The sequence below is a fragment of the Streptomyces sp. NPDC018947 genome (genome assembly GCF_044390505.1).
In the GTDB taxonomy this organism is placed as follows: domain Bacteria; phylum Actinomycetota; class Actinomycetes; order Streptomycetales; family Streptomycetaceae; genus Streptomyces.
Genome location: NZ_JBIRZD010000002.1, coordinates 472,509 through 573,563 on the forward strand (window position 1 = coordinate 472,509; position 101,055 = coordinate 573,563).

General features: G+C 73.3%; 78 protein-coding genes and 2 pseudogenes. 39 read left to right on the forward strand and 41 right to left on the reverse strand.

The window, feature by feature from the left end; genetic code table 11:
- The first annotated feature begins 218 nt into the window (after positions 1-218).
- Positions 219-1,613 (forward strand): M1 family metallopeptidase, encoded by a 1,395-nt coding sequence (locus ACH499_RS06800; protein ID WP_399014152.1) that lies wholly within the window; start codon positions 219-221, stop codon positions 1,611-1,613.
- Between the two features lie 87 nt (positions 1,614-1,700).
- Complete coding sequence (locus ACH499_RS06805) at positions 1,701-2,384, forward strand: alpha/beta fold hydrolase (RefSeq protein WP_399014153.1); 684 nt, start codon at positions 1,701-1,703, stop codon at positions 2,382-2,384.
- A gap of 232 nt (positions 2,385-2,616) precedes the next feature.
- Here ACH499_RS06805 and ACH499_RS06810 read toward each other — a convergent pair whose 3' ends face one another.
- Positions 2,617-4,908: an FdhF/YdeP family oxidoreductase gene (locus ACH499_RS06810; protein WP_399014155.1), complete on the reverse strand. Its 2,292-nt coding sequence runs from the start codon at positions 4,906-4,908 to the stop codon at positions 2,617-2,619.
- A gap of 32 nt (positions 4,909-4,940) precedes the next feature.
- Positions 4,941-5,453: an SRPBCC family protein gene (locus ACH499_RS06815; protein WP_356206523.1), complete on the reverse strand. Its 513-nt coding sequence runs from the start codon at positions 5,451-5,453 to the stop codon at positions 4,941-4,943.
- A gap of 314 nt (positions 5,454-5,767) precedes the next feature.
- On the opposite strand from ACH499_RS06815, the gene ACH499_RS06820 reads away from it, so the two are divergent.
- Positions 5,768-6,622, forward strand: a complete 855-nt coding sequence (locus ACH499_RS06820) for an alpha/beta hydrolase (RefSeq protein ID WP_356206521.1) — start codon at positions 5,768-5,770, stop codon at positions 6,620-6,622.
- A gap of 43 nt (positions 6,623-6,665) precedes the next feature.
- Here ACH499_RS06820 and ACH499_RS06825 read toward each other — a convergent pair whose 3' ends face one another.
- Entirely contained in the window at positions 6,666-8,423 is a 1,758-nt protein-coding gene (locus tag ACH499_RS06825; protein ID WP_356205029.1) for a lysyl oxidase family protein, read from the reverse strand.
- 229 nt (positions 8,424-8,652) lie between these two features.
- Positions 8,653-9,708: a PucR family transcriptional regulator gene (locus ACH499_RS06830; protein WP_399014156.1), complete on the reverse strand. Its 1,056-nt coding sequence runs from the start codon at positions 9,706-9,708 to the stop codon at positions 8,653-8,655.
- A gap of 118 nt (positions 9,709-9,826) precedes the next feature.
- Between ACH499_RS06830 and ACH499_RS06835 the strand changes: the two genes are divergently transcribed.
- A complete protein-coding gene (locus ACH499_RS06835) occupies positions 9,827-10,723 on the forward strand; it encodes an alpha/beta hydrolase (protein WP_356205025.1) in 897 nt (298 codons plus the stop codon).
- Between the two features lie 37 nt (positions 10,724-10,760).
- On the opposite strand, the gene ACH499_RS06840 is transcribed toward ACH499_RS06835, so the two are convergent.
- The 4 genes from ACH499_RS06840 to sigJ form a co-directional block, all read right to left on the reverse strand.
- Positions 10,761-12,713, reverse strand: coding sequence for an APC family permease (locus ACH499_RS06840; RefSeq protein WP_399014157.1), 1,953 nt, complete (start codon positions 12,711-12,713; stop codon positions 10,761-10,763).
- 114 nt (positions 12,714-12,827) lie between these two features.
- A complete protein-coding gene (locus ACH499_RS06845; protein ID WP_356205021.1) occupies positions 12,828-13,187 on the reverse strand; it encodes a hypothetical protein in 360 nt (119 codons plus the stop codon).
- Positions 13,188-13,277: 90 nt separating this feature from the next.
- Positions 13,278-14,066: an endonuclease/exonuclease/phosphatase family protein gene (locus tag ACH499_RS06850; protein WP_399014159.1), complete on the reverse strand. Its 789-nt coding sequence runs from the start codon at positions 14,064-14,066 to the stop codon at positions 13,278-13,280.
- A gap of 194 nt (positions 14,067-14,260) precedes the next feature.
- Entirely contained in the window at positions 14,261-15,193 is a 933-nt protein-coding gene (gene sigJ / locus ACH499_RS06855) for an RNA polymerase sigma factor SigJ (RefSeq protein ID WP_399014160.1), read from the reverse strand.
- A gap of 99 nt (positions 15,194-15,292) precedes the next feature.
- Between sigJ and ACH499_RS06860 the strand changes: the two genes are divergently transcribed.
- The gene (locus ACH499_RS06860) at positions 15,293-15,655 is read left to right on the forward strand and encodes a hypothetical protein (protein ID WP_356205015.1); all 363 of its coding nucleotides are present in this window, start codon (positions 15,293-15,295) and stop codon (positions 15,653-15,655) included.
- Positions 15,656-15,795: 140 nt separating this feature from the next.
- Here ACH499_RS06860 and ACH499_RS06865 read toward each other — a convergent pair whose 3' ends face one another.
- The 3 genes from ACH499_RS06865 to ACH499_RS06875 form a co-directional block, all read right to left on the reverse strand.
- Entirely contained in the window at positions 15,796-18,192 is a 2,397-nt protein-coding gene (locus ACH499_RS06865; protein WP_399014161.1) for an ADP-ribosyltransferase domain-containing protein, read from the reverse strand.
- A 595-nt stretch (positions 18,193-18,787) separates the two neighbouring features.
- The gene (locus tag ACH499_RS06870; RefSeq protein ID WP_399014162.1) at positions 18,788-18,916 is read right to left on the reverse strand and encodes a hypothetical protein; all 129 of its coding nucleotides are present in this window, start codon (positions 18,914-18,916) and stop codon (positions 18,788-18,790) included.
- 102 nt (positions 18,917-19,018) lie between these two features.
- Complete coding sequence (locus ACH499_RS06875; RefSeq protein ID WP_399014163.1) at positions 19,019-19,759, reverse strand: class I SAM-dependent methyltransferase; 741 nt, start codon at positions 19,757-19,759, stop codon at positions 19,019-19,021.
- A gap of 340 nt (positions 19,760-20,099) precedes the next feature.
- Between ACH499_RS06875 and ACH499_RS06880 the strand changes: the two genes are divergently transcribed.
- Positions 20,100-22,142 carry a TerD family protein gene (locus ACH499_RS06880; protein WP_399014164.1) on the forward strand — a complete coding sequence of 681 codons (2,043 nt, stop codon included), beginning with the start codon at positions 20,100-20,102 and terminating at the stop codon, positions 22,140-22,142.
- Between the two features lie 19 nt (positions 22,143-22,161).
- Here the strand turns inward: ACH499_RS06880 and ACH499_RS06885 are convergent, their stop codons facing one another.
- The 5 genes from ACH499_RS06885 to ACH499_RS06905 form a co-directional block, all read right to left on the reverse strand.
- On the reverse strand, positions 22,162-24,066 hold the full coding sequence (locus ACH499_RS06885) for a DUF2264 domain-containing protein (protein WP_399014165.1): 1,905 nt from the start codon (positions 24,064-24,066) through the stop codon (positions 22,162-22,164).
- 23 nt (positions 24,067-24,089) lie between these two features.
- Positions 24,090-26,540, reverse strand: a complete 2,451-nt coding sequence (locus ACH499_RS06890) for a polysaccharide lyase 8 family protein (protein WP_399014166.1) — start codon at positions 26,538-26,540, stop codon at positions 24,090-24,092.
- 20 nt (positions 26,541-26,560) lie between these two features.
- Positions 26,561-27,928, reverse strand: a complete 1,368-nt coding sequence (locus ACH499_RS06895; RefSeq protein ID WP_399014167.1) for a M60 family metallopeptidase — start codon at positions 27,926-27,928, stop codon at positions 26,561-26,563.
- Positions 27,929-28,113: 185 nt separating this feature from the next.
- Entirely contained in the window at positions 28,114-29,208 is a 1,095-nt protein-coding gene (locus tag ACH499_RS06900) for a LacI family DNA-binding transcriptional regulator (RefSeq protein WP_356205003.1), read from the reverse strand.
- 62 nt (positions 29,209-29,270) lie between these two features.
- A complete protein-coding gene (locus tag ACH499_RS06905) occupies positions 29,271-30,257 on the reverse strand; it encodes a hydroxyacid dehydrogenase (protein ID WP_356205001.1) in 987 nt (328 codons plus the stop codon).
- Between the two features lie 339 nt (positions 30,258-30,596).
- Here ACH499_RS06905 and ACH499_RS06910 point away from each other — a divergent pair, with 339 nt between their 5' ends.
- The 6 genes from ACH499_RS06910 to ACH499_RS06935 all read left to right on the forward strand — a co-directional run bounded on the left by ACH499_RS06910 (position 30,597) and on the right by ACH499_RS06935 (position 39,094).
- Positions 30,597-31,544, forward strand: coding sequence for an ABC transporter permease subunit (locus ACH499_RS06910; protein ID WP_356205000.1), 948 nt, complete (start codon positions 30,597-30,599; stop codon positions 31,542-31,544).
- Positions 31,545-31,632: 88 nt separating this feature from the next.
- On the forward strand, positions 31,633-32,493 hold the full coding sequence (locus ACH499_RS06915; protein WP_356205037.1) for a carbohydrate ABC transporter permease: 861 nt from the start codon (positions 31,633-31,635) through the stop codon (positions 32,491-32,493).
- Between the two features lie 46 nt (positions 32,494-32,539).
- Entirely contained in the window at positions 32,540-34,213 is a 1,674-nt protein-coding gene (locus ACH499_RS06920) for an extracellular solute-binding protein (protein ID WP_356204998.1), read from the forward strand.
- Entirely contained in the window at positions 34,210-35,676 is a 1,467-nt protein-coding gene (locus ACH499_RS06925; RefSeq protein WP_399014168.1) for a M1 family metallopeptidase, read from the forward strand. The genes ACH499_RS06920 and ACH499_RS06925 overlap by 4 nt, the downstream gene beginning before the upstream one ends.
- A complete protein-coding gene (locus ACH499_RS06930; RefSeq protein WP_399014169.1) occupies positions 35,673-37,880 on the forward strand; it encodes a right-handed parallel beta-helix repeat-containing protein in 2,208 nt (735 codons plus the stop codon). The genes ACH499_RS06925 and ACH499_RS06930 overlap by 4 nt, the downstream gene beginning before the upstream one ends.
- 26 nt (positions 37,881-37,906) lie before the next feature.
- A complete protein-coding gene (locus ACH499_RS06935) occupies positions 37,907-39,094 on the forward strand; it encodes a Gfo/Idh/MocA family protein (protein ID WP_399014170.1) in 1,188 nt (395 codons plus the stop codon).
- 117 nt (positions 39,095-39,211) lie between these two features.
- Here the strand turns inward: ACH499_RS06935 and ACH499_RS06940 are convergent, their stop codons facing one another.
- Positions 39,212-39,997: an SDR family NAD(P)-dependent oxidoreductase gene (locus ACH499_RS06940; protein WP_356204991.1), complete on the reverse strand. Its 786-nt coding sequence runs from the start codon at positions 39,995-39,997 to the stop codon at positions 39,212-39,214.
- Positions 39,998-40,125: 128 nt separating this feature from the next.
- Here ACH499_RS06940 and ACH499_RS06945 point away from each other — a divergent pair, with 128 nt between their 5' ends.
- Both ACH499_RS06945 and ACH499_RS06950 read left to right on the forward strand, forming a co-directional pair.
- Complete coding sequence (locus ACH499_RS06945) at positions 40,126-40,785, forward strand: TetR family transcriptional regulator (protein WP_399014171.1); 660 nt, start codon at positions 40,126-40,128, stop codon at positions 40,783-40,785.
- A gap of 210 nt (positions 40,786-40,995) precedes the next feature.
- On the forward strand, positions 40,996-42,144 hold the full coding sequence (locus tag ACH499_RS06950; RefSeq protein ID WP_399014172.1) for a PP2C family protein-serine/threonine phosphatase: 1,149 nt from the start codon (positions 40,996-40,998) through the stop codon (positions 42,142-42,144).
- Between the two features lie 81 nt (positions 42,145-42,225).
- Here ACH499_RS06950 and ACH499_RS06955 read toward each other — a convergent pair whose 3' ends face one another.
- The 3 genes from ACH499_RS06955 to ACH499_RS06965 are packed head-to-tail and all read right to left on the reverse strand — an operon-like array spanning position 42,226 to position 48,038.
- The gene (locus ACH499_RS06955; protein ID WP_399014173.1) at positions 42,226-45,168 is read right to left on the reverse strand and encodes a hypothetical protein; all 2,943 of its coding nucleotides are present in this window, start codon (positions 45,166-45,168) and stop codon (positions 42,226-42,228) included.
- Positions 45,169-45,170: 2 nt separating this feature from the next.
- Entirely contained in the window at positions 45,171-47,006 is a 1,836-nt protein-coding gene (locus tag ACH499_RS06960) for an HSP90 family protein (RefSeq protein WP_399014174.1), read from the reverse strand.
- Between the two features lie 45 nt (positions 47,007-47,051).
- On the reverse strand, positions 47,052-48,038 hold the full coding sequence (locus ACH499_RS06965; protein WP_399014175.1) for a hypothetical protein: 987 nt from the start codon (positions 48,036-48,038) through the stop codon (positions 47,052-47,054).
- Positions 48,039-48,239: 201 nt separating this feature from the next.
- Here ACH499_RS06965 and ACH499_RS06970 point away from each other — a divergent pair, with 201 nt between their 5' ends.
- The 4 genes from ACH499_RS06970 to ACH499_RS06985 all read left to right on the forward strand — a co-directional run bounded on the left by ACH499_RS06970 (position 48,240) and on the right by ACH499_RS06985 (position 51,724).
- Positions 48,240-48,983 carry a GntR family transcriptional regulator gene (locus tag ACH499_RS06970; RefSeq protein ID WP_356204980.1) on the forward strand — a complete coding sequence of 248 codons (744 nt, stop codon included), beginning with the start codon at positions 48,240-48,242 and terminating at the stop codon, positions 48,981-48,983.
- Between the two features lie 190 nt (positions 48,984-49,173).
- Positions 49,174-50,100, forward strand: coding sequence for a TIM barrel protein (locus ACH499_RS06975; RefSeq protein ID WP_399014176.1), 927 nt, complete (start codon positions 49,174-49,176; stop codon positions 50,098-50,100).
- 273 nt (positions 50,101-50,373) lie between these two features.
- Positions 50,374-51,285 carry an NAD-dependent protein deacetylase gene (locus ACH499_RS06980; protein ID WP_399014177.1) on the forward strand — a complete coding sequence of 304 codons (912 nt, stop codon included), beginning with the start codon at positions 50,374-50,376 and terminating at the stop codon, positions 51,283-51,285.
- A gap of 115 nt (positions 51,286-51,400) precedes the next feature.
- Complete coding sequence (locus tag ACH499_RS06985) at positions 51,401-51,724, forward strand: putative quinol monooxygenase (RefSeq protein WP_399014178.1); 324 nt, start codon at positions 51,401-51,403, stop codon at positions 51,722-51,724.
- A 103-nt stretch (positions 51,725-51,827) separates the two neighbouring features.
- Here the strand turns inward: ACH499_RS06985 and ACH499_RS06990 are convergent, their stop codons facing one another.
- Positions 51,828-52,844, reverse strand: a complete 1,017-nt coding sequence (locus tag ACH499_RS06990) for a LacI family DNA-binding transcriptional regulator (protein WP_399014322.1) — start codon at positions 52,842-52,844, stop codon at positions 51,828-51,830.
- A gap of 338 nt (positions 52,845-53,182) precedes the next feature.
- Here ACH499_RS06990 and ACH499_RS06995 point away from each other — a divergent pair, with 338 nt between their 5' ends.
- The 4 genes from ACH499_RS06995 (at position 53,183) to nadE (ending at position 63,307) form a co-directional block, all read left to right on the forward strand.
- Complete coding sequence (locus ACH499_RS06995; RefSeq protein WP_399014323.1) at positions 53,183-54,964, forward strand: beta-galactosidase; 1,782 nt, start codon at positions 53,183-53,185, stop codon at positions 54,962-54,964.
- Between the two features lie 138 nt (positions 54,965-55,102).
- The gene (locus ACH499_RS07000) at positions 55,103-59,137 is read left to right on the forward strand and encodes an endo-alpha-N-acetylgalactosaminidase family protein (protein ID WP_399014179.1); all 4,035 of its coding nucleotides are present in this window, start codon (positions 55,103-55,105) and stop codon (positions 59,135-59,137) included.
- A 213-nt stretch (positions 59,138-59,350) separates the two neighbouring features.
- Positions 59,351-62,362, forward strand: a complete 3,012-nt coding sequence (locus ACH499_RS07005; protein WP_399014180.1) for a family 16 glycoside hydrolase — start codon at positions 59,351-59,353, stop codon at positions 62,360-62,362.
- Positions 62,363-62,476: 114 nt separating this feature from the next.
- The gene (gene nadE, locus ACH499_RS07010; RefSeq protein ID WP_399014181.1) at positions 62,477-63,307 is read left to right on the forward strand and encodes an ammonia-dependent NAD(+) synthetase; all 831 of its coding nucleotides are present in this window, start codon (positions 62,477-62,479) and stop codon (positions 63,305-63,307) included.
- 49 nt (positions 63,308-63,356) lie between these two features.
- Here the strand turns inward: nadE and ACH499_RS07015 are convergent, their stop codons facing one another.
- Entirely contained in the window at positions 63,357-65,249 is a 1,893-nt protein-coding gene (locus ACH499_RS07015) for a CocE/NonD family hydrolase (RefSeq protein WP_399014182.1), read from the reverse strand.
- Between the two features lie 128 nt (positions 65,250-65,377).
- Positions 65,378-65,512: pseudogene (locus ACH499_RS07020) on the reverse strand (alpha/beta hydrolase); the annotation flags it as partial.
- 321 nt (positions 65,513-65,833) lie between these two features.
- On the opposite strand from ACH499_RS07020, the gene ACH499_RS07025 reads away from it, so the two are divergent.
- Complete coding sequence (locus tag ACH499_RS07025) at positions 65,834-66,289, forward strand: spore-associated protein (RefSeq protein WP_399014183.1); 456 nt, start codon at positions 65,834-65,836, stop codon at positions 66,287-66,289.
- Positions 66,290-66,352: 63 nt separating this feature from the next.
- On the opposite strand, the gene ACH499_RS07030 is transcribed toward ACH499_RS07025, so the two are convergent.
- Positions 66,353-66,751, reverse strand: a complete 399-nt coding sequence (locus tag ACH499_RS07030; protein WP_356204966.1) for a VOC family protein — start codon at positions 66,749-66,751, stop codon at positions 66,353-66,355.
- A complete protein-coding gene (locus ACH499_RS07035) occupies positions 66,748-67,050 on the reverse strand; it encodes a metalloregulator ArsR/SmtB family transcription factor (RefSeq protein WP_356204964.1) in 303 nt (100 codons plus the stop codon). The genes ACH499_RS07030 and ACH499_RS07035 overlap by 4 nt, the downstream gene beginning before the upstream one ends.
- A 121-nt stretch (positions 67,051-67,171) precedes the next feature.
- Between ACH499_RS07035 and ACH499_RS07040 the strand changes: the two genes are divergently transcribed.
- Together ACH499_RS07040 and ACH499_RS07045 are read left to right on the forward strand one after the other, a co-directional pair.
- Positions 67,172-67,663, forward strand: coding sequence for a hypothetical protein (locus ACH499_RS07040; protein ID WP_356204962.1), 492 nt, complete (start codon positions 67,172-67,174; stop codon positions 67,661-67,663).
- A 3-nt stretch (positions 67,664-67,666) separates the two neighbouring features.
- Entirely contained in the window at positions 67,667-68,278 is a 612-nt protein-coding gene (locus tag ACH499_RS07045) for a DinB family protein (protein WP_399014184.1), read from the forward strand.
- Between the two features lie 22 nt (positions 68,279-68,300).
- Here ACH499_RS07045 and ACH499_RS07050 read toward each other — a convergent pair whose 3' ends face one another.
- From ACH499_RS07050 to ACH499_RS07065, 4 genes and pseudogenes are all read right to left on the reverse strand, one after another.
- Positions 68,301-68,744: a DUF3093 domain-containing protein gene (locus ACH499_RS07050; RefSeq protein ID WP_399014185.1), complete on the reverse strand. Its 444-nt coding sequence runs from the start codon at positions 68,742-68,744 to the stop codon at positions 68,301-68,303.
- 97 nt (positions 68,745-68,841) lie between these two features.
- The gene (htpG, locus tag ACH499_RS07055) at positions 68,842-70,731 is read right to left on the reverse strand and encodes a molecular chaperone HtpG (protein WP_399014186.1); all 1,890 of its coding nucleotides are present in this window, start codon (positions 70,729-70,731) and stop codon (positions 68,842-68,844) included.
- A 52-nt stretch (positions 70,732-70,783) separates the two neighbouring features.
- Positions 70,784-71,026, reverse strand: a complete 243-nt coding sequence (locus ACH499_RS07060; RefSeq protein ID WP_399014187.1) for a DUF4303 domain-containing protein — start codon at positions 71,024-71,026, stop codon at positions 70,784-70,786.
- Positions 71,027-71,153: 127 nt separating this feature from the next.
- A pseudogene (locus ACH499_RS07065) lies at positions 71,154-71,507 on the reverse strand (DUF4303 domain-containing protein); the annotation flags it as partial.
- A gap of 189 nt (positions 71,508-71,696) precedes the next feature.
- Between ACH499_RS07065 and ACH499_RS07070 the strand changes: the two are divergent.
- The gene (locus tag ACH499_RS07070) at positions 71,697-72,569 is read left to right on the forward strand and encodes an SGNH/GDSL hydrolase family protein (protein ID WP_399014188.1); all 873 of its coding nucleotides are present in this window, start codon (positions 71,697-71,699) and stop codon (positions 72,567-72,569) included.
- Between the two features lie 23 nt (positions 72,570-72,592).
- Here the strand turns inward: ACH499_RS07070 and ACH499_RS07075 are convergent, their stop codons facing one another.
- Both ACH499_RS07075 and ACH499_RS07080 read right to left on the reverse strand, forming a co-directional pair.
- Complete coding sequence (locus tag ACH499_RS07075; RefSeq protein WP_399014190.1) at positions 72,593-73,519, reverse strand: hypothetical protein; 927 nt, start codon at positions 73,517-73,519, stop codon at positions 72,593-72,595.
- Between the two features lie 16 nt (positions 73,520-73,535).
- Positions 73,536-73,928 carry a hypothetical protein gene (locus tag ACH499_RS07080; RefSeq protein WP_356204950.1) on the reverse strand — a complete coding sequence of 131 codons (393 nt, stop codon included), beginning with the start codon at positions 73,926-73,928 and terminating at the stop codon, positions 73,536-73,538.
- Between the two features lie 80 nt (positions 73,929-74,008).
- Between ACH499_RS07080 and ACH499_RS07085 the strand changes: the two genes are divergently transcribed.
- From ACH499_RS07085 to ACH499_RS07110, 6 genes are all read left to right on the forward strand, one after another.
- Positions 74,009-77,830: a CHAT domain-containing protein gene (locus ACH499_RS07085; protein WP_399014191.1), complete on the forward strand. Its 3,822-nt coding sequence runs from the start codon at positions 74,009-74,011 to the stop codon at positions 77,828-77,830.
- A gap of 28 nt (positions 77,831-77,858) precedes the next feature.
- Entirely contained in the window at positions 77,859-78,818 is a 960-nt protein-coding gene (locus ACH499_RS07090) for a helix-turn-helix domain-containing protein (protein ID WP_356204947.1), read from the forward strand.
- A gap of 108 nt (positions 78,819-78,926) precedes the next feature.
- On the forward strand, positions 78,927-79,925 hold the full coding sequence (gene gap, locus ACH499_RS07095; protein ID WP_356204945.1) for a type I glyceraldehyde-3-phosphate dehydrogenase: 999 nt from the start codon (positions 78,927-78,929) through the stop codon (positions 79,923-79,925).
- 49 nt (positions 79,926-79,974) lie between these two features.
- Complete coding sequence (locus ACH499_RS07100) at positions 79,975-80,472, forward strand: peptidylprolyl isomerase (protein ID WP_356204943.1); 498 nt, start codon at positions 79,975-79,977, stop codon at positions 80,470-80,472.
- Positions 80,473-80,651: 179 nt separating this feature from the next.
- The gene (locus tag ACH499_RS07105) at positions 80,652-82,130 is read left to right on the forward strand and encodes a glutamate--cysteine ligase (protein ID WP_356204942.1); all 1,479 of its coding nucleotides are present in this window, start codon (positions 80,652-80,654) and stop codon (positions 82,128-82,130) included.
- Between the two features lie 47 nt (positions 82,131-82,177).
- Complete coding sequence (locus tag ACH499_RS07110) at positions 82,178-83,011, forward strand: class II glutamine amidotransferase (RefSeq protein ID WP_399014192.1); 834 nt, start codon at positions 82,178-82,180, stop codon at positions 83,009-83,011.
- A 19-nt stretch (positions 83,012-83,030) separates the two neighbouring features.
- Here the strand turns inward: ACH499_RS07110 and ACH499_RS07115 are convergent, their stop codons facing one another.
- The 4 genes from ACH499_RS07115 to ACH499_RS07130 form a co-directional block, all read right to left on the reverse strand.
- The gene (locus ACH499_RS07115; RefSeq protein ID WP_356204939.1) at positions 83,031-83,246 is read right to left on the reverse strand and encodes a hypothetical protein; all 216 of its coding nucleotides are present in this window, start codon (positions 83,244-83,246) and stop codon (positions 83,031-83,033) included.
- An 89-nt stretch (positions 83,247-83,335) separates the two neighbouring features.
- The gene (locus tag ACH499_RS07120) at positions 83,336-84,322 is read right to left on the reverse strand and encodes an MASE1 domain-containing protein (protein WP_399014194.1); all 987 of its coding nucleotides are present in this window, start codon (positions 84,320-84,322) and stop codon (positions 83,336-83,338) included.
- A 50-nt stretch (positions 84,323-84,372) separates the two neighbouring features.
- On the reverse strand, positions 84,373-85,203 hold the full coding sequence (locus ACH499_RS07125; RefSeq protein ID WP_399014195.1) for a PP2C family protein-serine/threonine phosphatase: 831 nt from the start codon (positions 85,201-85,203) through the stop codon (positions 84,373-84,375).
- A 136-nt stretch (positions 85,204-85,339) separates the two neighbouring features.
- Entirely contained in the window at positions 85,340-86,269 is a 930-nt protein-coding gene (locus tag ACH499_RS07130; RefSeq protein ID WP_399014196.1) for a GNAT family N-acetyltransferase, read from the reverse strand.
- 202 nt (positions 86,270-86,471) lie between these two features.
- Here ACH499_RS07130 and ACH499_RS07135 point away from each other — a divergent pair, with 202 nt between their 5' ends.
- The 3 genes from ACH499_RS07135 (at position 86,472) to ACH499_RS07145 (ending at position 89,512) form a co-directional block, all read left to right on the forward strand.
- Positions 86,472-87,959 (forward strand): NCS1 family nucleobase:cation symporter-1, encoded by a 1,488-nt coding sequence (locus ACH499_RS07135; protein ID WP_399014197.1) that lies wholly within the window; start codon positions 86,472-86,474, stop codon positions 87,957-87,959.
- A gap of 37 nt (positions 87,960-87,996) precedes the next feature.
- Positions 87,997-88,722, forward strand: a complete 726-nt coding sequence (locus tag ACH499_RS07140; protein WP_356204930.1) for an aspartate/glutamate racemase family protein — start codon at positions 87,997-87,999, stop codon at positions 88,720-88,722.
- Between the two features lie 124 nt (positions 88,723-88,846).
- Positions 88,847-89,512: a GntR family transcriptional regulator gene (locus ACH499_RS07145; protein WP_356204928.1), complete on the forward strand. Its 666-nt coding sequence runs from the start codon at positions 88,847-88,849 to the stop codon at positions 89,510-89,512.
- A gap of 42 nt (positions 89,513-89,554) precedes the next feature.
- On the opposite strand, the gene ACH499_RS07150 is transcribed toward ACH499_RS07145, so the two are convergent.
- Entirely contained in the window at positions 89,555-92,383 is a 2,829-nt protein-coding gene (locus ACH499_RS07150; protein WP_399014198.1) for a SpoIIE family protein phosphatase, read from the reverse strand.
- A 220-nt stretch (positions 92,384-92,603) separates the two neighbouring features.
- Positions 92,604-92,807: a cold-shock protein gene (locus ACH499_RS07155; RefSeq protein ID WP_028964611.1), complete on the reverse strand. Its 204-nt coding sequence runs from the start codon at positions 92,805-92,807 to the stop codon at positions 92,604-92,606.
- Between the two features lie 342 nt (positions 92,808-93,149).
- Here ACH499_RS07155 and ACH499_RS07160 point away from each other — a divergent pair, with 342 nt between their 5' ends.
- A complete protein-coding gene (locus tag ACH499_RS07160; RefSeq protein ID WP_399014199.1) occupies positions 93,150-93,881 on the forward strand; it encodes a L,D-transpeptidase family protein in 732 nt (243 codons plus the stop codon).
- Between the two features lie 121 nt (positions 93,882-94,002).
- Here the strand turns inward: ACH499_RS07160 and ACH499_RS07165 are convergent, their stop codons facing one another.
- Together ACH499_RS07165 and ACH499_RS07170 are read right to left on the reverse strand one after the other, a co-directional pair.
- Complete coding sequence (locus ACH499_RS07165) at positions 94,003-94,575, reverse strand: hypothetical protein (protein WP_399014200.1); 573 nt, start codon at positions 94,573-94,575, stop codon at positions 94,003-94,005.
- 90 nt (positions 94,576-94,665) lie between these two features.
- Positions 94,666-94,887, reverse strand: a complete 222-nt coding sequence (locus ACH499_RS07170; RefSeq protein ID WP_356204923.1) for a hypothetical protein — start codon at positions 94,885-94,887, stop codon at positions 94,666-94,668.
- Between the two features lie 329 nt (positions 94,888-95,216).
- Between ACH499_RS07170 and ACH499_RS07175 the strand changes: the two genes are divergently transcribed.
- Together ACH499_RS07175 and ACH499_RS07180 are read left to right on the forward strand one after the other, a co-directional pair.
- A complete protein-coding gene (locus ACH499_RS07175; protein WP_399014201.1) occupies positions 95,217-97,856 on the forward strand; it encodes a SpoIIE family protein phosphatase in 2,640 nt (879 codons plus the stop codon).
- A 311-nt stretch (positions 97,857-98,167) separates the two neighbouring features.
- Complete coding sequence (locus ACH499_RS07180; RefSeq protein WP_356204920.1) at positions 98,168-98,764, forward strand: TetR/AcrR family transcriptional regulator; 597 nt, start codon at positions 98,168-98,170, stop codon at positions 98,762-98,764.
- An 82-nt stretch (positions 98,765-98,846) separates the two neighbouring features.
- Here ACH499_RS07180 and ACH499_RS07185 read toward each other — a convergent pair whose 3' ends face one another.
- Entirely contained in the window at positions 98,847-99,710 is an 864-nt protein-coding gene (locus ACH499_RS07185) for a hypothetical protein (protein WP_399014202.1), read from the reverse strand.
- A 255-nt stretch (positions 99,711-99,965) separates the two neighbouring features.
- Entirely contained in the window at positions 99,966-100,421 is a 456-nt protein-coding gene (locus tag ACH499_RS07190; RefSeq protein WP_399014203.1) for a hypothetical protein, read from the reverse strand.
- A 266-nt stretch (positions 100,422-100,687) separates the two neighbouring features.
- Between ACH499_RS07190 and ACH499_RS07195 the strand changes: the two genes are divergently transcribed.
- Entirely contained in the window at positions 100,688-101,020 is a 333-nt protein-coding gene (locus ACH499_RS07195; RefSeq protein ID WP_356204917.1) for an antibiotic biosynthesis monooxygenase, read from the forward strand.
- Positions 101,021-101,055 lie beyond the last annotated feature (35 nt).

Genomic DNA, 101,055 nt, shown 5'->3' on the forward strand with positions numbered 1-101,055 from the left:
TAGGGCGCTGGGGGGGCCCGTGGTGGGGACGTGGGTGGTGCGGGGGGGGGGCCCCCCCGCCGCGCCCCCCCCCCCCCCCCCGCCCCGGGCGCCGCCCCCCCCCCCCCCCGGGGCCCGCCCCCCCGCCGCACCTTCCGCACGGCGCCGTCCGCGCGGAAGGTGCTTGGAAAACGTCAAGTCGGCGCTCCCGCAAGCAAGTTGTGGCAGTATCTGCTGCCATGTCGCCGTCAGCCGCGTGGTCGTCCCTGTCCGGTCGTCGTCTGTTCGTCGTGCTGCTGGTCCTGCTCGCAGCGGCCGGCACCCCGGTGGGTGACGCGGGCGCGGCTGTCGCTCCGGGCGCGTCCGGTGCCGCGGCGACGCCCGACCGGGCCCGCTACGACGTGACGCTGCGCTCCGACGCGGACGGCGGCCACTGGACCGGGCACCAGCGGGTGTCGTTCCGCAACGCCTCCGACCGTCCCCTGCGGGAGGTCTACCTGCGGCTGTGGGGCAACGGCGAGGACGGGTGCGGCACTCCCGACGCCCCCTCCCCCGTCGTCGTGTCGCGGGTGCGCGGCGGCACACCGGACCGTCCCACCGTGGACTGCACCGCGCTGCGCATCGCCCTGCCGGAGCCGCTCGGGCGCGGTGAGCGCGCCTCCGTCGCCTTCGACGTCTCCCTCACCGTGCCCGGCCGCAACGCCCGCTTCGGCCGCGAGGGCGACTTCCGCTTCCTCGGCAACGCGCTTCCGGTGCTCGCCGTGCACGACGCGAAGGGCTGGCACCTCGACCCGTACGTGGCGATCGGTGAGAGCTTCTACGCCCTGGCGAGCGACTTCCGGGTCCGTCTCGACCACCCGTCGGCCCTCGAGGTGCCCGCCACCGGCCGCACCCGCACCAGCCCCGGCGCGGCCGGCCGCACGGTCACGCTCAGCACCGCGAACCGGGTGCGGGACTTCGCGTGGGCCGCGGGCCCGTTCCGTACGGCGACGGACACCACGCCCGGGGGCGTGCGCGTGCGGTCGTACTGGGCGCCCGACACCCCCGCCGCGGGCGTGCGCCTCAACCGGAAGGACGCCGTCGCCGCGCTCGACCGGTTCGGCCGGGAGTTCGGCCGCTATCCGTACGGCGAGATCGACCTCGTGATGACCGCCGGGTTCGGCGGCGGCATGGAGTACCCGGGCCTCGTCCTGCTCGGCACCACCGAGGAGGGCGGCGCCACCGTCCACGAGATCGCGCACCAGTGGTGGTACGGCATCGTCGGCAACGACCAGTACGCCTCCCCGTGGCTGGACGAGAGCTTCGCCCAGTACGCCAACGCCCGGTTCTACGGCTGGGAGACCCGCGACTGCTGGTCGGACGTCTACTGGCCGGACGACAGCACCGCCCTGACGGGCTCGATGGCCTACTGGTCGCAGCACCGCGGCGAGTACCACCTCGTCTACACGGCCGGCCCCTGTGCCCTCTCGGACCTGGAACGCACCCTCGGCGCCGGCACCATGGCACGGCTGCTCCGGCAGTACGCCCGGGACCACTGGTACGGCGTCTCCACGACCGCCGGCTTCAAGAGGGCCGCCCAGTCCCTGACGGACCAGGACCTCGGCCCCTTCTGGGAGACCCACCGCATCAGGTGACCCCCGTGTCCCGGCCGGGGCCCGCTGTCAGTGCCCCCCGCTAGTGTCCGGGCGGCCAGATCCGATTCCGCTCCCGGGAGTACCACCGTGGACATCCTGCTCATCGCCGGTCTGTGGCTCGACGGTTCCGCGTGGGACGACGTCGTCCCCGAACTCACCGCACTCGGTCACCGTCCCGTGCCGGTCACCCTCCCCGGCCAGGGAGACGGCGCCGTCTCGCCGACCCTCGACGACCAACGGGCCGCGGTGCTCGCCGCCGTGGACGCGGCATCCGGCAGGCCCCTGGTGGTGGGGCACTCCGCCGCGGCCAGCCTGGCCTGGCTGGCCGCCGACGCGCGACCGGAGAAGGTGGCCAAGGTCGCGCTGATCGGCGGCTTCCCCGCCTCCGACGGGCGGACCTACGCCGACTTCTTCCCGGTCGAGGACGGCGCCATGCCCTTTCCCGGCTGGGCCTCCTTCGAGGGCGCGGACTGTGCCGACCTGGACCAGGAGACCCGGCACCGCCTGGCGTCCGCCGCCGTCCCCGTCCCCGAGGGGGTCGCCAGGGGCGTCGTACGCCTGACCGACGAGCGGCGCTTCGACGTCCCCGTCGTGCTCGTCTGCCCCGAGTTCACCCCGGCCCAGGCCGAGAAGTGGATCGCCGCGGGCGACAGTCCCGAACTCGCCCGCGCCGCCAGCGTCGAGTACATGGACCTCGACTCGGGCCACTGGCCGATGGCCACCCGCCCCCGCGAGCTCGCCCGTCTCCTCGCGGAGGCGGCCGGTTCCTAGGGGCGGTCGCTCGGGCGCCGCGTCGGTACGGGTCGCCGCGGCGCCCCCTCAATGGATCGGCCCGCGCCCCAAGGCCGACCGGTGCGACGCGGGACGGCGGCCGTCCGGCTCGGTGACCCCGTACTCCTCCGCGCGTTCCCGGCCGGCGGGAGGAACGGATGCCGGGCGGCCGCGGGCGGGGCCGACGCCCCGCTCCCGCCCGCCTTTGCGCGACGGCGGCCGACGGCCGGGATCAGCCCGCGCAGGACTCCAGCCGGACCACCAGCCCCTTGGACGTCGGCTGATTGCTGGTCTCGGCGACGCTGTCCAGCGGGACGAGGACCTGGGTCTCCGGGTAGTACGCCGCCGCGCAGCCGCGGCTGGTCGGATAGGGCACCACCTGGAAGCCCTCCGCGCGGCGTTCCGCGCCGTCGGTCCACACGCCGACCAGATCCACCCGCTCGCCTTCGGACAGGCCGAGGTCCGTGATGTCGTCGGGGTTGACCAGGACCACCCGGCGGCTGCCGTGAATGCCCCGGTAGCGGTCGTCGTTGGTGTACGGGACGGTGTTCCACTGGTCGTGCGAGCGCAGCGTCTGGAGCAGCAGATGGCCCTCGGGGGCCTCCAGCATCTGCCAGGCGTTGCAGGTGAACACGGCCTTGCCGGTGGCCGTGCCGAAGACGCCCTCGTTGACCGGGTTGGGCAGCCGGATGCCGCCCGGCCGGACCACCCGCCGGTTGAAGTCGTGCAGTCCCGGCACGACGTTGGCGATCCGGTCGCGCAACGCCCCGTAGTCGGCCTCGAACCCCTCCCACGGGATGTCCGTCCTGCCGTCGAGGGTGCGGCGGGCCAGCCGGCACAGGATGGCGACCTCGCTGAGCAGGAGCCGGGAGGCCGGCTGGAGTCGGCCGCGCGAGACGTGGACCTCGCTCATCGAGTTCTCCACGGTGACGAACTGCTCGCCGCCCGGCTGGAGATCGACCTCGGTGCGTCCCAGGGTCGGCAGGATGAGGGCGGTCTCGCCGCAGACCGTGTGCGACCGGTTGAGCTTCGTGGAGATGTGCGCGGTGAGCCGGCAGCGCCGCATGGCCTCCTCGGTGACGGCGGTGTCCGGCGCTGCCAGGACGAAGTTGCCCGCGACTCCGAGGAAGACCTTGATCCGGCCGTCGCGCATGGCCCTGATCGCGTCGACCGAGTCCAGCCCGTGGCCGCGGGGAGGGTCGAAGCCGAACTCCCGCCGGAGCGCGTCCAGGAAGGAGTCCGGCATCTGCTCCCAGATGCCCATCGTGCGGTCGCCCTGGACGTTGCTGTGCCCGCGCACCGGGCAGGCTCCGGCGCCGACGCGGCCCAGGTTGCCGCGCAGCAGGAGGAAGTTGACGATCTCCCGGATGGTGGGGACGCCGTGCCGGTGCTGGGTCACCCCCATGGCCCAGCAGACGATGACCCGCTTGCTGCGCAGGACCTCGCCGTGCGTCTGCTCGATCTCCTCGCGCGTCAGTCCGGTCGCGGCGAGGACGTCCTCCCAGGCGACGCTCCTCGCGTGGCGGGAGAACTCGTCGAAGCCGCTGGTGCTGGTGCGGATGAAGTCGTGGTCGAGCACGGTACCCGGACGGGCTTCCTCGGCCTCCAGCAGCAGCCGGTTCAGGGCCTGGAACAGGGCGAGGTCGCCGCCGCTGCGGATGTGCAGGAACCGGTCGGCGATCTGCACGCCGCGGCCGATCACCCCCCGCGCCTTCTGCGGGTTCTTGAAGCGCAGCAGCCCCGCCTCCGGAAGCGTGTTGACCGCGACGACGCGGGCGCCGTTGCGCTTGGCCTGCTCCAGCGCCGAGAGCTGCCGGGGGTGGTTGGTCCCGGGGTTCTGCCCCACGAGGAAGATCAGGTCGGCGTGGTGGAGGTCCTCGAGGCTCACCGTGCCCTTGCCGGTGCCCAGCGTCTCGTGCAGGGCGAAGCCGCTGGACTCGTGGCACATGTTGGAGCAGTCGGGCAGGTTGTTGGTGCCGTAGGCCCTGGCGAAGAGCTGGAGGGCGAAGGCGGCTTCGTTGCTGACCCGTCCGGAGGTGTAGAAGACCGCCTCGTCGGGGGACGGCAGCGACTTCAGCTCGTCCGCGAGCAGCCCCAGGGCGTCGTGCCAGCTCACGGGCTCGTAGTGGTCCGAACCGGGGCGCTTGACCATGGGTTCGGTGAGCCGGCCCTGCTGGTTCAGCCACAGGTCGGAGTGCATGCCCAGCTCGGTCACGGAGTGTCTGCGGAAGAAGTCGGCGGTGACGCGCCGGGACGTCGCCTCGTCGTTGATGTGCTTGGCGCCGTTCTCGCAGTACTCGTTGAGGTGCCGGTGGCCCGGTGCGGGGTCCGCCCAGGCGCAGCCGGGGCAGTCGATGCCGCCCACCTGGTTCATGTTCAGCAGCGTCACCCCCGTCCGACGGGCCGACGTCTCCTCCAGGGAGTACTCCAGCGCGTGCGTCACGGCGGGCACGCCCGCCGCCCACGTCCTGGGCGGGGTCACTTCGAGTTCTTCGCGGGGCTCTTCGTTCGGTGGCTTGCGCATCGGGCGGGTCTCTCGCTTTCTGGGACGCGGGGTCAGCCCACCGGCCAGCGGGGAACCCGGCTCCGCGGCGGCTCCGGCTCCAGCGGGCGGACGTGGCCGTTGCGGATGGTGCCCCTCCAGGCGCCGACTTCCTGCCCCAGGCCCTCGATGAACTCCTTGAAGTGCGTCAGCTCGGCTCCCACGACGCGTCGCGTGAGGCCGGTGACGTTGAGGAGGGCGGAGGCGACAGCGCCCCGCCCGATCCGGGCCCGGACCGTGATCATCGTGCGGTCCGGGCCCGAGGACCGGAACGTCACGTCTCCCTCGTGGCGCGAGTCCAGGGTCCGCCACACCAGGCGGGTGTCCGGTTCCTGTTCCAGGATCTCCGCGGCGAACCGGCGCCGTACGGGTCCGATGCCGAGGACCCAGTGGGTGAGGGTGGGGCTGACCTGTTCGACGCCCTTCACCACGGTCATGAACCGGGGAAAGGTCGTGAACTGGGTCCACTGGTTGTAGGCGGTGCGCAGCGGCACCGCGACCTGGATCGTCTGCTGCGTGGTGCTCATGGCCCGCCTGTCCCGCCGTCGCCGGTCGTCGTTCCAGTGTCGGGGTTCGCCGGACGGTGTGCCACACGGGCGGTTCCCGGCCGGCCGCGTCGACCGTCACCCGGAGGTGGGGGCGCTCACCGGTCCGGGCCGCGGTCCTCCCGGCCGGCGACGCGGCCGGCCGGGAGGACCGCGGTACAAGCGGAGCAGCGGAAACCGGTTGCCCGGTGATCTTCCGATGCGTAGGGTTCCCAGGCGTGTCGGGCAGACGTTCGACGCCCTTGCCCCGGGGGACGGCGGTCCCTCGGCCCGTCGGCCAGAGAGCGAGCAGACCCGTGCAACCGACGTTCGTACTGATCCACGGAGCCTTCGCGAACTCCTTCTCCTTCGCGCCCCTCCAGGCCGAACTCGGCCTCCTCGGGCACCGGTCGGTCGCCGTCGACCTCCCCGGGCACGGTTTCGCGGCGACCTATACACGGGCCTACCAGGCACCGCAGGACCTCGAGGGCCTCGCCACCGTGCCGGGCTCCATCAAGGGGGTCACGCTCGCCGACAACGCGGCACACGTGATCGGTGTCCTGGAACGGGCCAAGGAGAACGGCCCGGTGATCCTCGTCGCGCACAGCCGCGGCGGCGTCACGGCCACCGCGGTGGCGAACGCGCGCCCGGACCTCGTCGACCGCGTCGTCTACGTAGCCGCCTGGTGCCCGGTCCGGCTCGACGTCAACGACTACTACGCCGAACCGGAGATGGCCACGGTGGACGCCGCCTCGCTGGGCCTGGCCCTGGCCGGCAACCCGGCCCAGCTCGGCCTGCTGCGCGTCAACTTCCGCACCGCGGCCCCCGACGCCCTCGCGGCGCTCAAGGCGGCGTTCCTCGCGGACGGGACCGACGAGGAGTTCCTGACCTTCCTCAACACCTTCCAGCCCGACGAGAACCTGGACGTCGGCACCTCGGACGACCGGGCGCGGGCGGACACCTGGGGCCGGGTGCCGAAGACGTTCGTGCGCCTGGCCGACGACGCGAGCATGCCGCCCGCCATGCAGGACCGGCTGATCCGAGAGGGCGACGAGCTGACCCCGGACAACCCCTACGACGTCCGTACCCTCGAGGGCAGCCACCTGAAATGGCTGGTCCACCCGGCGCCGGCGGCCCGGGTTCTGGGCGAGCTGGCCGCGCTGCACGCGTAGGGCCGGCGGCCACCGATCGTGGCCGCCGGCCCCGGCACCCGGGTCAGTTGGCGTCGACCAGGTCGTGCGCCGGGACGGTCACCGTCCGCTTGCCCGGCTTGCCGCCGAGCACGATCTTCCGCAGGGCGCTGTTGTTGTTCAGGTCCGTCTCCTTCAGCCGCTTCTCCGGGTTGGCCAGCACCTGGATGTAGTACGTGCCGTTGGGGACGCCGGTGATGTCGAAGGACTGGCCCGGCAGGTCCTGGGTGTAGGTGTCACCGGATCCGACGTCCAGCACCTCGCGGACGGAGATCGAGTTCTCCTGGCCGCAGGCGGTGGCCAGATCGGTGTTGAACGGGTGCCAGTTGGCGTTCTTCACCGTGTAGTCGACCGCGTCGGTGTTGGCCAGGCAGAAGGCCTCCTTGCCGCTGCGCACGGCCACCTTCTTGTCCGCCTTCAGCAGCCGGTAGCTGGCGAAGTCGGTGAAGTGCCAGTGCACATGGCCGGGGCGCGGGTCCCATTCCATGGTGCCGGTCGGGGTGTAGCCGACCTGCTTGCCCTTGGCGTCGTAGAAGTACTGGTAGGCGTCCATCTTGGCCTTGCCGGGCGATCGGAAGCCGTCCACCACGAGCTGTGCGGGTCCGGCGTTCCACACGTTGGCGCTGAAGGCCAGGTAGTCCTTGCCGGGGATGTCCTTCTCGCCGTCGCTGACGACGATGCCGTAGGCCGGCAGCGAGCGCAGGTCGGGCTTGGGGACGTCGGGGACGGAGGGCTGTCCGGCGGGACGCTTCGACAGCGGCTGGAGCGCCGGAGCCCTGCGCGAGCCGTCGGTCTGGCCGCCGGTGTCCCCGACCCGCGCCGAGCGCAGGGCCTGCTCCTTCTTCAGCGCCCAGGGCAGGGCGGGCGGTGCCGCCTTCAGCGGTCCGTGGCCCACGTTGTACGAGGGGCCGGCGCCGCTGGTCACGGGCGCGGCGGCCTGGGCGGGCGTCGGGGCGTGACCGGGCCCGTGGCCCGCGTGCCCGGCCGGTGCCTCGTGGCCGGCCCCGTGCCCGGCGTGCTCACCGGCCGGGGCGGTCCGCGCGGAGCGGGACGCCGAGAGGCCCTCCCCGTCCTCCCAGCTACGTTCCTGCACGGTCACCTTCACGGTGGCCGGCTTGTCGGCGATGCCGAACAGGTCGCGGTACTTCTTCGCGACGCCGATCCTGGCCGTGTAGGTGCCGGCCGCGAGCTTGACCGGCTGGGAGTAGGAACCTCCGTAGGTGTTGGCGGCCCAGCCCTTCTCCACGCCCCACACCGAGCCGAGGGTGAAGGGGTTGGTGGGGCAGCTCTCCGGATACTTCGAGGTGGCGGGCGCGTCGGGGCGTACTCGGCCGCTCGCGTTGTTGGGGCAGAAGTCCTCGGCGCGGCCGAGGACCTTCCTGCCCGCCTTGTCGGTGACCGTGATCTGCGCGAAGCCGGGCAGGCCGGAGAAGTCCTTCACGGTGCCCTTGGGCAGCGTCCTGGTCTTGGCCTTGCCGCCTTCGTACACGGTCTGGGTGACGGTCACCGGGTCCTTGTAGGACTTGCGGGTCACCTTCAGCTCCAGCGGGGTGCCCTCGGCGGTGAGGTAGGTCCCGAGGTCGAGGTAGACGCCCGGATCCTCCTTCCAGGAGGTGAGCGTGATGGAGTTCGTCGCGGCGATGAGGCTCAGTCGGGGCCCGGTCGCGGCCTTCGCGGGCTCCGGCGTGGCGGCCACGAGACCGGCCGTCACGGCCAGCGCCGCGACGGCCGTGGTGCCGGCGAGCAGCGGACGCCGCAGCCGGGTGGTGCGCGTTCTGGTCATCGTTCCCTCGTTCTCCGGGAGTTGTGAGAAGGAGACAGGCGGCGGGCCGTGCGGCCGGTCGGCGAGGACAGCCGCAGGGCCGCCGCGGAGGGGCGTGGTTCCTGTGCCCGCGCTGTGAGAGGAACGGACCGGGGACTCGGTTGTGCGGAGGGGGAAAACGACGGGAGGTTGGCCGGAAGTATCGGTTGTGGGTGTCCATGGCCACCAGGCCGCGAGGACTGCGGTTCCGTCAGCCTGTGGGCGGCCGGCCGGGGCCGGTGAGCAGCCGCCAGGAGGTGAGGGCGAGGTGGGCCCGGAGCAGTCCGGCGGGCTCGGTGAGGGCGAAGCCGAGGGTCTTGCCGATCTGGTCTAGCCGGCGGGCGACGCTGCTGTGGTGCAGGTGGAGGCGTTCGGCGGCGCGGCGCAGGGAGCCGGTCGCGCAGTAGGCGTCCAGCGTCTCCAGGTTCTCCGGGCTGCCCGCCACACGGGTGAGCGCGGCGACGTCCGCGTTGGCCCGGACGACGTCCTCCGGCACCTGGGCGAGCAGTGCCAGTGCGCCCAGGTCCCGGAATGCGACGACCGGCCGGCGTGCGGTGGTGAAGCGCAGGGCGGTACGGGCCTGCTGCCAGGAGCGGTCGGTGCTCCCGTCCGAGCCGATGCCCGCGCGTACACCGTCGGGGAACCGGGTCGGCTCCACGGCCGTGGCCAGCACGACGCCGACGTCGGCCAGGGGCGCGGCCTTGACCGGGCGGGCGGGGCAGATCAGGGTGCCGATCTCGTCCAGGCGCAGCGTGGAGTCGACGGCGACGACGTGGACCGGCAGGCCGGCCGGGAAGCCGAGGAGGCGCAGTGCCCTGGCCCGGGCCGCCTCGTCGCTGCCGGCGCTGATCGCCAGTTCGACCAGGGCGGGGTCGGCCATGGTGGTGCGTGCCGGGCCGTACCGTTCGACGACGGCCGCGGCGGCGATGGCGAGGCGGTCGAGGAGCACCTCGTCGAGGGGGTTCGGCGGGCCGGGGCGTTCCAGCCAGACCGTGCCGATCTCCTCCTCGTCCAGGGTGATCGGCGCCGTGGAGGAGGGGGTTCGCGGCTCCCCGGGCGCCTCCCTGCCGTCGGGTCCGGTCCGGGTGACGCTGCCCGTGCCGTGCAGCCGGATCCCGACGACGCACACCGCGAGGCCGGCGGAGGACCGGGCGAGCGCCGGGAGATCGACCCGCCGGCGCATCAGCGTGTCGTAGAAGGCGACGACACGGATCGCTCCCCGAACGTGCGCGTCCAGGTCCGAGAGCCGTTCGGACAGTGCCTGCATGGGAGGAGCATAGGGCCGCCGGGTGGCGTCCGGCAGGCGCCGACCGGCGCGCAACCCGGCCCGGATCGGCGACGGTCGGCGGATGATGCCGGCACCCGCGGCCGGGAGGATGTCCGGCATGAATCCCGAACTCGAAGCGTTTCTCCCGCTGATCCCGTACACCGATCTGGCCGATCCGGTCGCCGACCGCGCGATGTACGCGGCACGGGCCGCGGCGGCGCCGGCGCCGGACACCACGGGCCTGGAGATCGAGGACCGTACCGTGCCCGCCGATCCGGAGGTGCCGGTGCGGATCTACCGCCCCCGGGACGCGCGGGGTGCCGTCGTCTGGATGCACGGCGGCTCGTGGGTCATGGGTGACGTGGACACCGATCACCCGTGGGCCGCCCGGCTCGCGGCCGCCTCCGGGGCGGTGGTCATCTCGGTGGGGTACCGGCTCGCCCCCGAGCACCCGTTCCCGGCCGCCTTCGACGACTCCTACGCCGTACTGGTCTGGGCCGCCGGGAACGCCGCCGAACTGGGCGTCGACCCGGAGCGGATCGCCGTCGGCGGGCACAGCGCCGGCGGGGCCCTCGCCGCCGCGACGGCGCTGCGGGCGCGTGACGAGCGGGGGCCCGCGATCCGGTTCCAGTTGCTCAACCAGCCCGGACTGGACGACCGGCCGGAGACGTGGACGAAGGGCGCCCTGGTGGAGACGCTGGGCGGTGGACACGTGCACGCGGCGGCGGCCTGGCGGCACTGCCTGGGTGCCGCGACCGCCACGCCCTACGCGGCGCCGGCCAGGGCCACCGATCTGTCCGGCCTGCCGCCGGCGTTCATCGCCAGTGCGGAGTACTGCCCGTACCGCGACGTGGACATCACCTACGCGCTGCGGCTGCTGCGGGCGGGGGTCTCCGTCGAGCTGCACCAGTGGCCGGGCACCTTCCACGGGTCTCTGGCGATCATGTCCGCCGAGGTCTCGCAGCGCCAGCTCGCGGAACTGGGCGCCGTACTGCGGCGTGCGCTGGCCGATTGAGCGGACGGCGGCGACGGAAGCGCGACTTCGGCGGCCGTCAGTCCAGCCGTGGCGCCTCGCCCGCCTCCAGGCTGCGCAGGGCGCGGGTGGCGTCGTAGGGGAGGATCGTCACCGCGACGTGGGGCAGTTGGCCCAGCGTCCTCGCCATCGTCTCGCCGGTGCCCCGGTGGAGCAGTTTGCCGAGCACGTTGCTGTACATCCGCCGGGGCACGAGCACCGTCAGCGACGTCTCCTCGTCGCGCGTGGTGCGCGCGGCCAGCTCGCGCATGGCGTGGCGCAGCCTGCGGTCCGGGCATTCCACCAGCTCCAGCGCCACGGACGTCGCGGACGTCGACTCCCAGGCGGCGGACAGCCGGCGCGCGTGGGTCTCGTCGATGGCGAAGTGCACGGCCCGGATCCGGTCCGGCCGCAGCTCGTGCGCGTACCGCAGGGCCTTCAGCGTGGCCAGGTCGAGCGTGTCGACGAGGACGAACACCTCGCGGCGGCGCGCCCTGGGCCGGTCCGCGCCCGAGGGCAGCCGCTCCAGCGCGGCGGCCTCGTGCCGGTACTCGCGGTTGATCCGCACCAGGGCCCACACGCCGAGCGGGAAGACCACCACGACCAGCCAGGCGCCCTCGGTGAACTTGGTGACGGCGAAGATCAGCACCACGGCGGCGGAGATGCCCGCCGCGAGCGCGTTGACCGTGATCTTCAGTCGGCGCAGCGGCTCCTGCCTGCGCAGGTGGTACGCGGTGAGTCCGGCACCCGCCATGGTGAAGGCGGTGAACACGCCGATCGCGTACAGGGCCACGAGCCGGTCGACGCTGGCGCCCGTGACGAGCAGCAGGGCCAGCGACACGACGGTGAGCGCGATGATGCCGTTGGAGAACGCCAGCCGGTGCCCGCGGCGCGTCAGGAGCCTCGGCAGGAAGCGGTCCTGTGCGACGAAGCTGGCGAGGAAGGGGAAGCCGGTGAAGGGGGTGTTGGCACCGGTGTAGAGGACCAGCGCGGTCGCGAGCTGGACGAAGACCAGTCCGGCCGTCCCCCACGGCCCCTGTCCGAAGGCGAGGCGGGCCTCCTGCGCGATGACGGTCGGGGTGCCGTCGGTGTACGGGACGGCGTGGGTGTAGTGCGCGAGCGTGGAGACGCCCAGGACCAGGACGGCGAGTACGCAGCTCATGGCGACGAGGGTGCGCCGGGCGTTGCGGCCCTGGGGGCTGCGGAAGGTGGAGATGCCGTTCGAGATCGCCTCCAGCCCGGTGAGGGAGGAGCCGCCGTTGGCGAAGGAGCGCAGCACGATGAAGAGGGAGGCGCCGTAGAGCCATCCGTCGCCCGGCGTGCCGAGCGGGACGACTCCGGGGGCCTCCAGGTCGGCGCGCGGCAGTTCGCCCGTGAGGCCGCGTACGGCGGCGACGAGGAGGACGAGTCCGACGGCGGCCATGAAGAGGTAGGCGGGCAGCGCGAACATCCGGCCCGCCTCGCGCACTCCGCGCAGGTTCCCGTACGCGAGCAGGGCGATCACCGCGACGGAGACCGGCACCTGGAGGTGGTCGAGGCCGGTCCAACCGTTGCCGGCGAGGTGGGCGAGCGAGATCAGCGCGTTGGTGCCGGCCGAGACCTGGACGGCGACGGTGACGATGTAGTCGACGAGCAGGGCCACGGCGGCGACCTGCGCCACGTCCGGACCGAAGTTCTCGCGGGCGACGACGTAGGAGCCGCCGGCGCGGGTGTAGAGGGTGACGACGTCGCTGTAGCAGAGCGTCAGGAGCAGCAGGACCAGGAGGATGGCCCCGGTCACCGGCAGGACGAGGGTGAAGGCGGCGGTCCCGACAGCGGGTACGAGGACGCGGAGGATCTGCTCGGAACCGTAGGCCGACGAACTGATGCAGTCGGAGGCGAGCACGCCGAGCGCCGTCCGGTTGCCCAGTTTCTCCCGGCTGACGCGCTCGGTGGTGAGCGGCTTGCCCAGAAGACGTCGCTTCACTCGGTACATCGGCCGGTCGAGGGTCATGCCCCATCAGTAACCGGCAACCGTTCGGGGACGGAGCAGGCGCCCCCGGCAGGCACCCGTACGCCCGCGTCGTGAGCGCGGCGCCGCCCCGCTCGGGCGGCGCCGCGGCGGCGGTCAGTTGTCGGAGTAGCTGAAGTCGCCCACGGTCCAGGCGGTGACGTCCTCGATCGCCACGCGGTACATCCCGCCGGTCTCCGGGATGCCCATGGTGCCCTGGAGGATCCGGGCGACGTGGAAGTGCAGGTGGGTGGGCGGCCCGTCCTTCTTCGAGGGAGCGTCGAAGACGGCGGAGAACTCGCTCAGCCGGTCGGAGGCCGTCAGTACTTCGGACACCCTCTGCCGCCACACGGCTTCGGGGGCCAGGCGGCCGGTGATGACCGCACCGCCCGCGACCACGGTGAGGGACATCTGACTGCTCCGCCCGGACTCCACGAGGGCGGCGAGGTCAACGATCAGCTCGTCAGGCTTCGACATGAGACGGGATTCTATGCACCGCGGGCACCGCCACGGTGCGCGTCCCGGAACCTGGACGCGCGGTGCGGCGGACCGGGGCGCGGGCCGCGGTCAGCGCGTCACGGCCAGGTCGGCGCGCAGCAGGTGGTGGTCCGAGAGCGGGGTGGGCCGCACGCGGTGCCCGAGCGGGGTGATGCCGCGCAGGAAGACGTAGTCGAACTTGCTGGCCCAGTCGGTGGTCGCCTCGCAGGAACCGGCCGCCGCGGGCCGGCACCCGGGGTCCGCGTCCGCGGCGAGCGCCTGCACGGGGGCCAGTTCGGGGGCGTCCGGTACGGCGTTGAAGTCGCCGAGGACGACGGCGCGGTCGTGCCGGGCGACCTCCGCGGCGAGTACGGCGGCCTGGTCCGCCCGTATCGCCTCCTGACGGCGTTGCGCGAAGTGGGTGTTGAAGACGCGGACCGGCCGGCCGCCCACGGTGGTGGTGACGGCGACGTACCCGCGGTCCTCGGAGCCGCCGTCGGGGTACTCGGCGGTGACGCGGTCCGACATCGGTGCCGCGGAGAGGATCGCCTGTCCGAAGCCGCCGGGACTCCACGGCCATCCTCCGCAGCGGCCCCTGTTGTGCAGGACCGTGCCGTACGTGACGTGGTAGTCGAGCCCGTAGAGGCCCTTCAGGTAGGCCCGGATCCGCTCGACGTCGCGCACGCAGGCTTCCTGGAGGCCGATGACCTGGGGCGCCTGGGCCGCGATCTCCGCGGCCCGGTCGACGTTGCTCGCGTCGCAGGGGTTGCAGATGTTCCACGTCATGACCCGGTTCGGCACGGCTTCCCTGGGCGACTGGACGGGCAGCGACCCGACGAGGATGTCCCCGGTCGGCGCGCTGGGGCCGACGAGCGTCATGCAGGCCACAACCACGGCGGCCGCCGTCAACCGCGCGCTCCTCGCGAGCACATCGCCTCCCCCGTACCGGCCGGACACCCCTGGCGGCAGGGTACGGCACCGCCGTGCGGCTCCCCTCGCCGCACTCGGCGCTCAGCGGTGGGCACCACGTGGCGCTCCGACGCGCACGGGGCCACGGACGCCGCCCCGCGTCCCTACTCCCCCGGCGGGCTCCCGTACGCGCCCAACGGTCCGTGGCCGTCCCGCGTCCACGGCCTCAGCTTCTCCGGGTTCCGGACGGCCCAGATCCGCGTCACGCGCCCCCCTGCGACGTCGAACGCCGCCACGGTCATGACGGCCCCCGCGCGCCGGGCCACGAGGCCCGGCGCACCGTTGACCGACCGTTCCAGGAGTTCGAGACCCGGAGCCTTGTCCGCGATGGCGATCATGTACTGGGCGATGCGCGAGGCGCCCTCCACGGGCCGCAGGGCGGCACCGGCCAGCCCGCCCCCGTCGGCGGTCATCACCGCGCCCGGGTCGAGGAGGCCGACGAGCGCCGCGATGTCCTTCGTCTCCCATGCCCTCTTGACGTGCCGCACCGCCTCCGCCTGCCCGGGCCCCGTGGCCGGACGGGGTGCCGAGCCCGGCCGCCGCCGGGCGGAGGACGCCAACTGCTTGCAGGCGGCGGGGGTACGGCCGAGGATGCCGGCGATCTCCGCGAACGGGTACCGGAAGACGTCGTGCAGGACGAACGCCACCCGCTCGGCGGGCGTCATCGACTCCAGGACGACGAGGAAGGCCATGGTCACCGACTCGTCCAGGACCATCAGGTCGGCGGGGTCGGTGCCGTGGACCGCCCCACCGCGGTCGGGCAGCGGTTCGGGCAGCCACGCGCCGACATAGCGTTCGCGGCGGGCCCGCGCCGAGACGAGCACGTCCAGGCAGACGCGGCCGGTCACCGTCGTCAGCCAGGCGCCCGGCGACACGATCTCCCGCCGCCGGCTCCGCGGCATCGCGTACCAGCGCGCGTAGGCCTCCTGCACGGCGTCCTCCGCCTCGGCCAGGGACCCGAGCAACCGGTAGGCGACGTTGATCAGTTGACGCCGCTCGCCGGGTGTCTCGTCCGTTCCCGCCCCCGCTGCTCCCATGCCCCCGCCGCCCCTCGCCTTACCTTTCGCGGGCCCGCGTCGTCGGACCGGTGAGACCTTACCGACCCACCGCCCACGGGCGGGAAAGGGGACCATGACATGGCCATCCAGGCGACGACCCGGCGCCGCTTCTCGTTCCTGCGGATCACGATCGGTCTGCAGACCCTGACCATCTTCCTGCAAGCGGTCTCCGCCGGACTGCTGCTGACCTCGTCCTACGGAGAGACGCTGCACAGTGCCGGGGCCCGCGTCATGTACGGGGCGTCCATGCTGTACCTGCTCGCGGCGGTGCTGGCGTGGAAGCCGGGCGGCGGTTCGTCCCGCCCCGTCCTGCACGCGTCCGGCTTCCTCGTCCTGGCCTCGGCGCAGGTGGTGCTCGGCATCGCCCACGTCCCCTCGGTCCATCTCCCGCTGGGTGTCCTGATGTTCGGGCTGAGCGTCCTGGCGCTGGCCCGGCGGTGAGCGGCAGCGAACCCCACCTCACCGGGCGCAGCGGCTCGATGCCGTTCCCCCGGCTCACCCGACACGGTCCACGGCGGTGTCTGCGCACTGGAAGGAACGCTCGGATCCCGGCCGGGGCCACCGTGGGACGGGGACGTGCTTCAGGACACCACGGGCGTGCTGTCCGTGATCTCGCTCAGCCGGACCGTGCACAGCCCGCGGGACAAGCTCTTCACCTCCGTCACCTTGAGCTGGGTACCCGGGGTCAGGATGTACTCCTCCTCGCCGGTGAAGGCGGAGAAGCTCTTGATCCCGACGGCCCGGGCAGGCGTCACCTCGAAGAGGGTCCGCTTGCCGCGACTGCCCAGGAACGCCCTGGCCACCTTCAGGTCGGAGGTGCATGAGGAGACACCCCACCAGGTCACCGTCCGGCCCACCGGGTACTGCGCCCGGAGATCCAGCGACACCCCGCGCCACAACGGCTGCGTGTACGCCGGCAGCTCCGAGACCGCCGAGAACAGCAGCCGCAGGTACGGCAGGTAAGGCGTGACCTTGGTGCGGTCGGGGGAGCGCAGAACGCTGTTGAGCTCCCGGTAGAGGGCTGACTCACACGTGTAGAGATGAACTGCGGCGATCGCGTCGGCGGACAGGCCGCCGCCGGCCGCCTGGTCCGCACGCTGCTTGCCGAAGTCGCGGGAGCGCCGGATGTGCCCGGCGAGCCCGGACAGTACCGCGGAGACCGGGGCGACGGCGTCCTGGAAGTCCATCAGCGGGGTGTCGAAGACACCGGTGATCGCGGGCAGGACGAGGCCCTCGTCCTTGACGCTGGTGAGGCGCTCCAGGTACAGCTGGTGCAGGTTCATGGTCGACTCGATGAAAGCGCCCATGCGCGCCGAGACATCCCCGCCGGCACCGCCCACGCCGCCCGCCGGCGCGCTCCACCCCTTGCTGGGCAGCCAGTCGATGCGGTCGGCGCCCAGCGAGGCCAGAGCGTCGTTGACCTGGGCGAAGTGGTCGCCCTCGCAGAAGATGTCACCCTGGGCCGCCGGATTCACGTGGTCGAGATGCCGGACCTCGACGTCCGGGTACTTCTGCTGAAGCCGTAGGACGGCCCGCTTCAGGCTGCGGGCGTGCGCCCCCCACCACGCGAACACGACCCCGCGGTCCTCCTCGGTCGCATCCTGCTTGGCCTTGAGGATCTCCTCGACGATCCGCTCGGCGACCGGCCGCCAGAACGCCGTGTGCTGGTCGGCACCCATCGCCCCGTCGCCGCTCGCGGTCAAAGAGGCGTTCAGCAAAAGCACACCCTGCGTCAGCATCGCCTGGAACCACTCCGGCGGCTGGACCGTGTCCCGCTCCTTGAGCAGTGCCCGCACGTCGGCGATCGGGGTCTTCTTGGCGATGCCGTACTTCCACATCGCCGCCGCCTTGATGAGGCACCGGATGCTGACGACCCGGCCGAACTGACTGTCCTTCCAGTCGCTGAAGGTGTTGTCGAACATGGCTATGCCGGTGGCGCTCTCCGGCCGCGGGTACGGGTTCTGACCGAAGACCACGACCTTCCACTTGTGCGGCGGGTTCGGCTTGAGCGCCTGGAACGTCAGCTCGCGGACCGGGACCACCTCGTGACTGCGGTCCTTCCCGATGAACCGTGCGGCGTCCGGCTGCGCCTCGATGACCGGCTTCAGCAGGGGCAGCCATGCCTCGCCGCCGTCGAAGAGCTCGGTCAGGGCGAGGGGATCGTTCGTATCGGGAAGGGGCTGCGGCGGATGGACCGGAGCCGGGACGCCGGTCGTCGATCCGGTCACGACGGAGCCGCTTTCGCTCGTCTTGGCAGAAGGAGAGGAGGGGGCGGCACAGGGAGCGGCAGCGGCGGTTTCGGCCGGCGCGGGCGTGACGGCCGGCGGCGGCACGATGCGCACCCGCTGGTCGACCGGCGCGTTCTCGATCCCGTCGAGCTGGGAGACGATCGTGGACCGGAGCTCGTCGTCGTCCTCGAACCAGTGGTCGTGGAAGAGCGTGTAGCCGGTCCACATCAGATTGGCGCACACCCGGGCCGGCACCTGGCCGGTCCGCGCTCCCATCCCGACCAGCGCCACGGACCGGATACTGCCCGGCTTCGTCCGGTTCTGCCGGTGGACGGCTTGGAAAGCCGCGGCGCAGGCCAGCGCCACGTTCATCGTGGCGCTCACGTTCTGCGAGGACCGCACCATCGTCGGCGTCGATATCAGGTACCGGGGGACGGTCGCGCCCGACGGCACGCAGACCGCGCTGCCCACCGGCATGGGTCCGGCGAACCGATCGCGGATCGCCCGCTGGACGCGCACCTGGATGCCGGACCCGAGGTACCGCTTGATCACGGCGTCGACCCCGCCATCCATCCGGCCCCGGGAGTTCGTGGGGGTGACCCAGGCATCGACGTCCTCGTCGAGGATCGAGCCCTGGTGGATCTCGATGCCAGGTGTGTCGGCGAACGCGGCGCGCCACGCCTCCACCACACGCTCGTTGACGTCCGTCAGCACTACCCTGAGCGCGGGCGGCACACTGCTCTCGGTCATCGTCCACTCCTGTCGTGCAACAGCGGTTCCAAGACCACGAACGTAGCGCTCACCACTGACAACGCGTCCCCGACGAAGCTCCTTTGGCCTGCCGTCATGCCGCGCCGGTGGTTTGCGTGACCGCGCTGGGCTTGCGGCAGGTCGCTCCGGGCGCGGGCGGGTTCTCGCCGCCGACGCGGTCCCATGGCGAGGGCGTGGAGCGCGGGGCCGAGCCCTCCTTCGGCCGACAGTGGGCGGATCACCGTTCGGGTCCGTTTCGGGCTGCGGCGCGGGACGGGCGTCGAGGAGCCGCACCGTGCCGTCGGCCGAGACGTGCGCCCGGGCGCCGGTCAGGGCCGAGGTGACCAGGACGGCGTCCGAGTCGGGCGGTTCGGTGACGGGGAACAGAGGGCGGGTGCCGCCCGGCACGGGCACGCTCTGACAGCGCCGCCCGGCCGAGGTCGGCCGGCAGCCGCCGCTCGGGCGTGAGCACGGCCCAGGAGAGCCGCTCGCGCAGCCACGCGGGCCGCTTGTCGGCGTCGCGCGGGAACCGTCACAGGTCCCGCGCGTAGGCCTCGGGGCCGAGGGTGGCAGGAACCGCGGCTCGCTGTCGTAGTCAGCCGTTCACCACGAACGCGGCGAACCGGATGGGGTCCCACTCGCCCGGGGCCGCCGCCACGAGCTCGCGCGCCGGCGTCCCGGTCAGCCGGTCCCGGGCGGGCATCGCCGGTCCGCTCCCGCTCATGGCCCCTCCGTCCGCCGGACGGCTCCGGCCGGGGACGACAGCGTAGGCCCTCGTCCCCGCCGCCGGGTCACGGCGTCCGGTGCGAGCGGTGCCGGTGGGTGGTCAGGCGCGGCAGCGCAGCATCTCCAGCGGCGGGTTGGCGTGGAAGTCCGACCAGTGGTCGGCACCGAACCGCCGCACCCCGGCCTCCGTCACGGTCAGCGGCACCCAGGTGAGGTCGCTGAACCCGGCGGCGGTCAGGCACTTCTCGTAGACCTCCCGGCGCGGCAGGTTGGCGAGGAACGAGACCGGCGGGTCGAGGAGGGCGGTGGTCCGCACCTGGGGTCCGGTCTCGACCTCTTCCCCGGTCAGCTCGCTGCGGAACCCGTACCTGTCCGGGGGCGGGCCGTCGAAGCGGAAGTCGGGAGACTGGTTGAGCAGGAAGAACTCGCCGCCGGGCTTCAGAGCGCGGTGCACGTTGCGGCACATCCGCTCGGTGGTGGCCATGTCGCTCGCGTAGTTGAGGAGCTGGACCGCCAGGCCGATGTCGAAACGCTCCTCGAACGCGCGCAGTTCGGCCGCGTCGCCCACCTCGTAGCGGATGCCGAGCGGGTCGCTCTCCTCCAACTGCCGTGCGACGGCGACCATCTCCCCGGAGATGTCGATCCCGAGCACCTCGGTGGCGCCGCGCCGCTTGAACTCCCTGCTGTAGAAGCCGGTCCCGGACGCCAGGTCGAGGACCGACTTTCCGCGCACGTCCCCCACCATGCCCAGGAAGCTGGGCACCACCGCGTACTGCTCCAGCGGCAGCGCCTTGAACCCCTCGTAGGCCTCGCCGATCTCGTCGTACTGCTGACCACTCACCGTGCCGCTCTCCCCTGTGCGCGCTACGTCATCACCAGGACCCCGCCGACCGCGAACCGGCCACCGTGCCCTCGGCGGTGAGTCTCCCCGCCCCCTGACGGACGGACGTACTGTCAGAACCCACAAAGATCACCCCACCCCACGGGCCTCCCGTACAGCGGGGGCGGCCGTGCCGCTCGTGAACCTTCCGCGCATCGAACTTCACCGGATCTCCACGCGCACGCTTTGTGCGCATTACAGTTACCCCCGCGCGACTCGTCGTCTCGTGTCGCGCAAGGGGATGATGGCGCGGTGCATTCCGCATGCCCGCGCTGCGCCGTTGGGGGGCTTTGTGCAGGAAATGATCAAGGGGTCGAACGTGGCCCTGTCGGACCTGAGCGACAACGTCGGTTCAGTGATCGTCAGTCTTGGCTGGGTCAGCCCCAGCGGTGAGGGCGACGCGGACGTTTCGGTGCTTCTCCTGGACGAGAACGGCAAGGTCCGCAGCGACGCCGACTTCTACTTCTACAACCACCCGGTGGCCGCCGACGGGAGCGTACAGCTTCTGGGCAAGACACCGACGGCGGACGGCAGCGAGGACCGGATCAGCTTCGACCTGACCGCCGTGCCGTCCGGCATCGAGCGGATCGTCGTGGCCGCGAGCAGGTACGACGGAGCCCGCTTCGGTGAACTGGAGGACGTGAAGATCACGCTGGCCGACGGCGTCGGCGAGAACCTCCTGCGGTTCGCCGTCGATGACGCCGCCTGCGTAACAGCGATGATCTTCGGCGAGCTGTACCGGCGCGGGGACGCCTGGAAGTTCCGTGCCGTGGGTCAGGGCTACGAGACCGGACTCGCGGGGCTGGCCACCGACTTCGGCGTCGACATCGAGGACGACGCGGTCACGGAGCCGGACGGGGCACTCGGCGGCGTCGAAGGCGACGAGCGGGCGGACGCCGCAGGCGCGGCACCGGTCGCGGAACCTGAGCGGGAAGAGACGCCGGTCACCGTGCCCGCTCCCCGACGGCCGGACGGCGAGGTGGGCGAACCGAAGAAGACGGCCGCCCGCCCTCGCACCGCGAAGAAGAAGGTCACCCTCCCCAAGACGGTCAGGAAGACCCTCGCGGAGAACGACTCCTGGAAGCAGGCGCGGCTCTTCCCGGTGTCGGTACTCAAGAGCGACCGGGATCGTGAGATGCGCGCCACCTCGGTGCTGCTGTCGGTGATGGCGCAGGTGCCGGAGTTCAGCAGGCGGCTCACCGCCGGGTTCGGGGCTCCGGCGGGCCGTATGGAGACGTTCACGGAGGTCTCCCTGCCCCACGGCGACAGTCCGCGGCGCCCTGACGGCGTGATCCGCGTGGAGCGGGCCGGCAAGTTGTGGACCGCGCTGGTCGAGACGAAGACAAACGGCAACCCTCTCAAGGCCGATCAGGTCCAGGCCTATATGGACATCGCGGCACGCCGTGGGTACGAAGCCGTGATCACACTGACGAACGACGTCGCGCTCGAAGGCAGCCCACTCGTCGATGTGAAGATCGACAAGCGCCGCAAGCACAAGGTGGCCCTGTGGCACCTGTCCTGGGCCGAAGTCGCCCACCAGGCGCAGATGCTGATCAGGCACGAGGGAGTGGGGAACGCGGCGCATGCCTGGCTCCTCCAGGAACTGCTGCACTACCTCCAGCACGACAACTCCGGCTGCCACGGCTTCCAGAACATGGGCCCCGCCTGGGTCCCCGTACGCAACGGCATTGACGACGAAACCCTCTGCCAGGGCGACGCGAGGGCGCTCGAGGTGGTGGAGAGCTGGGAGCGGCTCATCCGCCAGGTCTGCCTGAGGCTGGGGGGCGAACTCGGGCAGAAGGTGCTGCCCGTCCAGCGCGCCAAGCGCGGGACGGACCCCAAGGAACGCCGCAACCGCCTCGCCGACCAGCTCTGCCTCGACGGACGCCTCCAGGCGGAGCTGCGCATCGACGGCACACCCGGAGTCCTCACGGTCAGCGCCGACCTGCGCACCGGCAAGCTGCGCACGTCCATCGACATCCCGGCGCCTGGGCAGGGCTATCCCCTGAGCTGGGCCAAGCGGCTTGTCCGGCGCCTGTCCGAGGCTCCGGCGGACCTGCACATCGAAACCCTGGTCGACAGTGAGACCGGAGGGCCCCGGGGAACGCTGGAGCGGCTTCGCCCGGAGCCGGCGGACCTGCTGCCCAAGGACAACGGCGCCCGCATCACCGGGTTCCGTCTCTCCCTGTTCAAGGGCATGGGGAGCGGCCGCGGCAACGCCGAGACCGGCTTCATCCGCAGCGTCGACGACGCCGTGCACCGCTTCCACACGACCGTCGTGACCCACCTGGACACTCCGGCGGCGCGCCGGGCACCGACCGGGGAACGCCCGACAGCGGGGTGACACCCGGACGTGACGGCTCTCACACCTCGACCACCGTCCCGTCCAGGAAGCGCAGCGTCACCGTGGGGCTGTGCGGGGTCGTTCGGATCGTGGCCGCCGTGCGGAGGGCCTCGGGGTGGAGGGTGTCGCGGGAGAGGGCCAGCAGGGTGACGTGGGTGCTGGTGCCTCCGGGGTGGCGGGCGAGGTGGAGGTGGGGGGTCGCGGAGTGGGGGCCGAAGGCGTTGGCCTCGAGGTCCCGGGCCACGTCGGCGGTGGTGTCCCAGCCGTGCAGGGCGACGACGGCGCTGCTCAGGCCGTCGGCCGTGCGGGTCAGGGCCCAGCCGGGGCCCGTGCGGGCGGCCGGGGGGTGTGCGTGGGCCACCGTGTGGCCGCCCTCCCGCACCGTCGCTCCTTCCGGCGCCTGGACGCGGTGGACGCGGATCTCCCACGGCCCGTGCAGCACGCTGGTGGTCTCGACGCGGTAGCGGTGGTCGTCGCCCGGGAGGCGTGCCGCGTACCAGGAGGCGGCGATCCCGTCCTCGCAGCGCAGGCGGTGGATCCGGGTGCGCCGCGACGGTGTGCCGCTCGGCGACAGGAGCGCCAGGTGGTTGTCGACGGCCCGCTCCGCCGCGTGCGGGGCGGTCTGCGGGGCCGTGGCGGTCGAGTAGGCGAGCCGGCCGTAGTGCGGGTCCTCGGTGCCTTCGGCCGGGTCGGCTCCTTCGGCCGGGGGCGGCTGGTGGTCGCTGCCGTGGTTGACGAGCCGGACGATCCCGTCGTGCCGGGTGCCGTGCAGCAGCCAGCCCGGCGCCGGGAGGGCTCTGCGGGTGTCGGACTCCTCGACGGGCAGGGGCAGTTCGCGCGCAGTCCAGACCGGGTGGTCCGCGGGCAGCAGCAGTCCGAGGAAGCCCTTGCTCGCCCAGTACGGGGAGGCGGGGCCGGAGTAGGGCTGGGTGGCCGGGAGGAAGGTGTCGTACCAGCCGAGCGTCAGCAGCCCGCGCTCGTCGGGCACGCCCCGCTCCACGAAGTGCCGCAGGGTGCCCGAGGCGAGGCGGCGCGACAGCCCGGGGGCGAGCGGGGTGCAGTCGGCGAGCGCGCCGGCCCACACCGGGGCCAGCGCGGCGAAGCGGTACGCGAGCGAGCGTCCTTGGTGCACGGGCGCGCCGTCCGCGCCGAAGAAGTACGGGTAGTCCTCCAGGAACCTGTGCAGGCGCTCCCGGTGGACCGCCGTCCGGCCCCCGTCGTCGTCCGCGATCCGCGACCACAGGATCGGGTACAGGTGCAGGGCCCAGCCGTTGTAGTAGTCGAAGTTCTGGCCGTCGCCGTCGGTGTACCAGCCGTCGCCGCGGTACCAGTCGTCGATCCGGTCGAGGCCCGACTCGATGTCCCGGCGGCTGTGCGGCGCGCCCACCGAGGCGAGGAACTCCTCGGACACCACCTGGAACAGGCGCCAGTTGTTGTCCCACGTGCGTCCGCCCACGAATCCGGAGAACCAGTCGACGACACGTTCCCGGACGGCGGTGTCGAGGCGGTCCCAGATCCACGGGCGGGTCTCGTGCAGGGCCACCGCGACGGACGCCGCCTCGACCATCTGCTGCGAGCAGTCGGTCAGCGCGGGCCAGGCCTCCGCCCCGGCGCGGTCCGTGCCCGCGGCGAGGCCCGCCGCGTACCGCTCGATGAGCGCCGGGTCGACGGCGCCGCCCGCGCCGGCGATCCGGAAGGCCGCGAGCAGGAAGGACCGGGCGAAGCCTTCGAGTCCGTCCGACACGACACCCGACCAACTGGTGCGGCCCGGCAGCCGGTACTGGGCGAAGCCGGGTGTCGCGTACGGCACGATCGCGTCCAGCATCCGGTCGGCCGCCGCCTCCCAGTGGGCGCGCGTCCAGCCGGTGCGCGGGGACAGGACCCGGTCGGTGGGCGGCAGGTGCAGATGCGGGGCGACGGACATGGTGCTGCTCCTCGGGGACGGGGCTACTGGGTGAGTTCGGCGCGGTGGGTGTGTCCGCGTGATCCGCCGACCGTGACGGTGAGACGGCCTCTGCGTCCGGGCGTGACCGCGACCGTGTCGTCCGCCGAGAGCACCGCGCCCACGCGGAACGGCAGTTCGACGCCGAGCGTGCTCTGGGTGCGGCCGGGGTCGGCGACGGCCACGGAGATCCGGTCGTCGCGCCGCAGGACCAGTACCGAGGCGGGTCCCGAGGAGTGGATGCCGGCCGCGGTGCCGGGGGCCCAGAAGGTGGCCGCGGTCAGTCCGAGCCGGCGGGCCTCCACGGCCTGCGCGGTGGCGTCGTTGGCGACGACGCGCACCGGGCGGGAGCGGGCCCAGACGGCGGTGGCGGTGGCGGACGCGCCGGGCAGCAGCGCGTGGGCGTACGCCGCCCCGGCCGGGGAGACGCCGTGGTCGATCCAGAGAGTGAGGTAGCGCCGGGTGAGCGGGGTGGCCGAACCTCCGGTGTCCGCACCGGTGTTGATGTCCCGCCAGGCGCCGGTGCGTTCCTCCCGCAGGGCGTGCAGGTCGGTCGCCCCGGGGAAGACGTAGCCGCCGACGCCCTCGATGTGGGCCCATCCCGCCTGCTCGAAGCGCCGTGTCCAGCCGTGCTCGCCGGGTTGCCGGACGCCGTCGACCAGCAGGCGCGGCAGGCCGTCGCGACCCAGGTTGCGGTTCTCGACGACCGTCTCCACCGTGCGGCCGTCGGTGGCGGTGATGCCGGCGCCGAGGGAGATCACCGCGTCGTCGACGAGGAACCAGGACTTCCTCGCCCGCAGGGTGCTGCCGGGCGCGCCGACGAGTTCCATGGCGACGGCGCCGTACCGGTCGTGGAGCACGGCACCGCCCGCGACGGTGTTGGCCGGGCGGTAGGTGGACGTGCCGCCGCCCGTGCCGAGGTCGGTGCGCCGCCGGGTGTCGACCGTCGTCCCGGGGAGCCGGTACGGGTCGACGGTGGGCCAGAACCCGTCGTTGAACTGCGCCAGGTCCGCCGCGTCGTAGAGCTGGGCCATACCGTCGCCGGTGTACCAGCCGTGCAGGTTCTCCCCGTTGCCCGCCTCGTAGGCGGCGACGCGCCTCGAGGACAGCGAGAGGGAGTACGCCCAGCGCGGGCGGCGGTGCACCACCCGGTCCATGTCGGCGAAGACGTGGAGACCGGTCGCCCGTTCGCCCGCGGGCACGCCGTCGTCGTCCAGGACGTCCTTGGCGAGGGCGATCTGGGGAAGGGCCGCGAGCCGGGTGAAGGGCGTGGTGCGGTTGCGGGTCAGCCAGCCCTTGGCCTCCGCGCGCCAGCGGGCGGCGTACGCCTGCGGCGCCCCGGTCGCCAGCAGCAGGATCGCGGCGACGGCCGCGGCGCCGTCGCGGTGGTCGCCGGCCCGTTCCCGGGAGACGGCACGGCCCCGGACGGCGTCCATCATCAGCCCGTCGAAGAGCACCGGGGAGAAGCTCCGCTCGACGGCCTCGTACAGCACGGAGACATCGGGGTCGGCGACCTGCCACGGGGAGCCGGCCAGCAGCGCGAGCAGGTGGGCGATGCCGCCGAGGAGGACCACGCCGTAGGTGCCGGTGTAGGCGACCGTGCCGTGCTGCACGAACGAGCCGTCCTCGTAGAAGCCGTCGCCCGAAGTGACGTACCGGAAGAGGCTGTTGCGCCCGGAGTCGCGTACGTCGGACAGGGCGTCGCGGGCCGACGCGAGCTTGGCGGCGTCCTGGCCGAGCAGACCGCGCAGGGCGACGATCACCGCCTTGTCGGCGCGGTTGGCGCCGGTCTCGGCGAGGGTGGGGGCGTTCGTGCGGCGGTCCGCGTCGGGGCAGAACCGGTCGACGACGGCGAGGTAGTCCGCGAGGTCGGCGGCGGGCAGCCGGTCGCGCAGCAGGACGGCGGTGTCCATCAGGGCGCGGGGCGCTCCGATCTCCCAGAACCACCAGTTGCCCGTCTCGCGCCGGGCCGGGTTGTAGGCGGTGTCGTGGGTGAGGCGCAGCGCGGCCACGAGCGCGTCGGCCACGGCGGGGTCCCCGGCCAGCGAGGTGCCGGGGGTGGCCCAGGCGGTGGCCAGGGTGCGGAGCCTGGTGTAGCTCTGCCCGAAGTTGCCCGGGTCGGTCAGCGGGGCGAGGTCGGCCCACAGGGCGGTGCGGGCGGGGTCGCGGTCCAGGCCCGCCCAGAGCGCCCCGGCCGAGGTGTCCAGTGCCGTGACGGCCGCGGCGACGTCGGGGTCGGCGAGGTCGGGGGCGCCTCCGGTGAGCAGGGCCTCGGCGCGGGCGAGCAGCGCCGGGACGTCGGGTGCGGCGCCGGCGGCCGGGGCGGTCCCGGTCCCCGGGCCGTAACCGGGTGCGCCGGCGGCCCGGGCCGGGCCCGCCGCGGTGACCAGGGCGGCGGTGCCGGTCGCCGCGGTCGCCGCGGTCGCCGCCAGGAGGGAGCGTCTGGTGAGTCGCACGGGGTGTCCTCTCGTCCCGGTCAGTCGGTGAGCGTGCTGGGGTCGACGGGCGGCTGGGGCAGGTGCAGGGCCGCCAGCTCCGCCCGGCCGGTCGCGTCGATCGGGAACGCCCAGGTGTTCACGAAGAAGCCGGTGAGGTCGTATCCCGCGACGCGGCTGGAGTAGGTGGCCAGGGCCCGGTAGCGCTTGGCGTTCTCCGTGTAGTCGGACTGCGGGTTCTCCTCGCGCACCAGCCGGTGCAGGCGGGGCCAGAAGTCCTCGCCGAACGCCAGCTCGAGCTGGCGCAGGGGGACGAGCTTCTCGTACGCGCCGAAGGACTTCTCGTAGGTCAGCCCGGCCGTGCCGAACTTGCGCAGCGCGGACTCGAAGTGGTTCAGGCCCGTCGCCGGGTCGACCGTCAGCAGGTTGGACGGCTGTCCCAGGGTGCGCTGGGCGGCCAGTGAGTAGATGTTGACGGTGACCTCGGTGAGGCCGCCGGGCTTGTACGCGAACTGCTGGTGCATGTGGCCCAGTTCGTGGTAGAAGCCCCAGCCGCGGGTGCGCAGCCCCGTGACGGTGGTGGCGCGGTCCAGGTACGCGCGCGGGAAGCCGTTGTAGCCGTGGGTGGCGTAGGCGCCGACACCGGTCGGGACCTTGCTGACCTCGGTGAAGTGGTACGGCCCCGCCTTCCTGCGGTGCACCGGCCGTGAGCCGTCCAGGCCGCTGATCCGTGCGTGCGAGTCGATGATCGTCTCCATGAGCTCCAGGAGCGCGGTGTGGTCCTCGTCGCGGTACAGCAGCGCGCCCTCGCGGGTGAGGGTCAGGATGGTGTTCGGGGCGTGCATCTCGACGTACGGGCTGTCGGTCAGGGTGTCCAGGCGCTGCCGGTAGGTGTCCTCGGTGGTCTCGCCCAGGGTGAACACGGGCATCGGTACGGCGCCTGAGCGGAACAGCACGCTCGCCCGCTCGCCGTCGCCCGTGAGCGTCAGGTAGACGGGGCCGCCGTGGGGGTCGGTCACCGTGTTGGCGCCGGCGGCCAGGGGGTGGCGGCGGGGTTCCTTGATCTCCCCGTAGTAGTCCCAGGCGCCGATCCAGAGGGTGGGGACGAGGTCGTCGTGCGGCTGGACGGTGAGGGTGAGGGCGGAGCCGGGCCGCGCGTACAGCCCAGTGGGGGTGAACTCGCTGCCGCGCAACGCCTGTCCGAGGCGGAGCCGTTCGGCCTCGGCACCCGGCCGCGCGGTGACCAGGACGCTCGCCAGGGGCCGCCGGTCCTGCGCGGATGCCGGACCGGCGGCGACGCCTAGGGCGGCGAGGGCTCCGGTGGCGGCCGCGGAGGCGAGGACGGCACGGCGGCCCACCGGGCGCGCCGGGGACGGGGAGGGCGACGAGGAGGACGTCGAAGGACGCATGCGGAGATCTCCCTGCGGTGAAGGGGCGCGGGACGGAGGGCGTGCGGGACGTGCGGCACACCCGGTGCGAAGAACTCCGCGACAGCATGTAAGCGGTTGCTACGAAGCCGCAAGAGGGGTGGGGAAGTTACTGCGATTTTCTATGGCCGGCGCGGTCGGCTACGCACGGGAAGCCCGGTAACCGGTCACGCCCGGCCGTCCTTCGCGGTCCGGGGCGCCACGGATTCGCGTACCACGATGTGGGTGCCGAGCCGCAGCGCGCCGGTCGTCGGCTCGCGCCAGTCGTCCTCGTCGCCGCCCGGCACGGCCAGGCGCACGGCCTGCCGGCCCATCTCCTCCAGCGGCACGTGCACGGTGGTCAGCCTGGGCCGCATCTCCTGCGCGACCGGGATGTCGTCGTACCCCACCAGGGAGACGTCCTTCGGCACCCTGAGCCCCGCCTCCTCCAGCGCCTGGGCGGCACCGGCGGCGACCATGTCGTTGGCGGCGAACACGGCGGTGAACCGCGGCCCGTTCCTCAGCAGCTCGGCCATGCGCCGCTGGCCGAAGCCGCGGCTGAACGCGCCCGGGTGGATCAGGTCCGGGTCCGGTGCCACGCCGCGCAGCTCGAGCGCGCGCCGGTGTCCGGCCAGCCGGTCGCGGGTGGTGGACAGCCTGGGCGGGCCGCCCAGGTACAGGATGCGCTCGTGGCCCTGCATCAGCAGGTGGTCGGTGACGGCGAAGGCGCCGCCCTCGTTGTCGTACTCGACCGACACGGTCGGGACGTCCTCGCCGAGCGGCGGCCTGCCGCACAGCACGAGCTTCGATCCGTCGGCGTCCAGTTCCCGTGCCCTGCGGGCCAGTTCGGAGGTGTAGGCGCGGTCGGCGATGCTGCCGCCGACCACGATGACCGCGTCCGCCCGCCGCTCGTGCATCAGCTCGACGAAGGCCAGCTCGCGCTGCGGGTCGCCCTGGGTGCAGCAGACCAGGCAGAGCCTGCCGCCCAGGGTCGCCTCCCGCTCCACTCCGCGGGCGATGTACGCGTAGAAGGGGTCGACGACCTCGTTGACGATGATGCCGACCGTGCGGGCCGAGACGCCGGCGAGGGCGCGGGCGTGGGCGTTGACCACGTAGCCGAGCTCGCGCATCGCGGACTCGACACGTTCCCGGGTGGCCTGCGCCACCGGGTAGTTGCGGTTGAGGACGCGCGAGACGGTCGCCGTGGAGACGCCCGCGAGCCGCGCCACGTCGGTGACCGTCGCCCGCCGCTGTCCGTCCACTGCCGTGCTCTGCCTGCGCATCCGGTCCACCCCCTGCTGGCTGTTGTGTGACGTCGAGCCTAGAGCCTGCCCCCTCCCGGCGCTCACGCGATCCGCCCCAGGTCCTCACGGTGCACCGGGTGGGCGAAGGCGGCGCCTGTCGCGTACCGGCCCAGCTCGTCGACGGCGAGCGCGCCGAGGCGCCCCACCTCGTTGCCCTGGGCGCCCGCCAGGTGCGGGGTGAGGAACACGTTCGGCAGGTCCCACAGGGGGTGCCCCCCGGGCAGCGGCTCGGGGGACGTCACGTCGAGCACCGCGTCCAGCCGCCCGCTGACCAGGTGCGGCGTCAGCGCCTCGGTGTCCACCAGGCTGCCCCTCGCCGTGTTGACGAGCAGGGTGCCCGGCCGCATCAGGCCGATCCGGCGGGCGTCGATCATGCCGCGGGTCTCGGGGGTGTCGGGGGCGTGGACGGTGACCACGTCGCTGGTGGCCACCAGGGTGTCCAGGTCGGCGGGGGTGACCCCGAGCCGCAGCGCCTCGTCGTGGGTGACGTAGGGGTCGTACAGCAGGACCTCGGCGTCGAGGATGCGCAGCAGTTCGACGACCCGCCGGCCGATGCGCGAGGCGCCGACGACCCCGACGGTCAGCCCGTGGGTGCCGAGCCAGTGCTGGCGGTCCAGGTCCGCGCCGGTGCGGTGGGTGCGCCGGGAACGGAACATCCCGGCGAGCGGGAACACCCGCTTGGCGCCCATGATGATCGCGGCCAGCGTGTACTCGGCGACGGGCACGGCGTTGGCCGCGGCGGCGGAGGAGACGACGATGCCCCGGTCGAACGCGGCCGGGGACAGGAACGTCTTGACGGTGCCCGCGGCATGGATCACGGCCCGCACGGCGGGCGCCCGTTCCAGCAGCTCCGCGTCGACGGGCGGACACCCCCAGCCGGTCAGCAGCACCTCCGCCGCGGACAGGGCCGCGACCGCCTCCGGCGAGTCGAACTCGCCGATGACGCACGGGCTGCCGAGCTCGGCGACCTCCTCCAGCCGGGCCCGTACGGGCGGCGGGAAGACGACGTCGAGCAGTCCGGGATCCATGACCAGAACCGTGCGCGGCCGCCTGGGTGCCGGTGTCGTTCCATCGGCCCCGGAACGAGCCGGCACCTCTTCGGTGGTGCGCACCCTGCCTCCGGACAGTAATCGTGTTCTATGGAATGACCGGCACGCTAAGGAGCCCCGGCCCCGGCCGTCAAGCACCTGGGGATTCTCAACCTGGGCCTGACGCATGGTTTTTGCCAGTACGTCCCACTGAACTCGTGTGGCACGGCGGCGAGCCGCCCGGTCGTTTCTCCTCATCTATTGACGATGGGGTTAACCGCTTACTAACTTGCCGCCGCAGAAGGTCACCAAGCGCCACCCAGCCGAACAGGACGCGCCATGGCTGAATCAGCACCCCCGCTGCCGAGGGATCGGACCCTGTGGCAACGGATCAAGCGGGACCGGGTGATGCTGCTGCTCACACTGCCCGGACTGCTCTACTTCCTCGTCTTCCACTACGTGCCGCTGCTCGGCTACGTCGTCGCGTTCCAGGACTACGAGCCGTACCTCGGGTACATGCACAGCGTCTGGGTGGGCTTCTCCAACTTCACCGCGGCGTTCGGCGAGGCGGCGTTCTGGACCGCGACGTCCAACACCCTGGAGATCGCCCTCATCCAACTGGTGTTCTTCTTCCCGGTCCCCGTCGCCCTGGCCCTGCTGCTCAACAGCATCACCAGCGACCGCGTCAGACGCTTCGTGCAGAGCGTGGTCTACCTGCCGCACTTCATCGGCTGGGTGATCATCGTCTCCATCTTCCAGCAGCTCCTGGGCGGCGCCGGCCTGCTGCCGGACGTCCTCGCGGGGCTCGGTCTGCCGCGCTACGACATGATGAGCGACCCCGACGCCTTCCCCTGGCTCCTCACCCTCCAGGTGGCCTGGAAGGACGCGGGCTGGGGCACCATCATCATCCTCGCCGCGCTGCTCAACATCGACAGACAGCAGTACGAGGCCGCCGCGATCGACGGCGCCGGCCCCTGGCGCAGGCTCTGGCACGTCACCCTGCCGGGCATCGCCCCCGTCCTGGTCCTGCTGCTCATCCTCAACCTCGGGCAGATCCTCTCCGTCGGCTTCGAGCAGATCCTGCTCCAGCGCGACGCGGTCGGCCCGGACGCCGGCGAGGTGCTGGACACCTACGTCTACTACCACGGCATCAAGGACAACGACTGGGGCGTCGCCGCCGCCGTCGGCCTGGTCAAGGCGGTCGTCGGCACCGCACTGGTCCTGGGCGCGAACAAGCTCGCCCACCGCCTCGGCCACGAAGGGGTGTACCGCGGTGCTGACCGCTGAGAAGACACAGCCCGGCTCCCTGCCCGCACAGCCGCCGCGCAAGGCGGGCCGCCCCGCCCCGAGGAAGCCGGACGGCCGGCCGCCGTGGATGGAGAAACCGACCCGCACCGGCCGGCTGGCCAAGGGCCTGGCCCTCGTCGTCGTGGTCGCCGCCGTCGCCTATCCGCTGCTCGGCGTCATCGGCACCAGCTTCGCCTCGCAGACCGACATCATCCGCTCCACGGGCCTCGTCCTGTGGCCCGACCACCCGACGCTCGACGCCTACCGCACCATCTTCACCGGCGGAGTCGTGACCCGGGCGCTGCTGGTCAGCGTCGGCATCACCGTCGTCGGCACGCTCGCCAGCCTGCTCGCCACGATCGGCATGGCCTACGGCCTGTCGCGCCGCGAGGTCACCGGCTCCCGCTTCATCCTGATGACGGCGCTGTTCACCATGCTGTTCAACGCGGGCATCATCCCCAACTTCCTGCTCGTCAAGGGCCTCGGCCTGTACGACACCTACGCCGCGCTGGTGCTGCCCACCCTGGTCAGCGCCTTCAACCTGGTCGTCCTGCGCTCCTTCTTCATGAACCTGCCGGAGGAGCTGTACGACGCGGCGAAGGTCGACGGAGCGGGCGACCTGACCGTCCTCGTCCGGATCGTTCTGCCGCTGTCCAAGGCCGTCCTGGCCGTGATCGGCCTCTTCTACGCCGTGACGTACTGGAACGCCTTCTTCAACGCGCTGCTGTACCTCGACGACTCCGGCAAGTGGCCGCTGCCGATGGTGCTGCGCACCTACGTCCTGCAGGGCCAGAGCCTGAGCAGCGCGTCCGCCGGCGAGGCACTCGCCCCGCAGCAGGCCGTGCAGATGGCGGTCCTGGTGGTGGCCGTCGTGCCGATCCTGCTCGTCTACCCCTTCCTCCAGCGGTACTTCACCAAGGGCGTGCTCACCGGGGCCATCAAGGGCTGAGCGCGGACAGCGCCGGCCCTTCCCCACCTTCCTCAAGGAGATATCCGTGTCGAGCTCCACTCCCCTCAACCGCAGAGCACTGCTGCGCCTGGGCGCGGGCGCCGGTCTCGCGCTGACCGCCTCTCCCCTGCTCGCCGCCTGCGGCGACGGCGGCACCCAGGCCAAGGCCGAGGCCAAGAGCGCCTCGCTGCTGCCCCGCACCACGGTGCGCGACATCGGCCTCGCCCCCGACCTTCCCGGCACCGCCGCGGGCGTCCCGCAGGGCTACTTCCGCTATCCGGCGAAGCCGCTGCGGGCCACGAAGGGCGCCCCGCTGAAGGGTGCGTCCACGGTCAGCGCGACGCTGGAGACGTTCTCCCCTCCCCCGCCCGGCCGTTCCCGCAACGCCGCCTGGCGGGAGATCGAGAAGCTGCTCGGCGGCAAGGTGGACATCACCGCGGTGCCCGCCGACGACTACGGCACCAAGTTCTCCACGATGGTCGCCAGCGACAGCCTGCCCGACCTCTTCATGTACCCCGAGGTCGGCGGCGTCGACAACAAGGCCGCCTTCCTCCGGGCCAAGTGCGCCGACCTCACCCCGTTCCTCGCCGGCGACGCGGTCGCGAAGTATCCGAACCTCGCCGCGATACCGAAGGCGGCGTGGCAGGCCGCGATCTTCGGCGGCAGGCTCTACGGCATCCCGATCGCCCGCACCGGCACCGGCGGCGCCGGGTTCTACCGGCACGACCTGTTCGAGGAGATCGGCATCACGAGCCTCGACCAGATCACCGGCCTGGACCGGTTCGTGGAGGCGTGCAAGGAGCTGACCCGGCCCTCGAAGGACCAGTACGCGATCATCGCGGGCGTCACCAACGTCCTCGCCATGTCGGCCGGGGCGCCCCACTTCTGGCGGCTCGACGCGAAGACCGGCAGGTTCACCGCCGACCTGGAGACGCCGGAGTACCGGCACGCCGTCGAGACGGCCCGGGCGCTCTACAAGGCGGGCTGCTTCTACCCGGGCACGCTCCAGATGTCCGGGGCGCAGAAGGCGCAGTACACGGACATGTTCAAGAACGGCAAGGGCGCGTACGTGTACGACGGGCTGCCGACCTACCTGGCGCCGGGCGTCGGCTACGTCGCCGCGATGAAGGCGATCGACGCCTCGTACGACCCGAGGCCCTTCGTCCCGTTCGGCGAGGACGCCATCGCCTGGATGGACAACGTCGAGCTGCAGAACACGCATGTGCGCAAGGCGTCGGCCGAACGGGTGGAGCAGGTGCTGGCGCTCGCGGACTTCGCGGCGTCGCCGTTCGGCAGCCTGGAATACACGCTGATCAACTACGGCGTCGAGGGCACCGACTTCACCCGCGACGCCAAGGGCAACCCCGCGCTCACCGAGCAGGGCAGCCAGGACGTCACCGTCCCCTGGAAGTTCATGGCGTCCGCCGTCCCCGCGGTCTACAGCGCCGACTCCGAGGAAGGGGTGCGCCATGTGCACGCGACGCTCAGCACGATGGTCCCGATGATGGAGCAGTCCCCCACCCTCCAGTACTCCTCCCCCACCTGGGACTCCAGGGGCAGCGGCAGCCTGCTGACGCTGAAGCAGGACGGGCTCAAGGACATCATCGCCGGCCGCAAGCCCATGTCGGCCTACGACCAGTTGGTCAAGGACTATCTCGCCAAGGGCGCGGAGAAGGCCCGGGGCGAGTTCGAGGAAGCCGTCCAGAAGGAGAAGAAGTGACGACCCGACGCTCCGCCCTCAGATATGGCGGTGCCGTGCTCGCCGCCGCCGTGGCCGTACCGGTCTTCGCCGCGCCCTCCTTTGCGCACGCCCATGGTTTCGACCCGGCGCCCGGCTCCGACGGCGTCGGGGACCCGCTCTTCCCGACCCTCGGCAACGGCGGCTACCAGGTCGTCCACTACGACCTGACCTTCGACTTCACCCCGGTCACCTACGACTTCACCGCCGCGGTGCGGATCGACGCCAAGGCCACCCAGGACCTGTCCGCGTTCAACCTGGACACCGACGGCCACACCATCGACTCCGTCACCGTGGACGGCGCCCCCGCCCCGTGGACGATCGCACCGGGCAGGAGCGGTCAGGAACTCACCGTCACCCCCGCGGTTCCGCTGCACGACGGCAGCCCCTTCACGGTCGTGGTCCGCTACCACGGCAACGGCAAGGCGCCCCGGCTCGGCCTCACCGGCTGGCGGTTCGGCAGCGACGGCGGCTTCGCCTCCGCGGCGCAGTCCTCCCGCGCCGACACCTTCCTGCCCTGCAACGACACGCCCTCCGACAAGGCCACCTGGACCTTCCACATCAGCGCGCCCCAGGGCTTCGTCGCCACCGCCAACGGCGAGTTGCTGCACAAGACCCCGGGCCCGGACGGCTCCACCGTCTGGCACTTCGGCCTGCGCGAGCGGATGGCGACCGAACTCATCGGCATCGCCGTCGTCAAGGGCACCTACCTCTACGGGACCAGCCACCGGGGACTCCCGCTGCGGCACGTCGTCCCGCAGGGCAGGGAGGACGAGTTCGCCCCGGTCGTCGCCCGCACCGCCGACCATCTGGCCTGGCTGGAGGCGAAGTTCGGCCGGTACCCGTTCTCCGTCTACGGCGTCCACATCTACGACGGATACACCGACGCGCTGGAGAACCAGACCCTCTCCCTGTTCTCCACCAACTGGTTCAGACCGAACGCGACCGGCCGCCCCACGTACGAGACCACCATGGTCCACGAGCTGGTCCACCAGTGGTTCGGCGACTTGGTCACCCCCGCCGACTGGCAGCAGGCGTGGCTCAACGAGGGCCCCGCCGTCTACTACGCCGCCCTCTACGGCGAGGAACGCGGCTGGTCGGTCCTCACCGACAAGATGAAGGCGACCTACGGCAGGCTCGACGCCGTCCGCGCCAAGGACGGCCCGCCCGGACTACCCAGGGCCCTCGGCGGCACCAACATCTACGACGGGGGCGCGCTCGTCCTGTACGCGCTGCGCCGGCGGATCGGCGACCGCGCGTTCGACCGCGTGATGCGGATCTGGCCCGAGCGGTTCAAGGACCGCAACGTCTCCAGCAACGACTTCATCGGCCACGCCGTGGACGTCACCGGTGACCGTTCCCTCGACGGCTTCCTGCGCGACTGGCTGTTCGGTGCCGTCAATCCGCCCATGCCCGGCCACCCGGACTGGAGGGCGGACGCGTGAACTCCACGGCGAGGATCCTGCGGCTGACGGCCGCCTGCGCGACCGCCCTGACCGCCCTGTGGACCGCGCCCGCGGCCGAGGCCGCCCCGCAGCCCCGCACGCTGTACGCGGCCCCGGACGGCACCGGCACCTCCTGCACCGCCTCCCGTCCCTGCGCCCTGGAGGGCGCCCGGGACGCGGCCCGCGCCGACACCGGCCGCGACGTCCGCGTCGTGCTCCAGGACGGCACGTACCGGCTCACCGCACCGCTCCGCCTGGGCGCCGCCGACTCCGGCGGGCCGGACCGCACCGTCACCTGGACGGCGGCCCCCGGCGCACGGCCCGTCCTGTCCGGCGGCCGGACCCTCACCGGCTGGGCGCCCAACGGCGACGGGACCTGGAGCGCCGACGTGCCGCCCGGAGTCGTGCCCCGCCAGCTCTTCGTCGACGGGCGGCGCGCCGTCCGCGCCCGCGGTGAGGCCTGTGCGCCCACCGTGTGCGACGCCACCGGGGCCGGCATGACGGGCGCGGACGCCACCGGGATCGCGACGTGGCGGCGCCCCACCGACGCCGAGGCCGTCATCCGGATCCGCTGGCGCAACTACCACTGCCGGATCACCGGCGTGAGCGGCGACCTGATGACCTTCGCCCAGCCCTGCTGGACCAACTCCTCCAGCGGCACCGGCCGTACCGGTCCCGCCTGGGACTCCACGACGGTCGACTCCACCCGCTACAGCGGCGTCGCCTTCTTCGAGAACGCCCGCGAACTCCTGGACGAACCGGGCGAGTTCGTGTGGGACTCCGGAGAGCGCACCCTCACCTACCTGCCGCGCCGGGGCGAGGACATGCGCGGCGCCACGGCCGTCACCCCGCACACGGAGCAACTCCTCGTCCTCGACGGCGCCCACGACCTCACCGTCAGCGGCATCGGCTTCGCGTACGCCGCCTACCGCCGGCCGGACACCGACGAGGGCTACGCGGGCACCCAGGCCGGCCTCACCCTGACCGGTGCCACCGGTCCCGTCGACCAAGCGGGCCGCCACTACACCAAGCCGGCGGCCGCCCTGACCGTGCGCGGCGGGCAGCGCGTCCGGGTCGACGGGGCCCGGTTCAGCCGGCTCGGCGGCGCCGGGGCGGTCCTGGAGGCCGGCACGAAGGACAGCTCCCTGACCCGGTCGTCCTTCAGCGACCTCTCGTCGGGCGCGGTCTACGTCGGGGACACCGAGCCGATGCCCGGGCAGGCGCTCGCGGGTGAGCGGAACACGGTCGCGTACAACACGATCAGCCGCACCGGCGTGGAGTACACCGACTCCGTGGGCATCTGGGCGGGCTACGAGGCGGAACTCGCCGTCGAGCACAACACCCTCAGTCACCTCCCCTACTCCGGGATCTCCGTCGGCTGGGGCTGGAACCAGCCCGAGGCACAGGTCTCCGTCCTGCGCGACAACAGGGTGACGGCCAACCGGATCACCGACGTGATGGAGGTCGCGTACGGACAGCACGACGGCGGCGCGATCTACACGCAGGGGGCACAGCCGGGCACGGTCGTCTCGGGGAACTACGTCAACCGCTCCGCGTTCGGCAACACCGAGCGCGACGGCAACGGCGTCTACCTCGACGAGCAGTCCTCGCACATCCTCGTCGAGAAGAACGTCATCACCCGCGTCGGCTACAAGTGGGTGTCCAACTGGGCGGACTACGGCATCGAGAACACGGCCCGGTACAACTGGACGGACACCGCCGCGCCCGAGCCGGCGGGGCGGGGCTCGACCATGACGGACAACCTCACCGGCCTCGACCGGCTGCCGGCCGAGGCGATCGCCGTCGCCGCCCGGGCCGGCGCCCACGGCGGACCGGTCGAGCTGCTGCGCACCGACCTGGCCCGCGCGGGGACGGCCACCCAGTCCTCGACCGACGGGACCGGCGGCGCGGAGCTGGCCCTGGACGGCGACACCACCACGGACACCCGCACCCTGTCCGGGCCGGGCGCCTGGTGGCAGGTGGACCTCGGCGACACCCACCGGGTCCGGCGCGTCGAGATCTGGAACAACGCCTCGATGACCACCGCGGGGTTCGACGTCGTCACGGACGACAAGACGGTCCACGTCGACGGGAAGGCGCTGCGCCCGACCGTGCTGGACCTGGACAGCACGACCCGCACCGTGAGGATCGCGGTGTCCGGCAGCGGACGGGTGGCCCTCTCCCAGGTCCTCGTCCACTCCTGACCGGCCCGCCGAACGAAGGAAGACCCATGACCGACCTCCGCATCGGCGTGCTCGGCTACGGGCTGCGCGGCTCGCTGGCCCGCACCGCCCACCGGCCCGGCTCCGGCGCCCGCGTCACCGCACTGGCGGACCCGGATCCCCGGGCCCGCGCGGAGGCGGCCGCGGCCTTCCCCGGGGCACGCACGACCCCCGACCACCGCGAGGTGATCGGGGACCCCGGCATCGACGCGGTGCTGGTCCTCACCCCCGACCACACCCACGCCGACCTGGCCTGCGAGGCGCTGCGCGCGGGCAGGCCCGTCTTCGTCGAGAAACCGCTCGACATCAGCGTCGAACGCTGCGACACCATCCTGCGTACGGCGTACGAGACCGGGACCCGGCTGTACATCGGCCACAACATGCGTCACATGCCGGTGGTGCGGCTGATGCGCGACCTGGTGCGGCGCGGCGCCGTCGGCGAGGTCAAGACCGTGTGGGTGCGGCACTTCGTCGGCTACGGCGGCGACTGGTACTTCAAGGACTGGCACGCGGAACGGCGTTGCACCACCGGGCTGCTGCTGCAGAAGGCCGCCCATGACATCGACGTGCTGCACTGGCTGGCCGGCGGCTACGCGCGGGACGTCCAGGCGCTCGGCGACCTGATGGTGTACGGCGGCAATCCGCACCGCCGCGAGCCCGGTGAGCCGAAGGCCGACGACTGGTACACGAGGGACGGCCACTGGCCGCCGCACACCCAGCGGGCGCTGAACCCCGTGATCGACGTGGAGGACGTCTCACTGCTCAACATGCGACTGGACAACGGTGTGCTGGCCGCCTACCAGCAGTGCCACTTCACTCCCGACTACTGGCGCAACTACACCGTCATCGGCGACGCGGGCCGGCTGGAGAACTTCGGTGACGGGCCCGGTGGTTGCGTCAAGGTGTGGAACACCCGCCGCTCCGGGTACCGCCCGGAGGCGGACGAGGTGCACGAGGTCCCGGCCGCCGAGGACGAGGCGGGTCACGGCGGGGCGGATCCGCTGCTGGTGGACGAGTTCCTGCGGTTCGTCCGCCAGGGCGGACGCACGGACACCTCGCCGGTGGCGGCCCGGATGGCGGTGGCGGCGGGCGTCCGGGCCACGGACTCCCTCCGCGACCGGGGCACCCCCCGCAGTGTGGCTCCGCTCGACGCGGACCTGGTGGAGTACTTCGAACGGGGACAGGTCCGCGCCTGATCCGCCGCCCGGGGCGCGGCGGCCCTCCCCTCGTGCGAAAGCCGCCGAACGGTGCCGGCGGCTCGCGGGTGTCGCGGGAGGGCGGGGGTCACCGGGTCCCTGGGCGGTGGGGTCCGCTCAGTAGTGGGTACCGCCGTCGATGCGGACCTCGGTGCCGGTGATGAACTTGCCGTCCTCGGAGGCCAGCATGGCGACGACACCGGCCACGGCCTCCGGTCCGGCGAACCCCTCGCCGAGCGCGGGGGCCAGCTTGGCGTACAGGCTCCAGTCGGTGTCCTCGGGCAGGCCGGGGCCCTGGCTCTGCTTGCTCTGGCCGGACCCGTCGGTCATGCCGGAGGAGATGGAGCCGGGCTGCACGGAGGTGAACCGGATGCCCTGCTTGCTGTACTCGGCCGCCAGCGCGTGGGTCATGGACTGGATGCCGCCCTTGCTGGCCGCGTAGGCCGCCATGTACGGGTGAGCGAACATCGCCGAGGTCGAGCTGAAGTTGACGACGGCCGGGGCGTCGCCCTCCAGGAGCGCCGGTATCGCCTCGCGGATCATCAGGAAGGTGCCGGTCAGGTTCACCGAGATCACGCGGGTGAAGTCGGCGAGGGACGTGGTGTGGGTGTGCGAGGAGCGCAGGATGCCGGCCGCGTTGACCAGGACGTCCAGGCCGCCGAGGGTGGCGAGGGCGGAGGCGACGCCCTCGCGTACGGACGTCTCGTCGGAGATGTCGACGGTCAGCGTGGTCAGCCGCCCGGCGTCGGCGCCCGCCTTGGCGCGCGTGTCCTCGAGCCCCCTCTCGCTCACGTCCGCGGCCACCACCCGGCCTCCCTCGGCCAGGATGCGCAGCACGGTGGCCTGACCGATGCCCGAGCCGCCGCCGGTGATCAGTGCGCGACGTCCTTCGAAGCGGTTCACGGTGTTCTCCCTACTGGGTGTGCGGTGCCGCGGCACCGCCGCGGCCTGTCCACTGTACGCCTGGGTGGCACGTTTTGACATCGAGGCGCAACGTGCCTGACCAAAGGGCGGCCGCGTACGATTTGCCCATGACTGAGTCCCGGCCGTCCCGCTCCGCCCCGCCCTCCCTGACCGAGCGTCGCAAGGCGGCGACCCAGCTCGACATCGCCCGGGCCGCGGCCGAGCTGTTCACCGAGAAGGGACCCGACGGCACGACGGCGGAGGAGATCGCGGACCGGGCGGGTGTGGCGCTGCGCACCTTCTACCGGTACTTCCGCAGCAAGCAGGACGCGGTCGGACCGCTGCTGTCGTCCGGCGGTGACCACTGGCGGGCGCTGCTCGCCGACAGCGGCACGCGGACGCCGCTCGCCCAGGCGCTGGAGGCCGCCGCGGTCGCCTCCCTGAGGCTTCCGGGCGCGGCGCGGGAGGACGAGGGACTGCGCTGGACCCGCGGGCTGCTGCGGGCGGCCCGCAACGATGCCGCGCTGCGGGCCGTCTGGTACCGGGTGAACCAGGAGTCGGAGGAGCGGCTCCTGCCGATCCTCACACGCCTGGCGGGACCGGAGGCCGATCCGCTGGAGGTACGCCTGGTCGCCGCGGCCGCGACCGACGCGATCCGCGTGGCGCTGGAGACCTGGGCCCTGGCGGACGCCGAGGACGGCGAGGCGGCCTCCCCGGCCGAGCTCATGGTGCGCTGCATGCGCGAACTGACCGGCGGGCTGCGCCTGCTGGCACGGGCCCGCGTGTGAGGCGGCCCGCACGGCCCCGCCTCCCGGGGACACCGGACGGCGGCGGCACTCTCCGGTCCCGGTGACGGGCCCGGAGTACCCGTGACCGCCGCGCCGTGGGTTGGTGCCGTCCGGGGCGCGTCCGCTCGTGCATGATGCTCGCCGGAGGGTCCCGGACCGGGGGCGCTCGGCGGGAAGGGAGTGACGGCTGTGGGTGCCGGGCGGGCCGCTGTGGAGCACAGGCGATGGGCCGAGGAGCATCCGTGGCCGCCGCGCTGGCTGCGCTGGGTGCCGCCCGCCCTGATCCTGCTGACGCTGGCGCTCGACCACGCGACGCCGTCGCGTTACTCCTTCGGGCCGCTGCTGTCGGCCTCGGTGGTCCTCGCCCTGTTCACCTACCCTCCGATCGGTGTCGCGGCCACCGGCGCCGCCGGGTGCGTCCTGCTCGCCCTCGCCAACGAGATCGAGGACTACATCGGCCCCCAGACGATCACGTCGCTGATCGTGCTGGCCTCCGTGACGCTGCTGTCCATGGCCCTGTGCATCGTGCGCCGGCGGTCCGAGAGCCGCTTCCGCCACGTGCAGGCCGTCGCCGAGGCCGTGCAACTGGCCCTGCTGCGCCCCCTGCCCGCGAGGATCGGCCCGTTACGGATGGCCGGCTTCTACCGGGCCGCCGACGACGAGGCGCTCATCGGCGGGGACCTCTACAGCGTCCGCGACACACCGTTCGGCATCCGCGTGATCATCGGGGACGTCAAGGGCAAGGGCGTCGCCGCGACGCAGACCGTGGCCACGGTGATCTCGAGCTTCCAGGAGGCGGCACTGATCCATCCGTCGCTCACCCAGGTGGCGGACCGGATCGACGTGGCCCTGCAGATGGACCGCGACCATCCCCCGCTGGAGCCGCTCGGCGACAAGGTCGCCGCCGCTCCCGCGCAGTCGCTGACGGACGAGCTGTTCACCACCGCCGTCCTGCTGGAGTTCTCCCCGGACGCGAGCAGCGTACGGATCCTCGACCGCGGCCATCAGCCCCTGCTGGTCATCCGGCGCGACACGACCTCGGTCGTGGAGACCGAGCACAGCCTGCCGCTGGGCATGGCCGATCTGCTGCTCGACGCACCGCGCGTCACGACCCTCGGGCTGGACCCCGGGGACATCCTGGTCGCCTACTCCGACGGCGTGACCGAGGCGCGCGACGGCACCGGCGCCTTCTACCCGCTGCGCGACCGGCTCCAGAGCCACTGCAACAGCGGGGCGCGGCCGGTCTCCCCCACCGAACTGATCACCTTCGTCAGGGACGACCTCGTCCGCTGGACACCCGCCCTGGGCGACGACGTGATCGCGATCGCGTTCCAGCCCGCCCCGGCCGGCGACCGGTGACCGGCCCGGTGGCGGGGCGGGCGCACGTCGGGTGACCGCCCCGGCCCGCACCCGGGAAGAGGCCGGCCACCGTCCGCGGGGTCACTCCTCGCGCAGCCGGGCCACCAGGGAGGTCAGGGATCCGGCCTCCTCCGTGTGTCCCAGGGCGGTCAGCCGGGAGACGGCCGCGTCGAGGCGGGCGAGGGCGGGCGCGGTGCGTTCCAGGTAGATGCCCTCCACGGCGCCCGCGAGACGGACGCACTCGGCCCACTCCTCGGCGCTGCCCTGTTCCGGTCCCGGCTCACCGAGCAGGGCGAGTGCCTCCTCCAGGGCGGCGAGGGACTCCTCGTACGCACCGGCGTAGGCGCGGACCCTGCCGTGCTCATAGGCCAGCGCCGTGTCCAGGGACCGGCCGTGGGCCTCGTACGCGGCGGCGCGGGCCTCGTCGGCGATCCGGCCGGCGTCGGCGAGGAAGGCGAGGGCGTCGGCGAGACCGTCGGGGCCCTCCCGCCGGGCCTGGAGACGGGCGAGTTCGCGCAGGCAGTCGCTGAGCTGCTCGTAGCGCGGGGAGCGGGCGTGGGCGGCCAGTGCCTGGTCCGCCGCCTCGCGGGCCCGGCCGAACTCGCCCGACTCGGCGAGGAGCACCGCCGTCTCCGCGGCGATCATGGCGTGGCTGCCCGGGTCGTCGCCCCAGCGGGCCGACTCGGCGGCGAGGGCGACGAACTCCGCCGTGGCGGCCTTGATGTCCTCGCCCGCGTGCAGGGCGCGGGCGCGGGTGAGGCGGAGTTGGGCGACGAGCCGTTCGTCGGGCTCTCCGGCGGAGACGCCGGGTTCGGCCAGGAGGGAGTCGAGCAGGGCGATGCAGTCCTCGACGCGGCCGAGGTCGAGGCTGAGGCCGGCCGCGTCGCTGTAGGTGCAGAACGCGTCGAGGCGGCTGCCGCGGCGCAGGTCCAGCTCCGCCGAGCGCGTCAGGTGCCCGAGGGCCTCCTCGGGGCGGCCCAGGTGCATGCAGGCCTCGGCCGTGGCGGTGTGCAGGCGGGCGGCGTCGACGGCGTGGGGCGGCCAGGTGGCGGCCAGCCGCAGTCCCTCCGCCAGGGCCGTGTGCGCGGCCTCGGCGTCGTCGCGGCCGAGCAGGAGCCGGCCGCGCAGTGCCAGCGCGCGGGGCAGGTGCCAGGCCGGGCCGTGCTCCCTCAGCCGGCCGAGGAGGCGGTCGGTCTCGGTGAGCGCGCCGGGCAGGTCGCCGGTCATGGCGCGGGTGGTGGCGCGCAGCAGCAGGGCGCCCGCGATCTGCGCGCCGATGCCGTGCCGGGTGGCGAACGCCTCCAGCCGGTCGACCTCGGCGAGGACGGGCGCGACGTGCTCCTCGCTGCCGGACGTCTGCATCCGCAGGCCGAGCGCCGTCGCCCGCAGCCGCAGCAGGCGGGCCTCCTGGGACGGGGTGAGGCCGGGTGTCTCCTCGTGCAGGCGGACGAGCGAGGCGTGCGCGGCGGTCAGCGCGGCGGTCGTCGCCTCGGCGGCGCGGGAACCCTCACCGGATCCCTCTCCGGCGAGCCGGGCGGTGGCGAGCAGGGCGCGGGCGCGCGAGAGGGCCGCGTGGCCCGGCTCCCCGGCGGCGTCGTAGAGGGCGGCGGCCTCCTCGTGGAGGGCCGCGGCCTCCCGGTGGGCGTCCCGCTCGCCCGCCCGGGCCGCCTCGTCGTTCAGCAGGTCCGCGCGCAGCCGGTCCGGCGGACCGACGGCGGGGTCGTCGGGGTGGGTGTGGCCGGGGGCGGTGACGAGGGTGCGCAGCCGGGCCCAGAGGTCCTCGGCGTCCGGGTGGCCCTCCTCGTCGGCCTCCCGTGCCCGCGCGACGAGTTCGGGCAGGGACTCGGCGGCGGTGGCGGGCGCGGGGGCGGCGGGCGCCGCCACCGGGGCGGCCGGCGCGAGGTCGTCGAGGGCCCGGGCGCGGAGGGTCAGCTCCAGCGAGTCGAGGAGCGGGGCGCGGTCGAGGCGGGCCCCGCGGAGGTCGGTGTGGGCGGTGGTGCCGTTGCGGGCGTCGAAGCGGGCGGCGAGGTCGTCGGCGCGGCGCCGCGCCTCGGCGCGCAGAGCGGCCACGGTCCAGGCGCGGCCCGCGGGTCCGGCGGCGGGCAGGTCGCCGTGGCCGAGGAGTTCGACCCGCTGGAGCAGGACCTCGACGCCGGTGAGGAAGTCGAGCAGGTCCTGCGGCGAGTCGACCTCGCCGAACAGGCCGCGGTTCTCGGCGAGCAGTTCCAGACCGCGGGCCTCGTTGCCGGTGAGCGCGCAGAACTCGAGGTGGCGGCCCACCTCGCCGGCCATCGAGGGGTTGCGGCGGCAGCCGCGGTACCCGGCGAGGTGCAGTTCGCGGGCCCGTTCGGTGCGGCCGGTGCGCACCAGGGGCAGCAGCGCGTACGAGACGGAGCGGGCGGGCTCCTCCTGGCAGGACTCCTTCCCCGCCAGGACGGGCTCCCACTCGCGCAGGGCCCGCTCGTCGTCGCCGCGGCCCAGGTGGTAGCGGGCGCGTTCGCAGATCTCGCAGGCCTCGCAGTCGCTGAGCGGGGTGCGGGTGCGGCCCGCCCACAGCTCGTAGGCGAGGGCGGTGTCCTCGCCCGTGTGGGCGGCGAGCTGGTACGCCTGCCCGTAGTAGGGCTGCAGGTCCAGGCCGGCCTTCTCGTAGCGGTCGCGCATCTCCGTCAGCCACTGGCGCACGGCGGGCAGGGGAACCTCGGGCAGGGCGCGCAGGGCGTTCGCCACCCACTTGAACCGCCAGAAGAGCATGTGGCGCATGCGCTCGTCGAAGACGTCGGGCCGCTCGTCGAAGAGGGTGAGCAGCCGGGCGAAGACGACGGGCGACTTACGGGGCTCGGAACCGTAGGTGTACGCCTCCTGCAGTTCGAGGAGGGCATCGACGAGGGGCACGGGTTCGCCGAACCGCTCGGCTGCGTCGACGAGTTCCTCGGCGGTCACGGTGCGGGTGCGGCCGTAGGGGCGCCGGTCGTTCTCCTCGAGCGCCTGGTACAGCTCGTCGGTGGTCTGGGGTGCGGTCGGCATCGTCAGCGGTCCTTGCGCAGGGCGTGGGCGAGGAGGTCGAGGAAGGAGCGGTTGATCAGGCTCGACTCGGCGGGTCTGAGGGGGCGCCGCGACAGCAGCGCGGCCTGTCCGTAGAGGGCTTCGGCGCTGGTGCGGGCGAGTTCGGGTTCGTCGATGGCGACGGCGGTGCGGACCAGCGGGTTGAGCTGGTTGAGGACGAGCTGGGCCCGCGGCGCCTCCTGGCGCAGGGCGCCGAGGATGTCGCCCCACACGCCGCCCTCCTGCTCACGGGCGAGCTGGGAGCGGGTGCGTTCGTGCCGGGCGTCGCGGCTGTCGACGAGGAGGGCGGGGGCGGAGGCGGGCTGGAAGGTGCGCAGCGCGACGTCGCAGTCGAAGACGGCGAGCGCGTCGCGGGCGAGGGCGAGATAGGCCGCGGCGGCCAGTTCCGTCTCCCGGTCGACGGGGTCGAGGTGGGCGGTGAGGGTGGCCGGGTCGAGGTCGGCGACGCTGACCTCGGGCCGGATCTCGGGCAGCCGGTGGACCAGGTCGCGGTCGTAGGTGTAGCCGCCGTTGACGACGCCGAGCCCGGCGGCGGACGCGATGGCGGCGATCTGGCGGAACTCCTCCACGCTGGACGTCACCAGCACGGTGCGGTGGCCGCGGGCGAACTCGTCGAGGGTGCAACGCCCGTCGGTGGTCTCGAACGGCAGCCAGGGCAGCAGCATCCGCAGGATCTCGTCGTCGTGCACGGCGAGCGACTTCACGGCCAGGTGGTGGGCGTGCAGGAAGCGGGCGAGCAGGTCGGGGTCGCTGGCGGCGGCCCGGGAGATCCAGTCACGCAGCCGTTCGGCGAGGGCGTCGCGGACGGCGGCGAGGGTGTCGTCCTCGTACAGCGACTCGCGGGACGCGGTGGGGCGCAGGCTCTCGGCGTCGACGACGCAGCGGACGAAGAACGCCCACTCGGGCAGGATCTCCTCGGCCTGTTCGGACAGCAGCATGCCCTTGACGTGCACGCGGTGGCCGTGGCGGCGTCCGGCGGGCACCGCCTCGGGCAGGACGCACGCGATGCCCTTCAGGCCCACGGCGGGCAGGTCCAGTTCGATGGTGGCCAGCGGGGTGAACCCGAAGACCTCCTCGCCGTACGCGGACAGCTCGCGGGCCCTGGCACCGGGTGTGGGCTGGGTGCGGGCCCAGGGCGCGGGCTCGGGGTTGACGGGGACGGGGGATCCGGTGGCGTCCTCGAAGGTCACGGGGTGGCGCAGCAGGGAGCCGAAGTGCCGGGCCAGCGCGTGGACCTGCGCGGGCCGGGTCCATTCGCCGGCGTCGGCGCGCGGGGTCAGGGTGACGGTGGTGCCGGGCCCGGGGCGGGCGGAGGCGGGCAGGGTGCGGACGGTGTAGCTGCCGTCGCCCCGTCCGCGCCACTCGACTGCGGGTGCGCCGGGAACCCGGGCGGAGCGGCTCAGCACGTGGATCTCGTCGGCGACGAGGAAACAGGAGAGCAGGCCGATGCCGAACTGGCCGATGAAGTCGCCGCGTTGCTCCGCGATCCGGTCCGCGCGCTTGCTGCTGCGGCCGATGGTGGCGAGGAAGGAGTGCACGTCGGCCTCGGTGAGGCCGACGCCGTCGTCCTCGACGCGCACGGCCGAGCCGTCGGCGTACAGACGGATGCCGAAGGCGCCCGCGGGTGCGGCCGGTTCGAGGCCGTGCCGGGCGGTGAGCGCGTCCACGGCGTTCTGCAGGAGTTCGCGCAGATAGACGCGGGGGCTGGAGTAGAGATGGTGGGAGAGGAGGTCGACGAGGCCGCGCAGGTCCACCTGGAAGGTGCGGTCGGCTTTGGCCGTGGCGTCGGGCGGTGTCATGGGTCGGTCCGGGGGTGTCGGAGGGGTGACGGGCGGTGGCGGGGCTCAGGCACGGCGCCGGAAGCGGGCGTACGCCCTCTCGGGCTGCCCCAGGTACGTCCAGGGCCAGGTGGTGCAGGCGCCGTCCAGTTCGTGGTAGACGCGCGGGGCCACGAAGCGCTCACGGGACAGGGACAGGGCCATGGCGAAGGTGTTGAAGTCCTTCTGCCAGCCCGGCTGCCGCTCGTGGGCGGGGTGGAGGATGCTGTGGCGGGCCGCCTCCCTCAACTCGGCCTGCACGGCGGGGTCGTCCAGGTGGCCCTTGCCGCCCGATTCCACCCACTCCTCGATGTGGGCCTGGGCGATCACGCAGCCGAGGCGGTGCCCCTCGGGGGCGCGGGCGAGCGCGTCGCGGGCGAACCGGAGGGCCTGACCGGGCTCGCCTCCCCAGCGGGGCTGCAGTTGGTGCACCCACTCGACGTGACTCTCCAGGTCCAGCGGGTCGCGGCGCAGGGCGGCGTCGAGCCGGGTCTCCTTCACGGCGTGGTCCAGCGACATGCCGCGGGCGGAGGTGAGCAGGCGGCGCCAGGGAGTGATCCAGTCCGGCCGCAGTTCGGCGGCCAGCAGGAGCTGTTCCTCGGCGATGCCGAGACGCTCGTGGAAGACCCGCCACTGCTCCTGGGTGACGTGCACGGCACGGGCGGTGGTGCGCGCCTCCCAGCCCCAGCTCACGTGCCGGGCACCGGAGATGAGCAGGGCCGTCGCCCGGTGCTCCTTCTCCTCCTCGACGGCGCGGCCGATCCAGTCCTGCACACCGTCCAGTTCGGCGAGTTCGACGAGGACCGCGTGGTCGCGGCCGAGGTCGAAGGGGGCCGCGGCCGCCTTGACCGCCTCCCAGTCCCCGGCGTCGGCCGCTTCCACCAGCGCGAGCACCCGCCGGTCGCCGAGTGCGCGCAGTGCGTACGTCCCGTTCCCGCGCCGCCGAGCCGCGGGCAGGGCGTGCGGACCGGCCTCCGGTCTCCGCGCTCCCCCGCCGAACAGCCTGCCGAACATGCCGCGCCCTCCCCTGGTCCGCGTGATCGTCCGGTGCAGCATAAGGGGCCCCACCGACACCGCATCCACAGGATTTTCACGGGTGCCGCACGCCGCCACGACGGCCGGGATCCCATTTTGTCCGTATGTAAGGACGTATGGAGATCAGGTCCAAATGAGGCATACTTGCGCACGTCGGCAACAGTCCGCGGGGAGGGTGCCATGGAGCCGCTGGCCAAGAAGATCACCATCGACCGGAGCAGCCCGGTCCCCCTCTATTTCCAGTTCGCCCAGCAGTTGCAGGACCTCATCGAGTCCGGGGAACTGCCTCCCGGTACCCGGCTGGACAACGAGATCGCGATGGCCGATCAGTTCGGCCTGTCCCGTCCGACGATGCGGCAGGCCATGCAGCACCTGGTGAACAAGGGGCTGCTGGCCCGCAAGCGCGGGGTGGGCACACAGGTCGTCACCCATCGCGTACGACGGCACGTCGAGTTCACCAGCCTCTTCGAGGACCTGGAGCGCGACGGACGCCGGCCCCGCACGCAGGTGCTGTCCGTGGAGACCGTCCCTGCCGAGGGGGAGAGCGCCGCGGCGCTCCGGCTGGAGGAGGGGACGCCGGTGCTGAGGATCGAGCGGCTGCGGTTCGCCGACGACCAGCCGATCGCGCTCCTGCACAACGTGCTGCCCGAGGGCCTGGTCGAGCCGGCCCTCGAGGCGCTGACCGACGGCGGCCTGTACCAACTGCTGCGCCGGTCCGGTGTCACGCTGAGCACCGCCGAGCAGACCATCGGCGCCCGGCGCGCCACGGCCGCCGAGGCCACCCTGCTCGACGAGACCCGCGGCGCCACCCTGCTGACCATGAAACGCACCGCCTACGACGCCGGGGGCACACCGGTGGAGTACGGCACCCATGTCTACCGGGCCTCGCGGTACTCGTTCGAGATGACCGTCTCCGCGCACTGACAGCCCCCGCCGGGCCGCACGCTGCCGGGCGCGGGATTGTCAGGACAACAGGTTGACAGGGTGTCCGGCGCCGGGCAGGCTCGATCACGCGGGCGCGGCACCGGTCCGGTGCACGACGACGAGCAGGGAAGGGGCTTGATATGCCGATCAGGTCGGCCCACGCCGTACACGTCGCCGAGGGAGGCAGGCCGTGAGCAGCGCACCCGTCGCCCGGCGCATCGCGGGAGCGCCGATCTCCTGGGGGGTCTGCGAGGTTCCCGGCTGGGGGCACCAGCTCGCCCCGGACCTGGTGCTGCGCCAGATGCGCGAGGCCGGCCTCGTGGCCACGGAGTTCGGGCCCGACGGTTTCCTGCCCGACGCCCCGGCGGACAAGGCGGCGACGCTGGCCTCGTACGGGCTGCGGGCCGTGGGCCAGTTCGTGCCGGTCGTGCTGCACGAGCCCGGTCACGACCCGCTCCCCGAGGTCGAGGCGGCGATCGCGGGCCTGCTGGCCGCCGGCGCCCGCACCGTCGTCGTCGCGGCGGCGACCGGAACCGACGGCTACGACGACCGCCCGGCGCTCGACGCCGCCGGCTGGTCGGTCCTGCTGGCCAACCTGGACCGGATCGCGCGCCTGGCGGCGGACGCCGGCCTCGTGGCGGCCCTCCACCCCCACGTCGGGACGATGATCGAGTCCGGCGAGGAGACGCGGCGCGTCCTCGACGGCTCGGGCATCGGCCTGTGCCTGGACACCGGGCACCTGCTCGTCGGCGGCGCGGACCCCGTCGCCGTGGCCGCCCGGTGGCCCGGCCGCGTCGCCCACGTGCACCTGAAGGACGTACGCCTGGACCTCGCCGACCGGGTGCGGGCGGGCACGACGACGTACACGGCGGCCGTCGCCGAGGGGATGTACGTGCCGCTGGGGGCCGGGGACGTGGACATCGCCGCGATCGTCGGCCTGCTGGAGGCCGAGGGGTACACCGGCTGGTACGTCCTCGAACAGGACACCGTCCTGCGTTCGGCGCCGGGCGCCGAAGGCAGCACGGGGCCCGCCGCGGACGTACGGGCGTCGGTCGCCCACCTCCTCTCGCTGACGGGTGAGTCCGAGCCGGCGAAGGGCCCGGCCGGCGCGGTGTGAGGCGGCCAGGGGCGGGCGGGGGCGCGGGACGCGCCCGGAGCGGAGCCGGGACGCCGCCGGGCGTGGCGGCCCGCCGCCCGGTGCCGCACCGAAGGCCCCTCCGGCGGGCACCGGGGCCGAGCCGGCCCACCCCGCGGCGAGCCGACGGCACGGACACGGCCCGCCGGGGCCTAGCGCCCACCGCCGTCGGCGGCACGGCCGGCCCTCCCCCGGCAGCCGAGCGCGGCGGACGCGCCGTGACAGCGGCGGCGCCCCGTTCCGTACCCTGACGGCATGCGCATGCGCCCCACCCTCAGCTGGACGCCCACCGAGGACCTGCCGCCCGGTACCGCCGATCCCGGCCCGGTCGCCGACGCGCTGCGCACCGGCGGGGTGCTGGTGCTCAGCGGTGCGGGCATCTCCACGGAGTCGGGCATCCCCGACTACCGGGGCGAGGGCGGCAGCCTGAGCCGGCACACGCCGATGACGTACCAGGAGTTCACCGCCGACGCCCGGGCGCGGCGCCGCTACTGGGCGCGCAGCCACCTCGGCTGGCGCACCTTCGGCCGCGCCCTTCCGAACGCCGGGCACCGGGCCGTGGCCGCGTTCGGACGGCACGGGCTGCTCAGCGGCGTGATCACGCAGAACGTCGACGGTCTGCACCAGGCCGCGGGCACCGAGGACGTGGTGGAACTGCACGGCAGCCTGGGCCGAGTGGTCTGCCTCTCGTGCGGCGCCGTCAGCGCGCGCCGCGAACTCGCCCGACGGCTGGAGGAGGCCAACCCGGGATTCCGGCCGGTGGCCGCCGGCATCAACCCGGACGGCGACGCCGACCTCACCGACGAGCAGGTCGGGGACTTCCGCGTGGTGCCCTGCGTGGTCTGCGGCGGCGTCCTCAAGCCGGACGTGGTGTTCTTCGGCGAGGCCGTGCCGGCCGCACGGGTCGAGCACTGCCGTGAGCTGGTCCGCCGGGCCGCCTCGCTGCTGGTGCTCGGCTCCTCCCTGACGGTGATGTCCGGTCTCCGGTTCGTCCGCCAGGCGGCCGGGGCCGGAAAGCCGGTGCTGATCGTCAACCGGGACCCGACCCGGGGCGACCCGCACGCGCTCACCCGGGTCGCGCTGCCGCTCGGCCCGGCCCTCACCACCGTCGCCGGCCTGCTGGACATAGCCGTCGACCGGCAGACCGGGGCCCCGGCGGCGCCGTGACGACGGTGTGCCGGCGACCCGCGGACGTCAGCCGATGACGCCCGGGGCGCGGGGCCACGGAACAATGACGGAATCACCACCCGAACACGACGAACGACCGCGGAAAGAGAAACCCATGATCTTCATCACGGCGAAATTCCGGGTGCTCGCGGAGCACGCGGACCAGTGGCCGGAGATCTCCGGCGACTTCACCCGGGCCACCCGGGAGGAACCCGGCTGCCTCTGGTTCGACTGGTCCCGCAGCGTGGACGACCCCTCGGAATACGTCCTCGTCGAGGCGTTCCGCGACGACGAGGCGGGCGCCGCGCACGTCCGGTCGGCGCACTTCCGGGCGGCGCAGGAGAAGCTCCCCCGCTACCTGGCCGAGACCCCGCGCATCGTGAACGCGACGGTCGGCCAGGACGACTGGTCCGAGCTGGGCGAGATGGCCGTCGACTGACCGGCGCCCCCTCGGGGCGCCGCCGGCCGACGGCATGGAGCGACCTCGGTGGCCGGCCCGGATCCGTCCGGGCCGGCCACCTCGTCGTCCGCCCCCGGTTCCGCTACGCGGACGGTCCGTCGCCCCGCGAACCCCGGCCGGGGGGCGGTGCCGTGCTGGCGCGCACGATCAACGCGGGTTCCACCCGGGCCGGTTCGGGAGCGGCCTGCGGATCCTCGATGTGCCGGAGGAGGTGCGCGACCGCCAGCGCGCCCATCTGCGCGAACGGCTGGGCGACCGTGGTCAGCGACGGCGAGCAGTACTCGGCCAGCGCGATGTCGTCCACGCCGACGACGGAGATGTCCTCGGGCACCCTCCTGCCGAGTTCGTGCAGGGCGCGGATCACGCCGAAAGCCATCTCGTCGCTGGCCACGAACACCGCGGTGGCGTCGGGGATCTTGCCCAGGATCAGCCCGTTGCGGTAGCCGGACGCGGGCGTCCAGTCGCCCTCCAGCACCGGTGGCACGGTCAGGCCCGCGGCCCCGAGGGTCTCGCGCCAGCCGGTGCGCCGGCTGGCGGCGTCGAGCCATTCCTGCGGCCCGGCGACGTGCCACACGCTCTCGTGCCCCAGCTCGATCAGATGCCGTGTCGCCAGCCGCGCCGCCAGGGCCTGGTCGACGGCGACGACCTCGGTCGCCGGGGTCCGTGATCCGTCGACGGTGACGGTCGGCACCGCCCGGGTGAGCTGCTCGATGCGCGGGCTGACGTGGACCAGGGGCACGGACAGCACGACGCCCTCGACGCCCTGCTCCGACAGACGGGACAGGGCCTCCTCGATGGCGGCCGTGTCCAGCGAGGCGGTGGTCGCGGTGCTGACCGAGTAACCGGCCCGCCGCGCCGCCGTCTCGATGCCGAAGGTCAGGTTCGTGCGCGAGTAGAAGTTGGTCTGCAGCGTCACGACGCCGAGGGTCCGGCTGCGCCCGGAGGACAGCACGCGTGCCGCGTTGTTCTTGCGGTAGCCGAGCTGCTCGACCGCGGCGAGCACCTTGGCCCGGGTCTTGGCCTGCACGTTCGGATGACCCGCCAGCGTCCGGGAGACCGTCTGCGCGGACACCCCGGCGAGCCGGGCCACATCGGTCATGCCGGGCTGCCGTGCGACGCCGGCGCCCGCCGCCCGCTTCCTCGTGAGCCCGTCGCCGGAGCCCGGTGTTCGCGCTGCCATCGTCCGCTTCTCCAGAAGAACGGCGGCGTCCGCCGCGTCGTCGCAGGTACCGCCGTGGTGACGCGGTCCGGCCCGAGTCTATCCACCCGAACCCATTGGCATCGATAACATCCTCTGCCATAGTTCCCGCCAGCGCTCCGGACTGCGCCGAGAGGGAGAGCAGCGTGTCATCGATAACATCGGGTCCGAGAAACGACCGGACGCCGCACGGCCGGGCGGGTGACGGGCCCGGCGGCCCCGCCCCGCGCGTCACGTCCGTGCCGGGGCCCGTCCTCACCCACCCGCACGGCGCACTGCTGCGCGCCGGACGCCCGCACCGCGTCCTGGCGGGGTCGCTGCACTACTTCCGCGTCCACCCGGGCCAGTGGGCGGACCGGCTGCGGCGGCTCGCGGCGATGGGGCTCAACACCGTGGACACCTACGTCCCGTGGAACTTCCACGAGCCCCGGCCGGGCCACTACCGCTTCAGCGGTGCACAGGACCTCGAACGCTTCCTGCTCACCGCCCGGGAGACCGGCCTGGACGTGATCGTGCGGCCCGGCCCGTACATCTGCGCCGAGTGGGACAACGGGGGGCTGCCCGTGTGGCTGACCGGGCGGCCGGGGATGCGCCTGCGCTGCTCCCACCCGCCCTACCTCGCGGAGGTGGAGCGCTGGTTCGACGAGCTGGTCCCGCGCATCGCCGCTCTCCAGGCGGGCCGGGGCGGTCCGGTGGTCGCCGTGCAGATCGAGAACGAGTACGGCAGTTACGGCGACGACCGGGACTACGTGCGCCGGGTGCGGGACGCCCTCGCGGAACGCGGGATCACCGAGCTGCTCTACACGGCCGACGGCCCCACCGAGCCGATGCAGGACGGCGGCGGCCTGCCGGGGCACCTCGCGGCGGCGACGTTCGGCTCGCACGCCCGCGAGGCGGCCGGGCTGCTGCGGGCGCGCCGCAGCGACGAGCCGTTCGTGTGCGCCGAGTTCTGGAACGGCTGGTTCGACCACTGGGGCGAGAAGCACCACGTCCGGTCCGTGGAGAGCGCGACGCGGACCCTCGGCGACATCCTCGACGCCGACGGCTCGGTCAGCCTCTACATGGCGCACGGCGGCACCAACTTCGGCCTGTGGGCCGGCGCCAATCACGACGGTGACGCGATCCAGCCGACGGTGACGAGCTACGACTCGGACGCGCCCATCGCCGAACACGGCGCGCTGACACCGAAGTTCCACGCGTTCCGGGAGCGGCTGCGGTCCGTCGCCCCGGTGCCGGACGGTCCGCTGCCGCCCGATCCGGAGCTGCTGCCCGCCCGTACGGTGCCGGTCACCGCCGCCGCGGGGCTGCTCGACGCGCTGCGCGCCGTCTCCGAGCCGGTGGCCGCCCCGTGCCCGCTGAGCTTCGAGGAGCTGGAGCAGGCGTCGGGGCTCGTCCTCTACCGGGCCGAGCCGCTGCTGCCCTCGGGCTCCCAGACCCTCACGGTCAGCGGGCTCCACGACCGCGCCCAGGTCTTCGTCGACGGTGCTCCCCTCGGCGTACTCGACCGCGAGACCGCCTCGCTCGACGTGCCCGGACGGGGCCGGCGGGTCCGGCTGGAGCTGCTGGTGGAGAACCTGGGGCGCGTCAACTACGGGCCGCTGCTGGGCGGGCACAAGGGCATCCTCGGGGGTGTCTCGGTCGGCCGGCGGCTCGTGCACGGCTGGGCCATGCACCGGCTGCCGCTCGACACCTGGACCCCGAAGGACCTCGCCCGTGCCGTGTCGGCCGCCGCGCCGCGGGGCACGGCCGGGTTCGCCACGGCCCGGTTCACCGTGCCCGGACCCGCCGACACCTTCCTCGCGTTCCCGGGGTTCGCCAAGGGCTTCGTGTGGGTCAACGGCACGCTGCTCGGCCGGTACTGGGAGACCGGCCCGCAGCGCACGCTCTACGTCCCCGCGCCGCTGCTGGTGCCGGGCGGCAACACCGTCACCGTGCTGGAGCTCGAACGGCTCGGTGAGCGGGTGGAGCTGCGCGAGGAGCCCGAGCTGGGACCGGCGGAGGAGTACGTCGAGACCTTCTGACCCGGCCCGCCCCCGTACGCGGGAACCCCCCGTCCCCGGCCCGCCCCCCGTGCCGCAGGAAGCCCCCCGCCACCGTCACACCGCACCGCCCGTCTCCGTGCCTCACCCGATCCGAGGAGGAAGTACCAGGTGGAAAACATGACGTCCCCGTCGCCCCGCCCGCCCGGGAGCAGACGCGGCCCGCGTCCGCGCACCGTGGCCGCGGCTCTGGGCCTGTGTCTGGGCATGGTGTCGGCCGCCGCGGTGCCCGCCGGCGCCGCACCCCCCGCGGCCGTGTCCGCCCCCGCGCCGGCGGCGACGCCGGTGGAGCTGAGCCGGGGCGGGCTGACCGTCACGGTGGCGAAGGAGTTCCCGCAGGTCATCTCCTACCGGCTGGGCGCACGCACCCTCGGCGGGCAGGCGTCCGTCCTGGACACCTTCACGATCAACGGCACCCCGCACCGCGCGACGACCACCATGACGGCTCAGGACGGCAAGGCGACGTACACCTCCGTCTTCGCGGACCTGCCAAGTCTCACCCTCACCTCTAGCCTTACAGTTACCGACGAGACGACCGTCGTCTTCGCGGTGGAGAAGATCTCCGGCGCGGCGGCCCCGTCGGTGCGGACCCTCTCGATCCCCGGTCACTCCCTCGTCTCCGTCGACTCCTCCGAGCCGGGCGCCGGCCTCGCCCGGACGAAGATCTCCACGGACTCGACGACGACCGCCGACCGCTTCCTCGCCATCACCGGCGACACCGCGCCGGACAAGGCGCCCGTCGGCACGCCGTACGGGTTCGTCGGCAACGCGAGCCTGTCCGCGGGCATCGTCACCAACGCGACGGAGGACGCGCCGCAGAACGACAACACCAACGGGAACACGCGGCTGCTGTCCCGGATCACCGACACCGGCGGCGGACGCCGCGCCGAGCTGTCGCCCGGCACCTTCACCTACGCGCCCCGGGGCGCGACCGACCCCCGTGTGGCCACCTACGAGCTGCCGCGGGCCACCGTGGTGCTCGCCGCCGACGCCAACCGCGACGGCACGGTCGACTGGCAGGACGGCGCCATCGCCCACCGGGAACACATGCGGCGCCCGCTGGGCGCGGACCGGGTGCCCGAGCGCGTGGTGCAGCGGATCCCGTTCAACTTCGCGAGCCAGGCCACGAATCCGTTCCTGAAGACGCTGGACAACACCAAGCGCATCTCCATGGCCACCGACGACCTCGGGCAGTGGGTGCTGGAGAAGGGCTACGCGAGCGAGGGACACGACTCGGCGCACCCCGACTACGGCGGCAACGAGAACGTCCGCGCGGGCGGGCTGAAGGACCTGAACCGCCTCACCCGGGCGGGCGCCGGCTACAACGCGGACTTCGCCGTGCACGTCAACGCCACCGAGGCGTACGCGCAGGCGAAGAACTTCAGCCAGGAGCTGGTCGCGGGGCAGCCGAACGGGTGGGACTGGCTCAACCAGGCCTACCACATCGACCAGCGCAAGGACCTCGGCACCGGCGCCGTACTGGACCGGTTCGCGCAACTGCGCAAGGAGGCCCCGCAGATCAGGACCGTCTACATCGACGCCTACTACTCCAGCGGCTGGCTGGCCGACGGACTGGCCGCCGAGCTGCGCAAGATGGGCTTCGAGGTCGCCACCGAGTGGTCGTACAAGTTCGAGGACTCCTCGGTGTGGGCGCACTGGGCCGCCGACAAGAACTACGGCGGGGTCACCAACAAGGGCATCAACTCCGACATCGTCCGGTTCATCGCCAACTCCGACCGCGACGTATGGAACGTCGACCCGCTGCTCGGCGGCGCCAGCGTCGTCGAGTTCGAGGGCTGGACCGGCCACGACGACTGGAACGCCTTCTACCGCAACATCTGGACCGACAACCTGCCCACCAAGTTCCTCCAGCACTACCGGCTGCTGGACTGGGACCGCGGCAAGTCGGCGACGCTCACCGACGGTGTGCGGGTGGAGTCCGTGGACGGCAGGCGGCAGATCTCCATGGACGACACGGTCGTCCTCGACGGCGACACCTATCTGCTGCCGTGGGGCGGCTCCCCGAAGGACGGCGGGACGTCCTCGCCGAGCAGGGCCGCCAAGATGTACTTCTTCAGCGCGTCCGGCGGCACGCACACGTTCACGCTGACCGACCAGTTCGCGCGGAACAAGAACTTCACCCTCTACGAACTCACCGACCAGGGACGGGTGCACAAGGCCCGGGTGAAGGCCGAGGGCGGGAAGGTCACGCTGACCGCCGAGAAGGGGCAGCCCTACGTGCTCGTCCCGAACGGCGGCAGGGCACCGCACAGGGACGCCCGCTACGGCGAGTTCAGCGGGCTGACCGACCCCGGCTTCAACGGCGGCGGGCTCGACGCGTGGAACCCGCGGGGCGACGCCGGGATCGTGCGGGCCGGCAACGGCGACAACGTCGTCCGCCTGGGCGCCGGGGCCTCGGCCGTCTCGCAGCGGGTGTCCGGCCTCGAACCGGGCCGGCGGTACACCCTCAGCGCCGACGTCGAGATCGGCCCCGGCGCACGACGCGACACGACGCTGCGGGTGCGCGGCGCCGACGGCCGGGCCGAGAACACCTTCGACCTCACCCCGGCGCGGAACACGATGGCGTCCGACGAGAAGCGGGACACCTACGCGCAGCGGGCCTCCGTCGCGTTCACGGCACCGCGCGGCGGCAACGTCACCGTGGAGCTGGGGGCCGGCGCGGGCGAGGCGGCGGTCGTGCTGGACGACGTACGCGTCATGGCGGACACCACCTCGCCGCTGCCCCGCGGCGAGGACGGCACCGTCGTCGCCCATGACGACTTCGAGGGCAACCAGCCCGGCTGGGGCCCGTTCGTGAAGGGCGACGCCGGCGGGGTCACCGACCCGCGCACCAGCATCAGCGACCTGCACGAGCCCTACAGCCAGAAGAAGTGGAAGAACACGTACTCCCCGTACGACAGCGGCACGCTGAAGGGCAAGGCGGTCGACGACGTGCTCGCCGGGCGGCACTCGCTGAAGTCCCACGCGGAGAACACCGGCCTGGTGTACCGCACGACGCCCGCGACGGTGCCGTTCACGGAGGGCCACAAGTACCGGGTGTCGTTCTCCTACCAGACCAACATCGAGGGCCAGTGGGCCTGGGTGAAGGGCGCCGACCGGGTCGAGAACGGCAGGACCGGCTCCCGCGACATCACCCGTGACGTCCTGGAACCCGCCCTGGAGACGACGACCTGGTCCCAGGAGATCGTCGCGGGCTGCGGGGAGACCTGGGTCGGGCTGCGAAAGCTCGGCGGGGCGCGCGGCACGGACCTGGTGATCGACGACTTCACCGTGACCGACCTGGGCGCGACGGAGTCCGGGGCCGCCTGCGCGAACGTCGGCGTGCCCGCCGGGGCGGAGCTGAGCCCGGGGGTGCCGGGCGAGTTCGTCACGACGTTCACCAACAACGAGCAGGCCGACGCCGTGAACGTCGGCATGTCCCTGCGCGGGCTGCCCGAGGGCTGGAAGGCCTATGTGAAGAAGAAGGACGGCAACCTGTTCGGGACCGTCGAGCCGGGCGCGAGCGTGAGCACCACGTGGCTGCTGACGGCGCCGGCCGACGCGGCCGGCACCGCCCCGGTCTGGCAGGCCACCGCCACCTACGCCCACGGCGGGGCCACCAAGACCGTCTCCGCGCAGGCCAGGGCCTCGGTCACCACCGAACCGCTGCTCTCCCCCGGTTCGATGACGGCCACCGCCGACTCCGAGAACCGCTCCTCCGGCGCCGGTGAGGGGCCCGTGGCCAACGTCCTGGACGGGGACCCGGGCACCATCTGGCACACCGACTACACCGGGACCCCCGCGCCCTACCCGCACTGGGTGACGCTGACGCTGGGCGGCGCGGCCGACGTGGACGGCTTCGGCTACCTCACCCGGCAGAGCGGCGGGCAGAACGGCCGCGTCGGCGGCTACGAGGTCGCCGTGTCGCAGGACGGCACCGACTGGACCACCGTGGCGCGCGGCACCCTGAAGGACGTGCCGCAGATGCAGCGCGTCTCCTTCGACCGGGTCCGGGCCTCGTACGTGCGGTTCACGGCGCTGAACGCGCTCAACGGGCAGCCGTTCGCGGCCGCCGCGGAGATGCGGGTGTACGGCACGCCGGTGGACCTGCCGACGGGCTGGCCGCCGGGCGAACGGCCCGCCGACCGCCGCTGACGCGGCGCGCGTACGGACGGGGTGGCCGCCGCGGCGGATGCGGCGGCCACCTGTCGTCGGGGCGGACCGGTGCGGGCACCGCCTTTGAACACACCGATGACAAAGTATGGACATGTCAAGCGGAAGTCTCCTACGGTGGCGGCGGAACGGCAGTCGTACCGCTTCAGACCGGAGCGATTTCCGGCACGGTCCGGTCCCCACCATGGAGGGCCAATGCAGCAACGCCTGTTCGCACGTGCCCGAAGACACCTCACCCTCTGGCTGACGTCGGCGATCGCCCTCGGCGGCGGCGCCTGGGCGGCCCCGGCCTCCGCCGCGACCCGGGCGGACCTCCCCCCGCAGGAACCCGGGGTCACCCTGCGCGTGTTCGACGTCCAGACACCGCTGAGCAAGCTGTGCACCCTCAAACCCGGCCAGACCCCCAACGTCGACAAGCTGATGCCGACGGTCGACTGGAGCAGCGCCGCCGACTTCGGGGGCTTCGAGGACGACTTCGTCACGGAGGCGTCCGGTTATCTGACCGCTCCCCGCGAGGGCTCGTACGTGTTCCGCCTGACCAGCGACGACGGCTCACGGCTCAGCCTCGACGGCACCACGGTGATCGACCACGACGGGCTGCACGGCGCGGAGCCGAAGGACGGCACGGTCCATCTCACCGCCGGCGCGCACCCGTTGCGCATCGACCACTTCGAGCGGGGCGGCGGGCAGCGGCTCCAGCTCGCCTGGAAACCGCCGGGCGAGGACGCCTTCACCGTCGTGCCCCGCGAGGCACTGAGCACCGACGCCGGTGTCGTCCGGGTGACGGCGCCGGGCCGCAAGGAGTGCGAGGCCGGGCGCGACACCCCCGGCGACGGTCTGCCCCTCACCTCCGTACGTCCCGACCTCACCCTCACCGACCTGCGCCCCGACGGCTTCGAGCCGCAGGTCACCGGCATGGCGTGGCTGCCCGGCGGACGTCTGGCGATCAGCACCTGGGGCGGCAGCGAGAAGGTCGCCGGGGAGGTGTACGTCCTCGGCAACGTCACCGGCGCGACCAGCCGCGACAAGGTCACCGTCGAGAAGGTGGCGGGCGGGCTGCGCGAACCCATGGGCATCGCGTACGTGGACGGCTCGCTGTACGTCTCGCAGAAGCACGAACTGACCCGGCTGGTCGACCGGGACGGCGACGACGTGACCGACGAGTACCGCACGGTCGCCACCTGGCCGTACGGGGGCAACTTCCACGAGTTCGCGTTCGGCCTGCTCTACCGCGACGGCCACTTCTACGTGAACCTCTCCGTCGCCATCAACTACGGCGGCGCCACCACCACGCCGCAGCCCGCGCCCGGCCGCGGCACGACGTACAAGGTCAGCAAGGACACCGGCCGGATCAGCCCGGTCGCGGGCGGACTGCGGACGCCGAACGGCATCGGGTGGGGTCCCGGCGGCGGCCTGTTCGCCACCGACAACCAGGGCGGCTGGCTGCCCGCCTCGAAGCTCGTCCAGATCGAGCAGGGCCGCTTCTTCAACCACTACACGGAGCCCGCCGGCCCCTTCGACTCCGCCCCCGTCACCCGGCCCGTGCTGTGGCTGCCGCAGAACGAGATCGGCAACTCGCCCTCCACGCCCCTGTACCTGACCAAGGGCAGGTTCGCGGGCCAGATGCTGATCGGTGACGTCACCTACGGCGGCCTGCAGCGCGCGTACCTGGAGAAGGTGAAGGGCCAGTACCAGGGCGCCGTCTTCCGCTACACGCAGGGCCTGGAGGCCGGCGTCAACCGCATCACCCTCGGCCCCGACGGAGCGATCTACGCCGGCGGCCTCGGCGCCGACGGCAACTGGGGGCAGGAGGGCAAGCTCAGGTTCGGCCTGCAGAAGCTGACGCCGAACGGCGGCAACACCTTCGACATCCAGAAGATGCGGGCCGTGCCCGGCGGCTTCGACCTGACGTACACCCAGCCGGTGTCCGCCGCGACCGCCGCGGAACTCGCCGCCCGCTACGAGGCCGAGCAGTGGCGCTACACGCCGACCGCCGACTACGGCGGCCCGAAGATCGCCGAGGAGAAGCTGGCCGTGCGCTCGGCGACCCTCTCGGACGACGGCCGCACCGTGCGCCTGCGGCTGGACGGCCTCGAGCCCGACCGCGTGGTGCACCTGCGCTCGCCCCGCCCCTTCACCTCGGCGTCCGGCGAGACGCTGTGGAGCACCGAGGCCTGGTACACGCTCAACGCGCTGCCCGGCAAGCAGCCCCCCGCCGCCACCCTCTACGAGGCCGAGGAGGCGCGCCTGACCGGCACCGCCGGCGTCGACACCGACCACGGCGGCTACTCCGGCAGCGGGTTCGTGGACCGCTACGACACCGAGGGCAGGTCCGCCACGACGTTCGAGGTGACCGTCCCGAGGACCGGCACCTACGACGTGGGCCTGCGCTACTCCAACGGCCCGCACCCGTTCGAGGGCACCAAGTCGCTGTCGCTGTACGCCGACGGGAAGAAGGTGCGGCAGACGAGACTCCCGTCCACGGGCGACTGGGACACCTGGTCCACCAGGAGCGAAAGCCTGACCCTGCGCGCCGGACGCAACACGATCTCCTACCGGTACGACCCCGGCGACACCGGGCACGTCAACCTCGACCTGATCACCGTGCACCCGCACGGCGCCCCGGTCGCCCTCTTCGACGGCACCGCCGCCTCGCAGGACCAGTGGCAGCACACCGACGGACGGCCCGCGGCCTGGCCCCTGAAGGACGAGAGGTCGATGGAGGTGTGCTGCGGCGACCTGCGCACCAAGGACGCCTACCAGGACTTCAGGCTGCACGTGGAGTTCCGCGTCCCCCAGCTGCCGCCCGACGTGACCGGGCAGGACCGCGGCAACAGCGGCATCTACCTCCAGGACCGCTACGAGCTGCAGATCCTCGACTCCTACGGTGACACCACCCCGGCCACGAACGAGGCGGGGGCGATCTACCTGAAGAAGGCGCCCGACCGCAACGCGGCGACCGCGCCGGAGACCTGGCAGACGTACGACATCGTCTTCCGCGCGGCCCGTTTCGACGCCGACGGCCGCAAGACCGCCGACGCCCGGGTGACGGTGGTCTGGAACGGCGAGAAGGTCCACGACGACGTCGCCCTGGACGGACCCACCGCCGCCGGCCGGGCCGAGACGCCGGCCGCCGGGGCGATCCGGTTGCAGGACCACGGGAACAAGGTCCGGTTCCGCGACATCCGCGTGGAGCCGCTGACCTGATCCGCCGGCCGGGCCGTGCGGGCAACCGCGCCCGCACGGCCCGGTCCGAATCCCTCGGAGTTCTCTGGGTAGGCTGGCTCCCGAACCACGAGCGAAGCAGCCCAGGGGGCGACCTTGACCGAGCCGGCGACCATCGCGCTTCAGCGGGAGATCTCCCGGGAACTGGAAGTCGCGGAGACCTTCGACGCCCAGCACGAGATCGAACGCCGTGTGGCCTTCCTCGCCGAGCGGCTCACCTCCACCGGTCTGCGCTGCCTGGTGCTCGGCATCAGCGGCGGCGTCGACTCGACCACCGCGGGCCGGCTGTGCCAGCTCGCCGTCGAGCGGGCCCGCGCACAGGGCCACGAGGCGCGCTTCTACGCCATGCGGCTGCCCCACGGCGTCCAGGCCGACGAGCACGACGCGCAGCGGGCGCTCGCCTTCATCCGGGCCGACCACGTGCTGACCGTGGACATCAAGCCCGCGAGCGACGCCGCGCTGGAGGCCCTGATCGCCGCGGACGTGGTCTTCCGTGACGCGCATCACCAGGACTTCGTGCACGGCAACATCAAGGCCCGGCAGCGGATGATCGCCCAGTACGCCGTGGCCGGCGCGCACAACGGCCTGGTCGTCGGCACCGACCACGCCGCGGAGGCGGTCTCCGGGTTCTTCACCAAGTTCGGCGACGGAGCCGCCGACGTCGTCCCGCTGACCGGCCTCACCAAGCGGCGGGTGCGCGCGGTCGCGGACGCGCTGGGCGCGCCCGTCGACCTGGTGCACAAGGTCCCGACGGCGGACCTGGAGTCCCTCGCCCCCGGCAAGGCCGACGAGGACGCCCTCGGGGTCACCTACGAGGAGATCGACGACTTCCTGGAGGGCAAGCCGGTGGACGAGCGGGCCTTCGAGACGATCGTCACCCGTTACCGGCAGACCGACCACAAGCGCCGGATGCCGATCGGCCCGTGACGCGGCCGGTGGCCCCGGGGCGCGCATGCCCCGGGGCCACCGGCCCGGTTCAGAGGCGGCCGCCCGGGACCACCGTGAACGTCGCCGGACCGGCCGGCAGCGTGACCGTGTACTGGCGCAGGTAGGTGTCCAGGAACGGCGAGCGGTCACCGGGGGTGGCGACGTCGTCGGACGGGTCGTCCAGGGCCAGCCTCAGCTTGGCTCCCCTGACCTGGATCGTCTCGCCGGACGGGGTGTCCCGCCAGGAACCGGTGCGGATGGAACCGATCTCCACGGCCAGCACGTGCCCGGCCGCGAGCGTCCAGTCGGTCGCCTTCAGGTCCACGGTGAGCCGGCCCGCGTCCACCAGCGAGACCTGCTCGTCGAACATGACGGCGGTGCCGTCCGGGGCGACGTCGTACAGCTTGACCATGACGTTGCCCTCTCCCTCGGCGGTCAGGGAGATCCGCGGGGTGCCGGTGACGCGCACGGCCTCCTTCAGCGGCCTGGACCAGGTGAAGAAGCTGGACGTGACCTCGCCGGCCTGCTGGCGCCTGGCCGCTTCCCGGGCCAGACCGCGCGGGGCGGGCTGCTCGGTGGCGGGCGCGTTCTCCATGTCCCACCTGCCGGTCGGCTGCACGGGCTGCGGGACCGGTTCACCGGCCGCCGTCAGCGCGGCGCGGGCCGAGGCGCCGCCGTCGTCGACGTAGGAGCCGTTGCCGAGCGGTACGGTGACCGTCCGCTCCGTGACCGGCCAGGTGCGCTGGGCGCGCCAGGCGCCGGTGTTGTCCTCCACGGCGTAGGCCGGGTGGCGGACGGAGGGCTTGATGCCCTTGAGGTACTGGTCGTAGAAGGAGAGGGTCTCCTCGTACCAGCCCTCGCGGCCCATGGCCAGGCGTCCGTCACCGGTGCGGTCGCCGCCGCGTACGTGGTCCCACTGGCCGAGCCAGCCGCGCTCGGGGCCCCGGTGGTTGTCGAGGTACTCCTGCATCTCCTCGGGCTTGGTGTTGTTCTCGATGAAGCCCTGCGTCACGAAGAGCGGGGTGTCGCTGCCCTCCGCCATCCTCGCCAGGTCGCGGGAGGTCCAGTGCTCGTCGTCCTGGTCGGATATCCGGTATCCGGCCGAGTTCTCGGTGAGGCACTCCGGGTGCGTCTCCTCGTAGCGGGCGCTCTCCCGGTAGACCGGGTCGTCGTCCGCCATCGGAGGCATCGTGGCGATGGAGTTGTACGCGTTGGCCGTCCCGGTCACGTTCGGGCGGGGGACGCCGTTGGAGTAGATGTACTGGTACATGTCCCACAAGGGTTCCTGGGCGACGACGGCCTTGAGCGCGTCCTGGTCCAGGTTGTTGCCGATGAGCCCGGTGACGGCGTCGTAGGACTTGCCGTACATGCCCACCGCGCCGGTGGACCACGGCTGCTTCGCGGCCCAGTCCACCGCGGCCCGGACGTCGGCCTGTTCTCCGGGGCCGCCCCAGTCGAGGCAGCCGGTGGAGCCGCCGAAGCCGCGCAGGTCCACCATGACGAAGGCGTAGCCGCGGGCGAACAGGTCGGTGCCCTCGATGAAGTCCTGGAAGCGGGACGAGGGACCGGTGCGGGCCCAGCCCTCGGGACCGGTCTGCCCGGCGTGGGAGAAGTACGGGCCGACCGACAGGATGACCGGCACCTTCTGGTTCCCCGCCAGGTTCTCGGGGAGCAGGACGTCGGCGTGCAGCCGGGTGCCGGAGCCGTCCGAGGACGGGAAGTAGTGCTGGGTCCAGACCGAGCCCTCGGGGACGCGGTCGTTCTCCTCGTGGGTGACGGGGCCGGTCGCGGTGGCGACCGGCCCCGTCGACGCCTGTGCTGCGGTGGCCGGTCCGGCCTCCACCCCGTCCACCGCGACGGCCGGGCCGCTCAGGCCGGCGGTCAGCGCGAGGGTGGCGACAAGTGCCGAGGCGGTCCGGACGGCCGCACTGCGGGCTCTCACATGCTCCTCCTTGAACGATGCGCGCAAGTGGTGCAGGAGGTGCAAGGTCTAGCAGCGAAACCGGTGTTACGTCGATGGGTCGCGCAACTCCCGTACCACCGAGGCGCGCCGGCCGGCCCGGGACCCGCTCAGACCTCGCCGCGGGCCATCGCCAGCAGCCGGTCGAGCACCGCGGCGTCGGCGCGGACGCCGTCGTGGGCGTGGGCGTCGGTGATCCAGGGGCGCAGACCGCGCACCAGGGCGGCGGTCCCCAGTGAGTGCTCGCGGGCCGGGTGAGGTCAGCCGCCCAGGGCGGTACTGGCTGCCGTCGCCCAGCGCCTGCTGACCACGCCAGGGAAGTCCATACTTTTCGGCCGGCTCGGCCGGTGGGTTTTTCCGCGCCGCGGGCCGCCCTTTGCCGACCCGTTCCCGTGGTCACCGCCCGGGCGAGGCCGGCGGGCCGATGCCGACGGGGTGTCAGGAACCGTCGCTTTCAGGCCTGTTGCCAAGAACGCCCGCCAATGCACCCCACAACCATTCCGGTATGTCGTGGGTCACACCTGGCAGGAGCGACCATCAGGTCCAAGTCCACACAAGGGGGAAATATGGCACGCACCCGTTCCATGCTGACGGCGGCCGCGCTGGTGGCGGTGTCGGTGGGCGGCGCGACCGCTCTGGCGGCACCCGCGTCCGCCGCCACCACCGCGAGCGTCACTCCGCAGTCCGTCTGCGGCAGCAACTACAAGACCGTGAACTCGGCGCCCGTCGGCTCCCGGGGCACCGTCTACCTGACGTACAACGCGTACAACGGCAACAACTGCGTGGTGACCGTCCGCACCACCACGGGCACGGCCGTGGACATGTCCGCGTACCTCTACGTCCCGGACACCGACCAGGGCGACGGGGACTACGGGCAGTACACCTCGTACGCGGGGCCGATCTACGCCTACGGCAAGGGCCACTGCGTCGACTGGGGCGGCAGCATCGGCAACGTGTCGGTCTACGTGACCGGCTCCAACTGCGCGGCGCTGAAGGAGCAGCGGGTCACCGTGACCCGCTGATCGGCTCACGCCGGCGGCGTCCGCCCCGGCAGCGCGCGGTGCGGCTGCCGGGGCGGCGTCGCGCTACGCGCCCTGGGGCACCGTGGCGATCTGGATGAGGTTGCCGCAGGTGTCGTCGAGGACGGCGGTGGTGACGGGGCCCATCTCCAGGGGTTCCTGGGTGAAGCGGACGCCGAGATCGCGCAGGCGCCGGTACTCGGCGTGCACGTCGGCGACGGCGAACTGGGCGAGCGGGATGCCGTCCTTGACGAGCGCGTCGCGGTACGGCTTGACGGCGGGGTGCCCGGCGGGCTCCAGCAGGAGTTCGGTGCCGTCGGGTTCCTCGGAGGAGACGACGGTCAGCCACCGGGCCTGCCCGCCGAGCGGGATGTCGCGCTTCTTCACGAAGCCGAGGATCTCGGTGTAGAAGCGCTCGGCCTCGGCCTGGTCGTCGACGAAGACACTGGTCAGATGGATCTTCATGGGGTGCTCTCCTCTGCTGCGGAGCGGTCGGGCACGAGCCATCGCTCGGCGATCTGCCGCAGCGGGGCGGTGTCCAGGTCGTGGAACTTGTAGCGGCCCTCCCGTCTGGTCCTCACGAGTCCGGCGGCCTCCAGCACGGCGAGGTGCTGGGAGACGCCCTGACGTGAGATGCCGAGCCCGTGCTTCACGCTCAGCCGGGAGCAGATCTCGAACAGCGTCTGGCCGGACTTCTCCGTCAGCTCGTCCAGGATGACGCGACGGGTGGGGTCGGCCAGGGCTTTGAAAAGGTCGTCGGCCACCCCTCCAGAATAGGCAACTGTTCACTTGCCTATCAAGTCGGCAGCCTCACCGCGGCGTCCCGCGTAGGCTGTGCCGCACGAGCGCGGACGGGGGTTCCGCGACCCGACCGAGGGACTGTGGATGGCCGTCGAGTACTGGCACGCCTACGTCGCGGACCGGCTCCGGCCGTTCATCGACCTGAGCCGGCGCGGATACGCGCAGCGGCGCGCGGCGGGCGACCTGAACACGGACCCCGTGCCGGGCGCCGTGGAGTGGACCCTGCCCTACGGCATGGACGACGGCAACGGAATGGTGCGGCTCACCGTGTTCACCGAGGTGGTGCCGGACACCCACGAGCGCCGGATCCGTGTCGTGGTGGCCGCGGCGGCGCGCGGCTGGCTCCAGGACAACGGCAAGGTGGCCCTGCCGCGCTTCACCGACTGGGGCTCGGACTACGCCCGGCTCCGGCGGGACGACACCGCCGCCGCGCCCGGCGCCCCGGGCACCGACGGTCCGCTCACCCGGGGCATGGCGCAGGCCCTGTGCACGGCCGTCGGCGGCCTTGCCGGCACCCTGCGCCCCGAGCCGGGCGGAGAGGTCAGTTTCGCCGTCACCGTACGATCCGAGGACTGAACCATGAGCGCACCGGGCCTCAGGGCCGATCTCCACTTCTATCTCCAGTCCGCCCGCGACGCCCTGCTGTGGAAGCTCGACGGGCTCTCGGAGTACCAGGTCCGCCGTCCGTCGACGCCGACCGGCACCAATCTGCTCGGCCTCGTGAAGCACGCGGCGACCGTGGAACTGGGCTATCTCGGCGACATCTTCGGACGGCCCTCCGGTGAGCCGCTGCCCTGGATCGAGGACGGCGCCGAGACCAACGCGGACATGTGGGCCACCGCCGACGAGTCCCGCGAGGACGTCGTGGAACTCTACCGCCGGGCCTGGGCCCACGCGGACGCGACGATCGACGCGCTGCCGCTGGACACCGTCGGCACGGTGCCCTGGTGGCCGCGCGGCAAGGACGAGCTGACGTTGCACCACGCCGTGCTCCGCGTGATCGCCGATACGCAGCGGCACGCCGGCCACGCGGACATCGTCCGGGAACTCATGGACGGCGCCGTCGGGATGCGCAGGGACAACGACGCCATGGCGACGGACGACTCGGCGTGGTGGGCGGACTACCGGGACCGACTGGAGCGCGCGGCCCGGGAGGCGGACCGGCGGGCGGCTTCGGGCGGGACCGGCTGACCGGGAACGCGCACCGCCCGGGTCAGCGGCGGGCGAACGACAGCACCGCGAGCAGCGTGGTCGGGCGGCGGGTGGAGAGGTAGAGGTAGGGCGCGGGGGAGTCCGGGTCGTCGAGTTCGATGCGCACCGCGGTCGGCACGTGGCTGCGCAGCAGCATCTTCGCGCGCACGTCGGCCCGCCGGGTGCGCCACAGGAACGCCTCCTCGGCGTCGAGGACCTCCACCATGCCGAGGGACGTGAGCGGGAAACGGAGCGGCCCGGCCGTCAGATGACGGTCCGTCACCACGATCGCGACGGCGCCGTAGACGTGCAGTCCCAGCGCGGTCAGGGCCGCCACGACCGCCATTGCGGTGACCGCGGCGACGGTTCCGAAGGGCAGCAGGACGACAGCGGCCATCACGCTCATCAGGGCGGCGAGCCCGAAGGCGGCTCTCGGCACGCCGAGACGTTCTTCGTACAGACGCATGCCCTCACCCTCTCAGCTCGCTCCCGCGGACCGCGAGGCGACCCGCGTCCGTGCCGGGGCCCGGCATCACCGGGCCCCGGCACGGCGGCCCGCGGTCCTACAGCGTCCGCTCCAGCCGGTCGGCGACCAGCTTCACGAAGCGGGCCGGCTCCTGGGGCCGGCCGCCCTCGGCGAGCACCGCCAGGGCGTGGAGCAGTTCGGCGGTCTCGGCGACCTCCGAGCGGTCCTCGCGTTCGGTGTAGGCCCGGTTCAGGGCCTTCACGAGCTGGTGCTCCGGGTTGAGTTCGAGGATCCGCTTGGCGTGCGGGACCTCCTGGCCCATCGCCCGGTACATGCTCTCCAGCGCGGGCGTGAGGTCGTCGGCGTCGGAGACGACGCAGGCCGGGGAGACGGTGAGTCGGGAGGAGAGGCGGACCTCCTTGACCTCCTCGCCGAGGTGCTCCGTCATCCAGCCGAGCAGTCCGGCGTACTCCTCGCCCTGCTGCTCCTTCTCGGCGCCGGCCTTCTCGTCCTCGTCACCGCCGAGGTCGATCTCGCCCTTGGCCACGGACCGCAGCCGCTTGCCCTCGTACTCCCCCACCGCGTCGGTCCACACCTCGTCCACCGGGTCGGTGAGCAGCAGGACCTCGACGCCCTTGGCGCGGAAGGCCTCCATGTGCGGGGAGGCCTCCATGGCCTCGCGGGACTCGCCCGTCATGTAGTAGACGGCGTCCTGCCCGTCCTTCATCCGCTCCACGTACTGCTGGAGGGTGACCGGCTCCCCGTCGCCGTGGGTGGACGCGAACGAGGCGACGGCGAGGATCGCGTCGCGGTTGTCGGCGTCGGTGATCAGGCCTTCCTTGAGGACGGCGCCGAACTCCCGCCACAGCGTGGCGTACCGGTCCGGCGCGGACGTCCTCATGTCCTTGACCGTCGACAGGACCTTCTTCGTCAGCCGGCGCTGGATCATGCGGATGTGGCGGTCCTGCTGGAGGATCTCGCGGGAGACGTTGAGCGAGAGGTCCTGCGCGTCGACGACCCCCTTGACGAACCGCAGGTAGGGCGGGAGGAGTTCCTCGCAGTCGTCCATGATGAAGACGCGCTTCACATAGAGCTGCACGCCGCGCCGGTACCCCTGCGTGAACAGGTCGTGCGGGGCGTGGGAGGGGACGAAGAGCAGGGCCTGGTACTCGAAGGTGCCCTCGGCCTGGAGCCGGATCGTCTCCAGCGGGTCGCGCCAGTCGTGGCTGATGTGCTTGTAGAGCTCGTGGTACTCGTCGTCGGAGACCTCGTCGCGCGGGCGGGCCCACAGGGCCTTCATCGAGTTGAGGGTCTCGGGCTCGCCGTCGTCACCGGTCCCGGCGGCGAGACGGACGGGCCAGGTGATGAAGTCCGAGTACCGCTTGACGATCTCCCGCACCTTCCAGGGGGAGGTGTAGTCGTGGAGCTGGTTCTCGGCGTCCGCCGGCTTGAGGTGGAGGGTGACGGTGGTGCCCTGCGGCGCCTCGTCGACCGTCTCCAGGGTGTAGGTGCCCTCGCCGCGCGACGTCCACCGGGTGCCCTGGGTCTCGCCGGCGCGCCGGGTCACGAGGGTGACCTCGTCGGCGACCATGAAGGCCGAGTAGAAGCCGACGCCGAACTGTCCGATGAGCCCGTCGGCGCCGTCCCCCTCCTTGGCCTCGCGCAGCTCCTTGAGGAAGGTGGCCGTGCCCGAGTTGGCGATGGTGCCGATGAGCCGGGTGACCTCCTCGTACGACATCCCGATGCCGTTGTCCCGCACGGTGAGGGTGCGGGCGTCCTTGTCGATGCCGAGTTCGATGTGCAGGTCGGTCACGTCGGCGTCGAGGGTGTCGTCCCGCAGGGCGGCGAGGCGCAGCTTGTCCAGCGCGTCGGAGGCGTTGGAGACGAGCTCGCGCAGGAAGACGTCCTTGTTCGAGTAGACCGAGTGGATCATCAGTTGCAGGAGCTGACGCGCCTCTACCTGGAACTCAAACGTTTCGGTCGGCATGGTTGGTGAGTACCTCACTGGTCCGCAGTCGTCTGCACTGGTGAGAGCCACTTTAGAACAGCACGCACGGCGCTTGTCCCGGAACGGCCGGCGTCGGCCGGGCCGTTCCGGCGTCGTCGAGCACGGCGGCCTCCTCCAGCCAGTCGGCGAGGGCCTCGGGCGGGTTCAGCCGCAGCACCCGCTCGTCGTTGCCGGTGTCCGGCGGGACGACCTCGACGGCGACGACGACGCGGTGGCGGTCGGCACCGGTACCGAAGAGGCCCTCCGCGTCCAGCCGTGCCACGGCCGTCTCCATCGCGCGCAGCCTCAGGTCGAACTCCGCCTCCGCCTCGTCGTCGGGCAGGTCGAAGAGTTCGCCGCGGGGCCGCGAACAGGGCGCGCACCGGCTCCAGGTGCTCTTCGCCGTGGCAGCAGAACGGGGAGTCGGCGTAGGACCACTTGAGGTCGAGGGGCGGGCAGCCGTGCCGTGCCGCCTGCTCGGCGAGGGCCTGCTCGGACCAGGCGGACAGGGCGGGCCCGTAGGCCTCGCCGGGTGTGACCAGGGTGCAGTAGTAGAACCGGTGGCCGGCGTGGTCCCGGAACAGCTCCCGGAAGGCGGCGCCGGCCGCGCGGTGCACGGCGTCGGCGAGGTCGGACTCGGTCGGGGGCACGGCACGGCTCCGGGGCGGGCTGGACGGCGGGGCCCGGCGAGCATAACGACGCGCCGCGGCCAAGGGCGCGCCCGCTCGGGGAAGTTCGGTCCACGACGTTGACGCGGTGCGGCGCCGGGGGCACATTACTTAACGGTAGAACCGATCGGTAACCCCGCCTCCGGTACTTCCGCGGGCGTCGGCGTGCCCGTTCCCCACCCAGGGCACGGCCGCCGCCCCACCGCCGGGGCCGAGCCGCCGCACTCTCGCCTTCCGCATGCCCGCACGGCCGCCCGCCGTGTCCGCTCCCCCACTCCCGAGAAGAGAGAGCCGCCCATGCAGAACCCCGCCGTGCGTCGTGTCATGACCGCGACAGCAGCAGCCGTCGGCACACTCGCCCTCACCGTCACCGGTGCCGCCGCCGACACCGCCCCGTCCCTCGACTACGTCGCCCTCGGCGACAGTTACAGCGCCGGCTCCGGCGTGCTGCCCGTGGACCCGACGAACCTGCTGTGCCTGCGCTCCACGGCGAACTACCCGCACGTCGTCGCCGCGCGCACCGGTGCCCGCCTCGACGACGTCACCTGCGGCGCCGCCCAGACCAAGCACTTCGCCCAGTCCCAGTACCCGGGAGTCGCCCCGCAGACCGACGCGCTCGGCGCGGACACCGACCTGGTGACGCTGACCATCGGCGGCAACGACAACGGCACGTTCATCAACGCCATCACGGCCTGTGGCACCGCCGGCGTGCTCAGCGGCGGCAAGGGCAGCCCCTGCGCGGACAAGCACGGATCGTCCTTCGACGACCAGATCGAGGCGAACACGTACCCCGCGCTCAAGGAGGCGCTGCGCAGCGTCCGCGCCAAGGCCCCCAACGCCCGTGTGGCGGCCCTCGGTTACCCGTGGATCATGCCGGCCACCGCCGACCCGTCGTGCTTCTGGAAGCTGCCGATCGCCGCCGGGGACGTGCCCTACCTCCGCGGCATCCAGGAGCACCTCAACCAGGCCGTCCGACGCGCCGCCGAGGAGACGGGCGTCACCTACGTGGACTTCTCGCGGGTCTCGGAGGGACACGACGCGTGCCAGGCCGCCGGCACCCGCTGGATCGAACCGCTGCTGTTCGGCCAGAGCCTGGTGCCCGTCCACCCCAACGCCCTCGGTGAGCGCCGCATGGCCGAGCACACCATGGACGTCCTCGGCCTGGACTGACCGAACGGCCTGCGCACCGGGGGTCAGCCCGCCTTCCTGAAGATCTCCGACATCCGGTCGCCCGTGCCGGGATCCAGCGGCCCGGCCGTGTCCGGGGACGTCAGACCGACCCGGGCGGCCAGCTCCCTGCCGTGGACGTCGACGGCCGCCTCGACGAGTTCCGCGAGCGCGCCCAGCGCCTCCCGGGCCCGGCCGCGCGCCACCGCCGCGCAGACGACGGCGACCGGCGCGGCCGGCCACCACCAGCAGGCGAGCAGGGCGTAGCCCACCGCCCAGGCGGCCAGGCGGGCCGCCGCGCCGAACGAGTCGCGGGACGCCTGGATCTGACGTACCGCCGGCTCGGGCAGGATCAGCCACAGGCGGGGCCACAGCGCGGCGAGGTCGACGCCGTAGGCGGCCTCGACGCGGTCCGCGGCCGCCTGCATGCGGTCGCCGTACCAGCAGGGCCGCACCGGCGCGTGCGGCGCGACGCGGTCGCGGGCCTCGGTGAGCGCCTGGATCCGCGCCCATGCGGAGGCGGGGACCGTCAGGGCGCCGTCGGCCGCCGCGCCGGCCGGGACGGCCTGTGCGACGGCCTCCTCCAGCCGGGTGTCCCGCTCCGTCCAGCGGCGCCGGCGGCGGGCCGTGAGAGCGCGTGAGAGCGGGTCGCGGCCCGGACGCAGCCAGTACCTCTCGATCGCGCCGGCGAGGAACTGCGCGCCGAGCGCGGCCGCGGCGGCGGTGAGCAGGACGAGGGCCACCAGGAGGGCGGCGGTGCCGGTGCGGTCGAGGGCGGGACGGGCGGCCAGCTCGTCCAGGGCGGTGCGCAGCCGGCCGAGGTCGTGCCAGTGGCGGTGGCCGAGGCGGGAGCCGACGGCCGCGACGGCGAGGAAGAGCGCGCCGGGCAGCACCAGCAGGTTCACCCAGCGTTCGGTGAGCTTGCCGCCCAGGGTGGCGAGGAGCGCGTTCACGGGGCCGGCGGCGCGGTCAACGCTCGGGCCGCAGCCGGGTCTTGTGCATGCGGGCCTCGTACACGGCGCACTGCGGGGCGGGCAGCAGGTCGCGGGCGCGCTCCACCCGGCTGCAGCGCGCCCGGCCCGGGCACACGGCCACCTTGAGGTGCACGGCCACGCCCGGGACCTCGACGCCGCGCGAGGTCGGCACCAGCCCGCCCGCGTACCCGGCGCGGCGCAGGGCGTGGTCGAGCGCGTCGAAGCAGGCCGCGAGCTCGTCCGCGCCCGCGCCCGCGCGCAGCAGGTCCCGCGCGCGCTCGGCCGCCGCCAGGACCCCGGGCTGCCGAAGCTCCTCCCGTGATCCGAGCAGGGCGCACAACGCCGCCTGCCGCCGCACGAGTTCGGGAACGCCGGGCGATACGGTCATGGTCCAAGTGTGCCTCAGGAAGGGCACGATGGAGCGTGAGTCGCCAAGCCCGGGAAGACGACCGCAGGGGGAACGGCCGCATGGGAGACGAACGGGACCGGCTCTTGCAGGCTCTGCGCGCACGCGTCGCGCGGGCCGGCACCGCGAAGACCGGGGTGTACCCGGACGTGGTGTTCGGCCCGGAGGCGGACGCCGAGCTCGCGGGGCTTCTGCGCGGCACCGACCCGCACACCGACCTCGAGGCCCGGCACGTGGCCGGCCGGCTGTGCTGGGCCCGTGCGGCGGCCGACCCCGTGCCCCCGGGCGCCGGCAGCGTCCACGGGGCCATGGCCGGGGTGCTGCTGTTCCCCGTGTGGGTGGCCGAACCCGGTTCGGTGCCGCCGCAGTTGGCGGCCGGTTACGCGGCCGCCGACCCGGCCGACCGTCCCGATCCGGCGAACGCCGACGGTGTCGCCGAGTGGTCGGCCCAGTGCGCCGCGTCCGTGATCGCCGCCGAGGAACGCCAGCACCGGCCGCCGCCGGACGCCACCGAGGACGACCTGCGCCTGCACCGGATGGCCGCGTGGGTCGCCGCCTCCGTGGCCGGCCGTGCGGCGCTGCTCGCCACGGCCGTGGGCACGGGGCGCCTCGCCGTGCTCGCGACGCCCGAGGACGACCCCGCGTACGGCGCCCGGGTCGCCGGTCTCGTCCACGCGCTGTCCCTCGGCGAGCGCCCGGAGGCGAGCACCGGCCCTCAGGCGGCGCTGCGCCGCACCCACCGCACCGTGAAGTGCCTGCCCGCCCGCTCCCCCGACCGGTTCAGGGAACTCGGCAACCTGGGCATCCTGATGCTGGAGCGGTACCACCGGACGCTGGACCCCGAGGACCTGTACGACGCGGTCGCCCTCGGGCGCGACGTGCTGGCCCAACTGCCCGCCGGCCACCCGTACCTCGTCCACTGCGCGAGGACGCTGGGGAGCGCGCTGCTCGCCCTGCGGCACCGCGAGGGCGGCACGCCCGAGGAGTGCGACGAGGTGGTGGAGCTGTTCCGGCGGGCCGCCTCGGGCGATCCCACGGGTGTGGCCGTGACGGGCATCAGCCTGGGCCTCGCCCTCGTCCTGCGCCACCAGCGCGTCGGCCGGCCGGACGATCTGCACGAGGCGGTCGCCGTGCTGACCGCGGCCGTGGACGCGGCGAAGGACGTCGAACAGCGCACCGACGCGCGTTCGGCGCTCGGCAACGCGCTGCGCGCCCGCTACACGCTGACCGGCGATCCCGCGGACCTGGACACGGCGATCGCGCATCTGTCCGCCGTGGCCGCCGCGGCCCCGACCTGGACGCCCCGCAGCGTGTCGCGGCTGCTCGGTCCCGCGATGGCCCTGCACACCCGGTACCGGCTCGATCCGGAGCGCCACGGCGCGGACGTGAGCGAGGCCGTCGCGCTGCTGCGGCGGGCCGAGTCGCTGCTGCCGCCGGGCCACCCGGACCGCCCCGTGACACTGAGCGACCTCGGACTGGTACTGAGCAGCAGTTTCGAACGCAGCGGGCGCCCGGAGGAGCTGAACGAGGCCATCGAGGCCATGCGGGAAGGGGTGGCGCTCACTCCGCCGGGGCACGAGGTGCTGGGCATCCGGCTGCTGAACCTCGGGATGGCCCTGGGCATGCGGCACCGGCTGTCCGAGGACGGCGAGGACCTGCGTGAGGCCCAGGAGTGCCGGCGCCGGGCCGGCGAGCTGCCCGGCCTCGGCCCCGGTCACGGAGCGGCGCTGCTCGGCTCCACGGCGATCAGCCTGATGTCCGGCCACGAGCGCGCCGCCGATCCGGCCGCCGCGCTCGACGAGGCCGTGAGGCTCTTCCGGCAGGCGCTCGCGCTGACCCCGGCCCACGCCCCCACCCTGACCCGCCGCCGCCACAACCTGGCCACGGCCCTGATGACCCGGTGGCGGGCGACGGGGCGGCCCGGCGACGCGCGCGAGGCCCGCGAGCTGACCGACGCGGTCCTCGCGGCGCTGCCCGACGACTCGCCCGAGCTGCCCGGCGTCCTGGCGGTGGCCGCCGAGTCCCGCCTGACGAGCCTGACCGCCCTCGTGTCGTCGTCCCTGCGCGGCGAGGCGGTCGCGCTGCTGCGCCGGGCGGTCGAGGTCACGCCGCCCGGTCACCCGAGGCGCGCGCTGCGGCTGACGAACCTCGGGTCGGTCCTGCGGGACCTGGGCCGTCTGAGCCGGCGCCCCGATCTCACGGAGGCGGCCGTCGTGTTCGAGGCCGCCTCGCTGGAGGAGCAGTGCCCGCCCTCGGAGCGCCTGAACGCGGCACGCTCCTGCGGCGACCTGTGGGCGGAGCTCGGGGTCTTCGACCGTGCTCTGGACGCGTACGTACGGGCCGTCGACCTGCTGCCCTCGGTCGCGCCCCGCCATCTGCTCCGTGACGACCAGGAGTTCCTGCTCGGCCGGACGGCGGGGCTCGGCGCCTCGGCGGCCGCCTGCGCGGTGCGCTGCGGCCGGCCCGGACTCGCGGTGGGACTCCTGGAACAGGCCAGGGGCGTGCTGCTGTCCCACGCCTTCGACGCCGACAGCGACCTGACCCGGCTGAGGGAGGCGGACCCCGGCCTCGCCGACCGGTTCGAGCAGCTGCGCGCCGCCCTCGACACGGCGACCGCCGGCGGGGAGCCGCTGCGCGAGGAGTTCCCGCGCCCCGGGCCGGGCGGACGCGCGGGCCAGGCCGGTGCCGAGGCGCCGGCCGACCTGCGCCTGCGGCTGGCCGCCGAGTGGCGCGACCTCGCTCGCCGCATCCGCGCCGAGCACCCGGAGCTGGGGCTGCTGCGCCCGGTGCGGGAGTGGGACGAGAGCGAACTGCGGGCCACGGCCTCCCGGGGGCCGGTGGTCCTGGTCAACGTCTCCCCCTTCGGCAGCGACGCCCTGGTCGTCACGCCGCGTTCCGTCGACGCCGTGCCGCTGCCCGGGCTGGATCCGCGGACGACGTCGGCACGCCGGAAGGCGTTCGAGGAGGCGCTGGTGCGCATCGGCGCGGCGGACACCCCGCGCCGGGAGTCGAAGCGGGCCCAGCAGGTCGTCCGGGACACCCTCGACTGGCTGTGGCGGACGGTCACCGGCCCGGTCCTCGGCCGTCTGGGCCTCGCGCCGCGGCCCACCGGTCCGTGGCCGCGCGTGTGGTGGTCGCCGGGCGGCGCCCTGGGCACGCTGCCGCTGCACGCGGCGGGCCCCGGCGACGGCGCGCCGGGCGCCCTGGACCGGACCACGCCGTCGTACACGCCGACGCTCAGGGCCCTGCATCACGCCCGGCAGCGGCTCGCCCGCCCGGCGGGCACCGGCACCCTCGTGGTCGGTGTCGCCGAGGCGGCCGGAGCGGCGCCGCTGCCCGGGGCGCGCCGTGAGTCGGCGCACCTGACGGGGCTGCTGCCCGGCGCGGCGGTGCTGGCCGACGCCGCCGCGACGCGCTCGGCCGTGGTCTCCGCGCTGCCCCGCCACGCCCACGCGCACTTCGCCTGCCATGCCTTCACCGATCTGGAACGCCCCTCGGAGAGCCGCCTGGTGCTCCACGACCACGGCGAACGTCCGCTGACCGTGCGCGACCTCGCCCGGCTGCGGCTGCCGTCCGCCCGGCTCGCCTACCTCTCCTCCTGCGACACGCTGAGCAGCAGCCCGGAACTCGCCGACGAGGCCGTGCACATCGTCAGCGCCCTGCAGATGGCGGGCTTCGCGCATGTCGTGGGCTCGCTGTGGCACGTCGTCGACGCGATCGGGGCCGAGGTGGCCGAGGGCGTGTACGAGCGGCTGCACACGGGCGGCGGCGCGCTGGACGTCGCCCGCACGGCCGGGGCGCTGCACGCGGCGGTGCGGTCGCTGCGCGAGACGTATCCGCGGACGCCGAGCCTGTGGGCCTGCCAGGTGCACGCCGGTCCGTAGGCGCCGGCGCCGCGCATACCCTGTCCCCGTGGCATCACCCTCCCGTCTGCGTCGCGTCGCCGTCCTGGTGCTCGAGGGCGCCAAGCCCCTCGACGTCGGCATCCCCGCGCAGGTCTTCACGACCCGCGCGAGCATGCCGTACGAGGTGCGCGTGTGCGGTGCGACGCCCGGGCTCGTGACCGGCGGTGACGGGCTGTCGTACCACGTCGCCCACGGTCTGGACGCGCTGGCGTGGGCGGACGTGGTGTTCCTGCCCGGCTACCGTTTCCCGGACCTGGAGGATCCGCCGCCGGCGGTGGTGGAGGCCCTGATCGCCGCCCACGGCCGGGGTGCGCGGCTCGCGGCCATCTCGACGGGTGCCTTCGCGCTGGCGGCGACGGGCCTGCTCGACGGCAGGCGGGCCACGACGCACTGGCACTACACGCGGGCGCTCGCGCGGAAGCACCCGCGGGTGCGGGTCGACGAGAACGTCCTGTTCGTGGACGAGGGACGGGTGCTCACCTCGGCGGGCGCCGCCTCCGGCATCGACCTGTGCCTGCACGTTCTGCGCGGCGACCTCGGGGTGGCCGCGTCGAACCACGCGGCCCGGCGCCTGGTCGCGGCCCCCTACCGCAGCGGGGGCCAGGCGCAGTACGTGCCGCGCAGCGTGCCGGAGCCGCTCGGCGAGCGGTTCGCCGCCACCCGTGAGTGGGCGCTCCACCGGCTGGGCGAGCCCCTCACCCTGGAGCTGCTCGCCCGGCACGCGGCGGTGTCGCCGCGCACCCTGTCGCGGCGCTTCGTGGAGGACACCGGGTACACCCCGATGCAGTGGGTCATGCGCGCCCGCGTCGACCTGGCCCGTGAGCTGCTCGAACGCTCCCAGCGCAGCGTCGAGCAGATCGCCGCCGACGTCGGGCTCGGCACGGCGACGAATCTGCGGCTGCACTTCCAGCGGATCCTCGGCACCACGCCGACCCAGTACCGGCGCACCTTCGCCCAGGGCGAGTGACCCGCCCTCGTCCGTCCTGGCGCGATCCTTTCGAACGGTGGCGATCACGCCGCTGTCCGGGACGGAGATCGCACGCCAACCTGGTGGCGAGACGAAGGGACACGACTCATGACTCGCATCGCCATCAACGGATTCGGCCGCATCGGGCGCAACGTGCTGCGCGCCCTGCTGGAGCGCGGCGGGGACCTGGAGGTCGTCGCCGTCAACGACCTCACCGAGCCCGCCACCCTCGCGCGCCTGCTCGCCTACGACACCACGGCCGGCCGGCTGGGCCGCCCGGTGACCGCCGAGGGCGACTTCCTGGTCGTGGACGGCCACCGGATCAAGGTGCTCGCCGAGCGCGAGCCGGCGCAGTTGCCGTGGGCGGAGCTGGGCGTGGACATCGTGCTGGAGGCGACCGGCCGGTTCACCGCGGCCAAGGCCGCCCGCGCGCACCTCGACGCCGGTGCCCGCAAGGTGCTGGTCAGCGCACCGTCGGACGGCGCCGACGTGACGCTCGCGTTCGGGGTCAACACCGACGCGTACGACCCGGACCTGCACACGGTCGTCTCCAACGCCTCGTGCACCACCAACGCCCTCGCCCCGCTGGCCTCCGTGCTCGACGACCTGGCCGGCATCGAGCACGGCTTCATGACGACGGTGCATGCCTACACCCAGGAGCAGAACCTCCAGGACGGCCCGCACCGCGACGCCCGGCGCGCGCGTGCCGCCGGCGTCAACATCGTGCCGACCACCACCGGCGCCGCCAAGGCGATCGGCCTGGTGCTGCCGAAGCTCGACGGCAAGCTGTCGGGCGACTCCATCCGCGTGCCGGTCCCGGTCGGCTCGATCGTGGAGCTCAACACGACCGTCGCCCGCGACGTGACGCGCGAGGACGTGCTGGCGGCCTACCGCGCGGCGGCCGAGGGCCCGCTCGCCGGTGTCCTGGAGTACTCGGAGGACCCGCTGGTGTCGTCGGACATCACCGGCAACCCGGCGTCCTCGATCTTCGACGCGGAGCTGACCCGGGTCGACGGCCGCCACGTGAAGGTGGTCGCCTGGTACGACAACGAGTGGGGCTTCTCCAACCGTGTGATCGACACACTGCAGCTCCTCGCCACCCGTTGAGGGGACGGCCGGTTAACGGTCCGGGGACCTCAACCGTCACAATGGCGGGATGAGCAATTCCAAGGTTTTCTTCGACATCGACATCGACGGCAAGGACGCGGGGCGCATCGTCTTCGAGCTCTTCGAGGACGTCACCCCCAAGACCGCCAAGAACTTCATCGAGCTGGCGACCGGTGAGCACGGCTTCGGCTACAAGGGCTCCCCGTTCCACCGCGTGATCCCGCAGTTCATGCTGCAGGGCGGTGACTTCACCGAGGGCAACGGCACCGGTGGCAAGAGCATCTACGGCGAGAAGTTCGCGGACGAGAACTTCACGCTGAAGCACACCGGTCCGTACCTGCTGTCGATGGCGAACGCGGGGCCGAACACCAACGGCTCGCAGTTCTTCATCACCACCGTCCCCACCCCGTGGCTGGACGGCAAGCACGTCGTCTTCGGCAAGGTCGTCGAGGGCACGGACGTGGTCGACCGGATCGAGGGCTACGGCTCCTCCCCGTCGGGCCGCACCTCCGCGACGATCACGGTCCGGGAGTCGGGCAAGCTCTGAGCGGCCGGCCGGGCGATCGCCCGCCGGGACACGGCGCCCGCCGCACTCTGTGCGGCGGGCGCCGTCCCTTTTCCCCCCGGCCGGGCCGGGCCTCCGCCCCGGCGCCCGCGTGGTGGGGGCCGCCGGGCGATGCGACGCTGGGGTGGAGAGGCGTCCGAGGAAGGCAATCGGGAGGGCCGATGGGACGGGACGTCCCGGCGCTGGTCTTCACCCGCGAGGACCGCCGCCGGTACCGGATCAAGATGCAGGAGTGCCTGGACGCCTTCGCGCAGATGCTGCGCGAGGCCCGGTTCGAGACCGAGCGGCCCCAGGTGGGTCTGGAGATCGAGCTGAACCTGGTCGACGACGAGGCCGAGCCGGCGATGCGCAACAGCGACGCGCTGGAGGCCATCGCGGACCCCGCCTGGTCCACCGAGCTGGGCCGGTTCAACCTGGAGATCAACATTCCGCCCCGCCGGCTGACGGCGGGCGGCCCCGACGCCTGGGAGACCGAGATCCGGGACGCCCTGAACCACGCGAACGACCGCGCCACGTCGGTCGGGGCGCACCTGATCATGATCGGCATCCTGCCGACGCTGCGGAAGTCGGACGTCGGCGAGGCCGCGCTGTCGGAGAACCCGCGCTACCGGATGCTCAACGACCAGGTGTTCGCGGCGCGCGGCGAGGATCTGCGCATCGAGGTGGACGGCGTCGACCGGCTGCGGACCTACGCGGACACGATCACGCCGGAGGCCGCGTGCACCAGTACCCAGTTCCACCTCCAGGTGTCCCCGGACGATTTCGCCGACTACTGGAACGCGGCGCAGGCGATCTCCGGCGTCCAGGTCGCGCTGGCGGCGAACTCGCCGTTCCTGCTCGGCAAGGAGCTGTGGCACGAGAGTCGCATCCCCCTGTTCGAACAGGCGACCGACACCCGGCCCCAGGAGATCAAGGCACAGGGGGTGCGGCCCCGGGTCTGGTTCGGTGAACGGTGGATCAACAGCGTCTTCGACCTGTTCGAGGAGAACCTGCGCTACTTCCCCGCCCTGCTGCCCCTGTGCGACGACCAGAGCCCCACGGAGACGCTGGAGCGCGGAGACATCCCGGAACTGGGCGAGCTGACCCTGCACAACGGCACGATCTACCGCTGGAACCGCCCGGTCTACGCCGTCGCCCACGACAAACCGCACGTCCGGGTGGAGAACCGCGTCCTGCCCGCGGGCCCGACGGTCGCCGACACCCTCGCCAACGGCGCCTTCTACTACGGGCTGACCCGCGCCCTGGTGGAGGAGGACCGGCCGGTGTGGTCGCGGATGTCGTTCTCGGTCGCCGAGGACAACCTGCACACCGCGGCCCGGCACGGCATGGAGGCGCTGCTGTACTGGCCCGGCATGGGCGAGGTGCCCGTACCGGAACTCGTCCTGCGACGCCTGCTGCCGCTGGCGCACCGGGGCCTGGAGCTGTCCGGGATGGACGCGGCGTGGCGGGAGCCGCTGCTCGGCGTCATCGAGCAGCGGTGCGTCACGGGGCGCAACGGCGCTGTCTGGCAGAAGGAGATGTTCCACCACATCGACGACACCACCCACGTAGGCCGGCACGAGGCGCTTCGGCGGATGACGCGGCAGTACATGGACTACATGCATCTCAACGCGCCGGTCCACACCTGGCCGGTCGACTGACGTCCGGCGCCGCGCGGCACACACCACCGGAAGGAAGGCGGCAGACGATGTGCCGATGGCTCGCCTACTCGGGGACGCCCGTGCTGCTGGAGACCCTCCTCTACCAGCCGGAGCACTCCCTGATCGACCAGAGCCTGCACTCCCGGATGGGCGTGGAGACGACGAACGGCGACGGGTTCGGCGTCGGCTGGTTCGGCCCGGAGATGCGGACCCCCGCGATCCTGCGGGAGACCGGCCCGGCGTGGAGCAACCGCAATCTGCGGGAGATCGCCGGCCATGTCCGCTCGTCGCTCTTCTTCGCGCACATCCGGGCCTCGACGGGCAGCCCGGTGCAGCAGACCAATTGCCACCCCTTCCGCCACGGCCGCTGGATGTGGATGCACAACGGCGCGATCGCCGAGTTCCACCGGCTCCGGCGCGATCTGGCGCTCGCCGTCGACCCGCGGCTCTTCCTCGACATCGAGGGCTCGACGGACTCGGAGATGATGTTCTTCCTGGCGCTGACCCTGGGTCTGGAGGAGGACCCGCCCGGGGCGGTGGCGCGGATGGCGGGGCTGGTCGAGGAGATCGGGCACGAGCACGGCGTGGAGTACCCGCTGCAGATGACCGTCGCCGTGACGGACGGGCGGCGGCTGTGGGCGTTCCGCTACTCCACCCAGGGGGCCTCCCGGTCGCTCTACTACAGCTCCCGCGTGGAGACCCTGCGCGCGCTGCACCCGGACACGCCGTTCCTGCGGGAGGCGTCCGACGACACCCGCCTCATCGTGTCGGAGCCGCTGGGCGATCTGCCCGGTGTCTGGAACAGGGTCCCGGAGAGCAGCTACGGCGTCGTCCAGCCCGAGGGCGACAGGATGCTGCCGTTCTCCCCGCAGCCCGTCTGAGGGCACCGCCGCCGGGGCGTCACGGCGCCCAGTCGTGCGGCCCGCCGCCGCGCCACTCGATCCAGTCCGCCGTCCGGACGTCGGACGCCTCCACGTCCTCCATCCCGGCACGGCGCAGGAACTCGGCGATGTCGACGAGCGTGTACGCGAGGCCGACGAAGGCGTCGTCGAGACGTACGCGCCGCCCGCCGTCCGCGGCGGGCGGATAGACGACGATCGCGGGGTCGCTGGGCATGTTCCCAGGGTGTGGCGGATACCGTCCGCGCGCACCCGGACGCGTCCGGCCGGCACGGCCCGCCCGTGGCGGGCCGGGGCAGGCGCCGCTCAGCCGTCCTCCCCGGCCCGCGACGGGCGGGCGGTCTCCCCCGCGGACAGGTGATCCAGCGCCTCGACCAGCTCCTCACAGGCGTGTTCCACCGAGTGCCGGGTGTTGCGCTGCTCGGCGATCAGCGCCGACAGCAGCAGGGCGGTCAGCGCCATGGTCCCGTTGAAGGCCTGCAGTTTCATCATCACCTCGATGTCCGTCAGCCGGGCGAAGGAGCCGGACCTGTCGGTGGCCGCGACGGTGGCCAGCACGGAGAGGTACAGGGCGCTCGGCATGCTGCCGGCGAGCTGGAAGCGCATCGCCGCCCAGATCAGCAGGGGGAAGACCAGGAACACCAGGCTGACCCGGCTCTGGACGATCGGCAGCCCGAGGACGCCGACGACGACGGCCAGCACCGCCGCCTCGGCCCACCGGGGGCTCAGGGGCGGGACGCGGGCCCGGGACAGCAGCAGGAGCAGCGGGGTGACGAGGACGACGCCCATCGCGTCGCCCACCCACCAGGCCAGCCACACGGGCCAGAAGCGGTCCGTGGCGAGTTCGCCGGTGAGGACGGCCATGCCCGCCCCGGCCGCGGCGCTGATCAGCATGGCGGTGAACGCGCCGAGGAAGACCAGGGCGAGGCCGTCGCGCCAGCGGCTGAGGTCCGTGCGGAAGCCCGCCGCGCGCAGCAGCAGGTAGGCGCAGACCGGGGCGGCGGTGTTGCCGGCGACGATGCCGAGCGCGGAGGGCCGCAGCGTGGCGAGGGACATGACGATCAGCAGGGCCCCGAGGGCGATGCCGGGCACGCAGCGCGGGCCGAGGATCAGCAGGCAGGCCACCGCGACGCCGGTGGGCGGCCACATGGGGGTCACCACCGCCCCCTCCACGACCAGATGCCGCAGCAGCCCGATCCTCCCCGCCGCGTAGTAGCAGCCCGCGACGAGGAGCGTCTCCAGGACCCGGAGCACCGGGCGCGGCCAGCCTTGGATACCCACCACAGCAGCCATCAGACAACGGCGCCGCCCGGCGGGCGAGGCGAGAGGCCCGGGGTCCCGCCCTACGGCTGAACGGACCGGCCGTCGTGACCGACGACGAGGACGGCCGCGTCGTCCTCGTGTCCGACCAGCTCCGCGTTCTTGATCACGGCCGCGGCCAGGGAGTGCGCCTCCATACCCGCGACGGCCGCGATGCCGGCGAGCCGTACGACCCGTTCCAGGCCCTCGTCGACGCTCAGCGAGGGTCCTTCCACGACGCCGTCCGTGAGCAGGAGGAAGACGCCGCCGGTGGTGAGCCGGGAGCGGGTCACGGGGTACTCCATGCCCTCCAGGACGCCGAGCGGCGGGCCGCCCTCGTCCTCCCAGACACCGGACTTCCCGTCGGCCGTGGCCCATACGCAGGGGATGTGTCCGGCCCGCGCGCTCTCCAGGGTGCCGGTGGCCGGGTCGAACCGCATGAACGTGCAGGTGGCGAAGAGGTCGCTGCCGAGGGACAGCAGCAGGTCGTTGGTGCGGCCCAGCAGTTCGCCGGGCTCGCTGGTCACGGACGCGAGCGCCCGCAGGCCGGCGCGGACCTGCCCCATGAAGGCCGCCGCGTCGATGGTGTGGCCCTGCACGTCCCCGACGGACAGGCCTATGCGGCCGTCCGGAAGGGTGAAGGCGTCGTACCAGTCGCCGCCGACGTTGAGCCCGGCGAAGGCCGGCGAGTACCGGGCGGCCAGGTGGAACCCCGGCACCTCGGGCAGGTCGGCGGGCAGCATGCCGCGCTGGAGGGCGATCGCCAGCTCCACCCGGGAGCGCTGGAGCTCCGCGAGTTCACGCGCCCGCGCGGTCAGGGAGCCGAGCCTGATCAGCAGCTCGTCGGCGTCGTGCACAGGGCGCTTGCGGAACATCGACCGCTCCAGCTCCAGAGGATGAGCCCGCGGGGGACACGTATCACTATGTCACCGTTTGCCCTCCTGTCGCGCCGTCCCGGTGATCACCGGCCGCCCCCACCGCGCCGCCGTGCGCCCCGGCGCGCCGGCCCGGTCAGGTGAGCACCGCCTCCCAGGTGTCGACGGCGAAGTGGACGGTCATGCCGTGGCGGCTGTACAGACGCGGTGCGCCGGTGGCGTTCTCGGTGTCGACGCCGAGGCCCACCGTGTCCCGGCCGCGTTCGGCGAACCGGGCGAAGGCGTGCCGCAGGAGGAAGCCGCCCAGGCCGCGGCCGCGGGCGCCGGGCAGGACGCCGAGGTTGCGGATCCACCCCATGGCCTCCCGGTCGTCGCGGGCCAGCAGGAACCCGGCGTCCCCCAGGTCGTCGGTCTCGGCGATCCACACCAGGGACCAGTCGACCCGGTCGCCGCCGATGTCGTGCAGCCACCGTCCGTACTCGCGCGGCTGGAAGCCGAAGTGCTCGGCGAACGCGGACTGGTACAGCTCGTGCACCCGCAGGCGGTCGGCCTCGTCGGCGCAGGCCCGCACCCGCACCCCGGGCGGGGGAACGGGCGGCAGGTCGGCCTCCGGGTCCACGGCGCGGTGCAGCACGTGGTGGCGGCGCACGGTGCGCCAGCCGCGGGCGGTCAGGAGCGCGGTGTCGGTCGTGGGCCGGGCGTTGAGGTGCAGGTGGACGACGGCACGGTCGGCTCCGTTGGCGCGCGCCCTGGCCAGCGCGCGGGCCTCCATCGCCTCCAGCAGGCGCAGCCCGGTGTGCTGGTGGTCGGGCAGCACGTAGTGGTCGATGCCGATGCGTTCGCCGCCGGAGTTGTCCCACAGCAGACCGTAGGCCACCGTCCTGCCGTCGTGGACGGCCACCCACGAGTCGTACTCCAGGTCCGTGTCCGGATGCTTCAGGTCGGCCTCGACCTCGTGCAGGTCGGTCTCGGGGCGGCCGATCTCCATCCGGTCGATCTCGTTGAGGAGTTCGGTGATGGCCGGGGCGTCGCTGAGCGCGGCCGGCCGCAGCAGGGCGGTGGACATGAGTGCAGCGTCCAGGGCACCGGCCGATGGCCGCAACGGGTTTTCCCGATGACCCGTCGGCCAACAAATGGGATCCCATTTACTTCCGACCTCTTGACGGTGCCGTTCGGCGAAAACTACGTTCTGGGCCACGGAACGCGCCTTCCGCTTCGTGGAATCCACCCACTCCCAACTCCTCGCACCCCGGACCCAGGAGTCCCGTATGACTGCCCTGGAAGACCGCCGGTCGTCCGCACCGGCCGCCGAGAGCACCACCAGCCCCGGCCTCTACACCTACGACCTGGCCCCGACGAAGAAGGAGGGGCGCCGCTGGGGCGCCTACAACGTCTTCACCCTGTGGGCCAACGATGTGCACAGCCTCGGCAACTACGCGTTCGCCATCGGCCTGTTCGCACTGGGACTGAACGTGTGGGGCATCCTGGCCGCCTTCGCGCTCGCGTCCGTCCTGCTGTTCCTGCTGCTCACCCTGTCCGGCTTCATGGGCCACAAGACGGGCGTCCCCTTCCCCGTGATGAGCCGCATCGCGTTCGGTGTCAAGGGAGCCAAGATTCCCGCCGCCGTACGCGGAGCCGTCGCCATCGCCTGGTTTGGTATCCAGACTTATCTCGCTTCCGCGGTCCTCGGCGCACTCCTCGTGGCCCTCTTCCCCGGGCTGGCCAGCCTCGACACCGACTCCTTCCTCGGCCAGTCGACCCTGGGCTGGATCACGTTCCTGGTGCTGTGGGCCCTCCAGGTGGTCATCGTGAGCTACGGGATGCAGATGATCCGCCGCTACATGGCCTTCGCGGCACCCGTCACGCTGGTCACCATGTGCGCCCTCGCGGTGTGGATGTTCGTCCGCGCCGACGGCTCGGTCTCCCTGTCGGACGGCGACCCGCTCACCGGCGGCGCGATGTGGCTCCAGGTCCTCCAGGCCGCCGCGCTGTGGGTGGTGATCTACGGGACGTTCGTCCTCAACTTCTGCGACTTCACCCGGTCCGCGAGCAGCCGCGGCGCCATCGTCCGCGGCAACGTCATCGGCATCCCGGTGAACATGCTGTTCTTCGCCGGCATCGTGGCGGTGCTCAGCGGGGCCCAGTTCTCCCTGAACGGACAGGTCATCACCAGCCCGACCGACATCGTCCGGACCGTCCCCAACATGTTCCTGCTGGCCGTCGCCTCGCTCGCCCTGATCGCGCTGACGGTCGCGGTGAACCTGCTGGCCAACTTCGTGGCGCCGATCTACGCGCTGGTCAACCTCTTCCCCCGCCGGCTCGACTTCCGCCGCGCGGGTCTGGTCAGCGCCGTACTCGGCCTGGTGATCACGCCCTGGAACCTCTACAACAGCCCCGTCGTCGTCAACTACTTCCTCGGCGGCCTCGGCGCCCTGCTCGGCCCGCTGTTCGGCGTGATCATGGCGGACTACTGGCTGCTGCGGAAGGCCAAGGTGAACGTGCCCGCCCTCTACACCGAGGAGGCGGACGCCGAGTACCACTACCGGCGCGGCTACAACCCGCGTGCCGTCGCCGCCTTCGTCCCCGCCGCCGCGATCGCCGTCGTGGTCGCCCTGGTTCCCTTCTTCCACGCCGCGGCCGGCTTCTCCTGGTTCATCGGCGCGATCGTCGCCGCGGCGCTGTACGCGCTCGTCGCCGACCGCGCCTCGCCCATCCGCGACGTGGACGGCGAGACCATCGCCGTCGCCGCGGAATAGCACCGGCAGCCCGACCGAACGGAAGGCCCGTCCACCCATGCGCATCCTGGTGGTCAACGTCAACACCACGCAGTCCATCACCGACGCGATCGGCGGGCAGGCGTCCGCCGCCGCCTCGCCGGGGACCGAGATCGTCCCCCTCACCCCCTCCTTCGGCGCGGTGTCCGTCGAGGGGAACTACGAGAGCTACCTCGCCGCGGTGGCCGTCATGGAGACCGTCCGCGCCCACCCGGAGCCGTTCGACGCGGTGATCCAGGCCGGGTACGGCGAGCACGGGCGCGAAGGTCTCCAGGAACTGCTCGACGTCCCCGTCGTCGACATCACCGAGGCCGCGGCGAGCACCGCCCAGTTCCTCGGCCGCCGCTACTCCGTCGTCACCACCCTCGACCGTACGGTGCCCCTCATCGAGGAACGGCTGGAGGCGGCCGGGCTCAGCGCCCGGTGCGCGTCCGTGCGGGCCAGCGGACTGGCGGTGCTGGACCTCGAACGGGACGAGCGGGCCGCCGTGGACGCCATCACCGAGCAGGCCGCCCGCGCGGTCGAGGACGACCGGGCCGAGGTGATCTGCCTGGGCTGCGGGGGGATGGCCGGGCTCGCCGAGCGCGTGACGGACCGTACCGGTGTGCCCGTCGTCGACGGGGTCAGTGCCGCCGTGACGATCGCCGAGTCCCTGGTCCGGCTGGGCCTGTCCACGTCCAAGGTCCGCACGTACGCTCCGCCGCGTCCCAAACGGATCGTCAACTGGCCGCCCGCCGTGCGCTGACCCGGGTCGTTCCCCGGCCCGCCCGGCGGGATCCGGCGCCGGGGTATTCTGACGGGCCGCCCGGCCGCCGCACCGCACCGCCGCAGCCGGCGCGCGGGGACCGGAAGAACGACGAAGGACGGCGATGACCGCGTCAGGGGATTTCATGCCCGAGTCCGAGCGGGTGACCCGGCAGTTGCGCGACGAGATCCTCGACGGAGTGCGGCGGCCGGGCAGCCGGCTCGTCGAGCGGGAGCTGGCCGAGGCGCTGGGGGTGAGCAGGCTCCCGGTCCGCGAGGCCCTGAAGACGCTGGTGGCCGAGGGGCTGGTGACGCCGAGGCCCCGGACGTGGGCGGTGGTGCGCGAGTTCACCACGAGCGACATCGCCGACCTCGACGAGGTCCGCTCGGGCCTGGAGACCCTGGCCTTCCGGCTCGCCGCGCAGCGGCACACCCGGGCCGGCCTGGAGGGGCTGCGGGCGACCGTGGACAGCGAGCTGGCGGCGGCCCGCGCCGGCGACGCGGTGCGGGCCCGCCGCGCGGCGGCCGACTTCCACCAGACGGTGATATCGCTGGCCGCCAACGAGCTGCTGAACGAGCTGGAACGCGTACTCCGCAGCCGGCTGCGCTGGCTCATGGGCCAGCACGACGACCTGCTGGCCGTCGCGCTGGAGCACGAGGCCCTCTACCAGGCGATCGCCGAACGGGACGTCGAACGCGTGCAGGCCCTCGTCCTGGACCACCTCGCCACCAGCCGCAGCGCGGCCCTCGGCCACCACACCCGACGGGGCCAGGAGGGCGAGCCGGAGTGAATCCGGCCGGGTCCTCCCCCGCACGGCGGTGCCACGGGGGCGTCACAGGGTGACGTCCGCCCACTGGTCGAGCGGATCGTCGCCCGGGGCGCCGGGGACCTCGCCGGTGCCGCCGCCCAGCGGCTGCTCGGTCCAGATGACCTTGCCGGTGGAGGTGTACCGGGTGCCCCAGCGCTCGGCGTACCGGGCGACGAGGAACAGGCCGCGTCCGCCCTCGTCCGTGGCCGCCGCGTGGCGCAGGTGCGGCGAGGTGCTGCTGCCGTCGGAGACCTCGCAGATCAGGGAGCGGTCGCGCAGCAGGCGGACGTGGATGGGGGCGCTGCCGTAGCGGATGGCGTTGGTGACCAGTTCGCTGAGGATCAGCTCGGTGGTGAAGCCCGCCCCGTCCAGCCCCCAGGTCTCCAGTTGCCGGCCGACGGCGGCGCGGACGACGGAGACGGCCTCGGCCTCCCGGGGCACGTCCCAGTCGGCGACCTGTCCGGCGTTCAGCACCCGGGTGCGCGCGACCAGCAGCGCGATGTCGTCGCGGGCGTGGTCCGGCGGGAGGGCTTCGAGCACGGCGCGGCAGGTCTGCTCCGGCGTCCGGCCGGGGTGGGACAGGGCGGTGAGCAGGATGGCGAGGCCGGCGTCGATGTCCCGGTCCCGGTCCTCCACGAGCCCGTCGGTGTACAGGACGAGCCGGCTCCCCTCGGCCACCGGGAACTCGGTGCACTCGAAGGGCAGTCCGCCCAGACCGAGCGGCGGGCCCGCGGGCGTCTCGGGGAAGGACGCGGTGCCGTCCGGCAGGACGAGGGCGGGCGGCGGGTGCCCGGCGCGGGCGAGGCAGCAGGTGCCGGACACCGGGTCGTAGACGACGTAGAGGCAGGTGGCGCCGACCAGTCCCTCGTCCTCGCCCTGCGCCGTCCGCTCCCGGTCCATCCGGGCGACCAGGTCGTCCAGGCGGGCCAGCAGTTCGTCGGGGGCCAGGTCGAGGGTGGCGAAGTTGTGCACGGCGGTGCGCAGGCGCCCCATGGTGGCAGCCGCGTGCAGTCCGTGTCCGACCACGTCCCCCACCACCAGCGCCACCCGGGCGCCGGAGAGTTCGATCACGTCGAACCAGTCCCCGCCCACTCCCGCCTGGGCCGGAAGGTAGCGGTGAGCCAGCTCCAGGGCGCTCGGTTCGGGCAGGTCGCGGGGGAGCAGGCTGCGTTGCAGGGTGACCGCCATCGCGTGCTCGCGGGTGAAGCGCCGGGCGTTGTCGAGCGCCACGGCGGCGCGGGTGGCCAGTTCCTCGGCGAACGGCACGTCCTCGGTGTCGAACGGCTCCCTCGGTCGCGCGCGCCAGAACTCCACCACGCCGAGCACCGTGCCGCGGGCCCGCAGCGGTACCACGATCAGGGCGTGCGGGCCGGAGGGGTCCCCGGTGTGCGCCACGTCCCGGCCGTCCGGCCCCGGCCTGCCGTCGGCGGCGGCGCCGGCGTCCGTGTCCAGGACGGGCCGGCCGCTCGCCACGCACCGCGCCTGGGGCGTGCCGGGCGCGAAGCGGACGCTGCGGCCCGCTTCCGGGGGCCGGCCGCCCTCGGTGCCGCTCGCGGCGACACGGCGCAGGTCGGTGCGCGGGCCGGTCGGTTCCTCGCCGCGCAGCACCTCCTCGGCCAGTTCCACGGTGGCCATGTCGGCGAAGCGCGGCACGGCGACCTCCGTCAGCTCGCGCGCGGTGCGCCGCACGTCCAGCGTGGAGCCGATGCGCGTACCGGCGTCGTAGAGCAGGGTCAGGCGCTCGCGTGCCACCTCGGCCCGCCCGGACAGGGCACGCAGTTCGGTGGTGTCCCTGAGGGTCACCACGCTTCCGGCGTGGTTCCCGTCGGGGGCGGTGGAGCGCTTGTTGACCGCGAGCAGGCGGTCGGCCGTCAGATGCACCTCGTCGGTGGCCGTCCGCTCCGACGTCAGCAGTTCGGCCATCTCCGGGTCCAGGCCCAGGTCGGTGACGCGGCGCTGCTCCGGGTCGGGCGGCAGGTCGAGCAGGCGCCGGGCCTCGTCGTTGGCCAGCAGCAGGCGTCCGTCGCCTCCCGTGATCAGCACGCCTTCCCGCACGGCGTGCAGCACCGCGTCGTGGTGGTCGTACATGCGGGTCATCTCGACCGGCCCGAGGCCGTGGGTCTGGCGCAGCAGCCTGCGGCTGACCAGCGTCGTGCCGCCGGCGCACACGGCCAGCGCCGCGAGGGAGCTGCCCAGCAGGAGCGGGAGTTCCTCGGCCGCCATGCCGGCCACCTTGCGGACCGTGATGCCGACCGCGACCGTACCGACGGCGGCGCCACCGGGCCTGGTGACGGGGACGAGCGAGATGACCGCGAGTCCCTCGGTGGTCTTGGTGGTGTCGGTCTCGGGGCCGGGCGGCGGTTCGACCGCGCCGAAGACGGTCTTGCCTATCCGGGCGGGGTCGGGATGGGTGTAGCGGACCCCGTGGGACGAGTACACGACGATGAGGTCCACTCCCGTGTCGCTCCTGACCCGCTCGGTCAGGGGCTGCAGTACGGCGCTGGGGTGGGGCCCGGTCATCGCCGCGACGGTGCCCGGGGCGTGCGCGAGGGTGCTGGCGACGGCCATGGTCCGGTGGCGGGCGTCGTTGCCGCTGTCGCTGCGGGACTGGAGCACGAGGGCCGTGAGCGCGGCGGCGACGATGAGGACGACGACGCCGACCTGGAACAGGAGCACCTGGCCCGCGACGCTGCGCACCCGGAGCAGGGAGCGGAGCCGGCCGGGGGACCGCTCGGTCCGGTCGTCGCGGCCGGGGCGGTCGGTACGGCGGGGCGGGGCGGGGGCTGTGCGGCCGGGCCGCGCGCCGAGGGGGCTGCGGGGCGTGGTCCGGGGAGGACGGGGATGTGCGCTCACGCTCCGTGTCCTCCCTCCCCAGTGTCCGGTCTCTGGGTGGGGTGCCGCGCCCGGCGCGTGCCGGGCCACTTTCCAGGATGCTCTTCGCATTCCTCACGAATGAGTCAACGGTACTCGCTCAGCCTGGACGACGCCGTGCGTCGGGAACCGCACCGGAAAAGGGCACGGCGCCCGGAAGCGTTCGCTTCCGGGCGCCGTGCTCGGGTCCGACGCGCAGCCGTCAGGCGGGGGTGATGTTCTCCGCCTGCGGGCCCTTCTGGCCCTGCGTGATGTCGAAGGTCACGGCCTGGCCTTCCTGGAGCTCGCGGTAACCGCTGGCGTTGATGTTCGAGTAGTGCGCGAAGACGTCGGGGCCGCCGCCGTCCTGCGCGATGAAGCCGAAGCCCTTTTCCGAGTTGAACCACTTGACGGTACCGCTGGCCATGCCTTTGCCTTTCAGCCGATATCGGATCCGCACCGCGCGGACCCGGAGGTGGTCGTCGGGTCCAAGGCACTGCACAGCAGACCGCCCGCACCACGGCGCGGGCGGTCAGGTCGAACCACGACATCTGCCGCTGACGCTACACGGCATGTCCGCGCCTCACCAGTGAGTAAGGGGTGCGAGCCCGAACGGTGTTGCCCGTTCGGGCCACATCGCCGCCCCTCGCGTCACTCCCGCGCACGGTGCCGTCCCTGCGCCATCCGGGCGAGACACGGGGAGTCGGCACGCCCCGGTCGTGCGAGTGGTCAAGCAATGAGTAGCCCACGTAGCGAACCGGAGGTTGAGATGACCGTCAGGAAGGCCCTGGCCCTGGTGACCGGCGCGGTGATGTGCGCCGGCCTGCTGGCGACGGGCTGCGCCCCGCGGACGCCGGACACGGCCGAGCGGTCGGCGTCGCCCCGTCCCGCCCCGCCGGCCCCGTCCGCCCGCCCCCTTCCGGGAGTCGGCCCCGCCATGCTCGCCCGGATCCCCGAGGCCACCCGGCAGGCCCTGGTGGTCCGGGGCGCGACGGCGCAAGCCAACCGGGCGCAGGTGGTGCTCTACGAGCGCGATCCCGTCCGGGGCTGGCGGGCGGCGGCCGGCCCGTGGTCCGCGCACAACGGGCTGCGCGGCTGGACGCAGGACCACAGCGCGGGGGATCTGCGCACCCCCGTCGGCGTCTTCGGGCTCAGCGACGCGGGAGGACGGCTGCCCGACCCGGGGACCCGGCTCCCCTACGACCAGGACCCCGAGTTCGCCACGTCGGGCACCGGCCATCTGGGCGAGCCGCTGGAGGGCTCCTTCGACTACGTGATCGCCGTCGACTACAACCGGGTGCCCGGCACCACGCCCCTGGACAAGACGCGGCCGCAGGGCGAGGACAAGGGCGGCGGGGTGTGGATCCACGTGGACCACGACGGGCCGACCAACGCCTGCGTGTCCCTCCGGGAGGAGCACATGCGGGAGCTGCTGCTGACCCTGGACCCGGAGAAGTCCCCCGTCGTCGTCATGGGGCCCGAGTCCGTGCTGGAACGGTAGGGCGTGTCCCTGCCGGTGCAGCGCCCGGGCGCGGACGGGCCGCCGCTCCCGCCACGGCCGGCCGTGGTGCCGTGCCGTGGCGGGAGCGGTGGTGTGCCGGTCGCCCGGTGCCGGGGTTCCGCTACCGGCCGGCCGGGGGCGCGGCGGCCTCGTCGCCCACGTCGAGGGCGAAGACGTGCACGGCGCTGTTGGCCGGGAGCGTGACGGCGGCGACCTCCTTGGACGGGTCGATGGGCAGTGTCTTGGTGTAGAGGCGGTACTCGACGGTCTCGTAGGCGGGTCCGGACGGCGTGTTCTTGCCCTTCGTGGTGATCGCCGTCCTCGCCCCGTACCGGTCGGGCGGCAGGCAGCACCAGTTCGGGAAGCCGAGCTGGGCCCTGACGGTCGTGCCGTCGGTGTAGTGGACGGTGGCCGTGCCCTCGGCGCTGCCGCTGGTGCCGGTGCCGAGGAGGGCCAGCGCGTTGCCCTTCTCCCCGCCGGTGACCCGGACGGTCTGGCCCTTGCCCGTCACATTGTCGGGGGTGCCGGGTGCCGCGTCCGGCCAGGTGAAGGTGAAGCCGTTCGCCCGCACGGAGGCGCCCGGGACGACTCCCTTCCGGGCCAGGCGTTCGGCGACGAAGCTGGAACCGCCGCCGTCGATGTCGCCGGGGCCGGGGTCGTCCTTGCACGACTCTGGCGGCCCCAGCGGAGACATGTCAATACGTGCTCATTGCAAAGCCGTTTCGAGCACTTCCGAGCACTGCCCGAGGGCATGGGGGTCCGGCGGCGTGGGCCGTCCGGTTCGTCAGAAGAGCCGTTCCTGCGCGGCGGTCGGCTTCGTCCGCGGCCTGCGGCGGGGGGCGGGCGGCTCGGGCGCGGTGTCCCCGAACAGGGGGGCGGTGCCGTACTCGTCCGGCTCGGCCGGGACGGCGGTGGGCCCGGTGCCCACGTTGAGCCGCAGCGGGGCGTCCCGGTCGAAGTCCCCCGGCGTCATCGCGACCCACTCGCGGTCCTGCCGCTCACCCACGCACCGACCCCTCTCCCGCGCCGCGAGCGGCGGTGGTCGCCGCTCGGTCCGTCGTGAGGGATTCTGCCCGGTCACAGCCCCGCCTCACCGGGCACGCCGGCCGTCGAGACCCTCGCGAGGGGTGTGGCCCCGCGCACGGGGGAGAACGCGGGGCCACGTGAGCAAGCTATCCGAGTCGCCCGGCGCCCACCAGCCCCGGCCCCGCCCCCCGGGGTCCGGCCCCGGGCGCCCGCGCCTCACCCGTACGGCGCACGGACGCGGCGGGCCGACGGGGTCGGGCCCGCACGGCGCACTGCGTTCCGGCCCGCGCGGGGCACACACTGGAGGACATGGACCACCCCGATCCGCCGGAGGCGGCGTCCCGCGTTCTCCCCCCGGAGCCCCGGAGCGCGGCGTCGGCGCGACGGTTCGTCGGGGCCGCCCTGGAGGGCGCCGCCCCCGGTCTCGCCGACACGGCCCGTTTCCTGACCGGCGAGCTGGTCACCAACGCGGTGCTGCACGCACGCACCGAGGTCGAGGTGGGCGTCTCGGTCCACGCCGGCCGGGTGCGGGTGCGCGTCACCGACCGGCGGCCGGACCGCGGGCCCGCGCCGCGGCCCTCCCCGCCGTACGCCGGGACCGGGCGGGGGCTGGCGCTGGTGGAGCGGCTGGCCTCGCGCTACGGGGCCGAGGCCGGGGACGGGTACAAGAGCGTGTGGTTCGAGCTGTGGACCGAGGGCCCGCCGCCCCCGTCGCCGGGCTGGCGCACCGGCACCCCGCCGGTCGGACCGGTGCGGACGCGGACCGTGCTGCTCGTCGACGTGCCGAGCGCCCTGTGCTCGGCGTCCCAGCAGCACCGGCACGCGCTGCTGGGCGAGCTGGCCCTCGCCGCGTTCACCGGGGAGGACCTGGGAGTGCCCGCGCGCGACCTCTACGCGGCCCGTGACCTCAACGACATGATCAGCGCCGGTCTGACGGCCATCCGTGCGCAGCCGTCCGAGGCGGGCCTGCGCTCCGTCTCCCTGACGCTCCCGGCGGACGCGGCGCCGGGCGTACGCGCCCTGCGCCGGGTGCTGGAGGCCGCGGAGGAGGCGGCGCGGGACGAACTGCTGCTGATGCTGCCGGAGCTGCCGCGCGGACGCGCCTTCCAGGACTGGCTGTTCGACGAGATCGTCGCACAGCTCTCCGGAGCCCGGCCGACCGCGTGGACCGTGCTCCCCCGCGAGCCCGAGGTCGGCTCCTCGGACCTGGCGCCGTGGGACGTCTCCCACGTGGCGGCGGGGCGGCTGCCGACCATCGCCGCCGACGAGAGCAACCGGATCATCGCGGCCAACGGGCCGGCGGCGGACATGCTCGGCTGGGACGCGGACGAACTCGTCGGGCGCAAGCTGACCGCACTCATCCCCGAGCACCTGCGGGAGCGGCACACCGCGGCCTTCACCTCCCTGCTGCTCACCGGCCGCACCCGCATCGTCGGCCGGTCCGTGCCGCTGCCGGCGCTGCACCGCGACGGGCGGCTGCTGCCGGTCCGGCTCCGCATCCAGACCCAGGAGACGGCCGACGGCCGCACCGTCTTCGTCGCCCAGCTCTCCCCCCGGGCGGCCACCTCACTCGACGCGTCGGCGCACGGCGCGAGGCACCGCCCGGCGTCGGTCCCGGACCCCGGACGGGGCCGACGGTCGCCCGCCGCGGAACGCGGCCCGGGGCCGCAGGGCTCCGGGTACGACCTGTCGGCGCTGGACCGGCTGTCCCTGCTGGCCGACACGGGGGCCGAACTCAGCGACACCCTGGACCTGGAGGACGGCCTGCGCCGCGTCGGCCGGCTGCTGACCCGGCGGCTGGCCGACTGGTGCGCGGTGGACCTGTTCACGGAACACGCCCAGGTGGAGCGGGTCTGCGTCGTGCACCGGGATCCGCGCGGGCTGCGCCCCGAGGCGTACGAGCGCCGGCTCCCGCCCGTCTCCGAGGCCTCGCGGGGCCCGCTGGCCCGGGCGCTGAGCGGGGCCGGTCCCCTGCTGCTGACCGGTGTGCCGACGCCGGGGCAGGCGGTGAGCGAGCTGGACCGGGACTACGCCGAGCTGTTCCGCGCCTTCGGGGCGGGCAGCGCCGTGGTCGCTCCGCTGCGGGCCCGCCGGGAGATCTTCGGCGCGCTGACCGTCACCCGGACGGGCGCGGCCCGGCCGTTCACCGAGGAGGACCTGTCCCTCGTCGACGACCTGGTGCACAACCTGGCGCTCGGCGTGGACAACGCCCGGCTGTACCAGGAGACCCGCAGCATCGCCGAGCGGCTCCAGCTCTCGCTGCTGCCCGTGCTGCCCGAGGTCGGGCATCTGCGGATGGCCGCCCGCTACGCCGCGTCCTCGGCCACCGCGCAGGTCGGCGGCGACTGGTACGACAGCTTCGTGCTGCCGAACGGGGACACCGCCGTGGTCATCGGCGACGTGACGGGGCACAACCTCGACGCGGCCATCGCCATGAGCCAGCTCCGGAGCATGCTGCGCGGGATCGCCGTGGACCGCCGTGAGCCGCCCGCGGAGGTGCTGCACCGGCTGGACCTGGCCAACCACAGCCTGTACCGGGAGGCCACCGCCACCTGCATCTACGGCGTCGTCAAGGGGCCTGCCGAGGGACCCTGGGAGCTGCTGCACTCCTCCGCCGGCCACCTGCCGCCGCTGCTGACCACGCGCGACGGCGAGACCCGCTTCCTGGAGGAGGGCGCGGGTCTCCTCCTCGGCATGGATCCGGAGGGGCCCCGCGGTACGGCCCGCGACGCGCTGCCGGCCGGCTCGACGCTGCTGCTCTACACCGACGGTCTGGTCGAACGCCGGGGCGAGCTGCTGGACATCGCCCTGGACAGGCTGCGCCGGCACACCGCCGACCTGGCCCGCGAGCCGCTCGACACGTTCTGCGACGAGCTGCTGATCGGGCTCGGCGCGGACAGCACCGACGACATCGCCGTCCTCGCCGTCCGGCCCACGCCGCCGGCCTGACACGTGGGAGCCCCCGCCCGGTCGCGGGGCGGTTCAGGACCTGGCCTCCGTACTCCTCTGGGAGGTGGATGCCGTGGAAGCCGAGTTCCTCGCCGGACGAGCGCGGAGGCGAGGCGGTTGGCGCGCTCCTCCAGCCGGGCGTAGCTCCAGGTCCGGTCCTCGCAGACCAGGGCGGGGGTTGGGCTATACGGATGTTTCTGGACAACCTGTCCAATAACGTTGGAGCCGTCAAGGGTCCGTAGACTGGCTGCCGCCCGCGGGGTCACGCGCCGCGGGACCAAGGGGACCGGCGAGGGAGACGGGCGACGGGGATGGCCGAGGACAGACGGATCCGCAAGACGCGCAGGGCATTGCGGGACGCCCTGGTGGACCTCGTGCTGGAGAGGGGTTTCACCTCGCTCAGCGTCGAGGACATCACGCAGCGCGCGGACGTGGCGCGCGCCACCTTCTACAGTCACTTCCGCGACAAGGACGAGCTGTTCGCCCGGGTCACACGGGATCTGCTCGACGAACTCGACGAACGGCTGCGGCCGGCGGTGGCGGAGAACGCCGTCGGCTTCACCGGCAAGCCGGTGCTGGAGATGCTGCGGCACGCCCGGCAGGAGCGGGATCTGTACCGGATCGTGCTGCGGGGCGAGGGGGACGGGAAGCCGCTGCGCATGTTCACCGATGCGTGCGCCCGGGTGGCCGCCGAGGAGTTCCGGGGCAGGTCCGAGCGCAACGACGTCAAGCCGCGCATCGACGCCGACCTGCTCGCCCGGGTCTGGGTCGGCGAGCAGGTGGCGGTCCTCCAGTGGTGGGTCGGGCACGAGACCCCGCCGATGCCGGCCGAGGAGGTCGTCCGCATGCTGCTCGATCTCGCCCTGCGCGGCCGCTACTGGGCCACCGGCTTCGACCGGCCCGCCTGAGCGGCCCGGCCGACCCCCGCCGGCCACCGGCCACCGGGGTCGCGGCGCGGTACGGGGGCCCGTCGCCCGTCCCCCCGGCCGCTCAGCCCTCGCCGCCGAGCGCCCGGGTGTCCCGGGCCGGGCGGATCATCACCGTGGCCGCCGCGCCGCACGTGGCCGGCACGACGGCCGAGAGCAGGAAGGCCGCCGAGTACCCCGCGGCCTCGGACGCCGCCCCGTCCACCAGGTGGCCCGTGAGGAAGGGCACGAACATGCCCGGCAGGGTGCCGGTCGCCGCGACCACCCCGAAGACGGCGCCCCGGCGGGCCGGGGGGACGACGGCGGCCGTGGTCACGGAGTGCACGGGCAGGGCGACCGAGTGGCAGGCGAACGCCCCGGCGATCAGGACCAGTGGCAGGGGCCGCCGGCCCGCGAAGGGGAGCAGCGCGAGCGCCGCGCCGGAGACCAGGACCGCCGCGCCCTGGGCGACACCGTCGACGGCGCCTCCCGCGCGCCCCCGCCGCTTGCGCCGGTCGATCAGCGCCGGCACGGTCAGCAGCAGGAGCAGGCTGAGCACCGAGACGGAGCTGACGGCGACCGACGCGCGCGCCGCACCGAAGCCCAGCTCGGTCCGGAGGTAGACGGGCAACCACGCACTGGACAGCGCGAGCGCCCAGTGCGAGCCGAAGGCGCTGAGCACACCTCCGACGACGGTGCCGCCGAGCAGCAGCCGCCGCAGCGGGGGCGGGGCGGACACCCGGGCGGGGGGTCCGGGGTCCTTCGGGGCCGCGTGGGGCGCCGGGCCAGCTCCGCCGTAGGGGCCGTCCCTGCCGACGGCGTACCGGACGACGCACCACGTCGCGCTGACGATCGCCAGGGCGACGAAGGCCGAACGCCGGCCCAGGTGGACGATGAACCGGGTCAGCACGGGAGCCGAGACGGCGGTGCCGTGACAGGACGGATCCACGCAGCGCGTCGGCCCGTGGCGACAGCGATGGCTCTCACGGCCCGCTTCGGGCACGCCGAAGGGCCGCGACCGGCATCCGGCGCGGCTGTGGTGGGGGCGGGCGCGGCCGACGGGGGCTGCGGCCCAGCGGGGCGGCGACCGCCCGATGTCAGGTGTCCGTTCGTCGCGGACCGTGCTCCCCGCGCTCCGGGCCGCACCCGGGCGTCGTCCCGACCGCCCGCCCGACGCGGTCCCGCGGCGGCGCGGGGCGTCCGGTCACGCCGCGCGCACGCCGATCCGCGCCGGCCGCTCGGTGCGCACCGCGCGGACGGGGGCGACCGGGGTGTCGGCGACCCTGACGCGGTAGGTCGTCCGGGCGGGGTCGGTCAGGGGCTCGCCGAGCGTGATGCGGCCGGCGCTGTGCAGCCGGTCGCACTCGGCGGTGGGCAGCGCCACATAGCAACCGCCCCTGCCCGTCGCGGAGTCCAGCGGCCTCCAGTAGCTGTATCTGCGCCGTCCGCCCTCCCGGACGGTGACGAACACGGGAGTGCGCGTGTCGGAGACTATGCGCAGGATCTCGGCCTCCTCGGGGCTGACGGAGGCGCCCGCGCGGGACCTTTGGCGGCGGGCGGGCACGGCACCGGCGGGAGCGGCGGCACCGTGCCGTACGGGGCGGCCGGTCGCACGCGGGTCGGCGGTCTGCGGGAGCAGGGCGGTGGGCGGCATCGGCATGGCCTTTCCAGGACAGTGTCTCGAGACCGCCTACCCGGTCCGGCCGGAGTTGATCTCGCTGGCCCCTCATTCTTCAGCACCGGACTGACAATCCCATCGCCCCCACGCCGGGAACGGCGCACGCATCGGCCACGGGCCGGCCGCCGCGGCTCCGTCACCCCGCGGCGCCGTGGTGGACGACCACGACGGGCACCCGCAAGGTGACAGAAGCCGGAACCGGGGTCCGGCGCCGGGCCTCATGAGCGCGGTGCGGCAGGATGGGAGCCATGAGCGTAGTCAAGATCAACGTGCTGACCGTGCCGGCCGAGATGCGCGAGACGCTGGAGAAGCGCTTCGCCTCGCGTGCCCACGCGGTGGAGAACTCCGACGGCTTCGAGTGGTTCGAGCTGCTGCGCCCCGTCGAGGGCACCGACACCTACCTCGTCTACACGCGGTGGCGCGACGAGGAGTCCTTCCAGGCGTGGATGGAGGGCCCGCGGCAGGCCGCGCACCAGGGCGGTGGCGAGGGCGAGGGCGGCGAGCGCCCGAAGCCCGCGGCGAGCGGGTCCACGCTGTGGTCGTTCGAGGTGGTGCAGCAGGCGGCGCCCAAGGGCGAGTGACCGCGGCGGTGGCGCCCGCGGCCGGTCCGGCCGCG

Excerpts from the sequence above, each read along its gene's own strand:
- ACH499_RS06800 (WP_399014152.1), top strand. The coding sequence starts at position 219 with ATGTCGCCGTCAGCCGCGTGGTCGTCCCTGTCCGGTCGTCGTCTGTTC.
- ACH499_RS06810 (WP_399014155.1), bottom strand. The coding sequence starts at position 4,908 with ATGCGCAAGCCACCGAACGAAGAGCCCCGCGAAGAACTCGAAGTGACC.
- ACH499_RS06815 (WP_356206523.1), bottom strand. The coding sequence starts at position 5,453 with ATGAGCACCACGCAGCAGACGATCCAGGTCGCGGTGCCGCTGCGCACC.
- ACH499_RS06825 (WP_356205029.1), bottom strand. The coding sequence starts at position 8,423 with ATGACCAGAACGCGCACCACCCGGCTGCGGCGTCCGCTGCTCGCCGGC.
- ACH499_RS06830 (WP_399014156.1), bottom strand. The coding sequence starts at position 9,708 with ATGCAGGCACTGTCCGAACGGCTCTCGGACCTGGACGCGCACGTTCGG.
- ACH499_RS06835 (WP_356205025.1), top strand. The coding sequence starts at position 9,827 with ATGAATCCCGAACTCGAAGCGTTTCTCCCGCTGATCCCGTACACCGAT.
- ACH499_RS06840 (WP_399014157.1), bottom strand. The coding sequence starts at position 12,713 with ATGACCCTCGACCGGCCGATGTACCGAGTGAAGCGACGTCTTCTGGGC.
- ACH499_RS06845 (WP_356205021.1), bottom strand. The coding sequence starts at position 13,187 with ATGTCGAAGCCTGACGAGCTGATCGTTGACCTCGCCGCCCTCGTGGAG.
- ACH499_RS06850 (WP_399014159.1), bottom strand. The coding sequence starts at position 14,066 with ATGACGCTCGTCGGCCCCAGCGCGCCGACCGGGGACATCCTCGTCGGG.
- sigJ (WP_399014160.1), bottom strand. The coding sequence starts at position 15,193 with ATGGGAGCAGCGGGGGCGGGAACGGACGAGACACCCGGCGAGCGGCGT.
- ACH499_RS06860 (WP_356205015.1), top strand. The coding sequence starts at position 15,293 with ATGGCCATCCAGGCGACGACCCGGCGCCGCTTCTCGTTCCTGCGGATC.
- ACH499_RS06865 (WP_399014161.1), bottom strand. The coding sequence starts at position 18,192 with ATGACCGAGAGCAGTGTGCCGCCCGCGCTCAGGGTAGTGCTGACGGAC.
- ACH499_RS06870 (WP_399014162.1), bottom strand. The coding sequence starts at position 18,916 with ATGAGCGGGAGCGGACCGGCGATGCCCGCCCGGGACCGGCTGACCGGG.
- ACH499_RS06880 (WP_399014164.1), top strand. The coding sequence starts at position 20,100 with ATGATCAAGGGGTCGAACGTGGCCCTGTCGGACCTGAGCGACAACGTC.
- ACH499_RS06885 (WP_399014165.1), bottom strand. The coding sequence starts at position 24,066 with ATGTCCGTCGCCCCGCATCTGCACCTGCCGCCCACCGACCGGGTCCTG.
- ACH499_RS06895 (WP_399014167.1), bottom strand. The coding sequence starts at position 27,928 with ATGCGTCCTTCGACGTCCTCCTCGTCGCCCTCCCCGTCCCCGGCGCGC.
- ACH499_RS06900 (WP_356205003.1), bottom strand. The coding sequence starts at position 29,208 with ATGCGCAGGCAGAGCACGGCAGTGGACGGACAGCGGCGGGCGACGGTC.
- ACH499_RS06905 (WP_356205001.1), bottom strand. The coding sequence starts at position 30,257 with ATGGATCCCGGACTGCTCGACGTCGTCTTCCCGCCGCCCGTACGGGCC.
- ACH499_RS06910 (WP_356205000.1), top strand. The coding sequence starts at position 30,597 with ATGGCTGAATCAGCACCCCCGCTGCCGAGGGATCGGACCCTGTGGCAA.
- ACH499_RS06915 (WP_356205037.1), top strand. The coding sequence starts at position 31,633 with ATGGAGAAACCGACCCGCACCGGCCGGCTGGCCAAGGGCCTGGCCCTC.
- ACH499_RS06935 (WP_399014170.1), top strand. The coding sequence starts at position 37,907 with ATGACCGACCTCCGCATCGGCGTGCTCGGCTACGGGCTGCGCGGCTCG.
- ACH499_RS06945 (WP_399014171.1), top strand. The coding sequence starts at position 40,126 with ATGACTGAGTCCCGGCCGTCCCGCTCCGCCCCGCCCTCCCTGACCGAG.
- ACH499_RS06955 (WP_399014173.1), bottom strand. The coding sequence starts at position 45,168 with ATGCCGACCGCACCCCAGACCACCGACGAGCTGTACCAGGCGCTCGAG.
- ACH499_RS06960 (WP_399014174.1), bottom strand. The coding sequence starts at position 47,006 with ATGACACCGCCCGACGCCACGGCCAAAGCCGACCGCACCTTCCAGGTG.
- ACH499_RS06965 (WP_399014175.1), bottom strand. The coding sequence starts at position 48,038 with ATGTTCGGCAGGCTGTTCGGCGGGGGAGCGCGGAGACCGGAGGCCGGT.
- ACH499_RS06970 (WP_356204980.1), top strand. The coding sequence starts at position 48,240 with ATGGAGCCGCTGGCCAAGAAGATCACCATCGACCGGAGCAGCCCGGTC.
- ACH499_RS06980 (WP_399014177.1), top strand. The coding sequence starts at position 50,374 with ATGCGCATGCGCCCCACCCTCAGCTGGACGCCCACCGAGGACCTGCCG.
- ACH499_RS06985 (WP_399014178.1), top strand. The coding sequence starts at position 51,401 with ATGATCTTCATCACGGCGAAATTCCGGGTGCTCGCGGAGCACGCGGAC.
- ACH499_RS06990 (WP_399014322.1), bottom strand. The coding sequence starts at position 52,844 with ATGACCGATGTGGCCCGGCTCGCCGGGGTGTCCGCGCAGACGGTCTCC.
- ACH499_RS07000 (WP_399014179.1), top strand. The coding sequence starts at position 55,103 with ATGACGTCCCCGTCGCCCCGCCCGCCCGGGAGCAGACGCGGCCCGCGT.
- ACH499_RS07005 (WP_399014180.1), top strand. The coding sequence starts at position 59,351 with ATGCAGCAACGCCTGTTCGCACGTGCCCGAAGACACCTCACCCTCTGG.
- ACH499_RS07025 (WP_399014183.1), top strand. The coding sequence starts at position 65,834 with ATGGCACGCACCCGTTCCATGCTGACGGCGGCCGCGCTGGTGGCGGTG.
- ACH499_RS07030 (WP_356204966.1), bottom strand. The coding sequence starts at position 66,751 with ATGAAGATCCATCTGACCAGTGTCTTCGTCGACGACCAGGCCGAGGCC.
- ACH499_RS07040 (WP_356204962.1), top strand. The coding sequence starts at position 67,172 with ATGGCCGTCGAGTACTGGCACGCCTACGTCGCGGACCGGCTCCGGCCG.
- ACH499_RS07045 (WP_399014184.1), top strand. The coding sequence starts at position 67,667 with ATGAGCGCACCGGGCCTCAGGGCCGATCTCCACTTCTATCTCCAGTCC.
- ACH499_RS07050 (WP_399014185.1), bottom strand. The coding sequence starts at position 68,744 with ATGCGTCTGTACGAAGAACGTCTCGGCGTGCCGAGAGCCGCCTTCGGG.
- htpG (WP_399014186.1), bottom strand. The coding sequence starts at position 70,731 with ATGCCGACCGAAACGTTTGAGTTCCAGGTAGAGGCGCGTCAGCTCCTG.
- ACH499_RS07060 (WP_399014187.1), bottom strand. The coding sequence starts at position 71,026 with ATGGAGACGGCCGTGGCACGGCTGGACGCGGAGGGCCTCTTCGGTACC.
- ACH499_RS07070 (WP_399014188.1), top strand. The coding sequence starts at position 71,697 with ATGCAGAACCCCGCCGTGCGTCGTGTCATGACCGCGACAGCAGCAGCC.
- ACH499_RS07080 (WP_356204950.1), bottom strand. The coding sequence starts at position 73,928 with ATGACCGTATCGCCCGGCGTTCCCGAACTCGTGCGGCGGCAGGCGGCG.
- ACH499_RS07085 (WP_399014191.1), top strand. The coding sequence starts at position 74,009 with ATGGGAGACGAACGGGACCGGCTCTTGCAGGCTCTGCGCGCACGCGTC.
- gap (WP_356204945.1), top strand. The coding sequence starts at position 78,927 with ATGACTCGCATCGCCATCAACGGATTCGGCCGCATCGGGCGCAACGTG.
- ACH499_RS07100 (WP_356204943.1), top strand. The coding sequence starts at position 79,975 with ATGAGCAATTCCAAGGTTTTCTTCGACATCGACATCGACGGCAAGGAC.
- ACH499_RS07105 (WP_356204942.1), top strand. The coding sequence starts at position 80,652 with ATGGGACGGGACGTCCCGGCGCTGGTCTTCACCCGCGAGGACCGCCGC.
- ACH499_RS07110 (WP_399014192.1), top strand. The coding sequence starts at position 82,178 with ATGTGCCGATGGCTCGCCTACTCGGGGACGCCCGTGCTGCTGGAGACC.
- ACH499_RS07115 (WP_356204939.1), bottom strand. The coding sequence starts at position 83,246 with ATGCCCAGCGACCCCGCGATCGTCGTCTATCCGCCCGCCGCGGACGGC.
- ACH499_RS07120 (WP_399014194.1), bottom strand. The coding sequence starts at position 84,322 with ATGGCTGCTGTGGTGGGTATCCAAGGCTGGCCGCGCCCGGTGCTCCGG.
- ACH499_RS07125 (WP_399014195.1), bottom strand. The coding sequence starts at position 85,203 with ATGTTCCGCAAGCGCCCTGTGCACGACGCCGACGAGCTGCTGATCAGG.
- ACH499_RS07130 (WP_399014196.1), bottom strand. The coding sequence starts at position 86,269 with ATGTCCACCGCCCTGCTGCGGCCGGCCGCGCTCAGCGACGCCCCGGCC.
- ACH499_RS07135 (WP_399014197.1), top strand. The coding sequence starts at position 86,472 with ATGACTGCCCTGGAAGACCGCCGGTCGTCCGCACCGGCCGCCGAGAGC.
- ACH499_RS07140 (WP_356204930.1), top strand. The coding sequence starts at position 87,997 with ATGCGCATCCTGGTGGTCAACGTCAACACCACGCAGTCCATCACCGAC.
- ACH499_RS07145 (WP_356204928.1), top strand. The coding sequence starts at position 88,847 with ATGACCGCGTCAGGGGATTTCATGCCCGAGTCCGAGCGGGTGACCCGG.
- ACH499_RS07155 (WP_028964611.1), bottom strand. The coding sequence starts at position 92,807 with ATGGCCAGCGGTACCGTCAAGTGGTTCAACTCGGAAAAGGGCTTCGGC.
- ACH499_RS07160 (WP_399014199.1), top strand. The coding sequence starts at position 93,150 with ATGACCGTCAGGAAGGCCCTGGCCCTGGTGACCGGCGCGGTGATGTGC.
- ACH499_RS07165 (WP_399014200.1), bottom strand. The coding sequence starts at position 94,575 with ATGTCTCCGCTGGGGCCGCCAGAGTCGTGCAAGGACGACCCCGGCCCC.
- ACH499_RS07175 (WP_399014201.1), top strand. The coding sequence starts at position 95,217 with ATGGACCACCCCGATCCGCCGGAGGCGGCGTCCCGCGTTCTCCCCCCG.
- ACH499_RS07180 (WP_356204920.1), top strand. The coding sequence starts at position 98,168 with ATGGCCGAGGACAGACGGATCCGCAAGACGCGCAGGGCATTGCGGGAC.
- ACH499_RS07190 (WP_399014203.1), bottom strand. The coding sequence starts at position 100,421 with ATGCCGATGCCGCCCACCGCCCTGCTCCCGCAGACCGCCGACCCGCGT.
- ACH499_RS07195 (WP_356204917.1), top strand. The coding sequence starts at position 100,688 with ATGAGCGTAGTCAAGATCAACGTGCTGACCGTGCCGGCCGAGATGCGC.